The organism is Halomonas chromatireducens, from assembly GCF_001545155.1.
GTDB lineage: Bacteria > Pseudomonadota > Gammaproteobacteria > Pseudomonadales > Halomonadaceae > Halomonas > Halomonas chromatireducens.
In genome coordinates this window covers 1,084,391-1,197,240 of record NZ_CP014226.1, presented here as the reverse complement: position 1 = coordinate 1,197,240, position 112,850 = coordinate 1,084,391, and the positions used below count along the sequence as shown (strand labels likewise).

The following is a 112,850-nucleotide window of genomic DNA, read 5'->3' as shown; positions in this document are numbered from 1 at the left end:
ATAGGTCTTGATCACATCGGCATCGGCCGCCGTCAGTACCACATTGGGGGAAAGCCCTCTGGCCCGGAAGGCATCGTCCAGTTGGGAACGCCCGGTGAAGCCGAAGACGTAAGTCACCAACGGCTGCTCGGCCAGGCGCTCCAGGGTCAGCTCACCGGACTCTGCCAGCGGGTGGCCACGTGGAACCAGCACACAGCGGTTCCAGCGATAGCACGGCAGGAGCACCAGATCGTTGAACAGTTCCAGCGCCTCGGTACAGATGGCGAAGTCGGCCTGGCCATCGCTGACCATCTGTGCGATCTGCTTGGGCGTGCCCTGCTGCATGTGCAGCGCCACGTCGGGATATTTGCGGGTGAACTCGCCAATGACCGGTGGCAGCGCATAGCGTGCCTGGGTATGAGTCGTGGCGATGGAGAGGCTTCCACGCCGCTCATCGCTGTGCTCCTGGGCCACCTGCTTGATGTTCTCGGCCAGCCGCAACACCTGGCCTGCCAGATCGACGATGGCCTGCCCCGCCGGGGTGACTCGGGTCAGATGCTTGCCGCTGCGGGCGAATATCTCGACACCCAGCTCATCCTCCAGCAGGCGGATCTGCTTGGAGATGCCCGGCTGTGAGGTATAGAGGCTCTGTGCCGTAGCCGAGACATTGAGATTGTGGCGGGTCACTTCCCATACATAGCGCAGCTGCTGAAGTTTCATCTTATGCCTCCCCCTCTACCGCCCAGCGGGCCATTTCACAGCCGAGAATAAAACAGCACCATGTAAGCACTAAATGGCATAAAAGAAAACCGCCACTGATCCCATTTGCCAGCGACCCGGTCGACCGCTAACATCAGCCGACCGGACACGCCCTGGCGTGTCATTTCGACCCGCTCGATGCAGCGCAACGTAACTGGAGAATCACATGGCCAACAACGTCGATGTCACCAATGCCAACTTCGAGCAGGAAGTCCTGAAGGCAGACCAACCCGTGCTGCTGAAGTTCTGGGCCCCCTGGTGTGGCCCCTGCAAGGTCATGGCACCGGTGATCGACGAGGTTGCCGAGGAGCGTTCCGGCAATCTCAAGGTAGTCAGCATTAATGTCGATGACGCCCCGGAAATCGCCGCCGAACAGGGCGTTCGTGGCGTTCCCACCGTCATGCTGTTCAAGTCGGGCTCCAAGGTCGCCTCGCTGGTCGGTGCCCAATCCAAGTCACAGCNGCTCCGGTCTGGGCACTGCCTATCCATTCGGACCAGCCGACCGGCTGCGTTCAAAGGAGATATCGACAATGATAAAGACACTGTTTGCCGCACTGGTATTACTCGCCTTCGCCTTTCCCGCCTGGGCCTCGAGATCGTCCATGCCGATGCCGAGGCAGCGCTCGATAAGCTCGGCTTTGCTCAAGCCGGTCTGCAGGCAGAGCTGCTCAAGTCGGGACTCGGTTTCTCGGGGAAAGCGCAGTAGATGTGGCATGGCATCATCTCTCCATAGTCCCGTCGGTCAGCATCATGCTGGGACAGGCCGGTAGACCGGTATTGGCTTAAAGATAAAAGGCGAGTGCCGCCTTGTCACCCACTGAGAGTGCCTGTCGATGATGTCTTTCTTTCGTGACCGCATCATGACAGCGCGATGCCAGGGCTGTTGGGGCAGGGGCTTACGCCAGGCCACGACGCTGCATGACCTCGGTAATGATTGGTACCGGTGTCATCAGGTGCTCGCGCATCATGTCGGCCGCTGGCCCGGCCTTGCGCTCCAGGATCACATCGACCAGTGCTGCATGCTCCCGGCGCTTGCGTTCCAGGGCTGCTTCGGAAAAAACCGTCTCGCGTAGCCAGAGATGACGATAACGCTCTACCTGATCGAACAGGCTCTCGCGGACCTGCAGCAGGTGGGGAGAGCGACAGCCGCTGGCAATGGCGGTATGAAAGGCCTTGTGGCGGGTATCCCAGATATCCAGCAGTTCATCGGGGGTGTTGACCTCCATTACCTTGGACAGGGTATGCGCCTTGGCGAGGATCTCTGCCTCCCAGCTGTCGTCACCGCGTTCGATGGCCAGCTTCAGGATCAGTCCCTCGAGCTGGGCTCGGGCGTCATAGAGGTCTGCCAGCTCGGCCAGTGACATCGGTGCGACCCGGTAGCCACGCTGACTGATGGCCACCACAAGGCGTTCGGCGACCAGTTGGGACAAGGCTTCGCGCAGGGGGCCGATTCCCAGGTCGTAGCGCTCCTTGAGGCGGCTCATCAACAACTTCTCGCCGGGTTGGAAGACGCCCCGCGTAATGTCATGTTTCAGCCAGCTGTAGGCGCTGATGCCAAGATTCTGTCGTGGGCTTGTGTCCATCATCGATCATCCTTGCTTTTGCAGAGCATGATAACCAATCGGGATCGAGACGGTAATGGTCGGGTATTCAACCCAAATGTCTTTTATTGAAGAAAGTGTCCTTTATTGCAGTAAGACGTGGATGTTACGGACCCAATACTTACCTTTCATGCCGCTCGGCCACCTGGCCCGTCGTCCAGTCGACCAGCTCCTGGGCCAGCTGGTCCGCTGCCTGGCCAAACGCATCGACCACCGCGGCGAGGTCTGTACCCGCTGCGGCTTGGCGATGGGTGAAACGCTGGCTGCCCAGAAGCTGACGGGAGCGGGAATCGATCAGGCGTGCATCCAATCGAATGACGGCTTCCGGGTGACCGCCATGATATTCGCTTTGGAATGCACGCAAATCGCTGGTGAGTTCCAGATCGGCCGAGAGCGGCGTGTCGGCATGAATCAGGCGAGTGATTCGGCCATCCTCCTGGAAGGCATCGATGAGTCGATTACGCATCAGCACGGGCGTGGCATCCGCCCACCGTGCGCCCTGATAGACCTGAGGCTGGTTGGGGGTCGGCACTACGACAATACGCGACCCGTCCAGGAGGCCGCCGGCATTGGGTGTTGCCAGGCGCAGAGTGACGCCGTCTGCGGGAGCCTCGGCCTGTCGCCGGTTCTCCAAGGGGTTGGCGGGCAGGTCATAGAGCCTGACAGGATCACCGGCGGGCATGAGGGTGCAGGCCGAGAGCAGCCCCGCGGCGGCGAAAGCGAGAAAACCGGCGTAACAAGGCCTTGTCCTCACGGTGTGAACTCCTCGACGTTGTCACGTCCCAGCAGAAAGTCTGTCGGGTTATCCTCCAGGCGGCGTATGACGCGGTTGAGTGTGTTTAGCGTATTGCGCAGCTCGACCGTCGCTGGACCTAATCCTTCAATGCCCCGTATGCCGCTTTCCAGAGCCCCCTGGTTGGCACCGAGGAGGTTTTCCATCTGCTCGGCCGTGCGGGCAAGGCTGGCGGTGGTCTGTCGGGCACCATCCATGATCTCTTCACCCTGACCCCCAAGCATGCCTCCGGCCCGCTCGATGAACGTGCGTATCTCTTCAAGGGCCTCGACGCCTTCTGCGGACAGCGATTCCATTTGGGAAACCAGTCGGCTGGGGGCGTCGCCGACGCGCGCCAAGCTGGCGGTGGTCCGTTCCAGGTTTGCCAGAATGTTCTGAATGCTATCGGTGTTCTCCTCGGACAGCAGGGCCTCGAGTCGATCGAGCACGCGGTTGACGTTGCCAAGAATCTCTTCGCCGTCACCGAGCAGGGCGCTCAATGGTGAGGGGTCGGCGATGATGCGGGGCGGGGGCGCTTCCGGTGCGGCGATCAGAAGCGGGCTCTCCGGCGTACCGCCATGCAGCTGAATCGACATGCTGCCGGTGATGTTGGCCAGCGCCAGCCGAGCCCGGGTATCGTGGCGAATGGGAACACGCTGTTCGACGCGGATTTGTGCCAGCACGTTGCGAGGGTCTTGCGGGTCGAGGCGCAGGTCGGTGACCTCGCCAACCCGAACGCCGCTGTACTCCACGGCATTGCCTTCCGCTAGGCCGCTGACGCTTCGATCGAAGAAGACTTCATAGTGAATGAACTCCCGGTCGCCAGTGCTCTGGGTCATCCACAGAGCGAACAGCAGGCCGCCGGCCAATGCCAGCAAGGTGAACAGGCCGATCACGACGTGGTGTGCTCGTGTTTCCATCACCGCTCCTCCAACCGCTGTGCGGCTTGACTGGCCGCTCGGCCCCTGGGGCCATGAAAGTAGTCGCGTATCCAGTCATCGTCAGTGGCTTCGACCGTCGCCAGGTCATCGGCGACAAGAACCCGCTTCCGGGAAATCACCGCGACCCGGTCGCAGGCGGTATATAGCGTATCCAGATCGTGAGTGACCAGGAATACGCTGAAGCCCAGGGCATCGCGCAGGGTCATCAGCAACTGGTCGAACGCCGCTGCTCCGATGGGGTCCAGGCCGGCAGTAGGCTCATCGAGGAAAAGCACTTCCGGGTCCAGTGCGAGCGCCCGCGCCAGGGCCGCTCGCTTCGTCATGCCTCCGGACAGCGCGTCGGGGGCCAATAGGGCGGCCTCCGGCGGCAGCCCCGCCAGTGCCAGCTTGACCCGGGCGAGATGCTCGGCATCGGCGCGAGACAGGCCGGCATGTTCGATCAGGGGCAGGGCCACGTTTTCCTGTAAGTTGAGCGAGGTGAACAGGGCGCCACGCTGGAACATCACGCCGAAGCGTCGCTCCAGCCGTGAGCGCTGACTGGCGGGTAGCCGTTGCAGGTCCTGGCCGAAGACCTGAATGCTGCCACCGTCCGGTTGCTTCAATCCAATGATACTGCGCAGTAGAACAGACTTGCCGGTACCCGAACCGCCCACGATACCGAGTATCTCACCGCGTCGGATATCGAGGTCAAGGTCTTCGTGTACCACATGAGCGCCGAATCGATTGATCAGGCCGCGTACTTCGACGACTGTCGCTACGGGAGGACTCACCAGCCCATCTCCATGAAGAACATGGCCGCCAGGGCATCGATCAGGATGACCATGAAAATGGACTGTACCACGCTCGACGTGGTGTGCTCGCCGACGGACTGGGCGCTGCCGCTGGCCTTGAAGCCCTCCAGGCAGCCAATGACCGCGATCAAGAAGGCAAAGATCGGCGCCTTGCCAAGGCCAACCAGCAGATGTCGCAGGGGGATGTCGCGCTGCAGGATATCGAGGAACTGTGTCAGCGAGATGTCCAGCGCCAGAACACAGACCATCGCGCCCCCCGCGATGCCGCTGAGCATGCCGATAAAAGCGAGAATCGGCAGGCTGATCATCATTGCCAGGACCCGAGGCAAGACCAGCAACTCCATGGGGCTCAGCCCCTGGGCGCGCAGGGCGTCGATCTCCTCGTTGGCTTTCATCGAGCCGATCTGGGCGGTGAAGGCGCTTGCCGTTCGGCCTGCCAGCATGATGGCGGCCAGCAGGACGCCGAATTCGCGCAGAAAGGAGTAGGCCACCAGGTTGACGGTAAAGATGGTGGCACCGAAGTCGCGAAGTACCGTGGCGCCGAGGAAGGCCACGACGGCACCGACCAGAAAGGTGAGCAGGGCGACGATAGGGATGGCGTTGAGGCCGGTCTGCTGGATATGGGAGACCAAGGCGGTGACACGCCAACGCCAGGGCATCAGCAGTAATGCACCCAGGCTGCTCAGGGTGAGACCAATGAAGCCAAGCAGCTGGATCTGTTGCCTCGCCAGGTTCTCAATGATTCGACCGATCTCCCCCAGCGCTGCGAGGACAGGAGAGCGGGTGCGAGGGGAAAGCGGTGCCGCGTGGGGCATGGCGCCGGCTACGGCCAACAGCAAGGCATGACGTTCCGCAGGCTGGTTGGGCGCCCAATGGGCCACCTCGAGCATACGCTCCGGCCCGATCAGCTCGACCAGCAGCACTGCACCGGAAGTGTCGAGTTCGCCCAGCTCCTCCAGGTCAAGGTCCTGCACATCCGTGGCATGGCCGGGTCGCTTCTCACCAATGGCCTTTCGAAGTCGTTGATGGTGAGGCAAGGTCCAGTCGCCGGTGGCGCGAAGCCTGCCGGCATCCTGTTCCAGGTTACCGGGTCGTGGAGCGGTATGGGGCATCGCGAGTCGCCTGTCATTCCCTGGAGTTGGCTGCAATGATGCTGAGATATCACTATACCCTTATGCAGCTGGGCGTGACAGCCTGCACCAGCCGGTGCGCCACGCTCTGTCCAAGCGTTTTCCACGGCTGGCTTACCCGCGGTTGATATCAGCCACCGTGCTGCAGCTCACCCAGAATCTGCTGCGCCACCTGCTTCAACCGTGGCCCCAGGTTCTCGACCAGAACCTGGTGGCTGAGGCGGTGCGAGGCGCCCCCGCAGTTGATCGCCATGACTTCAGCGCCATCCTCGAGGATCAGCGGCGTGGCAACCGCACTGATCTGTGACTGCCAGTCACCTTCGGAGAGGCAAAAACCGTAGCGCTCGTAATCCTCCTGGCTTCGCTTGATGTCGGCCTCAAGGACCGGCCAGTCGCTGCCGTGAAGCTCGGCGAGTTCGGCCAGCATGGCTTCGCGACGGCCGGCGGGCAAGCCGCATAGCCAGGCACGACCGATCGCCGTTGTCGCCATTGGCAGTCTTGATCCCACGTCGAGTCGCATGATCAGCGGCCCACTGCCGTGGCAGCTTTCGATGTACATCATCGAGGTCTTGTCGGCGGCGCCCAGGCTGACATTGCAGTCGGTGGCTTCTGCCAGATGCTGCATGAAGGGACGGGCGATTTCTCGGATGCCTTGATTGGCCAGGAAGCGGTATCCCAGTGCAAGGATGCCGGGGCCGAGACGGTACTTCTCCAGCCGGGCGTTGTGTCTCAAGTAGCCGAGCTGCGTCAGCGTATAGGTCAGCCGCGACACCGTAGGGCGTGGAATGCCGGTTCGGCTGGAGAGTTCGGCATTGCCCAGGTACTCCTCGCCGGCGCCGAAGGCTCGCAGCAGTTCGAGTCCGCGAGCCAAGGCGGTGACGAAGTTGCGGTCCTTGGCCAGAGCGGCCTGGTCATCATCCAGAGGGGCTGGTTTGTTCATGGGGATTCCCTGTGGCGAGATGGTTGCGCGGAGTATCGCATATTGCCCCGGGGCCGGTCCGCACGCAGCAACCAGGCCCGGGGCGTTGCGATGAAGGGCTCAGGGATCAAGGCGCTCGATGATGGTGGCAATGCCTTGGCCGACCCCGATACACATGGTCACGAGCGCATAACGCCCACCCGTGGCTTCCAACTGGCGCAGTGCGGTGAGCGCCAGGCGAGCGCCGGAAGCGCCCAGTGGGTGACCGATGGCAATGGCGCCCCCGTTGGCATTGAGGCGACTGTCGTCGTGATCGAGGCCGAGCTGCTTGACGCAGCCCAGGACCTGAACAGCAAAGGCTTCGTTGATCTCGATGACGTCCATCTGATCGAGGCTCAGCCCGGCGCGCTCCAGCACCTTCTGGGTGGCTGGCACTGGCCCCAGCCCCATGATGCGTGGCGGTAAGCCGGCCACCGCGCTGGCGACGACCCGAGCGCGCGGGGTGACTCCCGCCCGCTCGCCGGCTGCCTGACTGCCAACGATCAGTGCGGCTGCACCGTCGTTGAGCCCGGAGGCGTTGCCTGCGGTAACCACGCCGCCGTCGAACAGTGCCCCGAGCCTGCCCAGCTTGTCGGCATCGGTACCCGGACGCGGGTGCTCGTCCCTGTCGACCACCAGCGGGGGTTGCTTGCGACCCTGAGGCACCTCGATGGCGAGCAGCTCGTCGTCGTAGAAGCCACGGGCCAGGGCCTCGGCATAGCGTGCCTGGGAGCGTGCGGCAAAGGCATCGCTCGCGTCACGGCCTATGCCCAGATCATGGGCCACATTGTCGGCGGTCTCGGGCATGCTGTGGCTGCCGAATTCGCCGGCGATCCAGGGGTTGGGGAAGCGAGCGCCGATCACGGTGTCATACATCGGCTGATTGCGGGCAAAGGCAGACTCCGCCTTGCCCAGCACATAGGGTGCGCGAGACATGGATTCCACGCCGCCGGCCAGGAACAGCTCCCCCTCGCCAAGGCGCGTGGCACGGGCGGCGTCGATCAGGGCTGCGAGGCCGCTGCCGCAGAGGCGGTTGATCGTCTGAGCTGCCAGTTCGACGGGCAGGCCGGCAACCAGACCCGCATGGCGAGCGACATTGCGGGAGTCCTCGCCGGCCTGGTTGGTGCAGCCTGCCAGGACCTCCTCATAGGAGCCCGGCGCGAAGTCGTTGCGGGCCACCAGGGCCCTGAGGACATGGCCAAGCAGGTCATCGGGCCGGACGCCGGCAAGGCCGCCGCCATGGCGTCCAAAGGGGGTGCGTAGCCCGTCATAGATATAGGCGTCATGCATGAAAAATCATCTCCGAGTTGGGCTCAAGGGGTGGTCAGCGGCAGTCCGAGGGTCGCACGGCGGCGCAGCCAGGGACTGGCCCGGTAGCGCGGATCGCCGGTGGCGGCGAGCAGGTTGTCGAGAACGGAGAGTATCCGTCGGCTACCGTAATGGTCGCCCATGGCCAGGGGGCCGCGGGGGTAGCCCAGCCCAAGTTCCACGGCGCGGTCGATGGTATCCGGCTCCGCTACGCCCTGCTGGGCGATGTCGCTGCCCACGTTGACGATGCAGGCCACGACGCGCTGCAGCACGAAACCGTTGCTGTCGTTGAAGGCACTCACCGGTGTGCCATCGTTGCCGAGCAGCGCCATGGCAGCGTTGCGATAAGCAGCAAGGGTGGCGGGGCTGGTCATTAGGCTGCGACGACCATCCAGCCCCGCCAGCAGATCGACTGCCACGCAGCGCTCGGGCGGAAGCCCCAGGCGCAGCGCAGCGGCAGTGGTGTCTTCACCCAGTGGCGCCACCAGGCAGAGTGCCTCCGATGTCGGCGTATCGCCGTCTTCGAGCGGCCAGCCGGCGGCGTCGACGAGGTGTGACAGAGCCTGCCTCGCCTCGCTGTTATCCGGGCTGATCCATACCGGACAGGGTGCCACGCTGGGCAGGGGCGGCTCGTCAGCGACCTGCGGTTTGCCATCCACGTAGCGGTAGAATCCAGCGCCGCTCTTGCGCCCTAACAGTCCAGCGGTCAGGCGTTGACGCGTCAATGGCGAGGGGCGAAAGCGGGGCTCTTCGTAGTATTGGTGGTAGATCGATTCCATTACCGCATGGGACACATCGAGTCCGGTCAGGTCGAGAAGGGAGAAAGGACCCATACGAAAGCCACCCTGGTCGACCAGGATCCGATCGATGGTGGCCGGGTCGGTGACGCTTTCGCCCAGAATGCGCAACGCCTCGGTACCGTAGGCGCGACCGGCGTGGTTGACCAGGAAGCCTGGGGTGTCGGTAGCACGGGCGGTGAAATGCCCCATGGCCTTGCCCAATGCCGCGACCCGCTCGGTCACCTCGGGGGCAGTGCGCAACCCCGGGATCACCTCGACGCTCTTCATCAGCGGGACCGGGTTGAAGAAGTGGAAGCCGACCACACGAGCCGGGTTGCGGCAGGCCGAGGCAATGGCTGTCACCGAGAGCGATGAGGTATTGGTGGCCAGCACCGCCCGGTCGTCGAGGATCTCCTCGAGTTGCTGGAACAGGGCTTGCTTTGCCTCGAGCTTTTCGACGATGGCCTCGACGACGATGTCGCACTCGGCCAGTTCCGCCAGCTTCGCCGCTTCCTTGAGGCTTGCACTATGGCGCTCAGCTTCGACTTCATTCAAGCGTTGCTTCTGCACGCCGCGGGCCCATATGCCGGCGATGAATTCGCGTGCCTCGGCAACGGCGCCTTCACGCTGGTCGTGCAGGTACACGGTCAGGCCGGCCTGGGCGGCAATCTGGGCAATGCCCCTGCCCATGGCGCCCGTGCCCACGATGCCCAGGGTACGGAAGGGGGTGGAAGGGGCGTGGGCAGGGGTCGATGAGGTATCGGTCGACATGGCGGTATCCTCGTTTGGCGTATTCTCGTTTTGTCAGGAGATTCCGCAAAGCGAAACCGTGTTTCGTTAATTGACTGCCATCCTAGGCTATGCAACAGTGCCTGACAACAATGTGGGCGTCCATTCTGCCATGCGAAACATCAAGTGACGTCACCCACCCCAGGGGTAGCCCGCCAACAGCCGAGGACATGCCATGATTCGCGATCCCGAACTGCTCGATCAACTCGTCGACACCATCTCCCGCTTCGTGCGCGAGCGCCTGATACCCAATGAGGCACGTCTTGCCGAAGAGGATGCCGTCCCGTCCGGGCTGCTTCAGGAGATGAAAGAGCTGGGGCTATTCGGTCTGTCGATTCCAGAGGAGTACGGTGGCCTGGGACTGACCATGGAAGAGGAGGCGCTGGTTGCCATGGAGATTGGCAAGACCTCGCCAGCCTTCCGGTCTATCTTCGGCACCAACAACGGTATTGGCGCCCAAGGCATCCTCATCGACGGCACCCCCGAACAGAAGAAGAAGTACGTGCCGCGCCTGGCCACCGGAGAATTGCTCAGTTCCTTCTGCCTGACCGAACCTGATTCCGGCTCCGATGCGGCCAGCCTCAGGACCACGGCGGTGCGTGACGGCGACCACTATGTATTGAATGGTACCAAGCGCTACATCACCAATGGCCCCGAGGCCGACCTGTTCACGGTCATGGCACGTACCGACCCCGGCAACAAGGGGGCGGGGGGCATCACCGCCTTCATCGTGGAGGGCGGCACTCCCGGGCTCAAGCGTGGCCCATCAGACAACAAGATGGGCCAGAAGGGGGCGCATACCTGCGACATCATCTTCGACGACTGCCGGGTGCCGGCCGAGAACATCATCGGCGGAAAGGAGGGGCAGGGCTTCAAGACGGCCATGAAGGTACTCGACCGCGGCCGATTGCATATATCCGCTGTTTGCGTCGGGGTGGCCGAGCGCCTGGTAGAGGAGTCGCTCAACTATGCCATCGAACGCAAGCAGTTCGGGGTCCGCCTGGCCGATCATCAGTTGATCCAGGCGATGCTTGCCGACAGCAAGACCGAGGCGTATGCCGGTCGCACCATGGTGCTCGACGCTGCCCGGCGAAAGGATGCCGGCGAGAAGGTCTCGACCCTGGCGTCGTGCTGCAAGCTGTTCTGCGCAGAGATGGTGGGGCGCGTCGCCGACCGGGCGGTGCAGGTGCATGGGGGGGCCGGCTACATGGCCGAATATGCGGTGGAACGGTTCTATCGGGATGTACGTCTGTTTCGCATCTACGAGGGCACCACCCAGATACAGCAGGTGGTTATCGCCCGCGACATGGTGCGGGAGGTGTCCTGATGGCCCTCGCCAGTCAGAAGAAGGCGCTGTCGGTGATCCGCCAGGCGCCGGATGAGCTAATCTTCGAGCGCCTGGCAAGTGAGCTGGTGGCTGAATTGCCCGAACGTCTCAGCAGCCGCGTGCTGATCAATGCCGAACGCCTTCCCGATCGACCGGCGTTGGTGGATGGCCATGTGCGCTGGTGCTACGCAGAGCTGGGCCGTGAGATCGAGGCCGCCGTCGAGTGGCTCGTCGAATCGGGTATACGCCCCGGTGATCGTATCATGACCGTCGGCGAGAACTGCCGTGCCCTGGTGGTGTTGCTGCTGGCGGCCAGTGAACTCAGCGCCTGGGTAGCCATCGTCAACTCCCGCCTTTCGGCGCATGAAGTCGACTCGATCCGCGACAACTGCCAGCCACGGCGGGTCTTCTACACCAGTGAGGCATCGCCGGAGGCAGAGGCCCACGGGCTGCGTCATGGGGCCGTGGCCTACTCGCACTCTTCTCTTGGTCAGTTGCGGATTTCCGCGCTGCTGGAGACTGCGCCGGAGCCCGTCGAGAGCAGCGGCGCTGAACAGGTCGCCGCGATGATCTATACCTCGGGAACCACCGGCACGCCCAAGGGCGTGATGCTTACCCACCGTGGCATCCTCTATATCGCTTCGATCTCCGGTGGCATGCGGCACCTGAGTCCTGGTCAGCGGGTCTACGGCGTGCTGCCCATGTCCCACGTCTTCGGTCTGTCGTCGGTATGCATGGGGTCGCTGTACAACGGGGCCTGTCTCTATACCGTGCCACGCTTCGATGCAGCCGCCATGCTGGAAGCGCTCGATGTGGAGCGCATCACGGTGTTGCAGGGAGTGCCGGCCATGTATGCCCGCACCCTGGAGTATCTGCGACGCCAGGCGCGCCCGCTCGTTGCACCTTCGCTCAGCTATATCTCCGCCGGTGGTTCGCCGTTGGACAGCGACACCAAGCAGCGGGTGGAGTCGACCTTCGGCCTGACTCTGCATAACGGCTACGGCCTGACGGAAGCCAGTCCGACGATCAGCCAGACACGCATCGCTGACCGATTCGACAACAATACCGTGGGTCGGGTGCTGCCGTTGCTGGAGTATCGCCTCGAGCCCCTTGATGACAGTGGAGAGAACGAGCAGGGCAGCGATGATGTGGGTGAGCTGTGGGTGCGCGGCCCCAATGTGATGAAGGGGTATTTTCGTCAGCCTGAAGCCACACGGGCCTGCCTGAACGAGGAGGGCTGGCTGAACACCGGTGATATCGCCCGCTTCGACGAGGACGACCAGCTTTACATCGTTGGTCGCAGCAAGGAGTTGATCATCCGCTCCGGGTTCAACATCTACCCGCCCGATGTGGAGGCGGTGATCAACGAACACCCGGATGTGACCCTGTCGGCCGTCGTGGGGCGCCAGGTCGAGGGAAATGAGGAAGTCGTCGCCTTCGTCCAGTGCGAACCTGGCGCGACGCTCAGCGAGGCCGAGCTGCACGCATTCATCGGTCCGCGGCTGGCGCCCTACAAGCGGCCGACGCGCCTGGTCATGATGGATGCGCTGCCTGCCACTGCCAGCGGAAAGATTCTCAAGGGTCGCCTGCGCGACATGGCTGGACGGGAGGGGGCAACATGAGCGAGTCGGCATTGATGGGCTATCACGAGCTGCTCGGCATGCGCGTGGTGGAGTGGTCGGCCGGGCTCGCCGTGGTCGAGCTGATGGCCGACGAACGACATCTCAATCGCAGCGGCATCGTCCATGGCGGAGTCATGACCTCGATGCTCGACAGCGCCTTGAGCCTTGCCGGACTCTACTGCAAGACGCCTGGGCGAGTGCGCCGCGGCATGACACTATCGCTGACAACGACCTTCGTTGGGCCTGCTGGCCCCGGCCTCTTGCGCGCTACCGGCAGGGTGCGCGGCGGAGGGCGCAAGGTTTACCTGTCAAGCGGTGAGGTTACTGCCGCCAACGGCGATTTGCTGGCCATCGCCGAAGGCGCGTTTCGACGTCGTAGCGGCAGCGAGTCACCGGAGGGCATACCCGAGTGACACCGGCGCGTCTGCGCGCCGGCCTGCTGGGCGTGGTTACGCTGTCCACCCTGTGCCACCTCGTTATCGACAGTACGGCAATGCAGGCCATAGGCGTTCTCGCTCTGGCAGCCTACCTGATGACATTGCGCGGCAGGCTTTCGCCCATGGCTCGCGTGCTGTTGCTGGCAGCCGGTATCTTCAGCATGGTTGCCCTATGGTACGCCGAGGCGCCGGGGCGACTGCTGTTCGAGGCGGCCGGCCGTTTCGCCTTCTTTGCCACCTTCGTCGTGGCACTCAGCCTGCTGCGTCTGCCGGCCTACCGTTCGCGGTTGGTGAGGCGGTGCGGCGAGGCCATGCTGCTTCAGCCACCTGGCCGCCGCTATCCCATCCTCTCAGCGGGCTCGGCGCTATTCGGGATCATCCTCAACATTGGCGTGCTCAATCTGTTTGCCGGCATGATCGAGAAGAGCAATACCCTGGCGGCGGCCCAGGGACGTGCCTGGGTACGACAGGCACGCCAGCGGCGGATGATGCTGGCGCTTCTGCGGGGTTTTTCATTGGCACCGCTGATTTCACCCATGGGAATCGGCGTGGCTGTCGTGCTCTCGAATCTGCATGAGCTGCGCTGGGTCGATCTGGCACCTTACGTCATCGGCGCGGCCTTGGTCATCTTTTGGGTGGGGTGGGCCGTCGACCACCTGACCGGCCCGCATCCTGCCGTAGACGGCGTCAAGCATCCGGTGCCTTCGCTGGCACCATTAGCGCAGTTCTGCGTGCTGCTCCTCGGTATCGTTTCGCTTGTGTTCCTGCTCTCCTGGGCGCTCGAGGTACGGCTTCCGATCGCTGCCCTGATGGGGGCGCCTCTGGGTGCGATTGGCTGGCTTGCCTGGCAGCGGCGTAGGCTCGGCATGCTGGGTGTTCCAGCGGCGCTGGCAAGCCTGCGGCGGCAGTTACCCTGGCTTGTGGCTCCCATGGGCAACGAAGTGGTGGTGCTGGGGGCAGCGGGCTACCTCGGCCACCTCTGCGTGGCGCTGATTCCGGTGGCAAGCCTGGAACCAATGCTGGCACTTATCGCGCCATTAGGGGCGGCCAATGCCGTACTGGCGATGCTGACCGTTGTAGGGTTGGCCCAGATAGGGATCAACCCCATTGTTACCGTAACACTGCTTGTCGGCCTATTACCCTCACTGCCCATCGAGGGGCTTTCGCCGGCACTGGTGGGTGCCTCACTGATGGTGGGTTGGGCGCTGGCATTGATGTCATCGCCGATGACCGCCTCGATGCTGATCCTGTCGCGGTTTACCGGTATTGCCTCGACGCGCATTGGCTACCGCTGGAACGCACGTTTCCTGCTGGCCTGTATTCCGCTGCTGTCCGGCTGGTTTCTGTTCGTCTCCTGGTGAACTTCCGCTCAAGGGTGCTTGACCTTGGGGATGCGTTTTTTTATCGTTGCTTTAATATAAAGTAAAACATAATTCCGCTAAGCGAAATGTTTGGTTCCTTCATGCCGGTGAATGGAAGCGTAATACCCCCTTCCGGCACCTGCCAGCCTCGGCGGTCCCGGAAGGGGCCGGCGAGGCTGTCAGCTCTTGGCTTCCTGCCCCGCGTCCGCGTCGGCCTCAGCCTCGCTGGCGGCTTCGTCATCTTGCTCGGCTTGCTGCTGGGCAGCGGCCAGGGCCTGCTGATAGCTCATTTCGACGTCCTTGACGGTCGCCTGCTCCAGCAGCTTGTCGACGGCCTTCTCTTCGAGAATGGCTGACTTGACCTGTGTCTTCAGCTGGTCGTTGCTCATGTAATAGTCGACGACCTGCTGCGGATCCTGGTACTGCTCGGCCAGTTCCTCGACCTTGGCGCGAATCTCGTCATCGGTGGCATCAAGCTCACTGGACTTGATCACTTCGGCCAGCAGCAAACCGACCTGAACGCGCCCCTTGGCCTGCTCGGCAAAGAGCTCGTTGGGCAGCTGGGAGACATCGAAATCCTCACCCAGGCCGAACTGCTGGGCCGCCTGACGCTTGAGCGCATCGGTCTCCTGCTGCACCAGTGCCTGGGGCACCGGCACGTCATTCGCCTTCTTGAGTGACTCGAGCACCTGCTGCTTGACGCGATTGTCGACAGCCTGCTTCGCTTCGCGGGCCATGTTCTTCTTGACCTCGGCACGAAACTTTTCGACATCGCCATCTTCCACGCCGAAGCGCTTGATGAATTCCTCGTCGATCTCCGGCAGGGCCTGGCCCTTGACCGCGTGGACCTTGACCTTGAAGGTGGCCTCCTGACCGGCCAGATGCTCGGCCTGGTAGTCCTCAGGGAAGGTGACCGTGATCTCCTTCTCGTCACCGGCCTTGGCACCCTCCAGCTGCGCTTCGAAGCCGGGGATGAAGTTACCGGAACCCAGCACCAGGTCGTGGCCTTCGGCGCTACCGCCCTCAAAGGGCTCGTCACCCAGGAAGCCCTGGAAATCGATCTTGACCTGGTCGCCATCTGCGGCGGCGCGATCGACCTCTTCCCAGGAGGCGTTCTGCTTGCGCAGCGTCTCGATCATCTCCTCGAGATCGGCTTCCGTCACATCAACCACAGGACGCTCGACCTCGGTGCCATCGATGGAGGCCAGCTCTATCTCGGGATAGACCTCCAGATTGGCCACGAACTCCAGATCCTTTCCTGCCTCGTTCACCTTCGGCTCGATGCTGGGGAAACCGGCGGGATTGAGGTTCTCTTCTGAGATGGCCTTGACGTAGCGCTCGCGCATCACTTCGCCCACCACTTCATCGCGCACGTCACGACCGTAACGCTGACGCACCACCGACATGGGCACACGCCCCTTGCGGAAGCCGTTCAGGCGCACGTTCTTCGCAGTGTCCTTGAGGCGAGCCTCGACGGCTTCGTCGACCTCGGCCGCTGGCACCTGAAACGTGACACGGCGCTCGATCTGGGAAGGCGTTTCGACGGAAACTTGCATGAATAGTCCTCTACCGACTGGGGGCGTTCAGTTGAAAGCGTGGAAGGTCAAAAAGGGGATTCTAAGAATCCCGGCCTGCGCTGGCAAGCGCCATGCCCATAGGATTGGGGCAGCGGGCAAGATTACAAGGGGCCAAGGGCAATCGACACAGACGTTGTTCGGCTAAAACATGAATAATAGCATGCAGCCCGGAGACGACACCGACAAGCGCAAGACAACACCAGCGCGAGCGCAGGCAAAAAGGAGATGGGGAGAAAACAGGAACAACAAGGAGAGCCGAAAGACCAGGCCAACTTGCAATGGGGTGGATGATGGGGATCGAACCCACGACAGCCGGAACCACAATCCGGGGCTCTACCACTGAGCTACATCCACCACTGCAAGCACCACTTGAACATCAAGAGCATCGAGATGGGGTGGATGATGGGGATCGAACCCACGACAGCCGGAACCACAATCCGGGGCTCTACCACTGAGCTACATCCACCATAACGATGACTCGAACCACTGGCACCGCACCTCCGGCACCTCACCTACCCGGACAATCTTACCCAGGCAATCCTGCTCAGACAATCCTGTCCATACGATCAGGCCCAGCCGCTGCCACAACATGCCGTATGGCACGCCCAGCAGGACTCGAACCTGCAACCTACGGCTTAGAAGGCCGTTGCTCTATCCGGTTGAGCTATGGGCGCATTCTACGTTCCATGGCGTCTGACCGCAACCCTGCTTGAGCATTTTCCTTCACGCAAACAAGAGGTTGTGGTCGGGGTGGAGGGATTCGAACCCCCGACATCCTGCTCCCAAAGCAGGCGCGCTACCAGACTGCGCTACACCCCGCCGGTCTTCGCACGGCCTCGATGCCGCCACAGGGCCTCATCGAGCGCTGCGTATTCTACGCGAGAATCCTCCCGGGTCAATAGCCACCTCACCGGCCAGGCCGTTTTTACGCTTTGCCTGGCGGCCCCGGCATGCGAAAATCACCTCCCTTCCTGCACCGGCCAGCCTTTTCCCGAGATATCGCTGACGCCGGCCAGCCCACCATCCAAGCACGAGGAAGAAACGATGACCGCCCAACTCATCGATGGCAAGGCCGTTGCCGCCCAGGTCCGCCAGCAGGTAGCTCGCCAGGTCGAGACACGCCATGCAGACGGCAAGCGGACCCCCGGCCTTGCCGTCGTACTGGTGGGCGACGACCCGGCTTCACGGGTATACGTCAACAACAAGCACCGCGACTGCGAGCGCGCCGGCATACTCTCCTTCCTGCACATCCTGCCGGCCGAGACTTCCCAGTCAGCGCTGGAGAGAATGGTGGATGACCTGAATGCCGACCCTCGGGTCGACGGTATTCTGGTCCAGCTGCCACTGCCCGACCATCTCGATGCTCGCCCCATACTCGAGCGAATCCTACCCCACAAGGATGTCGACGGTTTCCACCCCTACAACCTTGGCCGCCTCGCCCAGCGGCTGCCGATGCTCAGGCCCTGCACACCCAAGGGTGTCATGACGTTGCTGCAGGCCAGCGGCTTGAAAGTGCGCGGCCTCGATGCCACCGTCGTCGGCGCCTCCAACATCGTCGGTCGTCCGATGGCACTGGAGCTGATGCTGGCCGGCTGCACCACGACGGTATGCCACCGTTTCACCCGCAACCTCGAGGAGCATGTCAGGCGTGCCGAGCTGCTCGTGGTAGCAGTTGGCAAACCCGGCCTGGTCCATGGCGAGTGGGTGCGGGACGGCGCCATCGTCATCGACGTGGGCATAAACCGCGAAGAGGATGGCCGGCTGGTGGGCGACGTGGAATTCAACAGCGCCGCAGAACGTGCGGCCTGGATCACCCCGGTTCCCGGCGGGGTCGGCCCCATGACCATTGCTTCGCTGCTGGAGAACACGCTGCTCGCCGCCGAGATGCATGACGCCATGGAGAATGAGGCCCTGCCTGCCCAGGTCTAGAGGCCTGACAGCAGTACGCAGCTCGGATAGAATATGCGACTTTCCTTTTCAAGCAGGTGTCGCACGGCTTCCTTGCCTAGCGGCTCCACCCCACTGATTCAGTAACACGGAGACATCTCCTTAGATGAAACGCATCGGCATCATCGGCGCCATGGCCCAGGAGGTCGACTACCTCGCCTCGCTGCTGGAGGGTCGCCGCACCCGCTCTCACGTGGGCTGCACCTTCCACCATGGCATGCTGCATGGTGTCGATGTGGTGATCCTTCAGTCCGGTATCGGCAAGGTGAATGCCGCCATCGGGACCACCCTGCTGCTGGATGTGTACAAACCGGAAGCGATAATCAATACAGGCTCTGCTGGCGGCTTCGGCGAAGGCCTGAAAATCGGCGATGTGGTGGTATCCAGCGAGGTACGGCATCACGATGTGGATGCGGTGGTGTTCGGCTACGAGCATGGCCAGGTGCCCCAGATGCCAGCGGCCTATCTGCCCGACGAGCGACTGGTGAGGGTCGCACGGGAGTGCGTCGAAGCGCTGGGTGAGGTCCGCGTGGTGGAAGGTCTCATCGCCACCGGCGATGTGTTCATGGCCTGTCCCGAGCTGGTCCTGAAAACGCGCACGCGCTTTCCCACGATGCTGGCGGCAGAGATGGAGGCCGCGGCCATCGCCCAGACCTGTCATCTCTATGGGTGCCCCTTCGTGATCATCCGCTCCCTGTCGGATATCGCCGGTGGCGGCGACAACCACCTCTCCTTCGATGAGTTTCTGGAAAAGGCGGCCGCTCACTCTGCACGCATGGTCGAAACCATGGTGGCACGCCTGGCCGTCCCGTCCCCCAAGGCCGAGGGAACCAGCAAGCCCAAGGCTGCTGTCGGATAACCATGCCATCTTCCGGGTGGTTGCGAAGGCTATTGCTGGCAGTCACCGCCAGCCTCCCACTACTGGCAGGCGGCGGCTGCACCATCACGCCACTGACCAACCCTTCGCCGCTGACATCTGCCACTCAGGACGCCCCGGCACTACCGCCCTACACCTTCCAGCGAATGAATCGCCAGACCTATCCCCCCGCCGACTGGCCAGAACCGCTCGGCGCGGATATCTACCTTCCCGACACGCCCGGCAGGACTCGCCGGCCGGCTGCCCTGGTCGTGCATGGTGGCGGCTGGCAGAACCGCACCCCGCAGGACATGAGAGGCATCGCCGAACGGCTGGCGAGGGAGGGTTTCGTGGTGGCCAATGTTCAGTATCGCTTTGCTCCGAAATATCCGTTTCCCGCCCAATTGCACGACCTGCAGCAAGCCATGGCTTGGCTGCACCGGAAAGCGGACGAGGAAGACTGGCTCATCGATACCGACCGAATCGTCGGGGTCGGGTACTCTTCGGGAGCCCACCTCGTCAGCCTTCTGGCACTCAAAGGGGCCGAGGGAGCGCTCTCGCAACCCTACGGGGGCGACCATGCGCGACTCGCGGCAGTACTGGCTGGAGGGACGCCCAGCGACCTGTTCAAATTCGACGATGGCCGACTGGTGGTGGAATTTCTTGGCGGCAAGCGGGCGGAAGTGCCAGACCAATACGAGCTCGCGTCGCCCGCTCGCCACATCTCACCGGACGCCCCGCCGTTCTTTCTCTTCCATGGCACCTGGGACCGCCTGGTACCGGTTGATCATGCAACCGATTTCCACGCCCTCCTGCAGCAGGCCGGCATAGAGAGCGAGCTCTATCGTCAACCCCTGCGGGGCCATATCACAAGCTTCCTGACCAGTGGCCGCGCCATTGGCGCGGGCATCGATTTTCTGAAGCGCCAGGGCCTGACGCCAGCCGTACCGCCGGAGTAGCACGGAAATCAGTCACGCAGTTTCCAGTCCAGCGATTCGCCCGCCTTCAAGGGTACGATCCGCTGCCCGGGGACATAGGGAAGCGACTGGGGTAGCTCCCAGGTTTCGCGTACCAGAGTAACCGTATCGGCATTGCGCGGCAGACCGTAGAAGTCGGGTCCATGATGACTGGCAAACCCTTCCAGCCTGTCCAGGGCGCCAGCCTGCTCGAACGCCATGGCATACAGCTCGATGGCGGCCGGGGCCGTGTAGGCGCCGGCGCAGCCACAGGCGGACTCCTTGTCACCCTGGGCATGGGGAGCACTGTCTGTGCCGAGGAAGAACTTGCCGCTGCCGGACGTCGCCGCCGCCAGCAGCGCTTCGCGATGGCGCTCGCGCTTGAGAATCGGCAGGCAATAGTAGTGAGGACGGATCCCTCCCACCAGCATGTGGTTGCGGTTGAACAGCAGGTGGTGGGCGGTGATGGTGGCCCCCACGTTGGCCGGCGCCTGGGACACGAAGTCGGCGGCATCGGCGGTGGTAATGTGCTCGAAGACCACCTTGAGCGTCGGGTGCCGCTCGAGCAGCGGCTTCATGACCCGCTCGATGAAGACCGCCTCGCGGTCGAAGATATCGATCTCGCTGTCGGTGACTTCACCATGCACCAGCAGCGGCATGCCCACGCGCGCCATGGCCTCAATCGCCTCGTCGCAATGCGCCAGGTCCGTCACACCTGAAGCCGAATTGGTGGTGGCTCCGGCGGGATAGAGCTTGACGGCATGAATCATGCCACTGGCATGAGCGCGCTCGATTTCCGACGCCGGCGTATCGTCGGTGAGATAGAGGGTCATCAGCGGCTCGAAATCCGAACCCTGGGGCCGGGCCGCCAGGATGCGTTCGCGATACGCCTGCGCCTGATCCGTCGTGGTGACAGGGGGCTTCAGGTTCGGCATGATGATGGCACGCCCCATCTGCCGGGCAGTCGCAGGCACTACGGCCTGAAGCGCATCGCCATCGCGCAGGTGAAGGTGCCAGTCGTCGGGTCGGGTCAGCGTAATAGCGTTCACGGCATGTCCTGTTGTCAGCTGTAGTCGGCTGTGATCGGCAGATAATCGGGAGCGATAGTATACCGTAAGCTGCCGCCGCCTTGGCGCTCCAATGGCCAAGCGCCCCTGCAGTCGGCATGACTGGTGGCATCCGGCCGTGGCGGCTGGACAATCTTCCGGGGTGAGGCCTCAAACCGCAGCAAGTCGAGCGGAATTGCCGTATCATCGACGCCGTTTTCACCCCAAGAGACGTTGCCATGCCCAGGGTTCGCCACTACGCCGATATCGTCGCCATTCTGGCCGGCCTGATGTGGATTCTCGTCTTCTGGTCGATCAGTGTTTCCGCCCGCCTCGACAGCATCGAGCCCACTCTGGCCGCCCTGCTCGCCCTGGGAGCCATGATACTGGTCAGCTTTGTTCACCGCCCCTTTCGCGTCCACCTCAGCCGCTATCACGTACGCAAGCGCCGCACCGAAATGTGGATGCACATCCTGGCGCTGCCCATGGCCCTGGCCCTGCTGCTGGGTGGCCTGATCGAAACGGTGATCGCCCCGCTCAGCGGTCAGCAAAAAATGCTGCTTTTCAATGTCCTCGCCACGGCCGGCTGGGTCGTCTATGTCATGACCCTGGTTATCAAGTTCGTTCATCACCTGCTGCGAAGACGCCGCCACCGTTCGAGCGGCACCTGACGGGAAGCTCGCCTAGCTAGCTGCCGAAGCGGTCGGCACGGAACGGCGACATATCCACTGCAGGCTCCTCTCCGTCCATCATTTCGGCCAGTACCCGACCGGTGGCTGGCCCCAACGTAAACCCCTGATGTCCATGGCCGAAGGCGAACCATAGACCGTCGTGCCGCGGGGCCGGGCCAATGACCGGCTTCATGTCCGACAGACAGGGGCGCGCGCCCTTCCAGGGCTCGGGGTCCAGGCGATCCCCCAGCGATGGATAGATCCTTCGAGCCTCCCGCTCGGCGGCGGCGAGCTGACCGTAGTGGGGCGGCGCATCGAGGGGTTTGAGCTCTGCACCGGTGGTCAGCCGGATGCCGGCACGCATGGGAGCCAGGATATAGCCGACCTCGACATCGGCAAGCCAATACTGCAGTCGCCGGGCCTCCTCGACGGCGTAGTGCATGTGATAGCCCCGCTTGACGAAGGTAGGCATGCGATAGCCAAGGCGTTTCATCCAGCCGCCGGCCCAGGGGCCCAGGGCCATGACCACATCCTGTGCCTCATGCACGCCCCCCTCGGTCTCCACCCGCCAGCCCCGCCCATTCCGGCTGACATCCTGGATCGCTGACTGTACGAAGCGGCCACCTTCGCGCTCGAAGCTGCGAGCATAGGCAGCCACCAGGCCGCCCGGATCTTCGACACCCCATGAATTCGTCCAGTGGATCGCGCCGATGGCTCGATCCGAAAGCTGGGGTTCACGCCGATTCAGGCCGGCCCGGTCGAGCGCGTCATGGGTCACCCCGAAGCGCTCGGCGGCTTCACGAGCCTCCTGCCGGCGCGCATCCAGCCCTGCCTGGCTGCGATAGACCTCGAGCCAGCCGTCCTTCCTGATCATGGCCCCGGCATCCGCCGCCTCGATCATCGGCTCGTGCTCCTGGGTCGACAGCATGATCAACGAGGCATATTCGGGAATGATGCGCGCATGACGCCGAGGCATGGAGTGGCGCCAATAGCCGAACAGTGGCCCGGCGGCTTCCAGCATGCCACGAAGGTTATAGCGGATATCCACCCGGCGATTGGGCAGAACGGAAAGGAGCTTGCCCACCCCCTGGGGAAAGGGGTAGGGGCGGACGGCTTCACGTTGAATCAGACCACCGTTGCCGAATGAGGTCTCCTGCCCCGGCGGGCGGCGGTCGACCAGCAGCACCGACCGGCCACGGCGGGCCAGGTGCCAGGCAATGGAGACCCCGACCATGCCGGCCCCCAGAACGATGGTTTCGCGAGACATGCCTCTCCTCCAGGTTTGCGCAGACGGTGCCCCCGACTCCCGACCGAAGGCGAGGGCTCATTCTATCAGCGCCGCCGGCCCGGCGCCGACGCTTTCCCAAGCGCCCTGAGGCGGATCAAGGTATCGATCGAAGTCCGGGCTCAGGGGCCCGGTTCGCGTAGACAACGCATTGACTGGACAACCCGGGAGTGCCTAGGAGCGGCCCGCAGCGTTCTGAACCTGGAGCTTGGTGCGGATGAAGTCGGAGTGGCTGACGTGCAGCAGGTCGGCCAGCCCGCGGATACGGTGCTCCTCCAGGGCATTATGCCCCTCTTCCGCATCCGCATAGGCCAGTACCCACATCATTCGGACCAGTTCACGGCGCTGGGCATAGGAGTAGTGCTGCTTGACCAGGCTGACGAACTGATAGTGATCCACCGAGGTCTCGACCTCCTCCCTGGCCATCTCCATCAGCTCTTCGACGGCGGCGTCCTTCAGATGGAAATGATGCTGCAGCAGCTGCCGCAGGGCATCGAGCTGCGTCTGGTCGGTGTGGTAGTCGGCGCGCATCACCTCGCACAGCAGTGCGGCGGCGGCCAGCTCCAGGGTCGGCGCAGGATCGGAGCTGGACTCCGGCTCGGCAAGGGCTTCCTGAAAGAACCGCGTGATGCTGGCAAGCATATCGATCTCCCGACTGTATTCGGACATCAGACAGGCGTTTTAGGCTCGGCGTTCCCCCGGCTCAGTAGCCCATCACCCCCGGCAGCCAGGTAACCAGCCCGGGCAGGGCAATCAGGATCAGGATGGTCGCAAGTATCGGGATCAGGAACGGCAAGACCGAGATCACGATCTGGGAATAGCGCAGCCGCGTGATACCCACCATCAGAAACAGCACTGTACCGAAGGGCGGGGTAATGACCCCCACCGACAGGGTGATGACCATGACGATACCGAAGTGGATCGGATCCAGGCCGGCGGCCAGCGCTGCCGGCACGACGATCGGCGTGAAGATGAGAATGCTCTCGATCACCGACATGAAACAGCCCACCACCAGGAAGAACAGTGCAAAGGCCAGCAGCAGCATGATCGTCGGCATGTCGACGCCCGCCACCTGCCCCGCCAGGGCCTGGGGAATACCGATGCGAACCAGGATCCAGCCGTAGAAGCTGGAGACCGCAATGATCAGCAGAATGGCGGCACTGAACATCAGGGTGCGGACGAAGGAGGCATAGAGGTCACGGAGCTTCAGATCTCGATAGACCAGCGTGCCCAGGATGATCGCATAGATGGACGCTACCGCCCCCGCCTCGGTGGGCGTGAAGAAACCGGTCCAGATACCGCCGACGATGATCGCCGGCATCATCAACGGCAGTAAGGCCCGCCTGCCGGTTCGGATGACCTCCTTGCCATCGAAGGGTGTCGCCGGCGGCATGGCCACCCGCTTACCGGCACCCAGCACCAGCGTCATGCCCATCAACAGCAGTGCCATGAGAATGCCGGGCACAAGCCCTGCCATGAACAGGGCCCCGATACTGACATTGGCCAACCAGCCGTAGACCACCAGCGCAATGCTCGGCGGAAGGATGGGGCCAATCACGCTCGAGGCCGCGGTGATGCCGGCCGAATAGCCCAGATCGTAGCCCCTCTCCTTCATGGCCTTGATCTCGATGCTGCCGAGGCCTGCCGCATCGGCTACCGCCGTGCCGGACATGGTGGCGAAGATCGAGCTGGCCACCACGTTGGCGTGCCCCAGGCCGCCCTTGGTAAAGCCGACCAGCGCCGTGGCGAAGTCGAAGATACGTGTGGTGGTCGAGCCGGTATTCATGATGTTGGCCGCCAGAATGAACAGCGGAATCGCCAGCAGGGTGAAATTGTTCAGCGTCTGCACCATGCGCAGCGAGAGCAGTTCCACGGGCAGGCCACTGGCGCCAGTGACACCCAGTGCAATGAAGGAGGTGATGCCGATCGCCACCACCACCGGCAGGCCGATGGCCATCAGCAACAGCAGCCCGCCCACGAAAATCATCAGTTCCTGCATCAGTCCGCCTCCTGGGATGAACTCGCCACAGCGTGCCATTCCACCGGGCCACGCAGGGCCTGCCAGGTCGCCAGTAGCGTCATGCCGGCGAAGCCGATGAAGATGCCGTAATAGAGGTAGGTGAAGCTGATACCCAGGGAAACGGTACGGTTATTGGCGCTGGCGATCGACATGGCAAGGGAGCCATAGGCCGCCATGCCGAAGAAGCCTGCCGAAAGCAGGGCCACAAGCCGGTATTGGATATGCCGGGCCAGGTTACCCAGCCGGTGGCTGAACAGGTCGACCAGCAGGTGCTCGCCGCGCACCCAGGCGGAGAGGGAGCCGAAACCCACCGCATAGATGGCCAACAGCGTTGCAACCTCCTCCGTCCAGGCCATGCTCAACCCGATGATGTCACGGACCACGATGGCGGCAACGATCAACACCAGCACCCCGGCCAACAGCAGCACGCCCAGGGCGTCGCAGGTTCGCGTGATGACCTTGAGCAGGTGATAGGCCAGCCGGTCGACACCGCTGGCGGGGGGTGGGGATGTCGTCAAGTTGTTGTCCTCCAGGCAGGAAACGCCAGCGGCGTCCCATAGGGGCGCCGCTGGCAGGAACGGTCAGTGACGGGCTCGATCAGTCGTCGCTGACGTCACCCAGGGCATCGTCCATCACGCCATCGGCCATCTCGGAGAGGATACGCTCGATGGCAGGCAGGCCGGCCTGACGGAACGGCTCGACATCGGGCTCGATGATGGTCATGCCGTTGGCTTCAAGCTGCTCGAGATAGTACTCGTCGAGCTCACGCTCCACCTCGGTGCCATGCTGGCGCGCGACATGGATGGCCTCGGTGATCACCTCCTGGTCCTCGGCATCCAGGCCCTCCCACCAACGCTTGCTGGCCACCCAGTTCCACGGGAACATCACATGGCTGGTCATGATGATATGGTCCTGCACTTCCCACAGGCGGCGCGTATAGGGCGAAGAGAGCGAGTTCTCATGACCGTCGACCTGACCGGTCTGCATGGCGAGATAGATCTCGGGAGCCGGCACGTTGACCACCTGGGCACCGATCTCTTCCCAGACCTCGAGCCACACCGGCAGCGACGGCAGGCGCATCCGGAAGCCGGAAAGATCGTCGGGGCTGTGAATCGCCTTGTTGGCGGTCATCTGCCGCGGGCCGCGGTGCTGGGTGCCGAAATACTTGATGCCGCCCTTCTCCTCGGCGATCTCCACCAGCCGCTGGCCGGAAGGGCTCTCCATGTAGGCGTCGACCTCGTCCCAGGTCGAGAACACGAAGGGAACGGTGATGGCGTCATACTCGGGGGCATACTGCTGACGCCAGTTGCCGCCGGTAATGGAAATCTGGGTCTGCCCCAGGTTGAGAAGCTCGAGGACGGAATTCTCGCCGCCCAGGGAGCCGGCCAGGAATGGGCGAACGTTGAAACGCCCCGGGGCCTGCTCTTCCAGGTATTCGGCGAAACGTTCGACGGCGGCGCTTTCCGAGCCGCCCTCGCTCATGGTGTTGTTGACCTGAATCTCGATGGTGCTGGCGGCGGCAAAGGGGGCGGCACTGAGTATTCCCAGAGCGACCAACGAGCCTAGCAGTGACTTTCGCATCGTGCTCTCCTGACAATTATCGTTATTGAGGGCTTATCGTCGTGGTTTGATCTTGAAACAACCGCGGGGCTGGCTCAAATCGGCTTTGATGAAGGCAGCCTTCGCCAATCGCGATGGCTACTCAATGCCACACCATTCCACAGCCAGCGCCTATGGGCCTTGAGCACACGACCAAAGGCTAATACCAGAAGGCCCTCCATGGGCTGCCAATGGCATGAGGTAGCCTCGCGATTGTCCATTACGCCATACGGAGCATTCATCATGCACGAAGCCACTTCCATTGCCTTCATCACTGGTGCGACCTCGGGCATCGGCCAGGCCTGTGCCCACCGCTTCGCCGCTGCCGGATGGGGGCTGGTGCTGACCGGACGGCGCGAATCACGCCTGGAAGCCCTGCGCCAGGCGCTCGGCGACACGGTGCCTGTGCATGTCGCCCCACTGGACGTCACCGATCACCGGGCAATAGAAAAAGTGGTGAGCGACCTTCCACCCCCTTTCGACAACATCCGTCTGTTGCTCAACAATGCCGGCGTGGCGCTGGGCAAGGGTCCAGCCCAGGAGGCCGACCTTGAAGACTGGCACGCCATGATCGATACCAATGTCAAAGGCCTGGTGAGTGTGACCCGATTGCTTCTACCTCGGCTGATCGCCCACGGCGAAGGCGCCACGTTACGTCCCAGCAGCGCCATGTACATGTCGCTGTTGCCCGGGTAGGGGGTGATGTCGGCACTGTCGCCAAGGGTGTCCTGCAGGAAGTCGTAGCTGGTGGAACCAATGCGGGTGGCGACAGAGAGTCCCTCGAGGTCCTCGATGGTTTCCACGCTGTCGTTGTCGGCGCGCACGATGATCTGCAGGCCGGAGTCGTAGTAGGGGTCCGAGAAGTCGACGATCTCCGCGCGCTCTTCGGTGATGGTGACACCGGCGATGGCGATTTCCTGGCTGCCGGTCTGTACCGCCGGGATGATGCCGGCGAATTCCATGGTGGTCAGGTCTACCTCGAAACCGGCCCGCTCGGCGACTTCATTGATGATGTCCATGTCGAAACCGATCATCTCGCCGGTATCGGGATCGAGCATCTCGAAGGGGACAAAACTGGGGTCGGTGACCACCTTCACGGTAGGTCTGTCAGCCAGGGCTGCCGCGGAAAGGCCAAGGCTTAGCGCCAGGGAAGAGACCAGGAGGGTTTGCTTGAATCGGGCTGAAGTAAAGCAAGAACGTTTCATTGAACTCCCCGTTATAGGACGTTTTTCATGGGATTCACCCCATTCAACATGGTTAGAATCCCGAAAAGCGTCAAGTCGGAGAGTAAGAAATCGCTAAAATGATGGCAGGCTAGACCATGAAGGAAGCACCGCAGCCGCAGGTGGTGGTGGCGTTGGGGTTCTGGACCAGGAAGCGGGCGCCGGCCAGGCCCTCTTCGTAATCCACGGTGGAACCAACCAGGTACTGGTAGGAGAGCTCGTCGACCACCAGGGCCACTTCACCGAACTCGATCAGGGCATCGTCCTCCGCCACATCCTCGGCGAAGTCGAAACCGTACTGGAAGCCCGAACAGCCGCCACCGGTCACGTAGACCCGCAGCTTGAGTCCCGGTTTGCCTTCCTCCGCGATGAGCGCCTGCAGTCGTTTTCTGGCACTGTCGGAGAGCATCATGGGAGTGGGCACGAAAGATTCTGCGCCGCTCATGGGCATCCTCCCTTGAGCTGAATGAATAGGTAACAGATCATTATCCCTAATCCCTAGCAAAAGGGTCAACTATTCATACTAATCAGGCTGCACGGTTCAGGGCATCAGTGCCGGCGCCGCGAGTCCTGCGTGCTCGTCGAATCCGAACATCAGGTTGAGGTTCTGGATCGCCTGGCCGGAGGCCCCCTTGACCAGGTTGTCGATCACCGCCAGTACCACCACGGTGTCGCCGTCGCCCGGACGATGAACCGCCAGGCGGCAGACGTTGGCCCCCTTGACGCTGCGGGTCTCCGGGTGGCTGCCGGCCGGCATTACGTCGACGAAGGGCTCGGCGGCAAAGCGGCACTCGAAGAGGCTCTGCAGATCGCCGGGGTCACGGGTCAGCCTGCCGTAGAGGGTGGCATGGATGCCGCGGATCATTGGCGTCAGGTGCGGCACGAAGGTCAGCCCCACCGGCCCCCTGGCGGCGTCGCCGAGACCCTGGCGAATCTCCGGCAGGTGGCGGTGGCCGGCGGCGCCGTAGGCCTTCATCGATTCGCTGGCCTCGGCCATCAGTGACGGCACCTTGGCACCCCGGCCGGCGCCGGTGACGCCGGACTTGCAGTCGGCGATGATGTGGTCGACATCGATCAAGCCGGCTTCGAGCAGCGGCAGCAGGCCGAGCTGCACGGCGGTGGGATAGCAGCCGGGTACGGCGATCAGGCGCGCCTTGCGGATGCGCTCCCGGTGCATTTCCGGCAGTCCATAGACGGCTTCATCGAGCAGTTCCGGTGCGGCGTGGGGTTGACCGTACCAGTTCGCCCACTCCTCGGCGTCACGTAGGCGGAAATCTGCAGAGAGGTCGATGACACGGGTGCCCTTTGCCAGTAGCTCACCGGCCAGGGCGTGGGCCACACCGTGAGGCGTGGCGAAGAACACCGCATCGCAGGCGCCCAGTCGCTCGGCATCGGGTTCGCTGAAGGTCAGATCATCGTAATGGCCGCGCAGGTTGGGGTACATCTCGCTGACGCCCATGCCCGCCTCGGATCGCGAGGTGATGGCCTCGACCTCGACACCGGGGTGCTGAGCCAGCAGCCTGAGCAGTTCGACGCCGGTATAACCGGTGCCGCCGACGATTCCGACCTTGATCACGATGGACTCCTCTTGTTGGGTCTACGAATATGATACACAAGAGAGAGGGCTGCCACCCAGCCGTCCCCTGAAAACGCTTCATACAGGAAAACCGCCGTGCCGCTCCCGTCACTGCCCGACCTGACCCTGGAAGGCTTTCGCCGCAAGCTGGCCAATGTGGACGCCCTGCCCCAGCTCTGCGTGCTTGGCGTATTGTCCGGACTCCTGACGGGTGCCGTGATGGTCGGCTTTCGCCTGTTGCTGGATCTGGGGGCGCTGACCTTCATGCCTGACGGCGATCCGGAGAACTTCGAGGGACTCTCGCCGCTGCTGCGCTCCTCTCTGCCCCTGCTGGCGGTGCTTATCATCGGTATCTTCCTGTGGCGCCAGCCCGCAGCCGCTCGCAAGATGGGGGTGGGCCACGTTATCGAGCGTCTCTCATACCACCAGGGTCGCTTCCCCCTGCGCAACTGGATCAATCAATGGTGGGTCGGGGTGGTATCGGTGATCGGCGGCCTGTCGGCCGGCCGTGAGGGGCCCGCCATCCATCTCGGTGCGGCGGCGGCCAGCGGAATCGGTCAGCGCCTGCGACTTCCCCACAACAGCCTGCGCGTGCTGGTGGCCTGTGGCACCGCGGCGGGGATATCGGCCTCCTTCAATACGCCTATTGCCGGGGTCATCTTCGCCATGGAAGTGGTGATGCTGGAATACACCATCGTCGGTTTCATGCCGGTGATCCTGGCCTCCACCATGGGGGCGCTGGTGGCCATGCTGGTCTATGGTTCCGAACCGGCCTTCCAGGTGCCCAGCGTCAGCATGGGGTCGCTGATGAACCTGCCCTGGATCGTGGTCACCGCGCTGTTCGTTGGCTTGCTGGCGGGTCTTTTCATTCATGTGGCGAAAAGTTCTGGCATAAGAGGGCTTCCGGTGTGGCTGAGACTGGTACTGGTGGCGGTGGCCACGGCCGGTGTGGCCTGGTGGTATCCCGAGGTCCAGGGGATCGGCTACGACAGCCTGGATGCCTCGCTGACCGGTAGCCTGACGGTGGATGTGTTGTTTGCCCTGGTGATAGGCAAGCTGTTGCTCACCGGCCTTACCGTGGCCAGCGGTATCCCCATCGGCATCATCGGCCCGATCCTGGTAGTTGGCGCCGCCGCGGGAGCCCTCGCCGGTCTGGTCGGTGCCCAGCTGTGGCCTCAGCTGGCCGCTGAGCCGGGTTTCTATGCCATGCTGGGCATGGCGGCCATGATGGGAGCGGTGCTGCAGGCGCCACTTGCTGCCCTCATGGCGCTGCTCGAGCTTACCCATAATCCCAATATCATCTTGCCGGGCATGCTGGCGGTGGTCGTTTCGGGGCTGACCGCCCGGCAGCTGTGTCGCTGCGACGGCTTCTTCGTCAGCGTGACTCGCCAGGGGCTGCACCCCCTTCAGCAGCCACTGATGCAAGCCCTCTCCCGGGTGTCGGTGCCGGCGGTGATGGAACGCAGCCTGGTACGTACCCAACGCATGGTGACCCGGGAGCAGGCCCGCGCCTTGCTCGACGCCAAGCCGGTATGGATCCTGATCATGCGCTCGACCGATGACAAGCCGACCCTGGCGCTCAAGGCGGCGGATCTGGCACGAGCGCTGATGGACGAGCAGTTGGCTGAGGAGGCCGAGACGTCAAGCGAGCTGATCGACCTGCTGGAGGTGCCCGGCCAGCGTCTGGAAATGGCACCGATCCACCTGCAGGCGACGCTGTCGGAGGCCTTCGAGCGTCTCAACGACCAGGCGGTGGATGCACTCTTCGTGGAGCACGGGCATCGGCCGAAGCAGAAGCGGATTTCCGGTATCATCACCCGCGGCGCCATTGAACGTTACTATTCGCTCAAGTAGTCATTCACTCAAGTCGTCGTTAGCTTGAGTCGGCAATTCGCTCATGTGATCGATACCTTATCGATTCGCCCCGTCAGGAGACCTCATGTACCTGTGGCTGAAGGCTTTGCATATCGTTGCCGTGATCACCTGGTTCGCGGCGATGTTCTACCTGCCGCGACTCTACGTCTACCATGCCATGGCCCGTGACAAGGGTGAGCAGCAGGCGATTGAATACTTCATGGTGATGGAGCGAAAGCTCTATCGTGGCATCATGACGCCCTCCATGATCGCCGTGCTGGCATTGGGCATCTGGCTGCTTTACCTGATGCCGCACTGGCTTGGCATGGGCTGGATGCATGTCAAGCTGCTGCTGGTCCTGCTGCTGGTGATCTACCACCATGTCTGCTTAGTCTATCTGAAGCAGTTTGCCGCCGGGCGCTGCAAACGCAGTCACGTCTACTTCCGCTGGTTCAACGAGTTGCCGGTGATCGCCCTGCTGGCTATCGTTATCCTCGCCGTTCTCAAGCCATTCTGACATGGACGACATTACCCCAACGCCGCCGGTCGTGCTGATACTGGCGGGGCATGACCCTACTGGCGGCGCCGGACTGATCGCCGACAGCGAGGCCGTGGCGGCCTGCGGCGGCTGGGCTGTCACGATTCCGACGGCGCTGACGGTACAGAACTGCCGTGATGTTGATCGCGTGGTGCCGGTCCCGGTTCGACTGATCCGCGAGATGGGCGACGCCCTTGATGAATTCTCCATCGCGGCCATCAAGGTGGGCCTGATCGCGAGTGTCGACGTGCTGGATGCCGTGGTGGATGTCGTACGCGCCCACCCGGGGGTACCGGTGGTGGTCGATCCGGTGCTCAAGGCAGGGGGGGGGAGTGAGTTATCCACAGCTGCGCTACTGGATGCGTTTCGCGAGCGATTGCTCCCGCTGGTGGATATTCTCACACCCAATCGGCTGGAATTGACACGCTTGGCGGGCAGTGAGGCGAGCAACGACTTAGCCCGGGCGGAGCAACTGCTGGCGCTCGGTTGTCGTTCGCTGCTCGTGACGGGGGCGGATGACCCGGAAAGGGAAGTGCCGCCCGACGAGGTACAGCAGGTGCTGTATTCTCGTGATCAGCGTGCTCACTGGCGATGGCCCCGGCTGCCGGGGCGCTACCATGGGTCTGGCTGCACCCTTGCCGCAGCGCTGGCGGCGCGGCTGGCGGGGGGAGAGGCGCTGCGGGATGCCTGTGAGCAGGCGCAGTCGTTTACCTGGCATGCACTGGCCAATGGGTGGCGCCCCGGAAGCCACCAGTCGTTGCCACGACGAATTGGCAGCACAGCCGGTTGTGTCTTCCACTTGACCGGTGGCAAGGAGAGGCAGCTTGGCAGTCGTCCGCACTGGCCATGTACCCTCGGTGCAGACAGAATGACCCGACACTTGACCGATTCCCGTGACATGACCGCAGGTCACGGGTTATCCAATATGAATGAAAAGGTTATCCCAGATTCTATCCACAGCCTGGAAGTATCAGATGGGATGCCTTTCGATCATCGTTTCAGCGACAGCAAAGAGGCTTTCATGACCACTTCCGCACAGCTCTTCGAACAGGCCTGCCGACACATTCCCGGAGGCGTCAATTCTCCGGTACGCGCCTTCAAGGGCCTGCATCGGCCGCCGGTGTTCATGGAACGGGCCCAGGGTGCCTATCTCTACGACGTCGAGGGCAAGCGCTATGTTGACTATGTCGGCTCCTGGGGGCCGATGATTACCGGCCACGCCGATCCCGACGTGCTCGGGGCCGTGCGCGCCCGGCTCGACAATGGCCTCTCCTTCGGCACGCCAACGGCCATCGAGACCACCATGGCCGATCTCATCTGCGAGATGATTCCCTCCATCGAGATGGTGCGTATGGTCAATTCCGGCACCGAGGCCACCATGTCAGCCATTCGCCTGGCGCGGGGGTTCACTGGCCGTGACAAGATCGTCAAGTTCGAGGGCAACTACCATGGCCACTCCGACTCGCTGCTGGTGAAAGGGGGGTCCGGCGCTCTGACCCAGGGCGAGCCCAGTCCGCCCGGCGTACCCGCCTCGCTGGCCGAACATACCATCACCCTCTCCTATAATGACCTCGATGCCGTCGAGGCCTGCTTCGAGGAGATCGGCAGCGAGATCGCCTGCATCATTGTCGAGCCGGTAGCCGGGAACATGAATTGCATTCCTCCGCAGCCAGGCTTTCTGGAGACCCTGCGTCGGGTCTGCACCGAATATGGCAGCGTGCTGATATTCGACGAGGTAATGACCGGCTTCCGGGTCGCCATGGGCGGTGCCCAGGCCCACTACGACATCGAGCCCGACCTGACCTGCCTGGGCAAGATTGTCGGTGGTGGCATGCCGGTGGGAGCATTCGGCGGCAAGCGCGAGGTTATGGAGCAGATATCTCCACTGGGGCCGGTCTATCAGGCGGGAACGCTGTCGGGCAACCCGCTGGCCATGGCTGCCGGCATTGCGCTGTTGACCAAATTGCGTGCGCCGGGCTTCCATGATGCGCTGGCACAGCGGGTTGAGACGCTCTGCCACGGGCTTCAGGAACGCGCTGATGCCGCCGGTGTCGATATGATCACGCAGCGTGCAGGGGGCATGTTCGGGCTTTTCTTCACTGGGCAGTCTCGGGTCGACAACTTTGCCCAGGCGACTGCCTGTGATGCCGATGCGTTTCGTCGCTTCTTCTCGGCGATGCTGGACGAGGGTGTCTATCTGGCCCCGTCGGCCTACGAGGCGGGATTCATGTCCAGCGCGCACAGTCCGGAGGACATTCAGGTGACCCTGGATGCCGCGGTCAAGGCCTTCGACCGGGTTCGGCAGGGTTGAGACGCTGAGAGATCGTTCCTAGCCGCTGGTTAGAGGGTCTGACTACAAGGAGCATGCATGGCTAAGCCATCAGTCACGTCGACAACGCACCCTTCCAGTGTTATCAGCCTGGATGGACTTGTTGACGCTCTGATGGCGGCACACCGACCAAGCACCGATCCACTACCTTTACTCGGCCCCTCCCCATGTCTGGCTTCGACTCGCGCCCTTATCGAGGACGAGCTGGACGCCTTGGCCTCGTGGATGCATGGCGAGGAGGACCTGGTGCAGCTCGACCGTCTGCGTGAATGGCTCGATCAGGAGCTGGTGCGTCTTCAAGCCTGCTTTGCCGAGCGAGCAGAGCCTAGGCCCAGTTGGGCAGCTGGGCATCCAACTGTGACACTCTGCGACAATCAGCGACTGGTCATGATCAATGCCCTTGATTTTGATCCTGACGATCCGCTGGCCTCAAGACCTCTTGATACAGGGTTCGATATGGCGTCGTTACTGGTAGGGCTGGCGATTCGTGATGAATCCCGGCTGGCCAATCGCGCCCTGGATCGTTACTTGTTGCTCTCCGGTGACTATGCCCTGACCAGGTTACTGTCGGTATTCCAGGTAGCCCGTGCCCTGTCTTGTGCGCGGCGGGCCTTGCAGCGTCGCAGCGAGATGATGGAAGGAGAGCCGTTGGCTCATATTGCCGATGCCGTGGGGACGAGTCGTCGCTATCTTGCCTTGGCAGAGAAGATCTCGGTGTTCCGCTTCCCGCCTCTGATCATCGGTACAGGGGTTTCGGGAAGCGGCAAGAGTCGTTTTACTGCCAACATGGTCGAGAGGCTGGGCGCTGTCAGGCTCTGTTCGGATGTAGAACGACGGCGGCTGTTCGGTATCAGTCCACAGGACAAGAATGCGGAACCTCCTGTGGATATCTTTACCGACGATGCCACTTCTCGGACCTATCAACGTCTGGCCGAACTCGCAGGAACCCTGCTCGACGCGGGTATTACCACATGCGTGGATGCCACTTGTCTTGCTCGCAGGCAGCGCAAGCTGCTCTGCCAACAGGCCGAGGCACGAGGCCTACCGGTGCTGATCGTCAGCTTCGAGGCCGACGACGAGACCCTGGAGGCGCGTATCGTCAGGCGTGCTCAGCGGCAGGGCGTATTGCCGAAGGCCAGTCTGGACGTGCTGCACCGTCAGCAGTCGCTCTTCGAACCGTTTGATCCGGAAGAGCGTCAGCATCTGGTTCATCTGGATACCACGGCGGCTGATGCCACCGACACCCTGGCTTCCCTGATAGAACAACGTATCTACGCTGGTTGATAGAGATACCAACTCATACACATATGCGCCACTCTCACACTAGCCGTGGCGCTATGGGGTGCCGTACGGTCAGTGCTTCATTTCCCTGCGAAAACTCGGCGGTACGCTGAAAAGATTTCTCCTCGCCCAGTTCATCGCCTGCAACCTGTTATGTACCTTGATTTTTCTGAAAATATTGTAGAGGTGAGACTTCACCGTATGCTCACTGACGAACAGTTTTTCAGCAATTTCCGAGTTGGTAGAACCAGTGCCAAGAAGCCCTATTATCTCCAGCTCACGCTGTGTCAGCCCACAGGCGGGCCGGTATGAATTCATTTGCTGGCGTCGGAGCAGCAGAATCATTCTTGACATGAGTGCGCGGGACATCCATAGGCTTCCATCCTGCAAGGCCTGCATACCTTTGCAGATCAGCTCGATGCTGTCGTTGCGGTAGAAGATTCCCTGGAGGTTGAGCGTCGAGAGCAGTTCGACGGCATGGTCCTCACCCCGGACATTGAACGCAGCGAGACTGATATCCTCATGCTCATCGGCTATACCCTGCCAGCGCTGCATGCTGGCTTCGCTCAGATGATCCAGGTCGAGAATGACCAGCATCGGCTGGTTTTCATCGATTTTCGGTTCCTCGCTGTCGCTGACGGCAACGATGTCATGCTCGAATTTCTGCTGAATGTATTCGATAAACAGCTTCGACTGCGGGTTGATGTCTGTCACCAGCAGAACATGACGGTCCATGTTGTCCATGATGCTTTCCCTCCCTTCAAAAGCTCTAACTCTTGGAAATTGTAATATAACGTGAACGAAGCGCTTGCTGAAGCTTTGTACATAAAGTGTAAATTTGTTAATAACTAATTGTTATTACCCTGTTCTTTTTTATGCCATTCCTGTGCTGCAAGGCTCAGCAACAAAGGCTAGCTAATCCTTATGGTGCATGAAATTGCTCTCCTGGCAATGGGTTTCATCAGATATTAGAGAACCCTTACGACAATATACACAAGTAACAGATCTTAGTGTAAGTATCATCCCGAATAATCTCATGAAATTAAAATTCCTTTTAAAACAACGAATTGAATTATTGCACACTTCTTAATTACTTTCAGTTTACGATGCATTATCTTTTCAGGGTTTTGATGCCTCCTTGTTTCTTCTAATGCTTGATGTATTAAAACTCTCGTACTTTATTTATGTACACTCATATCTTCGTAAGCTTTTTTTCTAGTACATCTCATGAATTAAATTTTTGTCATTAAGATGGACGATTACATGCAATCCTGATGGGCTCTGACAGCATGGTAGCTTTCCCTACTTTTGTAAAGTTGTGTCACAATTCTGTTGACTCTTGCCTGCTTCGTACCCTGCGGATGCTCTCTATGGCATACTCTCGTTCATTCTCTCTGCGTTGCGAGGTGACCTTGTGTCGGGTCGAAAAACATTGGTTCTGGCCAGTGGAAATGCCGGAAAAATTAATGAGTTCAACCAGCTATTGAGGGAGCTTGGAATCCATGTCCGGCCGCAGGCGGAATACGGAGTGGCTGATGTCGAGGAGACCGGGCTGACATTCGTCGAGAATGCCCTGCTCAAGGCACGCGAAGCGAGCCGAGTCAGTGGCCTGCCCGCCCTGGCGGACGATTCTGGCCTGGAGGTGGATTACCTTCAGGGTCAGCCTGGTATCTACTCCGCCCGATACGCCGGGGAGCCGAAAAGTGATGCGCGTAATAATGACAAGCTGCTTGCGGCGCTTGCCGGGATACCGTCGGCCCGTCGTACCGCCCGCTACTGGTGTGTTCTGGCATATCTACGCCATGCCGAAGACCCGGTACCCCTGATCGTGCAGCGAAGTTGGGAGGGTGAGATTCTGACCGCACCACGCGGTGACGGCGGCTTCGGGTACGATCCGCTGTTCTGGTTACCTTCCCTGGGCAAGAGCGTCGCCGAGCTCAGCGCCGAAGATAAGAACCGGCTTAGCCACCGGGGAAGGGCTCTGCAGTCGCTGGCGGCGGCCCTTGGTGAGACGTCGGCAAAGTGAGCGCTCTGTCCCGGCGAGTCGACGGGCTGCCGCCGCTGGCGCTCTACGTGCATGTGCCCTGGTGCGTGCGTAAATGCCCCTACTGCGATTTCAACTCGCATGGGGTAGGGCACGGCGCCGACCTGCCCGAAGCAGATTATCTGGCTGCGTTGCTCCAGGACCTCGAGGCCGAACTGCCATTGGTTGGTGGGCGCGAGCTAACCAGTATCTTTATCGGCGGAGGCACACCGAGCCTGATGTCTGCCGGCTTCTATGAACGGTTGTTCGATGTACTGGCCACGCGGTTGTCACTGGCCTCCGATATCGAAGTCACGTTGGAAGCGAACCCGGGTACCCTGGAACGCGGTCGATTCCAGGGCTATCGGGCAGCGGGTATCAATCGGCTCTCCCTGGGGGTACAGAGTTTTCAGGATGGCCAACTTCATGCCCTGGGCCGTATCCACAGGGGTGGCGATGCGATAGCTGCGGGGGACGAGGCCCGCCATGCCGGGTTCGATAACATCAACCTCGACCTGATGCATGGCTTACCGGGCCAGACACCGGCTTTGGCGCTTGATGACCTTGACCTTGCTCTCTCCCTCTCTCCGGAGCACCTCTCCTGGTATCAGCTCACGCTGGAACCCAATACCGAGTTTCATTCACGCCCTCCGGTCCTACCCGAAGAGGAGATGCTGTGGGAGATCCAGGACCTTGGCCATGAGCGGCTCGAAGCGGCCGGGCTGGTTCGCTACGAGATTTCGGCTTACGCCCGGCCGGGTATGCAGTCGCGCCACAATCTGAACTACTGGCGTTTCGGTGACTATCTGGGGATCGGTGCCGGCGCTCATGGCAAGCTGAGTGCCACCGACCCTCAGGGCGAACTGCATATCGAACGGCGATGGAAGGCGCGACAGCCTGAGGCCTATCTGCGTCGCTCTGAGGACCCCCGCGGCTTTGTCGCTGGACGCACCGAGGTGGAGGAGGAAGAGTTGCCGCTGGAATTTGCCATGAATGCGTTGCGCCTGGTTGAGGGTGTGTCGATGGCAGACTGGGAGGCGCATACTGGACGTCCGGCCGCCACCCTGGAGGCTCGTCTCCTGCCGGCGCGAAAAAAAGGACTTCTTGTGGAAGATGGCCGGCGACTGCAGGCATCACCTCAAGGTCTATTATTCTTGAATGAGTTGCTGGTTATGATTGGCGAAGCCGATGCCGGCACTGAATGAATGACTCCCTGACCTCCGGAGATAACTATGTTCAAACCCCTTCGTCTTGCTGTGCCGCTCGCGGCCGCTGCCCTGCTGATCGGCTGTGCCACGACTGACCCCTACGGCGGCCAGACCCAGCGCTCCAGCACCATGACCGGTGCCGGTGTGGGTGCAGCCGTCGGAGCCGCAGCCGGCGCCCTGTCGGGCAGCGGCAGCACCAGTCGGCGCGATCGTGCGCTGATCGGTGCCGCGGTGGGTGCTGCTGCAGGCGCCGGCGTCGGTGCCTATATGGACCGGCAGGAGCAGCAGCTGCGCGAAAGCATGAGGGGCACCGGCGTCGACGTGGAGCGTCGCGGCGATGATATCGTGCTCAACATGCCAAGCAGCGTAACCTTCGGCTTCGACTCCAGCGAGCTGACCCCGAGCGCCCGCAACGCACTCAACGATGTTTCGTCGATCCTGACGCAATATACCGATACGCGGGTCAATATCGCCGGGCATACCGACAGCACCGGTGATGCCGGCTACAACCAGCGGCTTTCCGAGCGCAGGGCCGAGTCAGTCGGCAACTATCTGGCTCAGAACGGCGTAACACGCAATCGGCTCTATATGACCGGCTATGGCGCAAGCCAGCCGGTGGCGAGTAACGCAACCGAGGATGGCCGCGCCCAGAACCGGCGCGTCGAGATTACGCTCACTCCGATCGAGAGCCAGTTCCAGCAATAGACCGGCATGCCTGTCGCTCGAACCGGGCCCGTCACTGACAGTGGCGGGCCTTTTCGATAGTCTTTGCCAGGAATCGTCACTTTCCAGACAAGACGCCGAGGCTGGTCTCGTTGCCAGCCTGGTGTGAAGCCCTCCAGCCGATTCGCCACCTCAAGGACCCGTGGCCATGCTTTCCTATCAACACGCCTACCATGCCGGCAACTTCGCCGATGTGCACAAGCACCTCATGCTCTTTGCCGTTACCGGCTACTTGCTGCGCAAGGCGTCACCGATCACCTATATCGATACCCATGCCGGGCGCGGGCTCTACCCGCTATCCGCGGCGGAGAGCCAGAAGCTGCAGGAGCATCGCCAGGGTGCGGAGCGACTCTGGCAGGAGAGACAGGCGCTGGCGGCGGAGCCCCTTATCGGCGACTGGCTGTCACTGCTGGCCGAGGCTCAGTTGACCGCTGGCAAGCAGGCGTCACCAACGCTGGACTGCTACCCGGGATCCCCCTGGTGGCTGACAAGGCAGTTGCGAGACGTGGATCGGCTGGCGCTTTTCGAGCTGCATCCCGGCGAGCACGAGCACCTGGCCGCTCAGCGCCTGCCGAAGAACGTGAAGCATATCCATGGCGATGGCCTGAAGGGCCTGCTGCAGCGATTGCCGGTAGCCACGCCGCGGCTTTGCGTATTGATCGATCCCAGCTATGAACGCAAGAGCGAGTACGTAGAGGTGGCCGAGACCGTGCTGGCGGCCATGCGCAAGGTGCGGCACGGCGTGGTACTGGTGTGGTACCCGCTTTTGCCTGCCGGTCGCCACAGCGAGCTGCTGGAAGGGCTGCGCAATGGGGGCCTGCGCAAGATCTGGCGCAGCGAAGTTGTCCTGCGCGAGCCAAGCAGCGAGGAGCGAGGCATGTATGGCAGCGGCATGCTGGTCATCAATCCGCCCTGGGGGCTGGAGGAGCTGCTGGTATCTGCCATGAAGCGGATCGAGCCGCTGCTGGGTCCTGATGCCAGTCACCGTGGCGAGTGGTGGGTAGCGGAGTAGGCCGGTAGCGACCTACTTGCCGATACAGAAGCTGCCGAATATTTCTCCCAGCAGATCGTCGGCACTGAACTCGCCGGTGATCTCGCCCAGCGCCTGTTGGGCATCGCGCAGGTCCTCGGCGAGTAGTTCCCCGGCGCCGTAGCCACTGAGCTGCTCTTCGCCGTTGGTGAGGGCTCGCTTCGCCCTGTCGAGTGCATCGAGGTGGCGCCGTCGAGCGGAGAAGCGCCCTTCCGTGGTGCTGGCATACCCCATCACCTCCTTCAGGTGTGACTTCAGGTTATCCACACCCTGGCCGGTCTTGGCTGAGAGCCGGATGACCGGCGTGGCTGTGGATAACTCGATGCCGGCCACTTCCTCGTTCGTATCGATCTTGTTGCGAACCAGTGTCAGCCGGCTGGGGTCGCTGAGTCGCTCGACGAATTCGGGCCAGATCGCCATGGGGTCGGTGGCGTTGGTCGTGGTGGCATCCACCAGCAGCAGCACCCGGTCGGCCTTCTCGATCTCGCTCCAGGCACGCGCCACGCCGATGCGTTCCACGGCGTCCGGGGTGTCGCGCAGGCCGGCCGTATCGATCACATGCAGCGGCATCCCATCGATATGGATGTGTTCGCGCAGAACGTCCCGGGTGGTGCCCTCGATTTCGGTGACGATGGCCGTCTCCTGCTCGGTCAAGGCATTGAGCAGGCTCGACTTCCCGGCGTTGGGGCGCCCCGCGATGACCACATTCATGCCTTCGCGCATCAGCGCGCCCTGAGCGGCGGCGGTGCGCACCGCCGCCAGCTCCGCTTTCACCGCCCCCAGCATCTCGGCCACTCTGCCGTCGGCGAGAAAGTCGATCTCCTCTTCGGGGAAGTCGATGGCCGCTTCCACGTAGATACGCAGCTCGATCAATTGCTCGACCAGCGCCGAGACCCGGCGCGAAAATTCGCCCTGGAGCGAGCGTAGCGCATTCTCGGCGGCAGACCGGGAACTCGCCTCGATCAGGTCGGCGATGGCTTCGGCCTGTGCCAGGTCGAGCTTGTCGTTGAGAAAGGCGCGTTCGGAGAACTCCCCCGGACGTGCCAGGCGTGCGCCCAGCTGCACGCAGCGCTCCAGAAGCAGGTCCATGATCACCGGTCCGCCGTGTCCCTGCAGCTCCAGCACGTCCTCGCCGGTAAAGGAGTGTGGCGCCTGGAAGTAGAGCCCGATGCCTTCGTCGATCACCCGCACGTCGCCCTGGAAGGGTGCGTAGTGGGCATGGCGGGGCGGGGGACAGCGACCGAGCACCCCCTCGGCGATGGTCCGACAGCCGGGGCCGGACACACGAATGATGCCGACACCGCCTCGTCCCGGTGGGGTGGCAAGAGCAGCGATGGTGTCCGGAATATAGAGGCGATCTGCCATGGTGGGCTCCTCACAGCCAGGGTGGCCGGGTGGCGGCTATTGTCCTTTTCACGGGCCGGAAACGCCAGACCCCTGCCGTGGCAGGGGTCTGGTGGTTCGAGAAAGAAGAAGGTCTATTTGGTCTTCATTCCCTTGCCGACGGTGGGATCATTCTCGATCTTGCGCGTGATCACGTACTGCTGTCCGATCGAGATCAGGTTGTTGACCACCCAGTAGATGACCAGACCCGCCGGGAACCAGAGGAAGAAGAAGGTGAAGACGATCGGCAGCATCTTCATGATCTTCGCCTGCATCGGGTCCGGAGGCGTGGGGTTGAGCATCTGTTGAACGAACATCGAGGCGCCCATCAGGATCGGCAGGATGAAGAACGGGTCCCTCATCGACAGATCCTGAATCCAGAACATGAAGGGCGCATGGCGCAGCTCCACGGATTCCAGCAGCATCCAGTACAGCGCAATGAAGACCGGCATCTGCACCAGTATCGGCAGACAGCCACCCAGAGGATTGATTTTCTCCTTCTGGTAGAACTTCATCATCTCCTGGGACATCTTCTGGCGGTCGTCGCCGTACTGCTCCTTGAGGCGCTGCATCTCCGGGCCCAGCTTGCGCATGCGGGCCATGGACTTGTAAGCCTTGGCGGAGAGCGGCCACATGACCAGCTTCACCACGATGGTCAGGAACACGATCGACCAGCCCCAGTTACCGATCAGGCTGTGGATCTGATCCAGCAACCAGAACAGCGGATTGGCGATAAACCATAGCCAGCCGAAGTCGACGGTCAGGCGCAGGTTGGGCGCTACCTGCTCGAGGTAGCTCTGCACCTTCGGCCCCATGTAGAGGGTCGCACCCAGGCGGGCTTCGCTATCCGGTGCCACCGTACTCACGGAGCCGGCAAAGGCGGCGACATTGCGATCGCGTGAGTCGGTGGAGGCATACTGCAGATTCTGCTGGTTCTGCGGTGGCACCCAGGCGGTGACGAAGTAGTGCTGCAGGATGGCCACCCAGCCACCCTGGACGTCCCGATTATTGAAGCGCCCACGCTGGATGTCGTCGAAATCGACCTTCTCGTAGCGATCTTCCGGTGACGAGTAGGCCGCCCCGAGATAGGAGCTCATGCCAAGGGCCACGCCACTTGAAGGGTCGGGGCTGTTGTCACGAGCGAGCTGACCGATGAAGCGCGCGGTAACCGGCTCTTCTGTGTTGTTGGCCAGATAGTAATGAACATCTACCGCGTAGCTACCCCGCTCGAAGGAGAAGCGCTTGATGATGTCGACACCATTGACCTCGGCAGCCAGGTCGACGTTCAGGCGATTCTCATCGTCGCTCATGCGGTAGCTGGTGCTTTCCGGTGTAAAGCCGATACGACCGGAGTGCCCGTCAAGCTGAAGTCCCGAGCGGGCCACATAGCTGCGGATCTCGCTATCGGAGAGCAGCACGTAGGGGCGGTCGGAGTCCAGGGTCATTCGGTGCTGGGGCAGCGCGGCGTAAACGATATCGCCCCCCTGGGGATCGATACGCAGGTCCAGGACATCAGTGACCACGGCAATCAGGTCGCGGGTACCCGTCGCACGTGCCGGTTCGCCAGGCATGTCCCCCGGCACCTCTTCTTCGGCGCGGGGCGCGGCAGGGACGGCCAAGTCATCGTCCGGATCCACGCTCTCTTCCCCGGGCGCAGGCGCGGTGAAGGTGGGTGCTTCAGGCTCAGGAGCAACCTGGCCGTAGTCCTGGTTCCACTGAATGACGAGCAAGTAGGCAAGCACGGCCAGTGGAATCAACAAAAGGAGTCGTTTTACGTCCATTGAGAGTTCTGCCCGGTGGGTAGTGAACATGCCGCTGGAACGGTATGCGCTGCCACGTTGATATGCGAAAGCCTGCCCAAGGCAGGCTATCGTGGCGGCGACAGGCACCGCATCCGGTCAGGATGCCATCGACTTGCGTACGTCTCGCTCCAGCCGACGCCACATGCTGGAGAGCAGGCGGTGCAGTGTCGCATTATCCAGCTCATTGGCGCCCCGTCGAGCCAGTACCACGATGTCGACGGCGGGAAGCTGATGCTGCTGAAGGCGAATGGACTCGCGAGTCAGCCGCTTCAGGCGATTGCGATCCACGGCTCTACGAACGTTCTTCTTGCTGAAGACCAGGCCGAGACGGGGGTGGCCCAGTCCGTTGGGACACGCCAGGGCCATTAGCCCATTGCCATGTACCTTGAATGCAGCGTGATCGAAGACAAATCGATAGTCCCCGGCAGTCAGTAAACGCAGCTGCGGGGGGAAGTCATGACCGGACACGCGCAATCCGCGATCAGGCGCTCAGGCGCTTGCGGCCCTTGGCGCGACGGCGCGACAGTACGGCACGACCGTTCTTGGTGGCCATGCGAGCACGGAAGCCGTGCACACGCTTGCGCTTGAGAACGCTGGGTTGAAAGGTGCGTTTCATAACTCTTGATTCCCACGTGGTGTGTTTGGACGGAATGTCTTACAGGAAATGCCCGGGCTCCTTGCGGGAACCTGGGGAGATTCGGTTCAAGACCGGAAATTGTAGTGACTTCGGGGCTCCGACGCAATTCCTCAGCCGCCCAAATTTCAATTGGCATGCCGCCAGCGAATCTATAGTTACTAAATGAATGTTTACTGAAACTGTTATTAATACTGGGGATGCTTTCTGTTGATAAGCCACAAAAACGCTTGATAAACAATAGTGTGCAGTGCAGCATGGCTTGTGGAAAAGCTCTGTGCTTCCGGTAGGGTTTCTGTTGATTCCTTGTGTGAAATTGTCGTTTTTGTCCACAGCTCGGGCCGCCTTCCTGGCTATACAAGGGTTATCCTGTTGATCCATGTGTGATTTTCCACAGCGCTTTTCGACGGCTGCTGCGTGTGGATAACCCGACGGGTGAAGGATACAATGGCCGGTCATGCATCAACCGGATGGTGAGGTCGAGTGTCGCTTGCTCTTTGGCAAAAGTGTTTGGATTTCCTGCAGGATGAGCTGAACGCCCAGCAGTTCAACACCTGGATCCGTCCGCTTCAGGCGGAAGAGGGGGAGTCCAATGAGCTGCTTCTTCTGGCACCCAATCGCTTTGTTCGCGATTGGGTTGGGGATAAGTATGCCAAGCGGATCAACGAGCTGCTGCGCGACCTGGCCCCAGCCAAGCCTCCCCGCGTGGTATTGACGGTCGGCAGCCGCCGCGCCGCTGCTCCCAGGCCGCGAGAGCTCGGAGCGCCGGTCTCGGCCAGTCCGCGATCGCCCCTCGGGCCTGCCGTACATACCCCCCCACGGGGAGATATCGGCGACGAGCGTGAGATCGATCGACAGCGAGAAGAGGGGCGTTCGGCACGGCGCGCCACTGGTGAACGAGAGGTACAGGTCGAGGGTAGCCTCAAGCACAACAGTGGCCTCAACCCCAATTTCACTTTCGAGACCTTCGTCGAGGGCAAGTCGAACCAGCTGGCCAGGGCGGCTTCCCGTCAGGTCTCGGAAAACCCGGGTGGCGCCTACAACCCGCTATTTCTCTATGGCGGTGTCGGCCTGGGCAAGACACACCTGATGCACGCCGTGGGTAACGCACTGGCCACCCGCCGGGAGAATGCCACGGTGGTCTATCTCCATTCGGAGCGTTTCGTCGCCGACATGGTCAAGGCGCTTCAGTTGAACGCGATCAACGATTTCAAGCGTTTCTATCGTAGCGTCGATGCGCTGCTGATCGACGATATCCAGTTCTTTGCCGGCAAGGAGCGCTCCCAGGAGGAGTTCTTCCACACCTTCAATGCCTTGCTCGAGGGTGGCCAGCAGATGATCCTGACCTCCGATCGCTATCCCAAGGAGATCAGCGGCGTCGAGGAGCGACTCAAGTCGCGTTTCGGCTGGGGATTGACGGTGGCGATCGAGCCGCCGGAGCTGGAGACGCGGGTGGCTATCCTGATGAAGAAGGCCGATCAGGCCAAGGTCGACCTGCCCCACGATGCGGCCTTCTTCATTGCCCAGAAGATTCGCTCCAACGTGCGCGAACTGGAAGGGGCGCTGAAAAAGGTCATTGCCGACTCCCACTTCATGGGCAAGCCGATTACCCAGGATTTCATCCGCGAGTCGCTCAAGGATCTGCTGGCCCTGCAGGACAAGCAGGTGGGGGTCGACAACATCCAGCGCACCGTTGCCGAATACTACAAGATCAAGCTGTCCGACCTGCTGTCGAAGCGCCGTTCCCGTTCCGTTGCCCGGCCTCGCCAGGTGGCCATGGCACTGGCCAAGGAGCTGACCAATCACAGCCTGCCGGAGATTGGCGATGCCTTCGGTGGGCGTGACCACACAACGGTACTGCATGCCTGCCGCAAGGTTCTGGCATTGCAGGAAGAGAACGCGGATATCCGCGAGGACTACAAGAACCTGCTGCGGCTCTTGACCAGCTGAGCCGCGAGGTTCCCTGGCCATTGATGCCAACGCCCGACACCTTTCTTCAGGATTAGACGTGGAGCCGACATGAGATTTTCCATTTCCCGCGAGGCGCTGCTTCGGCCATTGGCGCTGGTTGCCGGCGTGGTGGAGCGCCGCCAGACCCTGCCGGTGCTGTCCAACGTGCTGATACAGGTCGATCATGAGCAGGTGGCGCTGACGGGCACCGACCTGGAAGTCGAGCTGATCGGGCGCACCGCCGCGTCGCTGGTGGAGGTGCCCGGATCGGCCACGGTCCCGGCGCGCAAGCTGATGGATATCTGTAAATCGCTGCCCGACCAGGCCGAGCTCCAGTTCAGCCTGGAGGATGGTCGCGCCGTGTTGCGTAGCGGTCGCTCCCGTTTCACCCTGTCGACGCTGCCGGTGGCGGAGTTCCCCAATATCGAGGATACCCAGGGCGATGTGGAGCTGAGCCTGCCCCGTGGAACGCTCAAGCATCTTATCGATGCCACCTCTTTCGCCATGGCCCAGCAGGATGTCCGCTATTACCTCAACGGCATGCTGCTTGAGCTGCGCTCGAACCTGGTCCGCACGGTGGCCACCGATGGCCACCGGCTAGCCGTCTGTTCTCGCCCCGCCGAGATCCAGGTCGAGCCGGCCCGCAAGCTGATCGTGCCGCGCAAGGGCGTGCTCGAGCTGGTGCGCCTGCTCGATGACAGCGACGAGCCGGTTACGCTGACATTGAGCGCGAGCCACGTGCGTGCTCACACCGGCGACTTCACCTTTACCTCCAAGCTGGTTGACGGCAAGTTCCCCGATTACGAGCGCGTGGTGCCAAGGGGAGGGGACAAGGTGTTCATCGCCGATCGCACGGAGCTGCGCCAGGTGCTGTCGCGTACCTCCATCCTCTCCAACGAGAAGTATCGGGGGGTGCGCCTGCACCTGAAGGAAGGCAACCTTCAGGTCATGGCGAACAATCCCGAGCAGGAAGAGGCCGAGGAGAATGTGGCCGTCGAGTACGGCGGCGATGCGCTGGAGATAGGCTTCAATGTGGGCTACCTCATCGATGTGCTCAACGTGCTGGATGAGGATCGCATGCAGATGACGCTGGCGGATTCCAATAGCAGTGCCTTGATGGAGGAGCCGGGCGGCGGCGATGCACTTTACGTTGTCATGCCGATGCGCCTCTGAATGGATATGCCGGATCGCTGCCCGGCTGCGCGTACGGCACCACTGCCGTTACGGGCCGTGGTAGCGGTGTTAGCGTGACACATGCTGATTAACCGCTTAAATTTCAATGGCTTAAGAAATCTCTCTGCAGTCGATTTCGAGCCGGGGCCGGGCATCAATCTCATCGTGGGCGCCAATGGGAGCGGCAAGACGAGCTTGCTGGAAGGCATCCACATCCTTGGCATGGGGCGCTCCTTCAGGACTCGCCAGCTGAGGAACGCCATCTCCCATGATGCGCAGTCCATGACACTCTTCGCTCGCCTCGACGGCGAGCCGCCGGTGCCGATCGGCATTCGTCGTTCCCGCGATGCCCCCGAGCTGGAAATACGTATGGGAGGGGAGCGCGTCGAGCGACTGTCGCAGTTGATCGAAACACTGCCACTCCAGCTGGTTAACCCCGATGCATTCCGGCTGCTGGAAGGGGCTCCGGCCGGTCGACGGGAGTTCCTCGACTGGGGAGTGTTTCACGTGAAACATGGATTTTTCGATGCCTGGCGGCGCGCGCGGCGCGCCCTCAAACATCGGAATGCATTGCTCAGGCGTGATAGAATGGATGCCAAATCGCTGTCGGCCTGGGAGCACGAATTGGCACACTGGGGCGACCGCGTCGATAGCCTCAGAAACGACTGGATGGCAGAGTTCCTGCCTGTCTTCGAGGAAACGCTGTCGCAACTACTGGCGCTGCCCGACCTGACGCTGGGTTACTCACGCGGTTGGGATAGAAAGCGCAGCCTGCTCGATATTCTCGAACAGGGGCGCGCGACGGATCAGCAGATGGGCTTTACCCAGCAAGGGCCACAGCGGGCCGACCTGCGTATTCGTCTTGGACGGCATCCAGCAGTCGAGGTTTTGTCGCGTGGCCAGCAAAAGCTGGTCGTTACTGCGCTCAAGCTGGCGCAGGGTAGGTTGCTGGAGCAAACGACCGGCCAGTCGTGCCTCTACCTGGTCGATGACTTGCCGGCGGAACTCGATGCCAGGCATCGGCAGGTATTCTGCCGTTTGCTGGAATCGATGCGCTGCCAAGCCTTCATTACAAGTGTCGAACACGATGCCCTGGTGGGACCCTGGCAGTCTCAAACCCCGCTGGAGATGTTTCACGTGAAACATGGCAGTGACGGGTCAGGAACGCTGGTGCCACAGGCACAGATAGACTTCATGACGGAGTAGTCAATGAGCGAGCAGGCTTACGACTCAACGAGCATCAAGGTACTCAAGGGCCTGGATGCCGTTCGCAAGCGTCCCGGCATGTATATCGGGGATACCGATGATGGGACAGGCCTTCACCATATGGTGTTCGAGCTGGTGGACAACTCCATCGATGAAGCCCTGGCCGGCCACTGTAGCGAAATACGCGTGGTCATCCACCCCGATGAGTCGGTCACTGTCAGCGACAATGGTCGTGGCGTGCCCACCGATATGCACGAAGGCGAGGGCGTATCGGCGGCCGAAGTGATCATGACGGTGCTCCATGCCGGAGGCAAGTTCGACGACAACTCCTACAAGGTGTCCGGCGGCTTGCACGGTGTCGGTGTTTCGGTGGTCAATGCGCTTTCCGAAGAGCTCCGCCTGACAATCTGGCGTGCCGGCCAGGTTCACGAACAGATCTACCATCATGGCGTGCCCCAGGCCCCGCTTGGCGTCGTGGGAAAGACCGAGAAGACCGGAACGCGTGTCCATTTCAAGCCGTCGACGGATACCTTCCACAATATCGAGTTCCATTACGATATTCTGGCCAAGCGTCTACGCGAACTCTCCTTCCTGAACTCCGGGGTGGCGATTCGCCTGATGGACGAGCGTTCAGGGAAGGAGGAGCTGTTCCACTACGAAGGGGGCCTCAGGGCTTTCGTGGACCATCTCAACACCAACAAGACGGTGCTCAACCCGGTCTTTCACTTCAATGCCGTGCGCGAAGATGGCGTCGAGGTGGAAGTGGCGATGCAGTGGAGTGATTCCTTCACTGAAAACATCTTCTGCTATACCAACAACATACCCCAGCGCGATGGTGGCACCCACCTTGCCGGCTTCCGCGCGGCGCTGACGCGCACCATGAACAACTACATCGAAGCGGAAGGCCTGCTGAAGAAGTCCAAGGTCAATACCGCCGGTGATGATGCTCGAGAAGGCCTGACGGCCATCATCTCGGTGAAGGTGCCGGATCCGAAATTCTCCTCGCAGACGAAGGAGAAGCTGGTCTCCTCAGAGGTGAAGACGGCGGTGGAGCAGGAGATGGGGCGGCTGTTTGCCGAGTACCTCATCGAAAAGCCCAATGAGGCGAAAGCCATCGTCAACAAGATGCTGGATGCGGCGCGCGCCCGTGAGGCGGCGCGCAAGGCGCGGGACATGACGCGCCGCAAGGGAGCCCTGGACATTGCTGGCCTACCCGGCAAGCTGGCCGACTGTCAGGAGAAGGACCCGAGCCTGTCTGAACTGTTCCTGGTCGAGGGTGACTCGGCGGGGGGCAGCGCCAAGCAGGGGCGTGCCCGCCGCACCCAGGCGATCCTGCCGCTGAAGGGCAAGATCCTCAATGTCGAGAAGGCGCGGTTCGACAAGATGCTCTCCTCCGCGGAAGTCGGCACCTTGATCACGGCGCTGGGTTGCGGCATCGGCCGGGAAGAGTTCAACCCCGACAAGCTGCGATACCACTCCATCATCATCATGACCGATGCCGATGTCGACGGGTCGCATATCCGCACTTTGCTGCTGACCTTCTTCTTCCGTCAGATGGGCCAGCTGATTGAGCGGGGACACGTCTTCATCGCCCAGCCGCCGCTCTACAAGATCAAGCGGGGCAAGCAGGAGACTTATCTCAAGGATGAGCAGGCGCTGATCGATTACCTCACTACCACCGCGATGGATGGTGCCCGACTCTATGTCAATCCCGATGCACCCGCGGTGACCGGTAGCCAGCTGGAATCCCTGGTCAAACAGTATCGTGACGTGATGAAGCGGATCGATCGCCTGTCGCGAGTCTATCCCAACGTGGTGCTGCGCAAGGTCGTCCATGCCGCGACGCTGGAGGGGGAGGCGAGCCTCAAGGACCGTGGCACCATGCAGAACTGGATAGAGTTCCTGCAGGCCGAGATGGATGCGCTGGTGGCCTATGAAGGCGGACCTCGCTATACGTTCCGCCTCGAGGAGGACACCGAGCGTGAGCTGTACCTGCCGGCGGTGACGCTGACTGCGCACGGTGTCAGCACCGACTATGTCTGGGGCATCGATTTCTTCACCAGCGCCGACTATCGCGCCATGGCTGCCCTGGGCACCACGCTCGATGGCCTGCTGGAGGAGGGGGCCTATATCGCCCGGGGCGAGCGCAAGAAGTCCGTGGAGACCTTCTACCAGGCGCTGGACTGGCTGATGGCGGAAGCTCAGCGTGGCCTGGCCGTACAGCGCTACAAGGGGCTGGGCGAGATGAACCCGGATCAGCTCTGGGAAACCACCATGGACCCCGATACTCGCCGGCTGCTTCGCGTGACCATCGAGGATGCCGTCGCGGCCGACATGATGTTCAACACCCTCATGGGTGATGAAGTGGAACCGCGCCGCGCCTTCATCGAGCATAATGCCCTGGTTGCCAACCTCGATGTCTAGCCATGCGATGAGATGTTTCACGTGAAACATCGGCACTGTCCGACGCTGAGCGTCGGGTAACCAAGAAAAGAGGGCCTGCGAAAGCAGGCCCTCTTTTTTGCTGTGAAAAAGTGCGCTAACAATAGGTTAGGAGCTGTAATAAAGCGAGAGGCGGTGCAGGGGGTCGATAAAAGCTGGCGCGACTGCCAGAAGCGGGGCGTGTGTCGATTGATAGAGCTCGCAGCGGCGTGCAACGGCTTGGGGCAAGAGTCGAGTCGCCTTGGGGATCACCGTATGCGTACCAGGGGAAACCGTAGCCAGTCTCACGAGCTTATTGCGACAGCAGCCAGTCGGTAAAGGCCGTCAGATCGTCGAAGATCATTGCCTGTTCCAGCCCGCTACCCTTGGTCTCCGTCCGCTTGCCCTTGCCGGTTCGCACCAGCACAGAACGACAGCCCATCGCCTCACCGGCCTGCAGGTCTCGCAGGCTATCCCCCACTATCCAGCTCCCGGAAAGGCTACTTAACCCCAGTGCCTGACGGATCTGTACGAGCAGTCCCGGGCGGGGCTTTCGACACTCGCAGCCGTCGTCGGGTCCATGGGGGCAGTAGGCAATATGCGCGATGCGGCCGCCAGCGGCCGCCACGAGACGGTTGAGCTCATCGTGCATGCTCGCCAGCGTCGCTTCGTCGTAGTAGCCGCGAGCGATTCCCGACTGATTGGTCGCTATGGCTACACTCCAGCCGGACTGGCTCAGGCGGGCAATCGCATCAATGGAACCGGCGTAGGGAATCCACTCCTCGAGTGACTTGATGTAGTTGTCGGAGTCGTGATTGATGACACCGTCTCGGTCGAGAATCACAAGCTTGCTGGCATCGTACATGACACATCCGTATATGGCAGATCGGAACCTGACGGGAATGGGAATAGTGTTTCACGTGAAACATCCGGCGCCAAGCGGTGGTTGCCGAGGGTGAGTGTTTCACGTGAAACATCAGGCAAGAAAAAGCCGGCGAGAGGTTCTCGCCGGCTCTGGCACATCAAGCGAAGGCTACTGCTGGAGCAGGGCGATATCCGCCACTTCGAGAAACAGCCCCTGGAGGCCAGCCAGCAGGGCCAGGCGATTGGTGCGGGTGGCATCATCCTCCGCCATGACCATGACCTGGTCGAAGAAGGTATCGACGGGATCACGCAGGCTCGCGAGGGCATCCAGCGCCTCACGGTAGCGGCCCTCGGCAAACAGAGGCATGACAGCCTCGCGCTGGCCGGCGATGGCCTTGAAGAGCGCCTCTTCGGCCGACTCCTGCAGCAATGCCGGGTCAACGTTGGCGACGACTCGGCTGTCCTGCTTGGCGAGGATATTGGCGACACGCTTGTTGGCAGCGGCCAGGGCGGAAGCCTCTTCGCGCTGGGCAAAGGCATGGACGGCACGAAGACGACGGGCAAAGTCCAGTGGGCGAGTCACGGGCCGGGCACGCACGGCGTGATAGACCTCGGCCTCGATCCCTTCATCCTGCCCCCAGGCGCGGAAGCGGTCGAGCATGTAGGTCAGGACTTCCTCGACCAGGCTCTCGGCGTAGGGGAGCTCCTGATGTTGCGCAGCAGCAAGTTCCAGCAGCTCGCGGAGATCCAGATCGAGTTCGCCCTTGACCAGGATGTTGAGTACCCCGATGGAGGCTCGGCGGAGGGCGAAGGGGTCCTTGGTGCCGGTGGGTCGTGCGCCGATACCGAAGATACCGGTCAGGGTGTCGAGGCGGTCGGCCAGCGCCAGTGCGAGACCGGTACGGGTCTCGGGAATGGCGTCGGTAGCGAAGCGTGGCAGGTACTGCTCCTCAAGCGCCTGGGCGACGTCGGCCGGCTCGCCATCCTGGCTGGCATAGTAGCGGCCCATGATGCCCTGAAGCTCGGGGAATTCGAGCACCATTTCGGTGATCAGGTCGCACTTGCCGAGCTCGGCGGCGCGCCGGGCATGGGCCACGTCGCCGCCGATGCGGCCGGCGATGAAGGCGGCGACCGCCGCCGTGCGATGGGCCTTGTCGGCCAGGGTGCCGAGCTGCTTCTGGAACAACACGCTGGTGAGACCGTCGATGCGGCTGGCGAGCGGCTGCTTTCGGTCGGTGTCGTAGAAGAAGGCGGCATCGGCCAGGCGGGGGCGAATCACCTTCTCGTTACCCTCGATGACCTGCTGCGGATCCTGGCTATCGATATTGGCGATGGTGATGAACAGGGGCTTGAGCTTGCCGGCATCGTCGAGCAGATGGAAGTACTTCTGGTTGGCCTTCATCGAGGAGATGAGGCACTCGGCGGGAACCTCGAGGAAGCGTTCGTCGAAGCTGCCGGCCAGCGCCACGGGCCACTCCACCAGGCCGCTCACCTCGATGAGCAGATCCTCGTCGATGACCGCCGTGGCCTCCTGGACCTCCGCCTCGGACAGCACCTGCTCGCGGATGCGCTCCCGGCGCTTCTCACGATCGGCCAGCACCCAGGCGTTTTCCAGGGCGACAAGATAGTCGTCGGCATGGGCCAGATCGATGGCTTCGGGGGCGTGGAAGCGGTGCCCGCGGGTCGTGCGACCGGCGGATAGGCCGAGGATCTCGGCGTCGACGATGTCGCTGCCATAGAGCATCACCAGCCAATGCACCGGGCGGGAGAACTCGATGCGCGAGGCCCCCCAGCGCATGTTCTTGGGCACCGGAAGGGCGGCTACCGCCTTGGCGGCGATAGCGGGCAGCAGTGCCGTCGTCGCTTCACCCGACTGCCGCTCGCGGTAGCCGAGCCAGGTGCCCTTGTCGGTCTCCAGGTGAATCAAGTCGGCCACATCGACGCCGCATGAGCGGGCAAAGCCCTGGGCGGCCTTGGTCGGCTCGCCATCCTTGTAGGCGGCGGCCAGCGCGGGTCCGCGACGCTCGACTTCGCGGTCGGGCTGCCTGTCGGCCAGCTCGGTGACCTGCACGGCCAGGCGGCGGGGGGTGGCCCAGGCGTGAACGTCGGCAAAGGTGATATCGGCATCGGCGAGACCGCGGCGAATGCCGTCGGCCAGGGCGTCGGAGAGCGCATCGATGGCCCCCGGCGGAAGCTCCTCGGCCCCCAGTTCCAGCAAAAAGGTATCAACAGCCATGTTCAAGCGTCTCCCTGTTCAGCAAGCGGCTCTCTGGCGAGCAGTTCCTGGCGCAGGGCCTCGGGGGCCATGGGGAAGCCGGCGGCCTTGCGTGAATCGTAGTAGGCGTGTGCCACGTCGCGGGCCATGGTGCGCACGCGCAGGATGTAGCGCTGGCGCTCGGTGACGGAAATGGCGTGGCGTGCGTCCAGCAGGTTGAAGGTATGGGACGCCTTGAGTACCTGCTCGTAGGCGGGCAGCGGCAGGCTGGCCGCGAGCAGCTTGGTACACTCCTTCTCCTGATGGTCGAAGGACGCGAACAGCGCGGGCACGTCGGCCTGCTCGAAGTTGTAGGCCGACTGCTCCCGCTCGTTCTGCAGATAGACGTCGCCGTAGGTGACCCGGGAGCCATCCGGCGCCACGGTCCAGACGAGGTCATAGACACTGTCGACGTTCTGCAGGTACATGGCGATACGCTCGAGGCCGTAGGTCAGCTCGCCGGTGACGGGGTAGCATTCGATGCCGCCGGCCTGCTGGAAATAGGTGAACTGGGTCACCTCCATGCCGTTGAGCCAGACCTCCCAGCCGAGCCCCCAGGCGCCCAGGGTGGGCGACTCCCAGTTGTCCTCGACGAAGCGAATATCATGGACCAGCGGGTCGATGCCCAGGCGTACCAAGGAGCCGAGGAAGAGCTCCTGCAGGTCGGCGGGGGAGGGTTTCATGACGACCTGGAACTGATAGTAGTGCTGGAGGCGATTGGGGTTCTCGCCGTAGCGACCGTCGGTGGGCCGGCGGGAGGGCTGAACATAGGCGGCATTCCAGGTCTCGGGACCGATGGAGCGCAGGAAGGTGGCGGGGTGAAAGGTGCCGGCGCCTACCTCCATGTCCAGGGGCTGGAGCACTACGCAGCCCTGTTCGGCCCAGTACTGCTGAAGGGCCAGGATCAGGCCCTGGAAGGTCGTCGCGTCCGGCGTCGACCCCGGGGTCGAGGTCGACGATAGTGTCGAGAGTGTCATTGGAAAGCACCGTTGGCCATGAATTCACAGGACGTCAAGTATACAATCACAGGCACATCGGTTATAGGCGCAGTCAGCTGCGCCGCAGCGAGGAACCTCAATGATCGTAGTGACAGGCGGTGCCGGCTTCATCGGTTCGAATCTCGTCAAGGCACTCAACGAGCGTGGCCGCACTGACGTGCTGGTCGTCGATGACCTTCTCGACGGGACCAAGTTCGTCAATCTGGCCGACTGCACGCTCGGGGATTATCTGGACAAGGATGATTTCCGCGAGCGAGTCGAGGCGGTATTGCGTGGTGAGCCTTCGCGGTTGCCTCCCATCGAAGCCATCTTCCATGAGGGAGCCTGCTCGGACACCACCGAGTGGGATGGCCGCTTCATGCTCGACAACAACTTCGAGTACTCCAAGGTGCTGCTGCATTTCTGCCAGCTGCAGGGCATCCCCTTCATCTACGCTTCATCGGCAGCGACCTACGGTGGTAGCCAGGTCTTTCGCGAAGAGCCCGAGTACGAGAAGCCGCTCAATGTCTATGGCTACTCCAAGTTGCTCTTCGACCAGTACGTGCGTGAGCACTGGGATGAGCTGACGAGCCAGGTGGTGGGGTTCCGTTACTTCAATGTCTACGGCCCGCGGGAGCAGCACAAGGGCAAGATGGCCAGCGTCGCCTTCCACCACCACACCCAGATATCGGCGGGTCAGGACCTCAAGCTGTTCGGCGCCTGGGATGGCTACGAGGCCGGCATGCAAAGTCGTGACTTCGTCTATGTGGGCGACGTGGTGAACGTCAATCTGTGGTTCCTCGACAACCCCGGGAAGTCCGGAATCTTCAACCTGGGCTCGGGGCGTGCCGAGCCCTTCAAGGCGATCGGTGAAGCCGTCATCGATTTCCACCGCCAGGGCAGGATCGAGTACATCGATTTTCCCGAAGAGCTCAAGGGCCGCTACCAGAGCTATACCCGGGCCGATATCTCACGCCTGCGGGAGGCGGGCTATGATGGCGAGTTCCGCACCGTGGCCGAGGGGGTGGGGGAGTACCTGCGCTGGCTCGGCGGAGAGACTGGATGAGTGCAGTGCCTTTGTCGGGCGAGCGCATCCTGGTGGTCGGCCCATCCTGGGTCGGTGACATGGTGATGGCTCAGAGCCTGCTGAAGACACTCAGGCAGCGCCAGCCCGATTGCCATATCGGCGTCGTGGCGCCCGGCTGGTCGCAGCCGATCCTGGAGCGCATGGAAGAAGTCGCCGAGGTGGCGACGCTGGACGTGACCCACGGTGAATTCGGCTGGGGCAGCCGGCGGGCGCTGGCGAAGCGGCTTACGGGTCGCTTCGACCGGGCGATCGTGTTGCCCCGTTCCTGGAAATCGGCGCTGGTCCCCTTCCTGGCGCGCATACCCCGGCGCACCGGCTATACCGGTGAGCAGCGCTTCGGGCTGCTCAACGAGCGACGCCCGCTGGACAAGACGGTGCTGGACCAGACCGTCAAGCGTTTCGTGGCGCTGGGCCTGCCAGCTGATGCTGATCTGGAAGCTCTGAGCGTGCCGCGTCCGCGGCTGCGGGTCGATACGGAGAACCTGGCTGCCGTGCGCGACAGCCTGGGGCTCTCGTCACGGCCGGCCATCGGCATGATGCCCGGGGCCGAATATGGCCCGGCCAAGCAGTGGCCGTTGGGACACTTTCGTGAACTGGCACAGCGCCTGGTGGCGGAAGGCTTCGAGGTGCGTGTGCTCGGCGGCCCCAAGGATGCCGAGGCCGGCGCGGTGATAGCAGAAGGGCAGACGGGCGTGCATAACCTGTGCGGCAAGACACGGCTGGCCGACGCCGTGGATCTGCTGGCCGACTGTCGGCAGGTGGTCACCAATGACTCGGGATTGATGCATGTGGCGGCCGCCGTTGGGACCGGCGTCCAGGCACTGTATGGTTCGTCGTCGCCGCGCTACACCCCGCCCCTGACCGACGAGGCCACGATTCATACCCTGGCGCTGGAGTGCTCGCCCTGTTTTCAGCGTACCTGCCCGCTGGGCCATACCAACTGTCTGGTGCAGCTCTCGCCCCAGCGGGTCCTGCAGGCGGTACTGGCCTCGCGAGCAGAGCTCATCGGCCGTAGCTGAAGCGTATCACTGGACCGAGGCGGGCTCCTCACCGGTAGCGTCCTCGGGGGTCTCCACCACCTGCTCTTGCGGTGCCGCTTCCGTTTCTTCGCGCTGCGGTGCTAGCCCTTCCCATAGGCGCTGCTGCAGGGCGTTCTCCTCGCGCATCCGAGCGTTCACGAACTCCATGCTGTGCTCCTCGATCAGGGTGGGTTCATCGGACAGCAGCGACACGCCGAGACCTGCCCGGTGCCAGTCGATGGTGAAACCCATGGCTTCCAGGATGGTGGGGAAAACGTCCACCATGGACGCCTCCCGTGTCTGCCTGTCGACGGGGATTCCGGGTCCCAACAGCATGAAGGTATTGTCGCGCTTGCTCTGGATCAGCTGCTCCCAGGCCGAGACTCGCATGGTCAGGTGGTCGCTGGCGATGACCACCAGGGTATTTTCCAGCAGCCCCTCACTATCCAGGCGCTCGAGCAGGTCCCGGGCCAGCCAGGCCGAACACTCGACCGAATACAGGATATCTTCGCCATCGAATTCGCCCTGGCGATCGATACAGCGCTGGGCAGGATAGCCACGAGGGGCATGACCGGCCAGCGTGAGGTTGACCAAGCCCCAGGGGCCTTCCTCTTCGTTCAGGCGACGAATCTCCTCGACGGTGAAGTCGTAGAGCGAGTCGTCGTAGAGGCCCCAGTTGTTGAGGTAGTCGGGGTCGTCGAGGCGGGGCTGGAGGTCTTCGCGTCCCAGAATCGTTTCGAAGCCGTGATCCTGGTAAAACAGACCCTTGCCAGCGAAGGCAGTGCTGGCGCCGCCCATATAGGTGAGCCGATAGCCCTGCTCGGAGAGCAGGTCGCCCAGGCAGTCGACGCCGGGCACCACCGTTTCCAGCGGCGAGAACTGCCGATCATGTAGCAGGCCGGCTGGCATCAGTGGGGTGCCGCACTGGCTGGCGATCATGCCCGCCATGGTCCAGCCGGTATTGTCGAGCTGGTAGACACCCTCATAGACCAGACCCTCCTCGCCGATGGCCTCCAGGTCGGCATAGGCGTCGCCGAAACGTTCACGATCGGCATAGGTGCGCTCGATGCTTTCCAGATAGAGCAGCAGGAGATTGGGCGGGTCGTCCCGAGCGTCGAGAATCAACGGCTTTACGTATTGGCGGTCCATCCAGGCACCGTCATCGGTAACGATCGCCGCACCGCGCTGGGTTACACCATAGAGAAGGGGATTGCTGGCCAGCAGCAGCAGGGCCAGGAAAAATTCCACGCGACGCCAGCGGTGGTCGTGGCGGAGGAGCCAGAGAAACGATACGAAAAGAGCCGCCATGGAGAGCGTATAGAAGAAGGCGGCCCCGACCCGGCTGACACCGCCATGGTCGGCCATGCCGGCCTGAAGGTGGAAGAAGACGGCGCTCAGGTCGACGATACCGAAGCTTTCGGAAAGGTAGATGTAGAGTCCCCACAGCGCAATGGGTATCAATGCCCAGGACCAGATACGGGGGACGACGGGGCGCTGCGGGGAACGAGGCGCGCCCCAGCGAAGCCAGTATCCCAGGGCCAGCCAGGCCGCAGTGACGAAGGGGAGCCCCCAGATCGGCAGCCGTGTCAGGGAGGTGACGGAATAACCCAGACACAGGCCGATAATCAAAAGCGAACAACCACGGGGGAAGTTGATGTCTCGAAACGAGAAGGAAGAGGGCATGGCACAGTGCGCACGTAGTGAGTTCAGGTAGCAGCTTATCAAGTCGCGACCCATTTGCACCAAAAGTCGTGGTCCGTGCCCAGTGGTAGAAAGGTGTCGTTTGCCGCCCCGGCGCTGGCACCAGTAAACTGAGGCCCCGCTCAGCTGACAAGGAAGGGCCCATGAGCCTGGCTGCCGTATTGATCGTCAAGAACGAGGAGGCGCACCTCCGAGCCTGTTTGGAGACGCTGAGCTGGGCGGACGAGATCGTGGTGGTGGATGCCGGCAGTGTGGATGCCACCCGCAACATCGCCAGGGCCTTCACCGATAAGGTCGTGGTCGAGGACGACTGGCAGGGCTTCGGCGTGCAGCGCCAGCGCGCCGAGGCGCTGGTGGAGAGCGACTGGATCCTGATGATCGATGCCGACGAGCGGGTAACGCCCGAGCTGAGTGACAGCATCCTGGCCGCCGTGGCCTTGAACGAACCGGCCATCTATACGCTGCCGCGCCTCTCCTGGTGTTTCGGGGCCTTCATTCGCCACTCGGGCTGGTATCCGGATCGTGTGGCACGGCTCTATCCGCGCCAGCGTGCCGGGTACAACGCCTCCCTGGTGCACGAGAAGCTGGAAAATCCGGAGCGGCTGACGGTGAAACCGCTTCAGGGCGACCTGCTCCACTTCACCTACCGCGACCTGCGCCATTACCTGGAGAAGTCCGCCCACTACGCCCAGGCATGGGCCGAGCAGCGTGCGGCGCGGGGCAAGCGGGGCAGCCTGGCGGCCGGCATCGGGCATGGCATCGGCTGCTTTCTGCGCATGTATCTGTTCAAGGCCGGCTTCCTGGACGGGCGCCAGGGCCTGCTGCTGGCGTTGCTCTCGGCCCACTCGACCTTCGCCAAGTATGCTGACCTCTGGGTCAGGACTCGGACGTCGCCTCCTCCCGACGACGCACCAGGTCGCTGATGGCACTGGCCGCCGCGTCCAGGTCGATCGTGGCCATGTCGGACTCGGCGGCACCCGTCGGGGGGCTGAAGGCGAGGCGCCGCGACTCGCTGTTGCAGGTCTGCCAGCGCAGCGGGGTGGCGGAGCGGCGGGCCGGATAGAAGCCTGCGGTGGGCCGGTCGAGACAGCCGGCAATATGCAGTGGACCGGTGGAGCCGGCGATGAGCAGGTCGGCCGCCGCGAGAGCCATCGCGAAGTCGCCCAGCCCCTTCCGCGGCGGCAGCACGACCGCTTCGAGGCCATCGCCCACCAGGCGGTTGCGCAGCTCACCGGCGGTGGCCTCCTCGCCGGGCCCCGCCGTCATGACCCAGATGGGCCTGCCTTCGCCTGCGCGCTCATCGATCAGGCGAGCCAGCTCGGCGTACTGCCCGGGTGTCAGGTTCACCGCCGAGCCGCCGCTGCCGGCATGCAGATAGACCCAGGGGCGGGTCGTATCGATGCCCAGCTCCTGGCCGAGGAGGGCCCTCTGGGCGGTGGCCGTGCAGGCAGGAAGCGGCCAGTAGGGTGGTTCCGGGCGAGCGGCTGGCGCCATGCCCAGGGCGAGCAGCAACGCGTCGGCCAGCTCGACGTTGTAGACATACTCCGGCCGGGTGGAGCGGGACCTGCGTTGGGTGACGCGATGGTTGTAGAATAGCTGCGCCCACTTGGTGGCAGGCGCCAGGCGTAGTGGAATGCCGGCACGCCGGCCCAGCCAGCCGATACGCGGCGTCGAATAGAGGGTCAGCAGGGCCGCAAAGCGACCCGCTCGAAGCCGCTCCAGCAGAGAACGCTGCGCATCGCGACCGGCGTCGGCGCCCGGGTCCAGGATCACCTCGTCGACCCAGGGACACAGCCGGGCCAGAGGTGCCGTATAGGTTGGGACCAGGACGCAGACATGCAGGGTGGGCGCTGCGGCCTTGAGGCAGGCAAGCGCCGGCCAGGCCAGCATGAAGTCGCCGACCTTGTCGTTACGCACGACCAGTATACGGGGCGATTCGCGGGGATTGCCCCCGTTGGAAGAAGACGTCATCTGGGCTCCCGTGCCCCGGTGGCCGAAGAAGGAGACAACCTTGTCGCACAAGGTAATGCATATCTGCCTTTCGGATGGCTGGGGCGGACTGGAAATGTATCCTGGACGGATTATACCCGAGCTGAAGCGCCAGGGGTGGGAGCCCCATGGCCTCGCGCTTGCCGGCTCTGCGGTGGCTGCCAGCCTGGTCGAGGCGGGCATCGAACCGCTGACGGTGCCCAGCCGGGGTCGGGCACTGCTGCAGGTCGGCCGGGTGCTTGCGTACCTGAAACGACAGGGCATCGACGTGCTGCACTGCCACAAGTCCAGCGATTTGCGCTTGGGAGCCCTGCTGGCGACACTGAAGCCGGGGCTGAAGCTGTTCTTCACCGACCACATGGGGGTCACCCGCGCCAAGAAGGACCTCTACCACCGCTGGGCCTATGGCAGGGTCACCCGGCTGTTTGCCATCAGCGAAGCGACGCGGGCGCGCAATGTCGCGGCCTTCCCCCTGCCGGCGGACCGGATCAAGCGCCTCTATCTCGGCATCGACCCCGAGCCCTATCGCCCCCGGCTGAGCGAGGCGGTGTGCGACGCCCTGCGCCGCGAACTCGGTGTGCCTGCCACGAGTGTGGCCATCGGCCTGCCCGGTCGGCTGACCGATGGCAAGGGCCAGGACCTCTGGATCGAGGCGCTGGGCCTGCTGCGCGAGCGCTATCCGGATCTGGCCTGGCATGGCGTCGTCATCGGTGGCCTCACCGCCGCCGAGGGCAGCGATGAAGCCTATGTATCGCGGCTGCAGGCTCAAGTCGCGTCGTTGGGCCTGGAAACGCGAATTCACTTTGCCGGCTTTCGCCGCGACCTGCCGAGGCTGTTCGAAGCGCTGGATATCGTCTGCGTGCCGTCACGCAACGAGGCCTTCGGTCTCACGGTCATCGAGGCCATGGCCGCCGGCAAGGCCGTGGTCGGTACCGACAGCGGCGCCATTCCGGAGTTGCTCGATAATACATGCGGACGTCTGGCGTCACCGCAAGCCCCCGGGGACTGGGCCGAAGCCATGGCAGAGCTGGGGCGTGACCCCGAGCTGCGACGTCAGCTGGGGCAGGCGGCACGCCACCGGGTGCTGGCGGACTTTACCTTGGCGGCCCATGTGTCCAGCCTGGTCGAAGAGTATTCCCAGGCATAGCTCTTAGCCATAGCTTTTAGCAATAGCCCTTAACCATAGCTTCGACGAATCGTCGCACCGGCTTCGCCGGCGCCGAACTTCGCCAGGGAGCGGTCCAGGCGTCGAAGGTTGGCCTCCTGCCAGCTGCCGGGCGTGCGCAACCGGCAGCGATCCAGGTCGATCAGCCAGACACGCTCCTCGGCATCGACCAGCAGGTTGCGGGCATTGAGATCGACATGATCGAGGCCGGTGTCGTGGAAGCGACGGATGGTGCGACCCACCGCCTCGAGGAGTGCATCGCTGGCGCTGCCTTCGATGAGGCGGTCGGCAAGGGAGCGGGCGGCGGTAATGCGCACCGTGATCAGCGCCGCTTCATAGCAGAGTCCGTGGCGGGTGACGGCGGCGGCCACCGGCCTGGGCACGGGCAGGCCCCGGGCGTAGAGCTCGGCGGTCAGGCGCAGTTCGCGAAACGCTCGGGTTCGCTCCAGGCCGGTCCACAGGTAGCGTTGCCGGGCAAACCGCGCCACCAGCCCGCCGCGGCGGTAAGGGCGCAGCACCCACTGTGCGCCGTCCGCGTCGAGGAACAGGCTGCTGCCGCGGCCAGGCGCTTCGCCCAGCACACGGCCCGCTTCACGCCAATGGGCCGGCGAGAATAGCAGCGGGTCGATTTGTGGCGTCAGGTTGGCGTCACATAGACTGTCCGCATCATATAGAATGAAAACCTTTCCCGTCCGACATGTTGCCAAGTGCATGAAGCATCCTCTGCCTGCCCAACCTCGCCATATCGCCGTGCTGCGCCTCTCCGCACTGGGCGACCTGTGCAATCTGGTCCCCACCATCCGAGCGCTGCAGCGGCAGTGGCCCGATGTTCGCATCACCTGGATCATCGGCAAGGCGGAACACAGTCTACTGGCCGGCCTCTCGGGGGTCGAGTTCGTCGTCTACGACAAGGCCAGCGGCCTTGCCGGGATGCGGCGCCTGTGGCGCCAGCTCGGTGATACCCGCTTCGACGTGCTGTTGCACATGCAGCAGGCGCTGCGGGCCAGCGTACTCTCCCTGGGGCTGAAGGCCGACGTGCGGGTGGGGTTCGACAAGGCGCGGGCCAAGGATGCCCAGCACTGGTTCACCCATCGCCAGCTGGCGCCACATCCACAGGCCCATGTGCTGGAGTCGTTCATGGACTTCGCTCGCCTGCTGGGCGTCGAGGATCAGGGACTGGCGTGGGACCTGCCGGTGCCGGCCGAGGCCGAGGAGGAGGCCCGCAGGCTCACCGGTGACCACCCCTACCTGCTGATGAGCCCCTGTGCCAATCCACGGCTGCGCAACTTCCGCAACTGGTCCGCCGAGGGCTATGCGGCGGTCATCGAGCACGCCTGGGCACAGTTCGGCCTGAAAACGGCTCTCACAGGCGGTGGCAGCACCCAGGAGCGGGAAGTGGGCGAGCGCATTCGGGCATTGAGTCGAGCGGAGGCGGTGATCGACGTCATCGGCGAAAGCTCGCTCAAGGGCCTGCTGGCCCTCATCGGCCGGGCACGGGTGGTGATCGCCCCCGATTCCGGGCCGGTGCATATGGCCAACGCCATGGGTACCCCGGTCATCGGTCTGTATGCCACCACCAATCCCGACCGGGCGGCGCCCTACCTGTGGCGCGAGCATGTGGTCGATCGCTACCCCGAGGCGGTACGCACCTACCTCCACAAGGAGCCCGATGAGATCACCTGGGGCCAGCGCGTGCGTCATCCCGACGCCATGTCCCTGGTTCGTGTCGACGATGTCGTGCAACGGCTCGATGCATTGCTGACAGGGCCGAACGAGAGCAAGGAAACGGAGACACCCGATGAAGCTTGATCTGACTGCGCTGGAGCAGGCACATGTACTGGTGGTAGGGGATGTGATGCTCGACCGGTACTGGCACGGCGCCACCTCACGTATCTCGCCGGAGGCGCCGGTACCGGTGGTCCGGGTCGAAGAGTGCGAGGACCGCCCCGGTGGCGCGGCCAACGTGGCGCTCAACATCGCCTCCCTGGGGGCTCACGCGGCCCTGAGCGGCATGGTCGGTGACGATGACAATGCCCGGCGCCTCATCGCCCGCATGGAGGCCGCCGGGGTGGAGACCTACTTCGAGAGCAGCGCAGGCATCCCCACCATCACCAAGCTGCGGGTGATGAGCCGCAACCAGCAGCTGATTCGTCTCGACTTCGAGGATGGCCTGGAAAATGTCGACACCTCCGGCCTGCTGGCCCGGGTAGAGCAGGGCCTGCCCGATAGCGACCTGGTGATCCTCTCCGACTACGGCAAGGGGACCCTCAATCAGGTGGAGGCGTTGATCCAGCGGGTGAAGGCTGCGGGGAAGCGCGTACTGGTCGATCCCAAGGGCAGCGATTTCCGCAAGTACCGGGGGGCCAGTGTGATCACGCCCAACCTGGCCGAGTTCGAAGGTGTGGTCGGTCACTGCCGCGACGACGCCGAGCTGGCTGCCCGGGGCGAGGCGCTGTGCGTGGAGCTCGAACTCGAGGCCCTGCTGATCACCCGCAGCGAGAAGGGCATGACGCTGATCCGGGCCGGGCACGACCCCCTGCATATTCCCACCCGGGCCCGCGAGGTCTACGACGTGACCGGTGCCGGCGACACCGTGATCGGCGTGCTGGGGCTGGCGCTGGCCGCCGGCCACGGTTTCCCCGAGGCCATGACCCTGGCCAACCTGGCCGCCGGCCTGGTGGTGGCCAAGCCGGGCACGGCGACGCTCTCCATCGCCGAGCTCTACACGGCCCTGCACGGCGACAAGCTGGCCGAGTTCGGTGTGATCGAGGAGCCCGCGTTGATCGAGGCGGTGCGGGCCGCCCAGGCCCGCGGCGAGCGGGTGGTGATGACCAACGGCTGCTTCGATATCCTGCATGCCGGTCATGTGGCCTACCTGGAGCATGCCCGCCGGCTCGGCGATCGACTGATCGTGGCGGTCAACGACGACGCCTCCATTGGTCGTCTCAAGGGCCCCAAGCGGCCCATCAACCCGCTGCTGCGGCGCATGCAGGTCCTGGCGGGGCTGGGGGCGGTGGACTGGGTGGTGCCCTTCGGGGAAGACACGCCGCAGCGCTTGATCGAGGCGGTACTCCCGGATGTGCTGGTCAAGGGCGGCGACTATCGCCCCGAGGAGATCGCCGGCGGCGATGCGGTCCGTGCCGCCGGCGGCGAGGTGATGGTGCTGGGCTTCGAGGACGGCGTGTCGACCACGGCGATGATCTCGACGATCCTGGATCGCGAGAGCTGATGCAACGCCGAGGCCGACCCTGGGCACGCCACCTCTATTCGACGGCGCTCTATCTGCTCTCACCGCTGATATGGCAGCGCGTCTGGCGTGAGCAAGCGCTCACAAACCCCCGGCGGGAGCGGCTCGGGCTGTTGCCCCGTCGGTCCGCCGTGGAGCCTGGCATCTGGCTGCACTGCGCTTCGGTGGGGGAAGTCCTGGCGGCCAGGCCGCTGATCGAGGCCCTGCTGGCTCGCTACCCCGAGCACCGCCTGATCGTCACCACCATGACCGCGACCGGCGCCGAGCGTGTCCTCGCCCTGAGCCAGGCGCTGCGAGAGTCGGCGACCCCAGATGCGGCCGATGGACCGCTCGACCACCACTTCGTGCCACTGGACTTTCCCGGTGCGACCCGCCGCTTCATCGACCGGTTGAATCCGGCGCTGGCGATCTTCTTCGAGACCGAACTCTGGCCCAACCTGCTGGCGGCCTGCCACCAACAAGGAATACCGACGGCGGTGGTGAATGGACGTCTCTCCCCCCGGGCCTACCGCGGCTATCGCCGGCTGCGTCCGCTGATGCAGGATGCCCTGAGCCACGTTGACTGGCTTGCCGCCAAGTCCGCTGCCGATGCCGAGCGTTACCGGTCGCTGGGCATGGCCCAGGTGGCTATCGATGTGGTGGGCTCGCTGAAGTACGACCTGACACCCACCGCCGGGACCGAGGCATTGAGCCGACAGCTAAGTCTCAGACTTGGCTCGCGCCCGGTATGGGCCGCCGGCTCCACTCACCCGGGCGAAGAGGAGCTGCTGCTGCAGGCCCATGCCCGGCTCCGACAACATTACCCCTCGGCCCTGCTGATCCTGGTGCCCCGCCACCCCCAACGCTTCGATGCCGTGGCGGCCCTGTGCCAGGAGCGCGGCCTGGCCATGGCACGCCGCTCCCGGGATGAGCTGCCTGACGCCCGTACGGCGGTCTACCTGGGCGACACCATGGGGGAGCTGCTCTCTCTCTACGGCGCGGCGGACCTGGCCTTCGTCGGCGGCAGCCTGGTGCCGATCGGTGGACACAATTTGCTGGAGCCAGCGGCCATGGGGGTGCCCGTGCTCACGGGACCCGAGCTTGCCAATTTCGAGGACGTGGCGGAGACACTGCGTGAAGCCGCCGCCCTGGTGGAAGTCCCCGACAGCGAAGCCCTGGCCGAGGCGCTGGTCGCCCTGTTCATCGATGAAGCCGAACGCCATCGTCTGGCCGAGGCCGGCCAGGCGGTGATGGCGGCGAACCGGGGCGCCCTGGGGCGCACCATGTCCGGTTTGTCTGCGCTGCTGGGTGAGTAAGTGCTTACTTCCATGATCTGGAGTCGCGTCTGGATTCGCCTGCCTGAAAGCCAGCGGAATGATCCCGGTATCCGGGCGCCTCAGGCCGACGTCAGCCGCTCCACGCCGGCGTCGCTGCCCAGCAGCAGCACGTCGGCCCCACGGGCGGCAAACAGGCCGTTGGTGACCACACCGACGATGGCATTGATCCTGGCCTCCATGGCCACCGGGTCGTCGATCATGAATTCGTAGCAGTCGAGAATCTGGTTGCCGTTGTCGGTGACCACCCCTTCGCGATAGACCGGATCTGCGCCCAGCTTGACCAGCTCGCGGGCGACATAGGAGCGTGCCATGGGTATCACCTCCACCGGCAGCGGGAAGTCGCCCAGCCGTTCCACGCGCTTCGAGGCATCGGCAATGCAGATGAACCGGTCGGCGCAGGCGGCGACGATCTTCTCGCGGGTGAGGGCCGCCCCGCCGCCCTTGATCATGTGAAGGTGAGCGTTCACTTCGTCCGCACCGTCGATGTAGTAAGGCACGGTGCCGACGCTGTTGAGTTCGAATACCTCGATGCCATGACCGCGCAGGCGCTCGGCACTGGCCTCGGAGCTGGCCACCGCGCCCTTGAAGTCGTCGCGTAGCCGGGCCAGGCGATCGATGAACCGATTGGCGGTAGAGCCGGTGCCGATGCCGAGAATGGTATCGCGCTCGAGCCAGGGCTCGATCTCGTCGATGGCGGCTGCGGCTACTGCGTCCTTCAGTTCGTCCTGGGTCATGTGATGCTCGCTGTCTGTGATGAGTGGCGATTGCCGCGACATTATAGGCCAGTGGCCCTCTTCTGCCGATGGCAGCATCGCTCTGCACTGTTCCGTCGACAGGGCTGCGAGGAGGCGCCCTCCCCCCGGCGTCCCTCGCTAAGGGTGACTCCGATTATCCTGGTCCTGCAGCCTGTGCGCTGGACGCCATGCCTGCGAGGATGCTACCAATAGGGGTTCTCTGCACTGCAGCACAGCCCTCCGCGTCACTCCTCTGGGATATCAGGATGCTAGAAGCCACCGTCAAGAAGATTCTCCAGGCCCGGGTCTATGAAGCTGCCCGGGAAACGCCGATTTCACCGGCCCCCTTCCTCTCGCGGCGCTTCAACAACACCATCCTGATCAAGCGGGAGGACCTGCAGCCGGTCTACTCCTTCAAGATCCGCGGCGCCTACAACAAGATGGCGCAGCTGACCGAGGAGCAGAAGGCCAAGGGGGTCATTGCGGCGTCGGCAGGCAACCATGCCCAGGGGCTCGCCATGGCGGCGAAACTGATGGGCGTCAAGGCCATCATCGTCATGCCGCGCATCACCCCTGAGATCAAGGTCCAGGCGGTACGCGCCCGGGGCGCCAAGGTGGTGCTCAAGGGCGATGCCTTCGCCGCCGCGGCCGAGCACGCCCAGGAGCTGATCGCCGAGCACGGCTACACCTATATCCCCCCTTTTGACGACATCGATGTCATCGCCGGCCAGGGCACCATCGCCATGGAGATCCTCCACCAGCACAGTGGGCCACTGGATGCCATTTTCGTGCCGGTGGGCGGCGGGGGCCTGATCGCCGGGGTGGCGGCCTACATCAAGTATCTGCGCCCCGATATCAAGGTCATTGGCGTGGAAGCCGAGGACAGCGCATGCCTCAAGGCAGCGCTAGCCGCAGGCAAGCGCGTGACACTCAGCCAGGTTGGCGTCTTCGCCGAAGGCGTGGCGGTGGCGCAGATCGGCAAGGTGCCGTTCAAGATCGTGCGCGATCTGGTCGACGACGTCATCACTGTCACCGCCGACGAGATGTGCGCCGCGGTGAAAGACATTTTTGATGACACCCGGGCGGTGTCGGAAACCTCCGGCGCCCTCTCTCTGGCGGGCCTGAAGAAGTATATTCAGCAAACCGGCGTCGAAGGCCAGACCCTGCTGTGCATCAACTCCGGGGCCAATACCAATTTCGATCGTCTGCAGCACATTGCCGAGCGTACCGAGCTCGGCGAGCAGCGCGAGGCGATCCTGGCCGTGACCATTCCCGAAAAGCCCGGCAGTTTCAAGAAGTTCTGCAAGACGCTTGGCCGGCGCATGGTGACTGAGTTCAACTATCGCTATGCCGACCCCGAGGCGGCCCATATCTTCGTCGGGGTTCAGGTCAAGCCGGGCGGCGAGGATCGCCAGGCGGTGATTGAGAAGCTGCGCGAGGCAGGCTATCCGGTAGAGGACCTCACCGACAACGAGCTGGCCAAGCTGCATATTCGCCACCTGGGCGGCGGTCGGCCCAAGGAGCACTTCGAGGAGGAGGTCTACCGCTTCGAGTTCCCCGAGCGCCCCGGTGCCTTGATGAACTTCCTCACCCATCTGCCCCAGGACTGGAACATATCGCTGTTCCACTACCGCAACCACGGTGCCGCCTATGGCCGGGTGCTGGTGGGCATGCAGGTGCCTAACGGCGACCGCTGCCATGTGGAGGAGTACTTCGACGAAATTGGCTACCGCTATTGGAAGGAGTCCGACAACCCGGCCTATCGCCTTTTCATGGCCTGAGCAGCGAGCCTCGTCCCGCCTGCCCAAGTTAGTAGCGGCTTACAGCAAAGCCCCGAAATGGCGAGGGTTTCATTATGTAATCGACGCCTGAATCGGTTGTATTGGCGGTGCCTCAGGGCCTATAGTCCCCCTGTCGCGGTACGCTGCGGCGCCTTCCATGCAGACAATTCAGGGGAGCAGGCAATGAAGCGAAAGCCCGATCTGGTCATGGCACTGGTGCTGGCCTTCGGCATTGGCGTTGTGGTGACTGGCTATGCCCAGGCGCTGACGGGTGGGTAATACGGCAGTCAGTGCCATGATCAGATAAAGCAGGATCAAAAAAACAATGTTCTAGAACAAGCCGGCCGGTGCTCATGCAACGGCCGGCTTTTTCATGACAGGTTTTTCACCTGCGGGGGCGAACGACCCGCTTGTCGGTGACGATGGCGTCCAGCGGAACGTCCCAGGGGGCAACCGGTAGCCGCTCCACCCGCTGGCAGTCGTGGGCCAGGCCGATCAGCCGCGGCCGAGGGCCACGACGGCGGGGAAACGCCAGGCTGCGGTCGTAGAAGCCGCCACCCATGCCCATGCGCTCGCCCTGGTCGTCGAAGCCCACCAGGGGCAGCAGGATAAGATCCAGGGCCCAGGTCGACAGGCGTCGTGCCCGGTGGGCGCCGTGCCGCGTCTCGGGTTCGGGAATGCCGAACCGATTGCGAACCATGGGTGTGCCCCGGTGATAGTGAACGAACCACAGGGTGTTGTGCGACAGGGGCTTGAGTACCGGCAGGTAGGCCCGGGCCGAGCGGCTCGCCAGCCAGGATAGCAGCGGCTGCGGGGCGATTTCACCGTCGTTGGGCAGGTAGAGCGCCACGCGGCGGGCGCGAACCACTTCGGGCAGCCGGCGCAGGCGACGGCAGAGCGCCTGCGCCGCGGCGTGCTGTTCACGCGGGCTGAGCGATCGGCGACGGCGCCGCAAGGCCTGGCGCAACTGGCGCCGGGAGTCGGGCAGATCGGATGAGAAGGGATTGGACAGGTTGCTCATGATGCGATGGGGTTCCCCAGAGTGCCGCTGTCATTCTGGCCCTTGAACCCTTGGTTCAAGGTGGGTGGCCGCAGCCGAACCGTCAGGCTTTCCGTCGCACGGACATGCACACGGGTCCGGCTAGCAAATGGCCGCCCTGGGTATTGCGCATAGGCTCGAGGGACTATAACGACTGGCCAACACCCCAGGGAACACCTTCATCGTATCAGAGCTGGCCAGTCCGTCCAATGTCATTCGGCGGTGACCCGATCAGGCGGCAACGTATTCGCCAGGGCGCGCTCCAGTTGCTCGCTGAGTCGGTTGAGCTCCTGTTCGCCGCTGCGACGCTCTTCCAGCACTTCCAGCAACTCGTGGGCAATATTGAGTGCCGCCATCAGGGCGACGCGTTCGCTACCCAACAGGGTATTCTGGGAATGGATGCCAAGCATGGCTCGGTCCAGGTAGCGCGCGGCACGGTCCAGCTTGTGCTCTTCGCCTGGATTGCAGGCGAACACATAGTGGCGACCCAGCAGGGTTATCTCGGCGGTTGGCCGAGAGGCGTCATCGCTCATGGAGGGCTCCGGTGTCGGCTTGTCAGCCCGATGCGTTAACATCCTATCAATCAAGACGTGGCATCCGGACACTATAAGAGAGGCTCTCACGGGCGGTCAACGCGCGGTGGGATGGTCCGGATGCCCCACTTCACAGCCTGTCATACGGAAGTTGTCATGTCATCGATCGACGAACGGCCCGATTTTTCCACCATCGCCGACCTGTTCCTGCTGCACGGCAGCATGCAGTCGCCCGCTTTTCTCGACGGCAGGCTCTGCGCCTCGCTGGCCCTGAACGAGCTGAGCGCCAGTGGCTGGCTGGAGGAGGTCTGCCTGGGACTGGGGGTAGAGCAGCCAAGGGACCGTGAAAGCGGTGAATCCCTGCTGGAGTGGCGGCGACTCACCCTGGAGACGCTGGCGGACAGTTCGCTGAATTACGAGCCGCTGCTGCCCGATGAACTCTACTCCCTGGCCGAGCGCGCCCAGGGGCTGCGTGAATGGACGCTGGGGTTTCTCGAGGTGATCGAGGATGCCGGCTCCGAGCCCCGCGAGGGCTGGTCGGCGCCACTGCGCGAAGCCATCGATGACCTGACGGCACTGGCCGCCATGGATACCGATATCGATGACAGCGCCGAGAACGAGAATGACCTCTTCGCGCTGACCGAACACGCCCGCATGGCCGCCATGCTGCTGTATACCGAACAGCGGCCGGGGCAGCCGCAGGTGGAAGCGGGTGAGCCCACCCAGCACTGACCGCCCGAGTCCCAGAAGTCTCCCTACCGATGCCAGGAGCCGACATGCTGCCAGACCCCCTGCCCCGCCCCGCGGCCATCTCCAACGACGAGTATCGCACCCGCCGCGCATCGCTGATGGCGCAGCTGCCCGCCGACAGTGCCGTGCTGCTGATGGGGGCCTCCCTCGTCACCCGCTCGCGTGATAGCGACTACCCGTTTCGCCAGAACAGCGATTTCCATTACCTGACGGGATTTCCCGAACCCGACGCGCTGCTGCTGCTGCTGCCGGGGCGCAGTGACGGCGAAAGCGTCCTGTTCTGCCAGGACCGTGACCCGACGCTGGAGGCCTGGACCGGTATCCGGCTTGGGGCGGAAGGCGCGGTACGCGAGCACGGGGTCGACCAGGCCTTCGAGAATGCCGAGCGCGACGACCTGCTGGCGGCACTGCTCGATGGGCGCACCACGCTCTACCTCATGCTGGCGGACCCTGAAGCCATGGCGCTGGCCGACGAGGTGCGGGGCCAGTTGGCCGCAAGGGCGCGCCAGGGTGCGCGGCCGGCCGATGCCTTTGCCGACCTGGCTCCCCTGCTGCACGAGGCGAGGCTGATCAAGAGCCAGGGTGAGCTGGCGCTGATGCGACATGCGGCGGAAATATCGGCGCGGGGGCATGTGCGCGCCATGCGTGCGTCTCGGCCGGGTCTCGCGGAGTATCATCTGCAGGCCGAGCTGGAGCACGAGTTCCGCTGGCAGGGCGCCAGCGGCCCGGCCTATGCCACCATTGTGGGTGGCGGTGCCAGCGCCTGTGTGCTGCACTACATCGAGAACAACCAACCGTTACGTGATGGCGAACTGGTATTGATCGACGCCGGCGCCGAGCTGGACCTCTATGCCGGGGACATCACGCGCACCTTCCCCGTTGGTGGACGATTCAGCGAGGCCCAGCGCGCCCTCTACGAGGTGGTGCTCGAGGCCCAGGAGCGTGCCGTGGTGGCTATCCAGCCAGGGGTTACCCTGATCGAGATCCACGAAGGTGTGGTGCATGACCTCACGGCGGGCCTGATTCGCCTGGGTCTGCTGCAGGGCGAGGTGTCGGCGCGGATAGAGGACGCGAGCTTCAAGCGCTTCTACCTGCATTCGACGTCCCACTGGCTGGGGCTCGACGTGCATGATGTGGGTGCCTATCGCCAGGGCGGCTCGCCTCGTCCCCTGGCGCCGGGGATGGTGCTGACCGTCGAGCCCGGACTCTATATTCCTGCCGATGACGATATACCGGCCGAGTTCCGCGGTATCGGTATCCGTATCGAAGACGATGTGGCCGTGACCGATTCCGGTCATGAGGTGCTGACGGCTGGCGTTCCCAAGGGAGTGCGCGAAATCGAGGCCTTGATGGTGAAGAAGTGATCACCCGGAATGGAGGATGGAATGCCATTATGTAATTTACATTACGAACCATGTCTTGCGGCAGGATGCGTAAAATGAACAGTGCTGAGGCCCAGCGGCGTAATGAGCCACGTAACGTGGATATCGCCATCGTCGGTGGTGGCCTGGTAGGGGCCAGCCTGGCCTGTGCGCTGGCCCCGCTGATCGAGCGACATGGGCTCCGGGTGGCCGTGATCGAGGCGGCGCCGATGCTGGATGCGGTGAGTGCGCCCTGGCAACCCAGCTTCGACGCCCGATCCAGCGCCATCGCCCAGGGGTCTGCCCAGCGCTTTCGCGACATGGGGCTCTGGCCGGCGATGGCCGAGCAGGCCGCCTCGATCTCGCGTATTCACGTCAGTGAGCGGGGGCGGCTGGGCGTGACGCGGCTGCTGGCCGAGGAGCTTGGCCAGACGGCTCTGGGCTATGTGGTTCCCAACGCCTGGATGGGGCGGGTGCTTCACCATCGCCTGGCCGAGCTTCCCCTGGCCTGGCACTGCCCTGCCAGCGTGGAGCGCATCGAGCCCGAATCGGAGGGCTACCGTCTCACCCTGTCTGACGACAGCGAGCTTGTGGCGGGGCTCACGGTGCTGGCCGATGGAGGACGCTCCGGTCTCAAGGAGCGAATGGGGATCGGCAGCGACGAGGTTCCCTACGATCAGGTGGCGTTGATCGCCAACGTCGAGATGAGCCAGCCCCATGGCGGTACGGCCTACGAGCGTTTCACCCGGGAGGGTCCCATTGCCCTGCTGCCGCTGCCGGGACAGCAGATGGCGCTGATCTGGACCCATGAGGCGGGACGTGAAGGGCCGCGGCTGGCGCTGGGGGAAGGTGACTTCCTGGCCGAGCTGCAACGGGCCTTCGGCGATCGTGCCGGTCGCTTCCGGAGGGTCGGCAGTCGTCACGCCTATCCGCTTTCGCTGGTTACCGCACGTGAAGCGATCCGGCCTGGGCTGGCGGTGCTGGGGAATGCCGCCCATTCCTTGCACCCTGTTGCGGGCCAGGGGTTCAACCTGGCGCTGCGAGGCGTGACGGACCTGGTGGCCGCCCTGGAGCTGGCACTGGACAATGGGGAAGCGGTGGGTGGCATGCTCACCCTGCGCGACTTCGAGGCTCGGCGCATCGTCGACCGGCACAATGTCGTTCGCTTCAGCGATGGCCTGGTGCGGCTGTTCGGCATCGACAATACTCCGTTGTCACATCTGCGGGCGGCAGGGCTGGTGGGACTCAATCTGGTCGGCCCGCTACGGCGGGGGCTGGCCCGCCGCGCCATGGGACTGGAGCGTTGATGGTTACCGCAGTCGGAAGCAAGCATGACAAGAAGGGAGTGTGAGATGACGCAAGCGGATGGAGAAGCGCGCACGCACTTCGAGGTCATCATCGTTGGCGCTGGCATGGTGGGCGCGACCCTGGCGGCCCTGCTGGGCCAGGCCGGGGTATCGGTGGCGCTGCTTGATGCCCGAGCCGAACCGCTGGCCGCCGAGGCGGTGGGGCGCGGCCGGCCGGCGATGCGGGTCAGCGCGCTGACGCCGGTGTCGCAGCGCCTGCTGCAGGGCCTGGGTGTCTGGACCTGGATGCAGACGCGGCGGGTGACCCCGTACCACCATATGCAGGTGTGGGACAGTGAAGGCAGCGGTGAAGTCGCCTTCACCGCCGAGCAGGCCGGCGTGCCGGAGCTGGGGCATATCGTCGAAAATGATGTGATCCTGGCGTCGCTGGAGGCCCGCCTGATCGAGCTGTCGACCGTAGCGGTTCGGTTAGGCGCCCGGGTCTCCGGGCTGGAAACGACATCGACGGGGCGTGAGGTGCTGCTGGAGGATGGCCAGCGCCTCTCGGCGCCGCTGGTGGTGGCCGCCGACGGGGCCCAGTCGCCATTGAGGACCCTGGCCGGGATCGAGGTCAGCGCCCATGACACCGGGCACATGGCCGTGGTGACCACCGTACGCACGGAGCGTGCCCATGGCAGTGTGGCACGGCAGGTCTTCCTGCCGACCGGCCCGCTCGCCTTCCTGCCCCTGACCGTCGATGGTGACGACCGCTACTGCTCCATCGTCTGGTCGACGTCGCCGCCGGAGGCCGCAAGGCTGGTCGAGCTGACGCCGGATGCGCTGGGCCATGCCCTGGCCGCGGCCTTCGAGTCGCGCCTGGGCGGGGTAGAGGTCGTGGATCGGGCTCTTGCCGTACCGCTGACCCAGCGCCATGCAAAGACCTATGGGCAGCCGGGTCTGGTGCTGGTGGGCGATGCCGCCCACAGCATCCATCCCCTGGCCGGCCAGGGGGTCAATCTGGGGCTGATGGACGTGGCGGTGCTGGCCGAAGAGGTGCTCACGGCGCGGCGACGTGGAATGTCGATCGGGCACGAGAGTGTGCTGGCCCGCTATACGCGGCGGCGGCGCGGCGACAATGCAACCATGCTGGCGCTGATGGATGGCTTTCGCCTGCTTTTCGGCAGCCGCCATCCGGCCCTGACCCTGGCACGCAACCTCGGCCTTTCGGGCGTCGATCGCCTGGTGCCGGTCAAGCGGCTGTTGATGCGCCAGGCGACTGGTCACCGCGGGCGCCTGCCCGCCGCCTGCCGTTAGGAGCCTGTCGGACTTAACGCTGATCTACGGCGAGAGCCGGTCAAATCCGACAGACGCCTAGCGGCTACCTGTCGCGCCGGTCGAGCACGTTCAGCGCCTTGAGCAGGTTGAGTGCCTCGCCCAGCTGGTAGTCCTCGCGCAGTCGCTCCGTCATTGCCTGGCGATCGCGGGGGTCGTCGCGTGAGCGAAGATGGCCCTCGAGGTCGGCTTCGCGCAGCTGGCGGCCCGTTTCGGTCACTTCCACCCGGCCGCGAACCACCTCCACGTCCGGCTCGATGCCGAGCGCCTGGATCGAGCGTCCGTTGGGTGTGTAGTAGAGCGCGGTGGTCAGCTTGAGGCCTTCACCGTTGCCCAGGGGCATGATCTGCTGCACCGATCCCTTGCCGAAGCTATCGGTGCCCATGATCACACCGCGACGCTGATCCTGCAGAGCGCCGGCGACGATCTCAGCCGCCGAGGCGCTGCCGCCGTTGATCAGCACTACCAGAGGGACGTCGGGAGCTGCCGTCTCGCGACTGGCGGAGAAGCTCATCTCGGTGTCGGGCAGGCGCCCTTCTGTGTAGACGATCAGGCCGCCTTCGAGGAAGACATCGGCCACGGCCACGGCGGCCTGGAGAACGCCCCCGGGATTGTTGCGCAGGTCGAGTATCAGGCCGTCCAGCGGGCCGTCACGCTCCATTCGGCGAATGGCGCTGTTGACCTGCTCGCCAGTGCGGTTCTGGAACTGGCTGACCCGCAGGTAGCCGTAGCCCGTCTCCAGCAGTTCGCTGCGCACGCTTTCGGTACGAATGATCTCGCGGGTCAGGGTCACATCGAAGGCGCTCTCTTCCCCGCTGCGCAGGATGGTAACGGTGATCTCGCTGCCCGGCGCACCGCGCATCAACGAGACGGCTTCCTGCAGCGACAGGCGTTCGGTGGAGGTGTCGTCGATGTTCAGGATGGTGTCCCGGGCCTGCAGGCCGGCACGGGAAGCGGGGGTATCATCAATGGGGGTGATGATCGTCAGCCGGCCGTTTTCCAGGCCCACCTCGATGCCGATGCCGCCGAACTGCCCTTCGGTGGTTTCCCGCAGGCTCTGGAACTCATCACGGTCCAGGTAGGCGGAGTGGGGGTCGAGTTCACTGAGCATGCCGCGCATGGCGTTACGTAACAGCGTGCGATCATCGACCTCTTCGACATAGGCCCGCTTGATCCGCTCGAAGACTTCGGCAAAGGTCTGGATCTCCTCGAGCGGCAGCTCATCGGCCGGTGCAGTGGCCTTGACGGTCATCGGTAGGGCGGCAAGCGGCAGTGCCAGCAGCAGCGCCGCCATCAGGCGCCGGGAGGCGGTCAGTAAGCCGACAGAACGTAAAAACATGCGAACTCCGCGGTATCGAGACGAGGCTGACCAGCATAGCCCTTGCTCCGGGGCTTGTGAAATAGCGTATCTCATCGTCTGGCAATCCAGGCCTGGGGATCAATGGGGTCGCCGTTACGACGGACCTCGAAGTACAGCGCCGAAGACTCGTGCCCACCGCTTGTGCCCACCGTGCCGATCGTATCGCCCTTGGAGACGGCCTGGCCTACCTCGGCATTGAATTGTTGAAGGTGTGCGTGCAGCGTCATGACCTGATCGCCGTGGTCGAGTATCAACAGGTTACCGAAACCACGCATCCAGTCGGCGAAGACGACCCGGCCGGCATGGACGGCCTTGACCGGCGTGCCTTCGCGAGCCTGGATCAGCATGCCGTTGTGGTGTACCCCGTCGCCACGGCGGAAGCTCGAGGTGACGCTGCCCTGGACCGGCCAGGGCAGTTCGCCCTGGGTCTGCTCGATGGCGGTGGAGGGAGGAGGGCGCTGCAGCCGGGCCATCTCCTGGCGCACCTGCTCCAGCACTCGCTCGGCTTCGGTCCGGTCCCGGTCGAGGGCCGACAGACGTGTCTGCTCATCGCTGTAACGATCCTGCAGGTCCGACACCAGCCGCTCCCGCTCTCCCATGCGGCGCGAAAGCTCGGCGCTACGCGAGGCCAGCTCGTCCGCCAGGGCGTCGAGCCGTTGACCGCGTTCGTGCTGCTCGCGGCGGTTCTCGGCCAGTTGGGCGTCGAGGCTGGCGATCTCGTCGAGGCGGGCATTGCGGGCGCGCGCCAGGTGGTTGAGGTAGGTCTGCAAGCGATCGAGCCGTGCCGGATCATCCTGATTGAGCAGCAGCTTCAACTGGGGGGTTAGGCCCAGCCGATACAGCGCATCGAGCTGGACCTGCAGGGCCTCGCTCTGCTCGGCGCGCTCCTCCTCGAGCGTTTCGCGGGCCGCCTCCAGCGCGGCGATCTCCCGGCTCAGGCCCTGGCGGTCGGCCTGGATCGCGTCCATGCGCCCGTGGGTTTCGGCCAGCGCCGTCTCCACCTGGCGCAGCTCCTGGGTTGCCTCGTCCTGTGCCTCCCGGGTCGCGCCGAGCCGCCGGCTGACCGCCTGGATCTCGCTGCCGATGGCATCCAGGCGTTCACGGGCTTCACGCTCGCTCGGCTGGGCGGCCTGTGTCGCAGCCGGGCCCATCGCCAGCGCGACGGCAAGGCTCAGCAGCAGGAGCCGCCGGGTCGGGCGGAGGCGTTTTCGGCTCATGGTTTCCAGGCCTGACTCATCATGCCGGCTCGATCAATACCCGGCCGGTCATCTCCTCGGGGATGGACTGGTTCATCAGCGTGAGCAGGGTCGGGGCGATGTCGCAGAGACAGCCATCATCGAGCAGGCGTAACGGCTGGGGGCCGACATAGATCATGGGCACGTCGAAGGTGGTGTGGGCGGTCTGCGCCACGCCGGTTTCCGGATTCACCATCTGCTCCGCGTTGCCGTGGTCGGCGGTGACCAGGCAGGCGCCGCCTACGCGTTCGATGGCTTCCACCACGCGACCGACACAGGCGTCCACCGCTTCGATGGCCTTGACCGCGGCATCGAACTTGCCGGTGTGGCCGACCATGTCGCCGTTGGCGTAGTTGCAGACGATCAGGTCGTACTCGCCGGAGTCGATGGCCTCCACCAAACGGTCGGTGACCTCTTCGGCGCTCATCTCGGGCTTCTCGTCGTAGGTTTTCACCTCCTGCGGGGAGGGCACCAGCACCCGGGTCTCGCCGCGATACGCCTCCTCGCGACCACCGGAAAAGAAGAAGGTGACGTGGGCGTATTTCTCGGTCTCGGCAATGCGCAGCTGGGTCAGGCCGCGCTGCTCCATGACTTCACCAAGGGTGTTGTGCAGTGTCGCCGGAGGAAAGGCGGCCGGAGCGGGAATGTCGGCAGCATACTGGGTCAGGGTAACCAGGCTGCCGCCTGCCAGGGTAGGGCGAGCCCGGCGCTCGAAGCCGCTGAAGTCATCCTCGACGAATGCCCGGGTCAGCTCGCGGGCGCGGTCGGCGCGGAAGTTCATGAAGATGGCGGCATCGCCGTCGACGATGCTGGCGGGCTCGCCGTTGGTGCGGATAACGGTGGCGCTGACGAATTCGTCGTTCTCGCCACGCTCATAGGCGGCGCGCAGCCCTTCTTCGGCACTGGCCGCCTCGTACTCGCCGCGGCCTTCTGTGAGCAGGCGGTAAGCCTTTTCGACACGATCCCAGCGGTTGTCGCGGTCCATGGCGAAGTAACGGCCGATGAGCGAGGCGACGCCGCCATTGTCGGCGCCGACCAGTTCGGCCAGCTTCGCATTGGTGCGTTCGATCGAGGCCTGTGCGCTCCTGGGCGGCGTATCCCGGCCGTCGAGAAAACCGTGCACGTAGATACGCCTGGCCCCGCGTCGAGCGGCCAGTTCGGCCATGGCCAGGATATGATCCTCATGGCTATGCACCCCACCCGGAGAGAGCAGGCCCAGCAGATGCACGGCCCTGCCCTGTGCCACTGCGGCATCGATGGCATCGGTGAGGGAGGCGTTGCCGTCCAGGTCGCCGTCCTCCACCGCCTTGGTGATGCGGGTGAGTTCCTGGTAGACGACGCGCCCCGCACCCAGGTTCATGTGGCCGACCTCGGAGTTGCCCATCTGGCCCTCGGGTAGCCCCACATGGCGACCATCGGTGTGGATCAGGGTATGGGGCCGTTCCCGCCACAGCCGATCCATGACCGGCTTGTTAGCGGCGGCCACGGCATTATCGGCAGTGTCCGGGTTATGGCCATAGCCATCGAGAATGATCAGGGCGACAGGACGAGGGGTGGCAGCGTTCGGAGTCGTCATCGGGGTATATGGCCTCGTTTGGTATTGGCGCGACCCACGGCCTCCTCGACCGTCGGGAACGACGGGGGTCGCGACTTGATTCGGCTTGCGGCATCATAACGCACGGCATGGTCGAGCGTCATATCAGGTAAAGCGCTGGGCATGCCGCCAGGGGCCATGGCTTGGTGTATACTGTCCGCCTCCAGATTGCCCTAAACGTGTATCGAGAAGAGTGTTCCGGACCCATGATCGATCAGCTGTTCGAATTCGTGCAGAATCACCCGCTCCTGGTGGGTGCCTTCCTGTTGGTGCTGACTGCCTGGATCGCCTACGAGGTCCGCAACAGTGCCGCCAGTGGTGTGACTTCCGGTCAGGCAACTCAGCTGATCAACCGCGAGGATGCCGTGGTCGTTGATACCCGCGAAGCCGGGGATTTCAAGGCCGGGCACATTGCCGGTGCGCGCAACATCCCCCAGAGTCGTATCGACGACAACATGCGGGAGCTGGAAAAAGCCAAGGACAAGCCGATCATCGTCGTCTGCAAGAACGGCCAGTCAGCGGGCATCACGGTTGCCAAGCTGACCAAGGCAGGCCTCCCCCGGGTACTCAAGCTCAAGGGTGGCATGATGCAGTGGCAGGCCGACGGTTTGCCGGTGGTCAAAAAATAGTCAAACACAAGACGCAAAGGATATTTTTACATGGCCGAAGAGAATAGCCAGAACGCCAACGCCGCCGGTGGCAGCCAGGCCGCCGACCAGAACAAGCAGCAGCTGCAGTTCGCCGTCCAGCGCATCTACGTCAAGGATATCTCCTTCGAGGCGCCGAACTCACCGGCCGTTTTTCAGCAGCCGTTCAAGCCCAAGGTCAGCCTGGATCTCAACACCTCCAGCCGCAAGGTGGGTGATGACCTGTTCGAGGTGGTGATCAAGGTCACGGCCCAGGTCAAGCACAGCGAGGAGGGCACTACCTCCTTCCTGGCCGAGATCGAACAGGCCGGCCTGTTCCGTATCAGCGGCATCGAGGGCGCGCAGCTCGAACACACGCTGGGTGCCTTCTGCCCCAACGTGCTGTTCCCCTACGCCCGCGAATGCGTCGACAACCTGGTCAACCGCGGCGGTTTCCCACCCCTGATGCTGGCGCCGGTCAACTTCGAGGCGATTTACGCCCAGAAGAAGAAGCGCGAGGCCGAACAGGCCCAGCAGCAGGGCGAGCAGACCACCCAGTAAGATCGGGGGAAGCACTGCCAATGAAGACCGAGGCCAAGCCCTTGGCTCGCGCCCCGCGTATCCACGTCGCCGCCGACTTCACCGTCGGCGGCGACGTCGTTCTTCCCGAAGGGCCGGCACGGCACGTGGCGCGGGTACTGCGCATGGGTGAAGGTGCCCCTGTGCGGCTCTTCGACGGCCACGGCCGGGAAGCCAGCGCCGTGCTCATCGAGTCGGGCCGCAAGCGGGTGGTAGCGCGTATCGAGGCCGTCGAGGCGGGCACCGACAAGATGCAGCGCTTGAAGGCCCTTGGCATCAGCTTCGCCATGGACGATTTCGGCACCGGCTACTCCTCCTTGCAGTACCTCAAGCGGCTGCCATTGGATCAGATCAAGATCGACCAGGGCTTTGTCCGCGACCTGTTGGCAAGTCACGACGACATGGCCATCGCCCGCACCATCATCGCCATGGGTATCGCACTCCAGCTCGAGGTAGTGGCCGAGGGCGTGGAAACCTCCCAGCAGCTGGAGTGGCTCACCCAGGAGGGCTGCCACGTTTTCCAGGGCTACTTCTTCTGCCAACCAGTGCCGGTCGAACAGCTCGAGAGGCTGCTTGAAGCGACGGAAGTGAACTGAACCCGGCGCCTTGTCGCCAGCGCTCCTCTTCATTCTGAAATCTTTTTCCATGTTGACCTAAGACCTTGGTCGACACCCGCCTGTCCAAACGGTCAAATATTGTCTAGGCTGTCTCGTGTCGCGATTGACCAAATGGTCAGCATGACTGAAGCCCTGGCTTTCAACTCCCTTTTCGCTCCATCCAACAGACCATTCACTCCAACAACAATTGGAATCATTGATATGGAACCAAGCTCCTCTTCCCTTGCCGACAAGAGCGCCGCCCGCCCCGACGGGCAAGCCTCAGGATCTGCCCACTGGCTGGACCACTATTTCGGCGTGACGCGGCGTGGCTCGTCGCTGCGCACCGAATTCCTCGGCGGTATAGCCACCTTCCTGGCTGCCATGTACATCATCGTGGTCAACCCGGCGATTCTCAGCGACGCCGGCATTCCCTTCTCCGCCGCCCTCTCGGCCACGGTGCTGATCAGTTTCATGAGCAGCCTGGCAATGGGCCTGTATGCCCGTAACCCGATCCTGGTGGCGCCGGGCATGGGCATGAACGCCCTGTTCACCTATACCCTGGTGCAGGGCGCTGGCCTCTCCTGGGAAGTGGCACTGGGCTGCGTGTTCTGGTCCGGGGTGCTGTTCGCCACCCTGGCCATGTTCAACGTCCGCAAGGCGATCATCGAGGCCATTCCCCCCTCGCTGCGCTACGCGATCACCTGCGGCATCGGCCTGTTCATCACCTTTATCGGCTTCAAGAATGCAGGCTTCATCGTCGGCAGCGACGCCACGCTGGTATCGCTGGGCAACATGGATGCCAGCATGGTCACCTTCTTCATCGGCATGATGGCGACGGCGATCATGGTGATCCTGCGCTTCAACGGCGCGCTGATCCTGGGCATCGCCCTGACAACCCTGCTGGCATCGCCCATGGGCAGGCTTTGGGGCGGCGATGTGGTGGTGGAGTGGAGCGGCCTGGCGGCCTGGCCCGACTTCAGTGCGGTGATGCAGGTGGACATCTGGGGTGCCCTGAAAGTCGCCTACCTGCCGTTCATCTTCGTGATGCTGTTCACCAACTTCTTCGATGCCCTGTCGTGCTTTATGGCCCTCTCCGAGTCCGCCGACCTCAAGGACAAGGATGGCAACCCGCGCAACCTTAAGCGCTCCATGACCGTCGATGCCTTCGCCTCGATGATCGCGGCCCCGCTGGGCACCAGCGCGGCCCAGACCTTCATCGAATCCGGTGCCGGCGTCGCCCAGGGCGGTCGCACCGGCCTGGTGGCGGTGACCATCGCCTTCCTGTTCCTGCCGTTCCTGTTCCTGTCGCCACTGCTGTCGCTGGTACCCGGCATCGCCACCGCACCGGCACTGGTGCTGGTGGGGCTCTTCATGCTGGCGCCGATCAGCAAGATCGAATGGGCGAAGTTCGACCAGGCCTTCCCCGCCTTCCTGGCCATCATCCTGATGCCGCTCACCTACTCGATCACCCTGGGTATCGCCTTCGGCTTCCTCAGCTTCGTGGTCATCAAGATTTTTACCGGCCGAATCACGGACATCAAGCCAGCCATGTGGGTCTCCGCCGCCCTCAGCGTGGTCATGCTGGTCACCACGCACTAGGCACTGCGGTTGCAACAACGCTTCAGTTCCCGATGCCGCCAGGGATGGCGGCAGTCTCGTTATCGGCGGTGAAGCATGGCATCGACGATTCGGAACACGATGAGGCCCGTCAGCACGGCGACAAAGATCAGCGGGAGCATGTAATCGGCCCGTGTCAGGATCCAGAAATGGGTCACGCCCAGCGCCGCAGACACGTAGATCAGACGATGCAACCAGTGCCAGGCACGATACCCCATGGCCTTTTGCACTCTGCGTAAGGAGGTCAGCGCCAAGGGCACCAATAGCGCCAGCGCGGCAACGCCATAGCGAATATAGGGCAGTTCGATCATTTCCCGCCGTATCCAGGGCCAATCCCAGTACTGGTCCAGCCCCATCCAGGCCAGCATGTGGGCGACCAGCCAGAAGAAGGCCCACAGGCCGATCTGCCGCCGCGCCGCCATGAAGCCGACCCAGCCGGTGACGCGAAAGGCGGGGCTGAAGGCAATGGTAACCAGCAGCAGCGTCAGTCCCGTCTTGCCGGTAAAATGCACCACCGCCTCGCCGGGCACCGCCCCCAGGTCACCGAAGTACCACTGCCATACCAGCCAGCCGGCTGGAGTGACACAGCCCGCCAGAACCAGCAGCCGAAAGGCAGTGATTGCGGTGCGTTGATTCACTCGTGCTCCCCGTCATCAGTAGTGCTGTTGCAGGTCCATGCCAGCATAGAGATGGGCCACCTCTTCGCCGTAGCCATTGAACATCAGCGTCTCGCGCCGGCCGCTCTCGCCGATACGGCGTTCACGGGCCTGTGTCCAGCGCGGGTGATCGACCGTCGGATTGACGTTGGCATAGAAACCGTACTCGTCCGGATTGCGCTCCTCCCACGAACTGAGCGGCCTTTCCTCGACAAGGGCGATACGCACGACCGACTTGATGCTCTTGAAGCCATACTTCCAGGGCACCACCAGTCGGATCGGCGCGCCGCTCTGGTTCGGCATCACCTCGCCGTAGAGCCCCACGGCGAGCAGGGTTAGCGGATGCATCGCCTCGTCGATGCGCAGCACCTCCCGGTAGGGCCAGTCGATGATCGAGCGGCGCTGTCCGCGAAGGTTGTCGGGGTCGTGTATCGATTCGAAGACGACGTACTTCGCTCGTGACGTCGGGCCATGGCGCTTGACCAGGTCGGCCAGGGGAAACCCGACCCAGGGAATGACCTTGGACCAGGCCTCCACGCAGCGATGCCGGTAGATACGCTCTTCCAGCGTCTGCCCAGCCAGCACGTCCTCCAGGGCAAAGGTTCCCGCCTTGTCCACGTCTCCCTCGATGGTCAGCGACCAGGGGTCGGTTTCCAGCCGATGACCGTAGATCTCCGGATCCCGCTTGCCGGTGCCGAACTCGTAGAAATTGTTGTAGGTGGTGGTGTCCTGGAAAGACGTCGTTGACTCTCCACCCGCCAGTTCACTGCTGGGTAGATCTGTTGCCAGGCGTTCCTCCAACAGGCCCTGCCACGCCTGAGCCTCACGCGACCAGAGCAGGCCGGGGGCGACGGCGGCGGCACCCAGCGCCAGCCCGCCTCGCAGCAGGCGTCGCCGCGACTCGAACAGCTCACGCGGGGTCACCTCGGATTCGGGAATTCTCGGATAGCGATAGCGAGCCATGCCCTCTCCTGACGCGAAGCAAAATAAGGAAACCTATCGATGCCACTTGTACAACACCTTATCCACCACTATCACCTCAAGTCGACGGAAACTTGACTTACCTCAAACACCCCCCTTTTCCGAGCATTTCGGTTGGTTGATATGCATCAAGCCTCACGAATAAGCTTATTTCAGGATATAGGAGTCTGACCTGTATCGAGTGCCTACCAGGGAGATCACAATGGAATCTAAGAAAATTGTACAACCGGCTCGATTCGTCACTGCCGTGGCGCTGGGCGGTGCCCTTGCCTTCGGCGGCACTGCCCTGGCAGATGATGGTCTCGGCGACTACCGTGATCGCTTCGAGCCGCTGCCCCACTTCCCACCGATTCCCGCCCACAACTCTTTGACCCCCGAGAAGGTGGAGCTGGGCAACATGCTGTTCTTCGAGCCGCGCATCTCCTCCAGCGGCGTGATCAGCTGTGCCACCTGCCACAACCCGGCGTTGGGCTGGAGCGACCGCATCCCCCGCGCTACCGGCCACGATGGGCAGATCGGCGAGCGCAATACGCCGACGGTGCTGAACTCCGGCTTCCTCGGCGCCCAGTTCTGGGATGGCCGCGAACCGGACCTGGAAGGTCAGGCACTGGGCCCCATCGAGGCCGATATCGAGATGGCCATGGACCTGGACATGGCGCTGGAGCGCCTGGAAGAGTTCGAGCTTTATCAGAAGAAGTTCGCCGAAGCCTATCCGGGCGACGAGAACCCGATAAACGCGGATAACTTGGCCATGGCCCTGGCAAGCTTCCAGCGCACGCTGAATACGCCGAACTCACCCTTCGACCGCTATCTTCACGGTGACATGGAAGCCCTGAACCAGCAGGAAAAGGATGGCATGGTGGCCTTCGTCGAGAACGGCTGCGTGGCCTGCCACAGCGGCCCGGCACTGACCGACAGCAACTTCCATCGCATCCAGGTACCCGGCTCTACCGACGTGGGCCGCTATGAGGTCACCGGCGACGACAATGACATGTATCGCTTCCGTACTCCGACCCTGCGCAACGTCGGCGTCACCTATCCGTACATGAACAACGGTGCCACCGAGACCCTCGAGGAGGCTGTTGCCATCATGGGCAGCGAGATGCTCGGCCGTGAGTTCGATGAAACCACCATTGCCGATATCACCGCCTTCCTTCACACCCTGACCGGCGAGATGCCCGATTTCGAGGTGCCGGCCCTGCCGTAACGCCACGACGCATCTGACCTACTGGCTCCCGGCGAAATCCGGGAGCTTTTTTATGCGCTAATCAAGCGCTCTCAGCCAGTTTCCGGTGCAGATCGAGGCGACGAGCGTCGCTCATGAAGGCCGCTTCGATGGCGGTACCGGCCAGTTGCACGAAGGTCTCCCGGGACCAGTCGAATGCCTGATAACAGGCCAGGTAATTGTCGAGCACCCCGCCGCCAAAATAGGCCGGGTCGTCGGAGTTGATGGTCAGCCTCAGGCCTGCATCCAGCAGTTGGGGCAAGGGGTGATCCGCCATGCGCTCGACGACCTTGAGCTTGACGTTGGAGAGCGGACAGACGGTGAGCACCACGGCCTCGTCGCGCAGCCGCGTGACGAGGTCAGGGTCTTCCAGGCAGCGCACGCCATGATCGATCCGGCAGACGTCCAGCAGGTCCAGCGCTTCACGGATGTACTCCGGCGGCCCCTCCTCGCCGGCATGGGCGACCCTGGGAATGCCGAGCATACGGGCACGCTGGAACACCTCGACGAACTTGGAAGGGGGGTGTCCCCGCTCGGCGCTGTCGAGCCCCACGGCATCGATCATTTCCCAGTAGGGCGCCGCGCTTTCCAGCACTTTCATGGCCTCTTCGGCCGATCTGTCACGCAGGAAGGCCATGATCAGCGCCGTGGACATGCCCAGCTCCCGTTCGGCATGCCGCTGGGCCAGATTCAACCCCTCCATCACGACATCGAGCTCGATGCCCCGAACCAGGTGGGCCTGGGGGTCGAAGTGCATTTCCACGTGTACCACCCCTTCGTCATGGGCACGGCGGAAATAGTCCATGGCCAGGTCATGGAAGTCTTCAGCGGTCCTCAGCACGCTCATGCCCTGGTAATAGAGCTCGAGAAAGGCGGGCAGGTCGTCGAACTCGTAGGCTGCGCGCACCGCCTCTACCGACGCGTAGGGCAAGTCAATGCCGTTTCGCTCGGCCAGGGCAAACATCAGCTCCGGCTCCAGCGAGCCCTCGATATGCAGATGGAGTTCGGCCTTTGGCAGCCGCTGAAGGAAGTCACGCATTGCTCACCTCGTCGCCAGTTTCTCCTTATCCTGATGGAAACCCGTGCGTTGCGCAATCGGTCAACCGCCCTTGATAAAGTCGCTCATGACGGGTGATACCCGGCGGTTCGAAGGGACCTCCTTCGAGCTGATGCACCAGATAGAGGACTGTGCGACCGGCAAGCCATTCATCGAGGCGCAGCGAGAGCCTTGCCGCCAGTTCGGCGTCCAGACCGGCAAAGGGTTCATCGAGGATAACCAGCCCAGGATCTCGCAGCCACAGCCGTGCCAGGGCAAGGCGGCGCGCCTCTCCGCCCGAGAGCTGACGCCCCCCCTCGCCCACCCGGGTCGCCAGGCCACCCGGTAGCGACTTGGCCCAATCCGCGAGCTCCACCCAGGCCAGTGCCCGCCAGAGGTCAGCGTCATCCGCATCGGGAGCAGCCAGGTACAGGTTGTGCGCAAGGCTGTCCTGAAAGAGGTCGACGCGCTGCCCCAGGATAGCCACTCGCTCGCGCAGTGAACTCGCGTCAATGGCGGATAGTGGCACCCCGCCCAGCCAGACTCCGCCAGATGTCGGTGGCAGCTGGCGCGTCAGCAGCGCCGCCACGCTGGACTTGCCGGCGCCGGAAGCACCCGTCAGGGCCAGCCGTTCGCCACCGGAGAGTTCCAGATCGACGTGCTCCAGAGCCGGCAGCAGCGCGTCGGGATAGCGCAGGTTCACCCCGCGCAGGGCAACCGACAGCGGCCCTGCCGGCAGGGCCACGTTATCCGGCTGGGTGCCCTCACTACCGGATGCCACCAGCTCATTGAGCCGCTGGGCCGCGGCGCGGGTCGCCCCCAGGTGGGTGAAGGCGACCGGCAGCAGCGCCAGCGCTTCGCCGGTCGCCAGCACCGCCAGCGGCAGCATGACCATCACGGCCCCGCTGATAGTGCCCTGCTCCCAGGCCAGCGCGGCCAGCCACAGCGCCGCCAGCATGGCGAGTCCAACCATCAGATTGACCAGTGACGTGCCGAGGCCGGATAGCCGCCCCAGCGTTCGCTGGACCTGCTGCAGCTGTATCTCACGCTGCTGCAGGAGTTGGCGGTGGGCATCGCGGGCGCCGTAGGCCTCCAGCTCTGCCTGGCCCTGAAGGTGCTCGATGGCCTGGCTACGCAGGCGCTGCAGGTGGCTGACCTGACTGTGGCTCGGGGCCATTCCGAGCCAGGCCTGGCCGGCGGTGAGCCAGAGCCAGGCAAACAGCAGCAGCGCCGCCACCGCCAGTCCTGCCACGGGCACCCATAGTGCCAGAAAAGCCGACAGCAGCAGGATCGCAAGGAGCGCCACGACGGGCGGCGCAAGCAAACGCAGGTAGAGGCTATCCAGGGTATCGATATCGGCGGTAAGGCGGTTGAGCCAGTCGCTGGCTCGACGGCGAGCCAGCGTTCGCTCGTCAAGACCCGACATCACCCCAAAGAGCGTGCCACGCAGGTCGGCCAGCAGCCGCAGTACCGTATCATGGTTGTAGAGTCGTTCGACGTAGCGGGCCACGGTCCGGGTCACTGCGAAGGTACGTATCCCCCCGCCGGGCACATGCACATCGAGGCTCGCCGCGAGCCCTGCCGCCAGTGCCATGCCGGTCAGGGCGCTGGCGGTAATGAACCAGCCCGAGAGGGCCAGCAGGCCGATGGCAGAGGCCACGGTGAGGGCCAGCAGCGCAGCCCCGGTTACCAACCGGCCACGCCGACGCGCCAGCAGGCGCAGCCAGGGGCGAAGGGTCGTCAGCAACGAGTCGTTACGCATTGTCGCCCCTCTCGTCGCCCCGGGACAGTGCAATGCGCCGTGTTGCCAACGCCATCAATGCCGGATGATGAGTGGCAATGACCAGGGTACGGCCAGCTGCGGCAAGCTCCCGCAACGATTCGATGACCTTGGCTTCACTCCCCTCATCCAGGCTCGCCGTCGGCTCATCCAGCAGCACCAGCGGCGCATCGGAGAGAAACACCCGCGCCAGCGCGAGCCGCTGCGCCTGGCCGCCGGAGAGCCCGGAGCCCCGCTCGCCCAAGGACGTCGCCAGGCCGTCGGGCAACGCGTCCACCACCTCGGCCAGGCCGGCGTGACGCAGGGCCTGGTGCAATTCGGCGTCACTCGCCACGGGGGCGGCCAGACGCAGATTGTCGGCCAGGCTGCCATGAATCAGCAGTGGCCGCTGGTCCATCCAGGCGAAACTCAGCCCATCCATGACGCGCCTCTCGCCCTGGTCCGGGGCTACGAACCCCGCCAGCAGCTGCAGCAGGGCCGACTTGCCGACCCCGGATGGCCCCGTTATCGCCAGGATCTCACCTCGTTGCACGGTCAGGTCCACCGGCCCGAGCACACGACCACGCCCCGGGTGATGCAGGGTGACATTGGCGAGCGATACGAGCTGGTCGGTTTCCCGGACCGGCATGGGCTCCCTGAGTCGCTGATCCGACGCGGGTTCGGACAGCAGCGCCACCATGCCGTCTGCCACGCCCAGGGCAGCGGCACGATCATGATAGTGCTGGGCCAGGCTGCGCAGGGGCTGGAAGAACTCCGGCGCCAGCAGCAGCACCAGCAGCCCGGTGAACAGCGTCAGCTGCGGCGACGGACCATAGTCGATGTAACCCAGCAGCCCGAAGCCGACATAGATCGCGACCACGGCGATGGCCACTGAAGCGAAGAACTCCAGCACCGCCGAGGAGAGAAAGGCGAGCCGCAGGGTGCGCATGCTCAGCCGGCGGTAGTCGTCGGCGGCCCGCTCCACCTCCCGTGTTGCCGCTTCGGTGCGGTGGAAGAGCTGAAGCGTGCCGATTCCCCGAACCCGATCGAGAAAGTGGCCGGCCAATCGGCTTACCGCGGCAAACTGCGCCTGGTTGAGTCGCTCCGCCCCGATCCCCACCAACGCCATGAACAGGGGTATCAGGGGAGCCGCCAGCAGCAGGAAGAGTGCGGCCAGCCAGTCAAGCCACAGCACGACGGCCAGGATCATCAGGGGAAGCGCAACGGCCAGCCGTAGCTGTGGCAGGAAGCGGGCGAAATAGCCGTCAAGCGCCTCCACCTGCTCCACCAGCTGGCTGGCCAGCCCTGCCGTATGGCGAGCGCCGGCACGCACCGGACCCATCGCCGCGAGGTGATCGAGCAACTCGCCACGCACCGCCCGGCGAATGCGCAGGCTGGCTTCCTGCCCCGCCAGTTCCTGGCCCCATTGGGCCAAGGCACGCAGCGGCAGCACTGCGGCCAAGGCCAGAAAGGTGCCACCGAGAGACGCGACGCTGGCACCGTCCACAAGCAGGCGACTGACGATCAAGGCCAGCAGCAGCATCTGCACGATGGTCAGGACGCCGACCAAGAAGCCGGCCAGTGCTGCCAGTGCCAGCCAGCCCCGCTGACCGGCGGCATGGGCCGCCAGCCAGCGGCGAGGCGTCAGGTCAGGGCCCAGGCGCTCCCCCATCGACTCAGTGATACCCTTCGCCGACCCTGACCTTGCCGCGGAAGACCCAGTAGGACCAGAACGTATAGCCCAGCACGAAGGGCAGCACGAAGAGCACCCCGATCAGCAGGAACAGCTGCGACTCGGGCGCCGAAGCGGCGTCCCAGATGGTGTAGTCCGGCGGCACAATCATCGGCCACTTGCTGACAACCAGCCCCAGGTAGGTGAACAGGAACATGCCCAGCGTGGCCATGAAGGGCATCAGCTCCCGGCGACGCTTCACCGACCAATACACCACGAACATGCAGAGCAGGGTCAGCGCGGGCAGTATCCAGATGATGCCGATGATGCCGAACCAGCGATCCCAGACCAGTGGGTTCACCAGCGGCGTCCAGATGCTGATGATGGCGAAGATCACCAGCACCGCCACCAGCAGCGGTGGCGTCAGCTTGTAGGCCCAGGCCTGGATGTAGCCCTCCGACTTGAGGATCAACCAGGTGGTACCCAGCAGCGCATAGCCGATCATGATGCCTATGCCGGTCAGTATCGAAAAAGGGGTGAGCCAGTCGAAGGCGCCCCCCACGAAGACGCCGTTCTGGGTCTCGAACCCCTGGATATACTTGCCGACCACAGCGCCCTGGGCAAAGGCGGCGATGGCAGACCCCCAGCTGAACGCCCGGTTCCACATCCGCCGGTTGCGCCGATCGCGACGGGACTTGAAGCGCAGCTCAAAGGCCACGCCGCGAAACACCAGCCCCGCCAGCATCAGGAACACGCCGATGTAGAGCGCCGGCAGGAACACGGAATAGACCAGTGGAAAAGCAGCGAGCAGTCCTGCCCCGCCGAGGACCAGCCATGTTTCGTTGCCATCCCACACAGGGGCAACCGAATTCATCATCACGTCGCGAGCATCCTCGTCCGGCGCAAAGGGGAAAAGGATGCCAAGCCCCAGGTCGAAGCCGTCCATGAGCACGTACATCATGATGCCGAAGCCGATGATCAGCGCCCAGATCAATGACAGGTCGAACATTTCCATGTTTCAGCCCTCCGCCTTGGTGGGGTCGTCGTCGAAGGGGGTGCTGGTAGCCGACCAGGGTCGCTTGGGCGTCTCGAAATCGTCGACCAGCTTTTCTTCCTCCTTTTGCTGCATGCCGTAGCGGATGACCCGCGTGAGGTAGTAGGTGCCGGCATAAAAGATCACACCATAGACCGCGACGTAGCCAAGCAGCGTGAACAGGGCCATGCCCCCGGTCAGCGAGGGCGTGACCCCTTCCGCATGGGTCATCATCCCGTAGACCAGCCAGGGGGCTCGGCCGGATTCAGTGGTAATCCAGCCGGCAAGCACCGCGATGAAGGGCGTCACCGACATCAGCCGGAGCGTCTGCAGGAAGCGGCGAGAGTGATAGATACGCCCGCCTCGACGCAGATAGAGACCGACCAGGGAGACCGCGATCATCAGGAAACCGAGTCCGACCATCAGCCTGAACGTCCAGAACACCAGTGCAACCGGTGGCTGCTCCTCGGGCGGTGCCTCGAGGATTCCCGGCACTTCACCATGCAGCTCATGGGTCAGTATCAGGCTAGCTGCATAGGGAATGCCGATCTCGAAGCGGTTCTGCTGGGCCGCCTGATCCGGCCAGGCAAACAGCAGGAACGGCGCGCCCTCCCTGGTTTCCCAGTTACCCTCCATGGCCGCCAGCTTGGTGGGCTGGTACTCAAGGGTATTGAGACCGTGGAAGTCGCCCACCAACGCCTGGGTCGGGGTCAGTACCAGCAGCATCCACAGGCACATGGAGAGCGCCTTGCGGTTGGCTTCCACGTCGCGGCCGATCAGCAGGTACCAGGCGCTGACCCCGGCCACTACGAAGCCACCGGTAATGAACGATGCCATGGCCATATGGGCGAGACGATACGGAAACGAAGGGTTGAATATCGCCTCGGTCCAGGAGGTGACGCGAAAGACACCGTTGATGACCTCGACCCCGGCCGGCGTATGCATCCAGCTGTTGGCGGAGAGGATCCAGAAGGTGGAGATGAAGGTACCGATCGCTACCATGATGGCGGCAAACAGATGCACTCCCTGGGGCACTCGTCCGCGTCCGAACAGCAGCACACCGAGGAATGCCGCCTCAAGAAAGAAAGCGGTCACGACCTCATAGCTCAGCAAAGGACCCATGAAGTTGGCGGTGGACTGGGAAAAGTTGCTCCAGTTGGTGCCGAACTGGAAGGACATGACGATGCCCGACACCACCCCCATGCCGAACGCCACGGCAAAGACCTTGGTCCAGAGCTGGGCCAGGCGGTCCCAGGCCGGGTTGGCTGTCTTGTAGAACAGCGCATGAAGCACGGCAATGTAGGATGCCAGGCCAATGGTGAAGACCGGGAAGATGGCATGAAAGGAGACCACGAAAGCGAACTGCAATCGCGACAGCAACAGGGGATCTAGTTCCATGACGTAATGCCTCTTGGCTGCGAAGAGTTCACGTCTCAAGGGATGCGGATGCACTCCGTGTGCTTTTGTGCCTCCGGCAAGGCCATCCTGGCCTGCCGTGACGCATTTCACCTCGACACTCTGATGAGACTAGCAGCCTTGCTGGAGTGGTGCCGACCTCAAGCGCAGTCCCCACCAGCGGCTGTCCGGCCTCTCGAAAGGTCTGACAACGAAGCTGAACAGTAACTGTTATGACTCCGCTTTTCCTGTGTCTCGTTGTCGCAGCACTTCCCCGCTCCAGATCGCGCCCTCAAGCAACGCCAAGCACTACCAGCCGTATCATGAAGAGCATGTAGCCGAGGAACAGGATCAGCAGCACCGCGCCTTCGAGACGATTGATGCGCCCCGGCCGCCCTCTCCAGCCCATGGCGAAGATCACCAGCAGCGCCGTCATGACTGCCATCAGGCTCCAGTCTCGCAGCAGCACCTCGCTGCCGACCTCGATGGGTCGGATCACCGCGGCGAGCCCGACGACGCCCAGCGTATTGAAGAGGTTCGAGCCGACAACGTTGCCCAGCACCAGGTCGTGCTCACCCCGGCGCAATGCGCTGACCGAGGCGGCCAGCTCGGGCAGCGATGTACCCACCGCCACCACGGTGAGCCCGATGATCAGGTCGCTGACGCCAAAGCCCTGGGCGATGGCAACCGCCCCCCACACCAGGATGCGTGAGCTCAGGATCAGCAGCAGCAGGCCCACCAGGGTCCAGACCAGCCCCGCCTTGAGCGACATGGGCTTGATCGCCAGGCTCTCCTCGGTCTCTGCCGCCAGGGCGTCCGGCCCCGCTTGCCGGGCCTGCAGGATGCTGAACAGGATGAACGCGGCCAGCAGTGCCAGCAGCAGACTGCCCTCCATGCGCCCGATCACCCCGCCCCACATCAAGATGGCCGACAGCAGCGTCACCCCACCCAGCAGCGGCAGCTCCCGGCGAATCACCCCGGAATGCACCGACAGCGGCGACGCCAGTGCCACCAGCCCGAGAATCAGGCCGATGTTGGCGATGTTGGAGCCGTAGGCATTGCCCAGCGCCAGCCCGGGATTGCCTTGCCCCGCCGCCAGTGCCGATACCATCAGCTCCGGTGCCGATGTCCCGAAGCCAAGCACCAGCATGCCGATCAGCAGTGGTGAGACACCCAGGCGACGGGATGTGGCTGCTGCCCCTTCGACGAAGCGCTCGGCGCTCCAGACCAGCAGAACGAGACCGCCAATGACGGCGAGAACAGGTAACAACATTCCATTTCCTCGGGAACATTCAGTGCCGAATGTTTGTATATGGTATGCATGGCGTCAACATGTCACACTTTCGTTTGATGCCCATGGTCATGTTGCCATAAGGCGCATTGCCGAACGGCAGTGGCGCCCGATTTCTTCCCGTCTCAGGTAAACAGTTCAGGTAAACAACGCCGGTGCCCAGGCAACCCCTACGAACGTTCCGAACGCCTGGTTTCCCACGGGGCGAGCCCCTGGTGGACCAGTACCCGCCGGAGGCGCGCACCTCGCGGCGGCGCCTGCGCGCCTGCCACGAGTGCGACTGGCTGGTCGCACTACCGCCCCTGCGTGGCGGACAGAAGGCCGACTGCCCTCGATGTGGGCATACGCTGGCCAAGCGCCACCATCGACCGGCACAACGCAGCATGGCCCTGGCCATATCGGCGCTTATCGCGCTGATGCTGGCGGCCTCCTTTCCGTTCGTCAGCTTCAACGTAGGCGGCATCGGCAACAATATTGAACTATCCCAGACCGCCACGACGCTTATCGGCTTCCATCAGCCGCTCGTTGCCATCGCCGTGATCCTGACCATCCTGGTCCTGCCCGCCGTCTACCTGCTGGGGGTAATCTGGCTGCAGTTCGGCCTGCTGCGTGGCGAGCCGTTGCCGTCAAGCCGCACTATCGCCCGCTCGCTCTCCCACCTCCATCCATGGATGATGGCGGACGTCTTCATCATCGGCGCGCTGGTCAGCCTGATCAAGGTCGCCGGCATGGCGCAGATCGAGCTCGGCGTCTCCTTCTGGGCCTTCTGCGCCTTCGCCATTCTGCTGCTGTCGACCACGCAATCCCTCGATTCGGACTGGATGTGGTTCTCGCTCAGCGTTGAACCCCTGGCGCCGGAAGGGGCTCGCTCGGGACAGACCGCGGCCCCCCAGGGCTTGACCGGCTGCCCCCCCTGCGGCCTGGCCAACCGACTCTCGCCGCAAGGCAAAACGCATTGTCGACGCTGCGATGAACGGCTGCACACCCGCATGCCGCATAGCCTGCAGCGAACCTGGGCCCTGCTGGCCGCCGCCACGGTAATGTACGTGCCGGCCAACCTCTATCCAATCATGACCACCACCAGCCTGGGGCATACTACGCCGTCGACCATCATTGGCGGTGTCGTGGAGTTGATCCAGATGGGATCATGGCCGGTGGCAGCGGTCATCTTCACCGCCAGCGTGATTGTCCCGGTGGGCAAGCTGGTGGCGCTGGCCTGGCTCTGTCTGGTCGTCAAGCGCAGCGACGAACTCAACGCCGGCACGCGAACGCGCCTCTATCGCCTCACCGAGTTCATCGGCCGGTGGTCCATGGTCGACGTCTTCGTGGTGGCCATCCTCGTCGCCCTGATCCGCGCCGGGTCGCTGATGTCCATCACTCCGGGCCCCGCCGCCCTGGCCTTCGGCAGTGTCGTGGTACTCACCATGCTGGCCGCCATGACCTTCGACCCACGCCTGATCTGGGACACGCCACCGCCGCGTGAGACCCGCGACCCGCAAGGAATCTCTGAATGAGCGAGACACCCCGCGAACATGATGCCCGGGATATGAACCGGGCAAAGCCCTCGCCCCAGGCTCGCCTGTCGCCGATCTGGATCGTACCCATCGTTGCCATCGTCATCGGCCTGTGGCTGGTGTACGACAACTATCGCAGTCGTGGCCCGTTGATCACCTTGACCATGTCCAACGCCGAAGGCATCGAGGCCGGCAGCACCCTGATCAAGACCCGCAACGTCGAGGTGGGGCGCGTCGAACGGGTACAGCTTTCCGACGACCTGACCCATACCGTGATCTCAGCACGCATGGCCCCGGACTCCGACGCCATGCTGACCGAGGGCAGTCGTTTTTGGGTGGTCAAGCCACGTATCGGCCGCGAAGGCATCAGCGGCCTGGGCACCGTGCTCTCCGGGGCATTCATCCAGCTGCAGCCCGGCAGGGGCGAGCCGGGCGTCCGGGAGTTCGAGGTGAGCGACCAGCCCCCGGTGGCCCCGGCGGATGCCGCCGGCGTTCGCGTCAACCTGATCAGTCAGCTGGGCAACTCGCTGCGATCCGGCGACCCAGTGACTTTCCAGGGTTATACGGTGGGACGCGTGGAGGAGGTCAACTTCGATGCCGAGGCCCGCCGCATGGATCAGCGCATCTTCATCGAGAGCCCTTACGACCGGCTGGTCACCGACACGACCCGATTCTGGTCCGCCAGCGGCGTCGACCTGCGCCTGGACGCCGACGGCATCCGTGTCAACGTCGAGTCACTGGAAGCGCTGCTCGGCGGTGGGGTAACCTTCGGCGTCCCGGAGGACCTGCCGCGTGGGAATCCGGTGGCGGACGATACCACCTTCAACCTCTACCCCGATGAGGACAGCGCTCGCCAGGGCACCTTCAACCGCTATCTGGAGTATGTGCTGCTGGTGGAGGACACCGTTCGCGGCCTGTCCCGGGGGGCCCCGGTGGAGTTTCGCGGGGTGCGCATCGGCACGGTGGCTGCGGTGCCGTGGCAGTTTACCGCCTCCCAGCCGGCAAACCGCGATGGCTTCTCGATTCCGGTCCTGATTCGCATCGAACCCCAGCGCCTGGGCGTGGACAACCAGGCGGTGGATCTCGAGGAGTGGGAGCAACGCTTCCGGCGCCTCTTCGATAACGGCCTGCGCGCCTCGCTCAAGTCAGGCAACCTGCTCACCGGCGCAATGTTCGTGGATATCAACTTCCATCGTGACGAGGCCGAAAACTATGTGGCGGAAACCTTCAGCGACCGGGCTGTCTTCCCGATCACCTCGGCGGGCTTTGCCCACATCGAGTCCCAGGTGACCAGCCTGCTGACCAAGCTCAATAACCTGGAAGTTGAGCCGCTGCTCGCCGGCCTGGACCGCAACCTTGCCACATCTGAGGCCATGCTCACCGAAGTGCGCGAACTTAGCACCTCATTACAGGCCTTGCTCGACGACCCCGGCACCCGAAGTCTACCGAGCAACCTCAACGCCACGCTGGTGGCCCTGCAGGAGACACTGGAGGGCATATCCCCGGATTCCAATGCCTATCGCGAGTTGACCGGCGCCGCCGAACGCCTCGAGCGAATGATGCGCGACCTACAGCCGGTCACCCGCACGCTCAATGAGAATCCGCGGGCGCTGCTGTTTGACAGCCTGGATACCGACGACCCGCAACCCCGCGCCCCGCGACGCAACTGAACTGGAATGAAATGAACAGGGAGCCTGGAATGAGTTTCATGACATCGAGACCTTCGCAACGAGGCCGTACATGAGGATATTGCCTGTCCATTTTACCCTGGCCGTGCTGCTCGGCCTGAGCGGCTGTGCCACTACCAGCGTGCCCGCCAATCGCTTCATGCTGCCCGACAGCCAAGCCGTTCCTTCGGGCGGACCCGGTGCCGACCATGTGCTGCTGGTGCGCGCACCTCGTCTAGCACACTATCTGGACGTGGATGGCATCGTGCTGCAGCTCGACGACATCAGCCTGAATGCGGCTCGCCAGCACCTTTGGGCCGAACCGCTGGGGCGTCAGCTCGAACGGGGCATGCGGGCTCGCCTTGCCAAGCGCCTGGGCGACACCCGTGTCCTGCGAGATGAAGGCAGTCAGAGGGACCCCGATGCGTTGTTCCTGCGGCTGGAGGTCGACAGTTTCCAGGGCCGCTACGACGGCCTCGCGGTAGCCAGCGGCCAGTGGCAGCTGCTGGCAGCGGATGGAACCCTGGTGGCCATGGAGAACTTCCACGCAGAGACGGAGCTCGATGATGACGGCTACCCCGCCCTGGTGAGGGCCCTGGGTAGAAGCTGGGATCAGGTGGCCGACCAGGTGGCCGCAATCGTAAGTCGCCACCGATGAGGCGACCAGTACGCTACGCTACTAGCGTACGACAACCACAGGTTCGAACAGGGACAGTGTCATGAACGATATGGTGCAACAGGAAACCACCCTTTCACGGGACGATGCGCTGTCGCTGCAGGCGCAGGCGCGCGAGTTCGAGTTGAGCCTGCTCGCAGCAATGGATGCCGAACCGGCAACGGCGATACCATCGCTGCAGACGGCCAGTCAGGCATTGACGGAGCTGCGGGAGCGCCTGCGGCAACATCCGGACATCGAGCTGCCGATGCTGGAGCGCCTCGAGCGAAGCATGAACCGGCTGGCCGGCGAGCTCTATGGTCGCGGCGCCTGTGATCACCTGGACCAGCAGGCACAGCAGGCCTTCATCGATCGCTTCGCCCAGCGGCTTACCCTAGTCGACGGGATCGGCCCCGTCAGTGCCAGGGTGCTATTCGCTCATGGGATCTGCGACCTGGAACAGTTGAAGGCACTCAAGCCGGAAGCGCTCGACAACATCAAGAGCCTCAATGCCGCCACTCGGGCACGGCTCAAGCAGAAGCTCACATAATCTTGGGCCTGGAAGGCAGTGCCGGATACCATCTGTCGAGAAAACAACGCAGTGGCATCGGAACAAGCTGCGCTACCGCCAACGCTGTGGCATAATACGCCTTCGCGGCAACCTGTAGTCCCTCCTGCCGCGCCCTGAACCGAATTTTTCACGCCTTGGCCCGGGACTGGTCATGTGCAAGACGCACATGGCATGGCGGAGGCGTATCTGCGGAGACCGCATGACCTTTTCCGAACTCGGCCTGCGTGCCGAACTGCTCCGTGCCGTCGAGGCACAGGGCTATACCATTCCGACCCCCATTCAGCGCCAGGCGATACCTGCCGTCCTCAATGGTGGCGACCTGCTGGCCAGCGCCCAGACCGGCACCGGCAAGACGGCCGGCTTCACCCTGCCGATGCTGCAACGCCTGGCGGAAGGGCCGCGACCCGGCAAACGCCAGATTCGCGCCCTGATCCTGACGCCGACCCGTGAGCTGGCTGCCCAGGTGGGCGAAAGCGTGGCCGACTACGGTCGCCACCTCACCATGAAGAGCCATGTGATCTTCGGCGGCGTAGGTCAGCAGCCCCAGGTGGATGCCATCCGCCCCGGCCTGGACGTCCTGATCGCCACGCCCGGCCGTCTGCTCGACCTGCACCAGCAGAAGCACGTGGACCTCTCCCACGTCGAGATCCTGGTGCTGGACGAAGCCGATCGCATGCTGGATATGGGCTTCATCCACGACATCAAGAAGATCCTGCGCGTGCTGCCCGAGAAGCGCCAGAACCTGCTGTTCTCGGCCACCTTCTCCAACGAGATCCAGGCACTTGCCGGCAAGCTGCTCGATAACCCGGCCATGATCGAGGTCGCGCGTCGCAACACCACCGCCGAAACCGTCGACCAGTCGATCTATCGCGTCGACAGGGAGAAGAAGCGCGAGCTGCTGGCCCACCTGATCACCCGTCACAGCTGGAACCAGGTGCTGGTGTTCACCCGCACCAAGCATGGCGCCAACCGACTGGCCGAGCAGCTCTCCAAGCAGGACATCCCTGCCATGGCGATTCACGGCAACAAGAGCCAGTCGGCGCGTACCAAGGCCCTGGCCGCCTTCAAGACCGGCGACCTGCAGGTATTGGTGGCAACCGACATCGCGGCTCGCGGCCTCGATATCAACGAACTGCCCCACGTGGTCAATTTCGAACTGCCCAACGTTGCTGAAGACTACGTTCACCGTATTGGCCGCACCGGCCGAGCCGGCAGCGACGGCCAGGCCGTTTCACTGGTCTGTGTCGACGAGCATGGTCTGCTCAAGGGCATCGAGCGGTTGATCAAGCGCGACCTGGCCAAGCATATCGAGCCCGGCTTCGAGCCCGACCCCAATGCCAAGCCCGAGCCAATCGAGAATGGACGCGGCGGACGCAGTGGCCGCTCCGGTGGACAGGGGCAGCGTGGCAACGGCAATCGCGGCAGCACCAACGGCAACCGCGGTGCCGCGTCGCGTGGCAGTGAAGGCAACCGAAGCGGTGACGACAACCGGGCACCACGCCGGCGTCGCAGCCGTGGTCAGGGCGCTCGCCAAGCCTGATCCAGCACATGGTAGACTGCTGCAAACTGTGCCAATGTAGGCAGCCCAATCTACTGTGCCGATAGATGAGGAAACAGGGATGAGCGCGTATCGGCGTGCCGCTGCGGAATTGCCCGACCAATGCTGAAGTGGCTGACCGGCAAGCAGCCCATTCCGGTCTGGGTCATCAAGCAGATCGACGACGGCCTGCTTCACCTTTGCGGGCAGGCCATTGTCGAGCCGCAAAAAAAACGCAGCGTGGTTCTCATGGAGCTACATGAGCGGCGTTTCCAGGGCGCGGTCAACATGGCTAGCGGCGGACTTGTCCTCAACTCTCGCCTCTTTGCCGCCCTGGTACCCCTGGATGCGCTGGAGCTTGATGTCCAGGCCCAGGCACACTGGCAGGGGCGCACCTGGCTTGTCTCACAGGTACCCCAGCGCTGCTGGACCTTCGAGGGCCCCTTGATCACACAGCGTCAACGACAGGACGACCGGGAGCTGCTGGTGAGCTGCGAGGATATTTCTGACATTCGTCGCCAGGTCAAGGCCAGCCTGGATCCCAGCGTGGTGACCTTCGGCTCCCCATCCAACGAGCATCCATTGATTGCACCCCGCGACGGGAAGCATATCGATGGATCGTACGACTCAAGGAAGCCACCCAAGGGCCGGGGATGGCGAGGCGATGACAACTGATACCAGGCGTCACACCTACCGTATACTTCTTTTCCTGATCCTGATGGTCCTGGTAGGACTCAATCTCAGGCCGGCACTCTCATCTCTCGCCCCCCTGCTGGTCAGGCTGCAGCTGGACACCGGCCTCTCTCCTCTGGCCATCGGCGCGCTCACCACCCTGCCCGTCCTCTGCCTGGGCATCTTCGCCCCCCTGGCCCCCTGGCTCGCCAAGCGGCTCGGACCCGAGAACACCCTGACACTGGCGCTCGCCGCCCTCATCGCTGGCCTGTTGCTACGCGGCTTCCCCGCCACACCGATGCTGTTCGCCGGCACCCTGCTGGTGGGGGCCGCCATCGGCGTGGCCGGCACACTGCTACCGGCCCTGGTCAAGCGCGAGATTCCCGTCGGCGCCGACCTGATGACCGGTGTCTATACCATGGCCCTGTGCCTGGGGGGTGCGCTCGGTGCCGGGTTGAGCATCCCACTGGCCGACCTGCTGGGTAGCTGGCGGCTAAGCCTGATCAGCTGGTCGCTGCTGGGCGTGACGGCCATGCTGGCCTGGATCACGCTCATGCCGCGTACCCCAACGGGCACACCGCTGCCCGGAGGCGGGGGCTCCCTGCGCCAGCTTCTCTCACAGCCGCTCGCCTGGCAGGTCATGCTCTACATGGGCACCCAGTCATCGCTGGCGTACATCGTCTTTGGCTGGCTACCCACCCTGCTGCAGGCCCGTGGCTACGGGGAGTCAGAAGCGGGCTGGATGATGGGCGCCTCGGTCATGGTGCAGCTCATCTCAGCCCTGGGGGCGCCATGGCTGGCGCGCTTCAGCCGTGACCAGCGCCCCGCCCTGATGCTGGTGCTGGGCTGTGTCGGCGCCGGCCTCTGGCTGCTGCTGCTCGGTCCCACGAGCTGGCGCTGGGCCGGTGTCGTGCTTCTTGGCCTAGGCCAGGGCGGCTGTTTCAGCCTGGCATTGACGCTGATCGTGCTGCGCTCCGCCAACGCGCGGCTGGCCGGCAAGCTCTCCGGCCTGGCCCAAGGCGGCAGGTACACCCTGGCCGCCATGGGGCCACTGGCGGTCGGCGTTCTGCTGCAGTTCGACGTCAGCCTGACCATCGTCACCACCGCCCTGCTGCTGATCGTGGCCGTATCCGCCATCTTCGCCCTGCTGGCCGGGCGCAACCGCCGCCTGGACGTGGATGAATCTGGTCAACTGGTGACACGTTAATCTTTCGCGCCTTGGCGGAAGCCGCCACCGCTTGTGGTGATGGCCAACATCGTCAACACCGCCGGGGAGGCCTTCGGCCTCCAGTCGTGATCTGAAGATAGTCCAACAACGGCGTGGCACCGTCGGTGGAAAGAGTCACTGTTGGAGCGCTGGTCCCCATCGCGACTGGCGCCGACAGGCGCCTTGGCGGAGGCTGCAACGGCAGCAGTTATCGCTCACATCGGCAACACTGCCGGGAGGCCTGCGGCCTCCAGTCGTGATCTGAAGATAGTCCAACAGCGGCGAGGCACCGTTCGGTGGAAAAAAACGCTGCAGGAGCGCTCGGTTCGGCGCTCCGACTTCGCATCGCGACTGGCGCCGCCAGGCGCCTTGGCGGCGGCCACGGCCTGACTACCGGCGCTGGGAAATGGCCACTCCTACCAGGATCAGTATCAGCGCAAGCAGGTGATTCCACTCCGGCCGCTCGCCCAGGAAGAGGATGCCGATGACCACGGCCCACAGCGGGATCAAGTAGTTGATCAGCGAGAGGAAGGTCGGCCCCGCCGCGGCCACCAGCGTAAAGAAGACCACGCTGCCCATCGCCGTGCAGATGATGCCCAGGATCAGCACCGCCCAGAGCGCCCCCGCTGACAGCGAGAGCGCGGGCGGCATTTCGCCCAGGTAGGGGGACACTGCCAGCGGCAGCGTCAAAAGCCAGGCCATGCCCAGCACCAGCGCCGAGGTCGACCAGGCGTCGCTGGCCGGCTTGTGGCGAGACACGATAGCGTTGACGGCATAGCAACAGGCCGCCAGCAGCACCGCCAGCTGTGCCATGAGGGTCTCGCCGTGCCCGCCAAGCTCGCGGATTGCAGCAGGGCCGATCAGTGCCAGGATACCGACAAAGCCGATGGTGAACCCGAGCAGGCGCTGGCGGGTCAGCGTTTCACCGGCGACCAGGAAGTGTGCCAGCACCAGTGTCACCAGGGGCATCACCGCCATCAGAATACCGGCCAGCCCACTATCGATACGCTGCTGCCCCCAGCTGATCAGCAGGAAGGGGGCCATGTTACCGATCACCGCGATGGCCAGCATGAAGGCCCAGACACGGCGCCCACGCGGCCAGGCTCGACCCAGCATCACCACCAGCATCAATAGCCCCAGGGCTGCCACCATGTTGCGCCCTGCCACCACCATGGCCGGCGTCAGCTCCGCCACGGCAATACGGGTCAGCGCGAAAGAGCTGCCCCAGAGTACGGCCAGCGTCACCAGGAGCACCCAGTGCGACAAGGGCCGTTTCATTCCCTCACTCTCCCTTCTGACATTCCTTGATCCTTATCAAAAGCGATGCGGCTTACCGTTTTCCGGTCTCTATTCTCATACCCTGCCCTGCACGCACCATGCATAATGCCCATAGCCCCCGAACACAACAGGCAAGCGATGCACGACCAGCCACAGCCGGTCTTCCAGACCCACGGACTCAAGCGCTTCTACCGCATGGGCGACGTGACCATCCAGGCGCTGCGCGGCGTCGATCTCGAGCTCCATGCCGGGGAGCTAGTGGTAATGCTGGGTGCTTCCGGTTCGGGCAAATCGACCCTGCTCAATATCATGGGTGGCCTGGACAGCCCGAGCGAAGGCAGCCTTAGCTATATCGACCGCAACAGGCAACCCCACGACCTGGCCCATGCCAGTCAACGGACACTTACCGAGTACCGCCGCCATCATGTCGGCTTCGTGTTCCAATTCTATAACTTGATATCGAGCCTGACGGCCCGCGAGAACGTGGCCATCGTCACCGACATCAGCCGCGATCCCATGACACCGGAAGAGGCACTCGCCATGGTAGGGCTGGAGGCACGGCTGGACCACTTTCCCTCCCAGCTCTCCGGCGGCGAGCAGCAGCGCGTCGCCATCGCCAGGGCGATTGCAAAGCGTCCGGAAGTGCTGCTCTGCGACGAGCCCACTGGCGCGCTCGACTTTCGCACCGGGATTCGCGTGCTGGAAGTTCTAGAGGAGATCAATCGCACCACCGGCACTACCCTGGCCATCATCACCCACAATGAGGTAATCGGTGAGATGGCCGACAGGGTGATACGCCTACGCGACGGCCAGGTGGGCGACATACACACCAATGCCGGACGCAGGCCGCCGGGCGAGCTTCGCTGGTAATAGCATGAAGTTCACCACCCTCCACTGGAAGCTGCTACGCGACCTGCTTCGGCTCAAGGGCCAGGCGCTTGCCATTGCTGTGGTCATCGCCAGCGGCGTGATGACATTGGTGATGTCGTTGACCGTTCTGGAAGCCCTGACAAGCTCCCGCGACCGCTTCTACGCCAGCCATCACTACGCCGACCTCTTTGCCGACCTCAAGCGAGCACCGCTGGGCCTGGTGGAGCGACTCGAGACCCTGGACGGCGTGAGCCGCATGGAGCCCCGGGTACGTGCCCCGGTGCGCCTGGCCGTGACCGGATTCGACGACCCGGTGCGCGGCGTGATGCTCTCGCTGCCCGATGGCCGCCAACCCAACCTCAACCGTCTGCATCTACTCGCCGGCAGCCTACCGGAGGTGGGACGCAGCGACCAGGCCGTGGTCAGTGACGCCTTTGCCGAGGCGCATGGGCTTGTCCCCGGCGACACCCTCGAAGCGATCATCGACGGCCGCGAGACACGCCTGCTGTTGAGCGGCATCGCACGCAGCCCGGAGGTCATCTACCAGGCCGCCCCCACCGACATGCTGCCGGATTATCATCGCTATGCCACGCTCTGGATGAACCAGCGCGCCCTGGCAAGCGCCTTCGGCATGGAGGGCGCCTTCAACCAGCTGCTGGTTACGCTGCAGGCCGGCGCCGACGCCGACACCCTGATCGACGAACTCGACCTTATCCTGGCCCGCTACGGCGGAACCGGCACCCAGACCCGCCATGACCAGCAGTCGCATCGTTTCCTCGAGGAGGAGCTGGCTCAGCAGCGCGCTCAGGCGACGATACTGCCCACTATCTTTCTCGCCGTTTCAGCCTTCCTGCTCAATGTGGTGATGGGTCGTATCATCCAGACCCAGCGCGAACCCCTGGCCATGCTCAAGGCCTTCGGCTATCGCAACGGCGAACTGGCCCGGCACTATGGCTGGCTTGCCGCTGCCATCGTGCTGCTCGGCTGGGCCGCGGGGGTACTGCTGGGGGCCTGGTCGGCACGTGGGCTGGCCGGCATCTACAGCGACTATTTCCGCTTCCCCGAAATGCATTTCCGTGTGCCTCCCTGGTCCATGGCCCTGGCGCTGGCCGTTGCCGGGCTGGCAGCCCTGACCGGCACCTGGCACGCCGTGTGGCGGGCCGTCCGGGAGCCGCCGGCGGAGGCCATGCGCCCCCCGGCCCCGCAGCGGTTTCGCCGCACCTGGCTGGAGCGCTCGCCGCTGGGCCGGGCGCTGGGCAACGAGTCGCGAATCATACTGCGCCACCTGCTGCGCCACCCCACCAAGGCGGCACTCTCGGTGACCGGCATCGCCCTGTCAGCAGGCCTGCTGATGATGGGAGCGTACCAGCTCAGCGCCGTAGAGAAGATGCTCGACCTGCAATACCGCCAGGTGATGCGCATGGACATCGAGCTGACCTTCGGCGAGGTGACACCCGCCCGAGCATTGGGCGAGCTGCGTCATCTGCCCGGCGTTCTTGCCGTGGAAGGCTGGCGCCGGGTTCCCGTGACCCTCAGTCATGGACACCGGGAGTACCGCACCAGCCTGCTGGGAATGGACGAACAGCCCAGCCTGCGTCAGGTGCTGGACGACCAGGAACGCTCCCAACGGCTCCCCGCCCAAGGCGTGATGCTGACCCGCTTTCTGGCCGACCACCTCCAGGCAGAGGTGGGCGACACGCTACAGGTGGCGGTGATGGAGGGCAGGCGCCAGCATCTCCAGCTGACGCTGACGGCGCTGGTGGACGAACCCATCGGCGTCGGCGCCTACCTGCAACGGGATACCCTCAATGCGCTGCTCGGTGAGGGACCGGCCATCAGCGGTGCCTGGCTGCTGGTCGACGGCGACCGACAAGATGCGCTGAACGAGGCGCTGAATCGCATGCCTGCCGTGGCCGGAATCGGCCAGCTGGCGGTGGCCGAACGAGGCATTCGGGACTATATGGACGAGACCATCCTCATGATCGCCCTGGTCTTCGTGGCCCTGGCCGCGTCCATCGCCTTCGGCGTGGTCTACAACAATGCTCGCATCGCCTTCGCCGAACGGGCAAGAGAGCTCGCCACGCTTCGGGTTCTGGGCTACAGCCGATCCGAGGTCGCGCGGATACTGCTCGGCGAGATCGCCCTGATCACGGCACTGGCGATACCGTTGGGCTGGCTATTCGGCACCGGCTTCAGTGCGCTGCTCAACCAGGCCTTCACCAACGACCTGTTCCGGGTACCCATGGTTCTGACCCCTCATGCATTCGGCTTCGCCGCCACCGGCGTGATTGCCGCCTCGGCGGTGGTTGCAGTACTGGTGATGCGGCGCCTGGGGCGCCTGGACATGGTCACTGCCCTGAAAGCCGTGGAGTAGACAAGGAAAGACAATGACGACCAACAAGAACGCGCCACGAATCATCAAGCGCCTGGTGTTCACCGCCCTGGTCCTTGCCGTCATCGCTGCTCTGACCTGGGCGCTGTGGCCCGCCCCGATCAGCGTCAGCAGCGCCTCGGTACAGCGCGGATCGTTCAGCGAAACGGTGACCGAAGAGGGCCGCACCCGGCTGCGGGATACCTGGAATGTCTCGGCACCCATCGTCGGCTACCTGCAGCGCGTCAACCTGGAGGTCGGCGACATGGTGACGGAAGGCGATATTCTGTTTCGCCTGGAGCCAAGTCCGGCGCCGGCACTGGATGCCCGCTCGCGCCAGCAGGCCGAAGACAATCTGCAGGCGGCACAGGCCAGATGGCAGGCGGCCCAGGCCAACCTGGAAACCGCTCGTGCCGACCGCCGCTTCGCCGAGGCGGAGTATCAGCGCTACCGCCAGCTTCACGAGCGCAACCTGGTTTCCACCGCCGAGCTGGAGCACCGCCAGAACCAGCGCGACCGTCAGCGGGCCCTGGAGAACTCTGCCGCCTCCCACGTCGAAGTGGCACGCTTCGAAGTCGAGGCGGCACGGGCCATGCTCGACATTGCCAGCGGCCAGCGTGGCGGGGCCAACGATACCGCCGAACTGGCGATACGTGCTCCCGTTACGGGCCAGGTCCTGACACTCCACCGATGCTGTGAAGGCAGCGTGGCAGCGGGAGAACCGATTCTCGAGCTGGGGAGGCCAGCTGATCTTGAAGTGCAGGTGGACCTGCTCTCCATGGACGCGGTGCGCCTGCGTCCAGACATGCCGGTTCGCCTAAGTGGATGGGGGGGAGATCCCTTGCAGGGAGAGGTCAGGCGCGTCGAGCCGGCGGGCTTTACCCGTATCTCGGCACTTGGGGTGGACGAGCAGCGCGTGCCGGTTATCGTCGCGTTCAGCGATAGTGTCGATCCAGCCGCCCTGGGCCTGGGAAAGGGGTTCCGTATCGATGCCGAGTTCCTGATCTGGCATGACGATGATGTCCTGCAGATTCCCACTGGCGCACTGTTCCGGCACCAGGGGGAATGGGCCGTCTTTGTCATCGAGGAGGGGCGTGCTGTGCGTCGACACCTTGAGATCGGCCGCCGCCAGGGAATGATCACGCAAGTACTGGCGGGGCTAGCGGAAGGTGAGTCGGTCATCAATCACCCCGGTGAACAGGTCGCCGATGGCGTGCGAGTCAGCACCGGGGAGTGAGACCGTGTTGCAATAGCGCTATCATGCGGCTTCCACTTCGCCACCGTGACTGCCAGGAGCCGACATGACCGCGCCCTTCTCCGTCGATCGCCCCGTACTGGTTCTCTACGTTGGCGGCACCATGGGCATGGTAGCCTCCCCCCGTGGCCTGGCCGTCGGCGGTAATATGAACGCTCGGCTACACAGTGCCCTTGCCACCCTGCCCCCGACGCGGCAGGCGCGCCTGCCGGCATTCGTGGTCAAGGAAACAGAGAAGCCCATCGATTCCAGCGCTGCCACTGCCATCGACTGGCAGCGCCTCGCCCATACCATTGCCAAGGACTTGCCGGACTACGCCGGCGTGGTGGTGCTCCACGGCACCGACACCTTGGCATGGACTGCGGCCAGTCTTGCCTATCAGCTCCAGGGGCTGGACCGCCCTGTAATCGTGACCGGGGCGATGCTCCCTCTCGAGGCGCCAGACAGCGATGCCCTGGCCAACGTGGAGCTGGCACTTCGCTTCGCCACCGAGCCGCGCCTGCAGGAGGTCGCCGTGGCCTTCGCCGACAAGCTGTTTCGCGGAGTCTGTGCATGCAAGCTGCATAGCGAAGCCGCCGATGCCTTTGCCAGCCCCAACTATCCTCTGCTCGGGGAGCGCGTCGGCAATGATACGGTGCTCTACCCAACCCGTGGATTGGAAGCACAGCAGCGTGGTGCTCCCCGTTTCGAGCTTCCCGACTATGCCCCGCTGGCGGCCGGCGGTGTGGCTCGCATCGCCCTGTGGCCCGGCATCCAGGCCTGGCAGTTAGCGGCCTGGCTGGAGGACAACCGGGTACAAGGGGCGCTGCTGGAGGTCTGGGGCGGTGGTAATGCGCCGGAGGACCCGTCGCTGCTGGGGGTGCTGGCCAAGGCCACTGGTGAAGGCAAGCTATTGGCAGCAATCAGCCAGTGTTCCCAAGGCAGCGTTGCCATCGGCCAATACGCCGCCGGCCAGGGGCTGGCCGAGGCTGGTATACTCTCGGGGGACGGCATGACACCGGAAGCCGCCTATACCAAGCTGGTCCACCTGCTGGCCCAGCCCATCGGCGAGAGCGAGCGCAGACGTCGTTTTCTTACATCACTGGTTGGCGAGCGTTGATTAAACGCCAATATCAGCCTCCCAGCGTTGAAGTGTACCGCCCGAGCGGGGCACAATCCGACGACTGTTTTGGTACTCTACGCTTACTTTAGGGGTGACATACCATGGAAAAACCTGTTCATCACTTTACCGAGCTCTTCGAGCAGCTGGGCTTGCCTGCCGACGAAGCCTCCATCAGGAGCTTCATCGAGCATCACGCCCCCCTCCCGGAGACCATGCAACTGCACGAAGCCCCCTTCTGGAGCGAATCCCAGTCCGCCTTCATTTTTGATGCGCTGGAGGAGGACGCCGATTGGGCCGAGGTGGTCGACCACCTGGACGCATCGTTGCGGAAGACATAGCTGGAAGAATGGGGCTGCAGACATGGTATTGCGCAAAAAGTATGCAGATCACGTCGCTGCGCAAAAAGTAAATTGATTGATCATTCGATTATGGTAACTTAGCGAAAACAACAAACAACTGTTTAAATCAGGAGTTACCATGCCAAGCGATAGGATGTCGACCGCTGATTCCGATGGAGCTATTGGCCTGACAACTCCTGAGCTCTCTCCGCTCCCCGATACGTTACGCCTGCGCCTGGGCGACTGTCGCACGCTGCCGAGCCTGCCTGCGGCGGCTGCACGAGTCATCGGTCTGGCCCGCGCACCGGAGCCCCGGCTTGACGACTTTGCCACGGCAATCCAGCAGGACCCTGCACTAACTCTGCGCCTGCTGTCCATGGCCAATAGCGCCTACTTCTCTCGCAGCGGCAATCGAGTCGTTACCTGTCACGACGCCGTCTCGCGCCTCGGCCTGGATGCCACTCTGGCCGCGGCAATGAGCTTCGGCCTTCCACGGCCCGGCGCGAGTGATATCCTGGAATACGACTATCTGTGGCAACGCTCGATCATCGCCGCTCTGGCCGCCCAACAGCTTGCCGAGCAGCTCTGTCCTGAAGAGGCTGGCCAGCTGTTTACCACGGCGCTGATCCAGGACATCGGTATACTGGCATTCGAAGCCGTCGACGCTGAACGCTACTCCCAGCAGGTGCCCAGCCTGCGTAATCACGACAAGCTGCGCGAGACCGAACATCGGCTCTATGGCTGCGATCACTCGCTGGTGGGCGCCTGGCTTGCCCTCAGCTGGGGCGTACCCGCCGCCATGGCCGAAAGTATCGCGGAGAGTCATGGCCCCCTGGAAGATGGAAATCCGAAGCGTCTCTGCCTGCGCCTTTCCTGTCGCATCGCCGATGGCTGGCTAGCCCATGCACCGGCAGCGGCCTTCAGTGACCTGCTGCATCAACTGGCAATGCTCGAGTCGCTGGATATCGCCATGCTGGTATCCGTGCTGGAGGACCTACAACAACGCCTGCCTACCCTGGCCAAGCTATTCGAAATCACCTGTCCCCCCGACATCAACAGCACGACACTCCTGGCCGAAGCCAAGGAACTGCTCTTCGAACAGAACCTGCTGCTCAACCAGCGTCTAGCCGAACAGCGCCATGAGCTTGAATCCTTGCTGGCCCGCCATGATGCGCTCGACGAACAGCACCGCATGGATCACCTGACCCGGCTGGCCAACCGCCCATGGCTGGAAAAGCTGCTGGTGCAGCACTTCGACAATGCGCAGATAGGAAATCGACCGCTGTCGGTCATGTTCATCGACCTGGACCATTTCAAGCGCATCAATGACCTCTATGGCCACCGCTTCGGTGACGAAGTGCTGATTCGCTTCGCCGCCGCACTGGAGAATATGGTACGGGAAGATGATATCGCCGGCCGCTATGGCGGTGAAGAGTTCCTGGTGATCATGCCAAACACCCGCCGCGACCAGGCCAGCCGATTGGGCGCCCGGATCCGCCACTATCTGGCTTCCCAGCCCCTCGCCCAGACCGCGGGCGACCCCCTGCATGTGACCGCATCCATCGGTATCGCCTCATTGGAAGATGCCGATTTCGATACCGTCAGTGCCATGGTCGATGCCGCGGACAAGGCCATGTATGGCGTCAAGCATGACGGGCGCGACGGCGTGGCGCATTACGAAGAATCGGATCGCAACTAACCTGGCAACCAATCGGACTACACCCCCCGCCCCTCTTCCACCCTGCGCCGCATCCAGGCCCCGGCCAGTAGAAGCAGGGCCAATGCCACCAGCGGCAGCACGATATCTGCACTGATGGCATTCTCCCCCTTCCCCACGGCCTCCAGCGTACTGTGAATGGCACTGGCATAGACCGCCCACTTGATACCGAGCCCCACCACGGCAGCGACCACGAAGGTGCGCAGCGGCAGGCGACGCAGCCCGGCGGCGAAGTTGATTACCGAGTGGGGGAAACCCGGCAGGACACGCAGGGCGCACTGGGTGAGGAAGTCGCTGCGCTTCTCCAGCATCCGCATGATCTTGCGAGTCAATCCCTTGGGATTCCAGCGATCACCAACCCTGGCTGCCAGATGATAGGCCCCCAGCGCACCGCCGACGCTACCGACGATCAGCATGGGAGTGGCGACTTGCGGCGGGTAGAAAGGCGCGATCAGCCATAGCCCGATGCTGCCAGGCAAGCCAAAGGCCAGGGTTATGGCCATGATCGCGATGACGCTGATGATCGTCAGCGGATGGTGAGACGCCTCTTCGGCCCAGTGCTTGATGGCGATGAGATCGGGCGAGTGCCATATCCACAGATAACCTGCCATGAGCAGGCTTGCACCGACGGCTACCAGGCGCCACCGTCGGCGCAATGAGGTGTCTTGCTGCATTAGCTTGTCTCGCTCGCCCTTTGGAAAGGGCACATGGTGCCATGCGACGGTGCCTGGGTCACGCGTCGAGACCACCCTCCCGGCCGAGTGACGACGCGTTGCCGGGAGAGGCTTCCGGCGCGTCTTCCAATCGCGGCATGGCCGCGACACGCAGGTCCACGTAACGCAGCAATCCCAGCTGGAGGACCAGCAGGGTCAAACACCACAGTAGCCCCTTGATCATCGATGCATCCTCGAATGAGGCCGGTGGCCTCGTCGAGTCGATTGAATCACAGCTTAGCCTCTACGCGCTCGAGAATTTGACGGCTGACCTTGTTGACCAGCGGCCTGGCGGCACGCGTCACCGCTTTCTCCACCATCCGGTTGCGAATGACATAGGTCACGGTAAGTGCCACCTGGGTGCCTTCCGCCACTGGCGTGAGCCGATAGCAGCCCTGATTGCGCACCCCTTCCAGCGATTCCCAGGCCAGCGTCTTCGGCGGTTGCTTCTCGGTAATTTCCACATCGAAGGACCAGTCCATACCCACCGCGCGAACATGCCAGCGGTAACGCTCGCCGCCCAACGGTTCGATCGCCTGGATCATGTCGGAGTACTCGACGAAGTCTTCGACCCGCTCCAGAAGCGCAAAGACGCGCTCCGGCGAGGCCCTGAGTATTGCACTGTGTTCAATGGTGGCCATGGCGGCTTCCTGGGCTCCGGTTGACGCGGCAAATTCACCTACGACTAGCAGGGTACCCTCCTGACCACTATCAACACCACTGCTCCTGCTGGGCAAGGGAGAGACCGAAGCCGAGATCCGTCAACTCGTGACAGAACTCGGGTTGGACAACAAAGTCGTCATGCTGGGTTACCGAACGAACCCCTACCCTTTCATTCAGAACGCGAAGGCCCTGATCTTGACTTCCGATGCGGAAGGGCTCCCGCGCGTGCTGATAGAAGCCCTGCTTCTCCATACGCCGGTAATAAGTGTGGACTGCCCCAGCGGTCCCAGGGAAATCCTCACGGATTCGCTTGCCGACTATCTCGTTGATCAAGACGACGAGAAAGGCTTGGCGGAAGCGATTGCCCGTATGGACTCTTCTCCGGTCGAAGTGGATGAGCGCTACTATCAGCAGTTCCTGACCGAAAACGTGCTTCCAAAGTTCGAGGCACTATGATCGAGAGAAAAACAAGCAGAGACTGCTGACACATTAATCAGCCAGCCGACACGCTTAGTTTGCGTCAAACAAGTATGAATATTGATCGGCAATAACCTCGGGCATGAAAGCCGCATAATGCTCTGGCCGGATGGCCGGCGGGTTTTTCACCATCTCGGCTATGCGCCGCCCCAGTGACTCACCATCATCGAGAGGCACCAAACAGTTAGAAAGATCGCCCTTTAGTATATCTCTTGGCCCTGAAGGGCAATCAGTGCTGGCAACGGGCGTGCCGCACACCAGGGATTCAGCGATCACCCGGCCAAA

Annotated in this window: 100 protein-coding genes, 4 tRNA genes, 1 other RNA gene and 3 pseudogenes (2 of these 108 running past the window's edge); 54 read left to right on the top strand and 54 right to left on the bottom strand. The window is 63.4% G+C overall.

The genetic code is table 11. From position 1 onward, the window contains the following. Positions 1-699: the 5' portion of an HTH-type transcriptional regulator CysB gene (gene cysB / locus LOKO_RS05585; protein WP_066446143.1), read on the bottom strand. 273 nt of this gene lie to the left of the window's left edge; 699 of the gene's 972 nt are visible here — the first part of the coding sequence; its start codon is at positions 697-699; its stop codon lies beyond the left edge, outside the window. 205 nt (positions 700-904) lie between these two features. On the opposite strand from cysB, the pseudogene trxA reads away from it, so the two are divergent. Next, positions 905-1,198: pseudogene (gene trxA / locus LOKO_RS05580) on the top strand (thioredoxin); the annotation flags it as partial. A gap of 436 nt (positions 1,199-1,634) precedes the next feature. On the opposite strand, the gene csiR reads toward trxA, so the two are convergent. The 8 genes from csiR to LOKO_RS05540 all read right to left on the bottom strand — a co-directional run bounded on the left by csiR (position 1,635) and on the right by LOKO_RS05540 (position 9,789). Beyond that, a complete protein-coding gene (gene csiR, locus LOKO_RS05575) occupies positions 1,635-2,321 on the bottom strand; it encodes a DNA-binding transcriptional regulator CsiR (RefSeq protein WP_066452239.1) in 687 nt (228 codons plus the stop codon). A 139-nt stretch (positions 2,322-2,460) separates the two neighbouring features. Next, the gene (locus LOKO_RS05570; RefSeq protein ID WP_201025359.1) at positions 2,461-3,093 is read right to left on the bottom strand and encodes an ABC-type transport auxiliary lipoprotein family protein; all 633 of its coding nucleotides are present in this window, start codon (positions 3,091-3,093) and stop codon (positions 2,461-2,463) included. Then, the gene (locus tag LOKO_RS05565) at positions 3,090-4,031 is read right to left on the bottom strand and encodes an MlaD family protein (RefSeq protein ID WP_066446142.1); all 942 of its coding nucleotides are present in this window, start codon (positions 4,029-4,031) and stop codon (positions 3,090-3,092) included. Before LOKO_RS05565 ends, LOKO_RS05570 begins: the two co-directional genes overlap by 4 nt. Continuing rightward, the gene (locus LOKO_RS05560; RefSeq protein WP_066446140.1) at positions 4,031-4,822 is read right to left on the bottom strand and encodes an ABC transporter ATP-binding protein; all 792 of its coding nucleotides are present in this window, start codon (positions 4,820-4,822) and stop codon (positions 4,031-4,033) included. Before LOKO_RS05560 ends, LOKO_RS05565 begins: the two co-directional genes overlap by 1 nt. Next, on the bottom strand, positions 4,819-5,955 hold the full coding sequence (locus LOKO_RS05555; RefSeq protein WP_066446138.1) for an MlaE family ABC transporter permease: 1,137 nt from the start codon (positions 5,953-5,955) through the stop codon (positions 4,819-4,821). The genes LOKO_RS05560 and LOKO_RS05555 overlap by 4 nt, the downstream gene beginning before the upstream one ends. Positions 5,956-6,103: 148 nt before the next feature. Continuing rightward, positions 6,104-6,913: an IclR family transcriptional regulator gene (locus LOKO_RS05550; protein ID WP_066446135.1), complete on the bottom strand. Its 810-nt coding sequence runs from the start codon at positions 6,911-6,913 to the stop codon at positions 6,104-6,106. Between the two features lie 99 nt (positions 6,914-7,012). Continuing rightward, positions 7,013-8,221, bottom strand: a complete 1,209-nt coding sequence (locus LOKO_RS05545; protein WP_066446134.1) for a 3-oxoadipyl-CoA thiolase — start codon at positions 8,219-8,221, stop codon at positions 7,013-7,015. A 23-nt stretch (positions 8,222-8,244) separates the two neighbouring features. Continuing rightward, complete coding sequence (locus tag LOKO_RS05540; RefSeq protein ID WP_066446133.1) at positions 8,245-9,789, bottom strand: 3-hydroxyacyl-CoA dehydrogenase; 1,545 nt, start codon at positions 9,787-9,789, stop codon at positions 8,245-8,247. Positions 9,790-9,982: 193 nt separating this feature from the next. On the opposite strand from LOKO_RS05540, the gene LOKO_RS05535 reads away from it, so the two are divergent. Genes LOKO_RS05535 through LOKO_RS05520 form a run of 4 tightly spaced genes read left to right on the top strand, consistent with a single transcriptional unit; the run spans position 9,983 to position 14,554 of the window. Then, on the top strand, positions 9,983-11,134 hold the full coding sequence (locus LOKO_RS05535; RefSeq protein WP_066446130.1) for an acyl-CoA dehydrogenase family protein: 1,152 nt from the start codon (positions 9,983-9,985) through the stop codon (positions 11,132-11,134). After that, positions 11,134-12,756, top strand: a complete 1,623-nt coding sequence (locus tag LOKO_RS05530; RefSeq protein ID WP_066446129.1) for a class I adenylate-forming enzyme family protein — start codon at positions 11,134-11,136, stop codon at positions 12,754-12,756. The genes LOKO_RS05535 and LOKO_RS05530 overlap by 1 nt, the downstream gene beginning before the upstream one ends. Beyond that, positions 12,753-13,169, top strand: a complete 417-nt coding sequence (locus LOKO_RS05525) for a PaaI family thioesterase (protein ID WP_066446123.1) — start codon at positions 12,753-12,755, stop codon at positions 13,167-13,169. The genes LOKO_RS05530 and LOKO_RS05525 overlap by 4 nt, the downstream gene beginning before the upstream one ends. Continuing rightward, a complete protein-coding gene (locus LOKO_RS05520) occupies positions 13,166-14,554 on the top strand; it encodes a hypothetical protein (RefSeq protein WP_066446120.1) in 1,389 nt (462 codons plus the stop codon). The genes LOKO_RS05525 and LOKO_RS05520 overlap by 4 nt, the downstream gene beginning before the upstream one ends. 179 nt (positions 14,555-14,733) lie before the next feature. Here the strand turns inward: LOKO_RS05520 and tig are convergent, their stop codons facing one another. The 5 genes from tig to LOKO_RS05495 form a co-directional block, all read right to left on the bottom strand. After that, positions 14,734-16,110 (bottom strand): trigger factor, encoded by a 1,377-nt coding sequence (tig, locus tag LOKO_RS05515; RefSeq protein ID WP_066446119.1) that lies wholly within the window; start codon positions 16,108-16,110, stop codon positions 14,734-14,736. A 300-nt stretch (positions 16,111-16,410) separates the two neighbouring features. Continuing rightward, a tRNA-His gene (locus tag LOKO_RS05510) sits at positions 16,411-16,485 on the bottom strand. A 37-nt stretch (positions 16,486-16,522) separates the two neighbouring features. Beyond that, positions 16,523-16,597, bottom strand: a tRNA-His gene (locus LOKO_RS05505). Between the two features lie 131 nt (positions 16,598-16,728). Continuing rightward, positions 16,729-16,805: transfer RNA gene (locus tag LOKO_RS05500), tRNA-Arg, on the bottom strand. Positions 16,806-16,873: 68 nt separating this feature from the next. Beyond that, positions 16,874-16,950 (bottom strand) — tRNA-Pro (locus LOKO_RS05495). Positions 16,951-17,175: 225 nt separating this feature from the next. Here LOKO_RS05495 and folD point away from each other — a divergent pair. The 3 genes from folD (at position 17,176) to LOKO_RS05480 (ending at position 19,893) form a co-directional block, all read left to right on the top strand. Beyond that, positions 17,176-18,060 carry a bifunctional methylenetetrahydrofolate dehydrogenase/methenyltetrahydrofolate cyclohydrolase FolD gene (folD, locus tag LOKO_RS05490; protein WP_066446116.1) on the top strand — a complete coding sequence of 295 codons (885 nt, stop codon included), beginning with the start codon at positions 17,176-17,178 and terminating at the stop codon, positions 18,058-18,060. A gap of 124 nt (positions 18,061-18,184) precedes the next feature. Next, positions 18,185-18,937 carry a 5'-methylthioadenosine/S-adenosylhomocysteine nucleosidase gene (gene mtnN, locus LOKO_RS05485; protein ID WP_066446113.1) on the top strand — a complete coding sequence of 251 codons (753 nt, stop codon included), beginning with the start codon at positions 18,185-18,187 and terminating at the stop codon, positions 18,935-18,937. Between the two features lie 2 nt (positions 18,938-18,939). After that, a complete protein-coding gene (locus tag LOKO_RS05480) occupies positions 18,940-19,893 on the top strand; it encodes an alpha/beta hydrolase (protein WP_066446110.1) in 954 nt (317 codons plus the stop codon). An 8-nt stretch (positions 19,894-19,901) separates the two neighbouring features. Here the strand turns inward: LOKO_RS05480 and pyrC are convergent, their stop codons facing one another. Next, a complete protein-coding gene (pyrC, locus tag LOKO_RS05475; RefSeq protein WP_066446108.1) occupies positions 19,902-20,939 on the bottom strand; it encodes a dihydroorotase in 1,038 nt (345 codons plus the stop codon). 236 nt (positions 20,940-21,175) lie between these two features. On the opposite strand from pyrC, the gene LOKO_RS05470 reads away from it, so the two are divergent. Further along, positions 21,176-21,607 carry a hypothetical protein gene (locus tag LOKO_RS05470; protein ID WP_066446105.1) on the top strand — a complete coding sequence of 144 codons (432 nt, stop codon included), beginning with the start codon at positions 21,176-21,178 and terminating at the stop codon, positions 21,605-21,607. A gap of 16 nt (positions 21,608-21,623) precedes the next feature. Here the strand turns inward: LOKO_RS05470 and LOKO_RS05465 are convergent, their stop codons facing one another. The 5 genes from LOKO_RS05465 to LOKO_RS05445 all read right to left on the bottom strand — a co-directional run bounded on the left by LOKO_RS05465 (position 21,624) and on the right by LOKO_RS05445 (position 26,493). Continuing rightward, positions 21,624-22,874: an NAD(P)/FAD-dependent oxidoreductase gene (locus tag LOKO_RS05465; RefSeq protein ID WP_066446102.1), complete on the bottom strand. Its 1,251-nt coding sequence runs from the start codon at positions 22,872-22,874 to the stop codon at positions 21,624-21,626. Positions 22,875-23,066: 192 nt separating this feature from the next. Then, positions 23,067-23,534, bottom strand: a complete 468-nt coding sequence (locus LOKO_RS05460; RefSeq protein ID WP_066446099.1) for a tellurite resistance TerB family protein — start codon at positions 23,532-23,534, stop codon at positions 23,067-23,069. A 61-nt stretch (positions 23,535-23,595) separates the two neighbouring features. After that, positions 23,596-24,891: a TRAP transporter large permease gene (locus tag LOKO_RS05455; RefSeq protein WP_066446090.1), complete on the bottom strand. Its 1,296-nt coding sequence runs from the start codon at positions 24,889-24,891 to the stop codon at positions 23,596-23,598. After that, positions 24,891-25,430 carry a TRAP transporter small permease gene (locus LOKO_RS05450; protein WP_066446088.1) on the bottom strand — a complete coding sequence of 180 codons (540 nt, stop codon included), beginning with the start codon at positions 25,428-25,430 and terminating at the stop codon, positions 24,891-24,893. Before LOKO_RS05450 ends, LOKO_RS05455 begins: the two co-directional genes overlap by 1 nt. Positions 25,431-25,509: 79 nt before the next feature. Continuing rightward, entirely contained in the window at positions 25,510-26,493 is a 984-nt protein-coding gene (locus LOKO_RS05445) for a TRAP transporter substrate-binding protein (RefSeq protein WP_066446086.1), read from the bottom strand. A 198-nt stretch (positions 26,494-26,691) separates the two neighbouring features. Between LOKO_RS05445 and LOKO_RS18605 the strand changes: the two genes are divergently transcribed. Then, positions 26,692-27,207 (top strand): SDR family NAD(P)-dependent oxidoreductase, encoded by a 516-nt coding sequence (locus tag LOKO_RS18605; RefSeq protein ID WP_335339210.1) that lies wholly within the window; start codon positions 26,692-26,694, stop codon positions 27,205-27,207. Here the strand turns inward: LOKO_RS18605 and LOKO_RS05440 are convergent. The 3 genes and pseudogenes from LOKO_RS05440 to argC all read right to left on the bottom strand — a co-directional run. Then, positions 27,159-27,716 (bottom strand): annotated as a pseudogene (locus tag LOKO_RS05440) (transporter substrate-binding domain-containing protein); the annotation flags it as partial. The gene LOKO_RS18605 and the pseudogene LOKO_RS05440 sit on opposite strands and share 49 nt — an antisense overlap. 109 nt (positions 27,717-27,825) lie before the next feature. Further along, a complete protein-coding gene (erpA, locus tag LOKO_RS05435) occupies positions 27,826-28,179 on the bottom strand; it encodes an iron-sulfur cluster insertion protein ErpA (protein ID WP_066446075.1) in 354 nt (117 codons plus the stop codon). 96 nt (positions 28,180-28,275) lie between these two features. Beyond that, positions 28,276-29,310, bottom strand: coding sequence for an N-acetyl-gamma-glutamyl-phosphate reductase (gene argC, locus LOKO_RS05430; protein WP_066446073.1), 1,035 nt, complete (start codon positions 29,308-29,310; stop codon positions 28,276-28,278). A gap of 96 nt (positions 29,311-29,406) precedes the next feature. Between argC and LOKO_RS05425 the strand changes: the two genes are divergently transcribed. From LOKO_RS05425 to LOKO_RS05410, 5 genes and pseudogenes are all read left to right on the top strand, one after another. Beyond that, on the top strand, positions 29,407-31,164 hold the full coding sequence (locus tag LOKO_RS05425; RefSeq protein WP_066446071.1) for a chloride channel protein: 1,758 nt from the start codon (positions 29,407-29,409) through the stop codon (positions 31,162-31,164). 85 nt (positions 31,165-31,249) lie between these two features. Then, entirely contained in the window at positions 31,250-31,681 is a 432-nt protein-coding gene (gene hemJ / locus LOKO_RS05420; protein WP_066446068.1) for a protoporphyrinogen oxidase HemJ, read from the top strand. Between the two features lies 1 nt (position 31,682). After that, a pseudogene (gene thiD / locus LOKO_RS19785) lies at positions 31,683-32,471 on the top strand (bifunctional hydroxymethylpyrimidine kinase/phosphomethylpyrimidine kinase); the annotation flags it as partial. A 252-nt stretch (positions 32,472-32,723) separates the two neighbouring features. Further along, positions 32,724-34,013, top strand: a complete 1,290-nt coding sequence (hemL, locus tag LOKO_RS19780; protein ID WP_066452237.1) for a glutamate-1-semialdehyde 2,1-aminomutase — start codon at positions 32,724-32,726, stop codon at positions 34,011-34,013. A 57-nt stretch (positions 34,014-34,070) separates the two neighbouring features. Next, positions 34,071-35,315, top strand: coding sequence for a P-loop nucleotide/nucleoside kinase family protein (locus LOKO_RS05410; protein WP_083517443.1), 1,245 nt, complete (start codon positions 34,071-34,073; stop codon positions 35,313-35,315). Positions 35,316-35,384: 69 nt separating this feature from the next. Here LOKO_RS05410 and LOKO_RS05405 read toward each other — a convergent pair whose 3' ends face one another. Further along, on the bottom strand, positions 35,385-36,056 hold the full coding sequence (locus LOKO_RS05405; protein ID WP_066446061.1) for a response regulator transcription factor: 672 nt from the start codon (positions 36,054-36,056) through the stop codon (positions 35,385-35,387). 670 nt (positions 36,057-36,726) lie between these two features. Here LOKO_RS05405 and LOKO_RS05400 point away from each other — a divergent pair. From LOKO_RS05400 to LOKO_RS05385, 4 genes are all read left to right on the top strand, one after another. Beyond that, on the top strand, positions 36,727-37,338 hold the full coding sequence (locus LOKO_RS05400) for an XTP/dITP diphosphatase (RefSeq protein ID WP_066446056.1): 612 nt from the start codon (positions 36,727-36,729) through the stop codon (positions 37,336-37,338). Beyond that, positions 37,335-38,540 carry a radical SAM family heme chaperone HemW gene (gene hemW, locus LOKO_RS05395; RefSeq protein ID WP_235588944.1) on the top strand — a complete coding sequence of 402 codons (1,206 nt, stop codon included), beginning with the start codon at positions 37,335-37,337 and terminating at the stop codon, positions 38,538-38,540. Before LOKO_RS05400 ends, hemW begins: the two co-directional genes overlap by 4 nt. Positions 38,541-38,567: 27 nt before the next feature. Continuing rightward, positions 38,568-39,248, top strand: coding sequence for a YiaD family glycine zipper/OmpA-like lipoprotein (locus LOKO_RS05390; protein WP_066446054.1), 681 nt, complete (start codon positions 38,568-38,570; stop codon positions 39,246-39,248). A gap of 166 nt (positions 39,249-39,414) precedes the next feature. Continuing rightward, entirely contained in the window at positions 39,415-40,278 is an 864-nt protein-coding gene (locus LOKO_RS05385; RefSeq protein WP_066446052.1) for a 23S rRNA (adenine(2030)-N(6))-methyltransferase RlmJ, read from the top strand. 12 nt (positions 40,279-40,290) lie between these two features. Here LOKO_RS05385 and mnmE read toward each other — a convergent pair whose 3' ends face one another. The 4 genes from mnmE to rpmH all read right to left on the bottom strand — a co-directional run bounded on the left by mnmE (position 40,291) and on the right by rpmH (position 44,097). Beyond that, positions 40,291-41,661: a tRNA uridine-5-carboxymethylaminomethyl(34) synthesis GTPase MnmE gene (gene mnmE, locus LOKO_RS05380; protein ID WP_066446050.1), complete on the bottom strand. Its 1,371-nt coding sequence runs from the start codon at positions 41,659-41,661 to the stop codon at positions 40,291-40,293. Between the two features lie 113 nt (positions 41,662-41,774). Next, entirely contained in the window at positions 41,775-43,460 is a 1,686-nt protein-coding gene (gene yidC, locus LOKO_RS05375; RefSeq protein ID WP_066446048.1) for a membrane protein insertase YidC, read from the bottom strand. A 117-nt stretch (positions 43,461-43,577) separates the two neighbouring features. Beyond that, on the bottom strand, positions 43,578-43,949 hold the full coding sequence (gene rnpA / locus LOKO_RS05370) for a ribonuclease P protein component (RefSeq protein WP_066446045.1): 372 nt from the start codon (positions 43,947-43,949) through the stop codon (positions 43,578-43,580). Between the two features lie 13 nt (positions 43,950-43,962). Then, positions 43,963-44,097, bottom strand: a complete 135-nt coding sequence (gene rpmH, locus LOKO_RS05365) for a 50S ribosomal protein L34 (RefSeq protein WP_043514730.1) — start codon at positions 44,095-44,097, stop codon at positions 43,963-43,965. Between the two features lie 501 nt (positions 44,098-44,598). Between rpmH and dnaA the strand changes: the two genes are divergently transcribed. From dnaA to gyrB, 4 genes are all read left to right on the top strand, one after another. Then, positions 44,599-46,065 (top strand): chromosomal replication initiator protein DnaA, encoded by a 1,467-nt coding sequence (dnaA, locus tag LOKO_RS05360; protein ID WP_066446042.1) that lies wholly within the window; start codon positions 44,599-44,601, stop codon positions 46,063-46,065. A gap of 69 nt (positions 46,066-46,134) precedes the next feature. Next, positions 46,135-47,238, top strand: a complete 1,104-nt coding sequence (dnaN, locus tag LOKO_RS05355) for a DNA polymerase III subunit beta (RefSeq protein WP_066446039.1) — start codon at positions 46,135-46,137, stop codon at positions 47,236-47,238. Positions 47,239-47,319: 81 nt separating this feature from the next. After that, positions 47,320-48,444 (top strand): DNA replication/repair protein RecF, encoded by a 1,125-nt coding sequence (gene recF / locus LOKO_RS05350; RefSeq protein ID WP_066446038.1) that lies wholly within the window; start codon positions 47,320-47,322, stop codon positions 48,442-48,444. A 3-nt stretch (positions 48,445-48,447) separates the two neighbouring features. Continuing rightward, a complete protein-coding gene (gene gyrB / locus LOKO_RS05345; protein ID WP_066446036.1) occupies positions 48,448-50,868 on the top strand; it encodes a DNA topoisomerase (ATP-hydrolyzing) subunit B in 2,421 nt (806 codons plus the stop codon). 310 nt (positions 50,869-51,178) lie between these two features. Here the strand turns inward: gyrB and gmhB are convergent, their stop codons facing one another. The 3 genes from gmhB to glyQ form a co-directional block, all read right to left on the bottom strand. Further along, positions 51,179-51,730, bottom strand: a complete 552-nt coding sequence (gene gmhB, locus LOKO_RS05340; protein WP_066446033.1) for a D-glycero-beta-D-manno-heptose 1,7-bisphosphate 7-phosphatase — start codon at positions 51,728-51,730, stop codon at positions 51,179-51,181. A gap of 168 nt (positions 51,731-51,898) precedes the next feature. Then, positions 51,899-53,965: a glycine--tRNA ligase subunit beta gene (gene glyS / locus LOKO_RS05335; protein WP_066446031.1), complete on the bottom strand. Its 2,067-nt coding sequence runs from the start codon at positions 53,963-53,965 to the stop codon at positions 51,899-51,901. Positions 53,966-53,967: 2 nt separating this feature from the next. After that, a complete protein-coding gene (gene glyQ, locus LOKO_RS05330) occupies positions 53,968-54,960 on the bottom strand; it encodes a glycine--tRNA ligase subunit alpha (protein ID WP_066446028.1) in 993 nt (330 codons plus the stop codon). A gap of 100 nt (positions 54,961-55,060) precedes the next feature. On the opposite strand from glyQ, the gene rfaD reads away from it, so the two are divergent. Together rfaD and waaF are read left to right on the top strand one after the other, a co-directional pair. Continuing rightward, the gene (rfaD, locus tag LOKO_RS05325; RefSeq protein ID WP_066446026.1) at positions 55,061-56,026 is read left to right on the top strand and encodes an ADP-glyceromanno-heptose 6-epimerase; all 966 of its coding nucleotides are present in this window, start codon (positions 55,061-55,063) and stop codon (positions 56,024-56,026) included. Next, positions 56,023-57,066, top strand: a complete 1,044-nt coding sequence (waaF, locus tag LOKO_RS05320; protein ID WP_066446025.1) for a lipopolysaccharide heptosyltransferase II — start codon at positions 56,023-56,025, stop codon at positions 57,064-57,066. The genes rfaD and waaF overlap by 4 nt, the downstream gene beginning before the upstream one ends. 6 nt (positions 57,067-57,072) lie before the next feature. On the opposite strand, the gene LOKO_RS05315 is transcribed toward waaF, so the two are convergent. Continuing rightward, a complete protein-coding gene (locus LOKO_RS05315) occupies positions 57,073-58,749 on the bottom strand; it encodes a sulfatase-like hydrolase/transferase (protein WP_066452235.1) in 1,677 nt (558 codons plus the stop codon). 161 nt (positions 58,750-58,910) lie between these two features. Between LOKO_RS05315 and LOKO_RS05310 the strand changes: the two genes are divergently transcribed. Further along, positions 58,911-59,690, top strand: a complete 780-nt coding sequence (locus LOKO_RS05310) for a glycosyltransferase family 2 protein (RefSeq protein WP_066446022.1) — start codon at positions 58,911-58,913, stop codon at positions 59,688-59,690. Here LOKO_RS05310 and LOKO_RS05305 read toward each other — a convergent pair. Next, positions 59,644-60,738, bottom strand: coding sequence for a glycosyltransferase family 9 protein (locus LOKO_RS05305; RefSeq protein ID WP_066446020.1), 1,095 nt, complete (start codon positions 60,736-60,738; stop codon positions 59,644-59,646). The genes LOKO_RS05310 and LOKO_RS05305 overlap by 47 nt on opposite strands. A gap of 40 nt (positions 60,739-60,778) precedes the next feature. On the opposite strand from LOKO_RS05305, the gene LOKO_RS05300 reads away from it, so the two are divergent. After that, positions 60,779-61,903: a glycosyltransferase family 4 protein gene (locus LOKO_RS05300; RefSeq protein ID WP_235588943.1), complete on the top strand. Its 1,125-nt coding sequence runs from the start codon at positions 60,779-60,781 to the stop codon at positions 61,901-61,903. Positions 61,904-61,932: 29 nt separating this feature from the next. Here LOKO_RS05300 and LOKO_RS05295 read toward each other — a convergent pair whose 3' ends face one another. Then, on the bottom strand, positions 61,933-62,634 hold the full coding sequence (locus LOKO_RS05295; RefSeq protein WP_066446015.1) for a 3-deoxy-D-manno-octulosonic acid kinase: 702 nt from the start codon (positions 62,632-62,634) through the stop codon (positions 61,933-61,935). Between LOKO_RS05295 and LOKO_RS05290 the strand changes: the two genes are divergently transcribed. The 3 genes from LOKO_RS05290 to waaA are packed head-to-tail and all read left to right on the top strand — an operon-like array spanning position 62,633 to position 66,463. Continuing rightward, positions 62,633-63,730, top strand: a complete 1,098-nt coding sequence (locus LOKO_RS05290) for a glycosyltransferase family 9 protein (RefSeq protein ID WP_066446013.1) — start codon at positions 62,633-62,635, stop codon at positions 63,728-63,730. The genes LOKO_RS05295 and LOKO_RS05290 overlap by 2 nt on opposite strands. Then, positions 63,720-65,150, top strand: coding sequence for a bifunctional D-glycero-beta-D-manno-heptose-7-phosphate kinase/D-glycero-beta-D-manno-heptose 1-phosphate adenylyltransferase HldE (hldE, locus tag LOKO_RS05285; RefSeq protein WP_066446012.1), 1,431 nt, complete (start codon positions 63,720-63,722; stop codon positions 65,148-65,150). The genes LOKO_RS05290 and hldE overlap by 11 nt, the downstream gene beginning before the upstream one ends. Then, entirely contained in the window at positions 65,150-66,463 is a 1,314-nt protein-coding gene (gene waaA, locus LOKO_RS05280; RefSeq protein WP_066446010.1) for a lipid IV(A) 3-deoxy-D-manno-octulosonic acid transferase, read from the top strand. The genes hldE and waaA overlap by 1 nt, the downstream gene beginning before the upstream one ends. An 80-nt stretch (positions 66,464-66,543) precedes the next feature. Here waaA and rpiA read toward each other — a convergent pair whose 3' ends face one another. After that, positions 66,544-67,218 (bottom strand): ribose-5-phosphate isomerase RpiA, encoded by a 675-nt coding sequence (rpiA, locus tag LOKO_RS05275; protein WP_066446008.1) that lies wholly within the window; start codon positions 67,216-67,218, stop codon positions 66,544-66,546. Between the two features lie 266 nt (positions 67,219-67,484). On the opposite strand from rpiA, the gene ilvA reads away from it, so the two are divergent. After that, positions 67,485-68,999 carry a threonine ammonia-lyase, biosynthetic gene (gene ilvA, locus LOKO_RS05270; RefSeq protein ID WP_066446004.1) on the top strand — a complete coding sequence of 505 codons (1,515 nt, stop codon included), beginning with the start codon at positions 67,485-67,487 and terminating at the stop codon, positions 68,997-68,999. A gap of 385 nt (positions 69,000-69,384) precedes the next feature. Here ilvA and LOKO_RS05265 read toward each other — a convergent pair whose 3' ends face one another. From LOKO_RS05265 to LOKO_RS05255, 3 genes are all read right to left on the bottom strand, one after another. Then, positions 69,385-70,020 (bottom strand): 5-formyltetrahydrofolate cyclo-ligase, encoded by a 636-nt coding sequence (locus LOKO_RS05265; RefSeq protein ID WP_066445995.1) that lies wholly within the window; start codon positions 70,018-70,020, stop codon positions 69,385-69,387. Between the two features lie 9 nt (positions 70,021-70,029). Continuing rightward, positions 70,030-70,214: non-coding RNA, 6S RNA (gene ssrS / locus LOKO_RS05260), on the bottom strand. Between the two features lie 36 nt (positions 70,215-70,250). Next, entirely contained in the window at positions 70,251-70,571 is a 321-nt protein-coding gene (locus LOKO_RS05255) for a cell division protein ZapA (protein WP_066445993.1), read from the bottom strand. Positions 70,572-70,727: 156 nt separating this feature from the next. Here LOKO_RS05255 and LOKO_RS05250 point away from each other — a divergent pair, with 156 nt between their 5' ends. The 4 genes from LOKO_RS05250 (at position 70,728) to LOKO_RS05235 (ending at position 75,282) form a co-directional block, all read left to right on the top strand. Then, positions 70,728-71,303, top strand: a complete 576-nt coding sequence (locus tag LOKO_RS05250) for a UPF0149 family protein (protein ID WP_066445990.1) — start codon at positions 70,728-70,730, stop codon at positions 71,301-71,303. 44 nt (positions 71,304-71,347) lie between these two features. Further along, positions 71,348-72,685, top strand: coding sequence for a Xaa-Pro aminopeptidase (gene pepP, locus LOKO_RS05245; protein WP_066445984.1), 1,338 nt, complete (start codon positions 71,348-71,350; stop codon positions 72,683-72,685). Between the two features lie 74 nt (positions 72,686-72,759). Continuing rightward, the gene (gene ubiH / locus LOKO_RS05240) at positions 72,760-73,989 is read left to right on the top strand and encodes a 2-octaprenyl-6-methoxyphenyl hydroxylase (protein WP_417935379.1); all 1,230 of its coding nucleotides are present in this window, start codon (positions 72,760-72,762) and stop codon (positions 73,987-73,989) included. A 45-nt stretch (positions 73,990-74,034) separates the two neighbouring features. After that, entirely contained in the window at positions 74,035-75,282 is a 1,248-nt protein-coding gene (locus tag LOKO_RS05235) for a UbiH/UbiF/VisC/COQ6 family ubiquinone biosynthesis hydroxylase (RefSeq protein WP_066445978.1), read from the top strand. A gap of 64 nt (positions 75,283-75,346) precedes the next feature. Here the strand turns inward: LOKO_RS05235 and LOKO_RS05230 are convergent, their stop codons facing one another. From LOKO_RS05230 to gpmI, 3 genes are all read right to left on the bottom strand, one after another. After that, the gene (locus tag LOKO_RS05230) at positions 75,347-76,639 is read right to left on the bottom strand and encodes a S41 family peptidase (RefSeq protein ID WP_066445975.1); all 1,293 of its coding nucleotides are present in this window, start codon (positions 76,637-76,639) and stop codon (positions 75,347-75,349) included. A 71-nt stretch (positions 76,640-76,710) separates the two neighbouring features. Then, the gene (locus tag LOKO_RS05225; protein ID WP_083517442.1) at positions 76,711-77,877 is read right to left on the bottom strand and encodes a murein hydrolase activator EnvC family protein; all 1,167 of its coding nucleotides are present in this window, start codon (positions 77,875-77,877) and stop codon (positions 76,711-76,713) included. 19 nt (positions 77,878-77,896) lie between these two features. Further along, positions 77,897-79,471, bottom strand: coding sequence for a 2,3-bisphosphoglycerate-independent phosphoglycerate mutase (gpmI, locus tag LOKO_RS05220; protein ID WP_066445972.1), 1,575 nt, complete (start codon positions 79,469-79,471; stop codon positions 77,897-77,899). Positions 79,472-79,695: 224 nt separating this feature from the next. Between gpmI and LOKO_RS05215 the strand changes: the two genes are divergently transcribed. The 4 genes from LOKO_RS05215 (at position 79,696) to LOKO_RS05200 (ending at position 82,892) form a co-directional block, all read left to right on the top strand. After that, the gene (locus tag LOKO_RS05215; RefSeq protein WP_043511766.1) at positions 79,696-80,118 is read left to right on the top strand and encodes a rhodanese-like domain-containing protein; all 423 of its coding nucleotides are present in this window, start codon (positions 79,696-79,698) and stop codon (positions 80,116-80,118) included. Positions 80,119-80,148: 30 nt separating this feature from the next. After that, a complete protein-coding gene (gene secB, locus LOKO_RS05210; RefSeq protein WP_043516760.1) occupies positions 80,149-80,676 on the top strand; it encodes a protein-export chaperone SecB in 528 nt (175 codons plus the stop codon). Positions 80,677-80,696: 20 nt separating this feature from the next. Then, positions 80,697-81,290 (top strand): EAL domain-containing protein, encoded by a 594-nt coding sequence (locus LOKO_RS05205; RefSeq protein ID WP_066445971.1) that lies wholly within the window; start codon positions 80,697-80,699, stop codon positions 81,288-81,290. Between the two features lie 222 nt (positions 81,291-81,512). Further along, a complete protein-coding gene (locus LOKO_RS05200) occupies positions 81,513-82,892 on the top strand; it encodes an NCS2 family permease (RefSeq protein WP_066445969.1) in 1,380 nt (459 codons plus the stop codon). Positions 82,893-82,951: 59 nt separating this feature from the next. On the opposite strand, the gene LOKO_RS05195 is transcribed toward LOKO_RS05200, so the two are convergent. After that, complete coding sequence (locus tag LOKO_RS05195; protein WP_066445965.1) at positions 82,952-83,548, bottom strand: protein-methionine-sulfoxide reductase heme-binding subunit MsrQ; 597 nt, start codon at positions 83,546-83,548, stop codon at positions 82,952-82,954. A 15-nt stretch (positions 83,549-83,563) separates the two neighbouring features. Continuing rightward, entirely contained in the window at positions 83,564-84,529 is a 966-nt protein-coding gene (gene msrP, locus LOKO_RS05190; RefSeq protein ID WP_066445963.1) for a protein-methionine-sulfoxide reductase catalytic subunit MsrP, read from the bottom strand. Positions 84,530-84,749: 220 nt separating this feature from the next. Here msrP and LOKO_RS05185 point away from each other — a divergent pair, with 220 nt between their 5' ends. Continuing rightward, entirely contained in the window at positions 84,750-85,754 is a 1,005-nt protein-coding gene (locus LOKO_RS05185) for a cytochrome-c peroxidase (RefSeq protein ID WP_066445961.1), read from the top strand. A 61-nt stretch (positions 85,755-85,815) separates the two neighbouring features. Here LOKO_RS05185 and LOKO_RS05180 read toward each other — a convergent pair whose 3' ends face one another. The 6 genes from LOKO_RS05180 to LOKO_RS05155 form a co-directional block, all read right to left on the bottom strand. After that, positions 85,816-86,811: an adenosine deaminase gene (locus LOKO_RS05180; protein ID WP_066445959.1), complete on the bottom strand. Its 996-nt coding sequence runs from the start codon at positions 86,809-86,811 to the stop codon at positions 85,816-85,818. A gap of 25 nt (positions 86,812-86,836) precedes the next feature. Then, positions 86,837-88,570 carry a thiol reductant ABC exporter subunit CydC gene (cydC, locus tag LOKO_RS05175; RefSeq protein ID WP_083517441.1) on the bottom strand — a complete coding sequence of 578 codons (1,734 nt, stop codon included), beginning with the start codon at positions 88,568-88,570 and terminating at the stop codon, positions 86,837-86,839. After that, the gene (gene cydD, locus LOKO_RS05170; protein WP_066445957.1) at positions 88,563-90,239 is read right to left on the bottom strand and encodes a thiol reductant ABC exporter subunit CydD; all 1,677 of its coding nucleotides are present in this window, start codon (positions 90,237-90,239) and stop codon (positions 88,563-88,565) included. Before cydD ends, cydC begins: the two co-directional genes overlap by 8 nt. 4 nt (positions 90,240-90,243) lie before the next feature. Further along, positions 90,244-91,254, bottom strand: coding sequence for a cytochrome d ubiquinol oxidase subunit II (cydB, locus tag LOKO_RS05165; RefSeq protein WP_066445954.1), 1,011 nt, complete (start codon positions 91,252-91,254; stop codon positions 90,244-90,246). A 3-nt stretch (positions 91,255-91,257) separates the two neighbouring features. After that, positions 91,258-92,670 (bottom strand): cytochrome ubiquinol oxidase subunit I, encoded by a 1,413-nt coding sequence (locus LOKO_RS05160; protein WP_066445952.1) that lies wholly within the window; start codon positions 92,668-92,670, stop codon positions 91,258-91,260. Between the two features lie 289 nt (positions 92,671-92,959). Continuing rightward, positions 92,960-93,940, bottom strand: a complete 981-nt coding sequence (locus tag LOKO_RS05155; RefSeq protein ID WP_066445949.1) for a calcium/sodium antiporter — start codon at positions 93,938-93,940, stop codon at positions 92,960-92,962. A gap of 233 nt (positions 93,941-94,173) precedes the next feature. Here LOKO_RS05155 and LOKO_RS05150 point away from each other — a divergent pair, with 233 nt between their 5' ends. The 7 genes from LOKO_RS05150 (at position 94,174) to LOKO_RS05120 (ending at position 101,781) form a co-directional block, all read left to right on the top strand. Further along, positions 94,174-95,472: a paraquat-inducible protein A gene (locus LOKO_RS05150; protein ID WP_235588942.1), complete on the top strand. Its 1,299-nt coding sequence runs from the start codon at positions 94,174-94,176 to the stop codon at positions 95,470-95,472. Further along, a complete protein-coding gene (pqiB, locus tag LOKO_RS05145; RefSeq protein WP_066445945.1) occupies positions 95,469-97,142 on the top strand; it encodes an intermembrane transport protein PqiB in 1,674 nt (557 codons plus the stop codon). Before LOKO_RS05150 ends, pqiB begins: the two co-directional genes overlap by 4 nt. Positions 97,143-97,212: 70 nt before the next feature. Further along, complete coding sequence (locus LOKO_RS05140) at positions 97,213-97,797, top strand: PqiC family protein (RefSeq protein ID WP_066445942.1); 585 nt, start codon at positions 97,213-97,215, stop codon at positions 97,795-97,797. A gap of 61 nt (positions 97,798-97,858) precedes the next feature. Then, positions 97,859-98,344, top strand: coding sequence for a helix-hairpin-helix domain-containing protein (locus LOKO_RS05135; RefSeq protein ID WP_066445939.1), 486 nt, complete (start codon positions 97,859-97,861; stop codon positions 98,342-98,344). Between the two features lie 220 nt (positions 98,345-98,564). Next, entirely contained in the window at positions 98,565-99,905 is a 1,341-nt protein-coding gene (locus LOKO_RS05130; protein ID WP_066445937.1) for a DEAD/DEAH box helicase, read from the top strand. Positions 99,906-100,025: 120 nt separating this feature from the next. After that, a complete protein-coding gene (locus LOKO_RS05125; RefSeq protein ID WP_066445935.1) occupies positions 100,026-100,577 on the top strand; it encodes a hypothetical protein in 552 nt (183 codons plus the stop codon). After that, positions 100,567-101,781, top strand: a complete 1,215-nt coding sequence (locus LOKO_RS05120) for an MFS transporter (protein ID WP_066445933.1) — start codon at positions 100,567-100,569, stop codon at positions 101,779-101,781. Before LOKO_RS05125 ends, LOKO_RS05120 begins: the two co-directional genes overlap by 11 nt. A gap of 390 nt (positions 101,782-102,171) precedes the next feature. Here the strand turns inward: LOKO_RS05120 and LOKO_RS05115 are convergent, their stop codons facing one another. Further along, the gene (locus LOKO_RS05115; RefSeq protein WP_066445931.1) at positions 102,172-103,059 is read right to left on the bottom strand and encodes a DMT family transporter; all 888 of its coding nucleotides are present in this window, start codon (positions 103,057-103,059) and stop codon (positions 102,172-102,174) included. Positions 103,060-103,197: 138 nt separating this feature from the next. Here LOKO_RS05115 and LOKO_RS05110 point away from each other — a divergent pair, with 138 nt between their 5' ends. The 6 genes from LOKO_RS05110 to LOKO_RS05085 all read left to right on the top strand — a co-directional run bounded on the left by LOKO_RS05110 (position 103,198) and on the right by LOKO_RS05085 (position 110,694). Next, a complete protein-coding gene (locus LOKO_RS05110; RefSeq protein WP_066445930.1) occupies positions 103,198-103,929 on the top strand; it encodes an ABC transporter ATP-binding protein in 732 nt (243 codons plus the stop codon). Between the two features lie 4 nt (positions 103,930-103,933). Continuing rightward, the gene (locus LOKO_RS05105; protein WP_066445929.1) at positions 103,934-106,303 is read left to right on the top strand and encodes an ABC transporter permease; all 2,370 of its coding nucleotides are present in this window, start codon (positions 103,934-103,936) and stop codon (positions 106,301-106,303) included. 13 nt (positions 106,304-106,316) lie between these two features. Beyond that, positions 106,317-107,537 (top strand): efflux RND transporter periplasmic adaptor subunit, encoded by a 1,221-nt coding sequence (locus tag LOKO_RS05100; RefSeq protein WP_066445924.1) that lies wholly within the window; start codon positions 106,317-106,319, stop codon positions 107,535-107,537. Between the two features lie 64 nt (positions 107,538-107,601). Further along, positions 107,602-108,654, top strand: coding sequence for an asparaginase (locus LOKO_RS05095; RefSeq protein ID WP_066445921.1), 1,053 nt, complete (start codon positions 107,602-107,604; stop codon positions 108,652-108,654). A 104-nt stretch (positions 108,655-108,758) separates the two neighbouring features. After that, complete coding sequence (locus LOKO_RS05090) at positions 108,759-108,995, top strand: DUF2789 domain-containing protein (protein ID WP_066445918.1); 237 nt, start codon at positions 108,759-108,761, stop codon at positions 108,993-108,995. 139 nt (positions 108,996-109,134) lie between these two features. After that, positions 109,135-110,694, top strand: a complete 1,560-nt coding sequence (locus tag LOKO_RS05085) for a sensor domain-containing diguanylate cyclase (protein WP_083517439.1) — start codon at positions 109,135-109,137, stop codon at positions 110,692-110,694. A 17-nt stretch (positions 110,695-110,711) separates the two neighbouring features. Here the strand turns inward: LOKO_RS05085 and LOKO_RS05080 are convergent, their stop codons facing one another. From LOKO_RS05080 to LOKO_RS05075, 3 genes are read right to left on the bottom strand one after another with little or no spacing between them, the layout of a single operon-like run. Continuing rightward, entirely contained in the window at positions 110,712-111,386 is a 675-nt protein-coding gene (locus LOKO_RS05080) for a TVP38/TMEM64 family protein (protein WP_066445914.1), read from the bottom strand. Between the two features lie 58 nt (positions 111,387-111,444). Continuing rightward, the gene (locus LOKO_RS19615; RefSeq protein WP_158509927.1) at positions 111,445-111,609 is read right to left on the bottom strand and encodes a hypothetical protein; all 165 of its coding nucleotides are present in this window, start codon (positions 111,607-111,609) and stop codon (positions 111,445-111,447) included. 46 nt (positions 111,610-111,655) lie between these two features. Further along, a complete protein-coding gene (locus LOKO_RS05075) occupies positions 111,656-112,066 on the bottom strand; it encodes an SRPBCC family protein (protein ID WP_066445906.1) in 411 nt (136 codons plus the stop codon). 79 nt (positions 112,067-112,145) lie between these two features. Here LOKO_RS05075 and LOKO_RS05070 point away from each other — a divergent pair, with 79 nt between their 5' ends. Beyond that, entirely contained in the window at positions 112,146-112,544 is a 399-nt protein-coding gene (locus LOKO_RS05070; protein ID WP_083517438.1) for a glycosyltransferase, read from the top strand. 54 nt (positions 112,545-112,598) lie between these two features. Here the strand turns inward: LOKO_RS05070 and LOKO_RS18595 are convergent, their stop codons facing one another. Next, positions 112,599-112,850 carry the final stretch of a glycosyltransferase gene (locus LOKO_RS18595; RefSeq protein ID WP_083517437.1) on the bottom strand. Its footprint extends 813 nt past the window's final position, so 252 of the gene's 1,065 nt are visible here — the last part of the coding sequence; the start codon falls outside the window, past its right edge; it ends in the stop codon at positions 112,599-112,601.

What these genes read in the sequence shown, in the direction of transcription:
- csiR (WP_066452239.1), bottom strand. Translation starts at nt 2,321, where the DNA reads ATGGACACAAGCCCACGACAGAATCTTGGCATCAGCGCCTACAGCTGG.
- LOKO_RS05565 (WP_066446142.1), bottom strand. Translation starts at nt 4,031, where the DNA reads ATGGAAACACGAGCACACCACGTCGTGATCGGCCTGTTCACCTTGCTG.
- LOKO_RS05555 (WP_066446138.1), bottom strand. Translation starts at nt 5,955, where the DNA reads ATGCCCCATACCGCTCCACGACCCGGTAACCTGGAACAGGATGCCGGC.
- LOKO_RS05550 (WP_066446135.1), bottom strand. Translation starts at nt 6,913, where the DNA reads ATGAACAAACCAGCCCCTCTGGATGATGACCAGGCCGCTCTGGCCAAG.
- LOKO_RS05545 (WP_066446134.1), bottom strand. Translation starts at nt 8,221, where the DNA reads ATGCATGACGCCTATATCTATGACGGGCTACGCACCCCCTTTGGACGC.
- LOKO_RS05540 (WP_066446133.1), bottom strand. Translation starts at nt 9,789, where the DNA reads ATGTCGACCGATACCTCATCGACCCCTGCCCACGCCCCTTCCACCCCC.
- LOKO_RS05535 (WP_066446130.1), top strand. Translation starts at nt 9,983, where the DNA reads ATGATTCGCGATCCCGAACTGCTCGATCAACTCGTCGACACCATCTCC.
- LOKO_RS05530 (WP_066446129.1), top strand. Translation starts at nt 11,134, where the DNA reads ATGGCCCTCGCCAGTCAGAAGAAGGCGCTGTCGGTGATCCGCCAGGCG.
- LOKO_RS05525 (WP_066446123.1), top strand. Translation starts at nt 12,753, where the DNA reads ATGAGCGAGTCGGCATTGATGGGCTATCACGAGCTGCTCGGCATGCGC.
- tig (WP_066446119.1), bottom strand. Translation starts at nt 16,110, where the DNA reads ATGCAAGTTTCCGTCGAAACGCCTTCCCAGATCGAGCGCCGTGTCACG.
- folD (WP_066446116.1), top strand. Translation starts at nt 17,176, where the DNA reads ATGACCGCCCAACTCATCGATGGCAAGGCCGTTGCCGCCCAGGTCCGC.
- mtnN (WP_066446113.1), top strand. Translation starts at nt 18,185, where the DNA reads ATGAAACGCATCGGCATCATCGGCGCCATGGCCCAGGAGGTCGACTAC.
- LOKO_RS05480 (WP_066446110.1), top strand. Translation starts at nt 18,940, where the DNA reads ATGCCATCTTCCGGGTGGTTGCGAAGGCTATTGCTGGCAGTCACCGCC.
- LOKO_RS05470 (WP_066446105.1), top strand. Translation starts at nt 21,176, where the DNA reads ATGCCCAGGGTTCGCCACTACGCCGATATCGTCGCCATTCTGGCCGGC.
- LOKO_RS05465 (WP_066446102.1), bottom strand. Translation starts at nt 22,874, where the DNA reads ATGTCTCGCGAAACCATCGTTCTGGGGGCCGGCATGGTCGGGGTCTCC.
- LOKO_RS05460 (WP_066446099.1), bottom strand. Translation starts at nt 23,534, where the DNA reads ATGCTTGCCAGCATCACGCGGTTCTTTCAGGAAGCCCTTGCCGAGCCG.
- LOKO_RS05455 (WP_066446090.1), bottom strand. Translation starts at nt 24,891, where the DNA reads ATGCAGGAACTGATGATTTTCGTGGGCGGGCTGCTGTTGCTGATGGCC.
- LOKO_RS05445 (WP_066446086.1), bottom strand. Translation starts at nt 26,493, where the DNA reads ATGCGAAAGTCACTGCTAGGCTCGTTGGTCGCTCTGGGAATACTCAGT.
- LOKO_RS18605 (WP_335339210.1), top strand. Translation starts at nt 26,692, where the DNA reads ATGGGCTGCCAATGGCATGAGGTAGCCTCGCGATTGTCCATTACGCCA.
- erpA (WP_066446075.1), bottom strand. Translation starts at nt 28,179, where the DNA reads ATGAGCGGCGCAGAATCTTTCGTGCCCACTCCCATGATGCTCTCCGAC.
- hemJ (WP_066446068.1), top strand. Translation starts at nt 31,250, where the DNA reads ATGTACCTGTGGCTGAAGGCTTTGCATATCGTTGCCGTGATCACCTGG.
- hemL (WP_066452237.1), top strand. Translation starts at nt 32,724, where the DNA reads ATGACCACTTCCGCACAGCTCTTCGAACAGGCCTGCCGACACATTCCC.
- LOKO_RS05410 (WP_083517443.1), top strand. Translation starts at nt 34,071, where the DNA reads ATGGCTAAGCCATCAGTCACGTCGACAACGCACCCTTCCAGTGTTATC.
- LOKO_RS05405 (WP_066446061.1), bottom strand. Translation starts at nt 36,056, where the DNA reads ATGGACAACATGGACCGTCATGTTCTGCTGGTGACAGACATCAACCCG.
- LOKO_RS05390 (WP_066446054.1), top strand. Translation starts at nt 38,568, where the DNA reads ATGTTCAAACCCCTTCGTCTTGCTGTGCCGCTCGCGGCCGCTGCCCTG.
- LOKO_RS05385 (WP_066446052.1), top strand. Translation starts at nt 39,415, where the DNA reads ATGCTTTCCTATCAACACGCCTACCATGCCGGCAACTTCGCCGATGTG.
- mnmE (WP_066446050.1), bottom strand. Translation starts at nt 41,661, where the DNA reads ATGGCAGATCGCCTCTATATTCCGGACACCATCGCTGCTCTTGCCACC.
- yidC (WP_066446048.1), bottom strand. Translation starts at nt 43,460, where the DNA reads ATGGACGTAAAACGACTCCTTTTGTTGATTCCACTGGCCGTGCTTGCC.
- rpmH (WP_043514730.1), bottom strand. Translation starts at nt 44,097, where the DNA reads ATGAAACGCACCTTTCAACCCAGCGTTCTCAAGCGCAAGCGTGTGCAC.
- dnaN (WP_066446039.1), top strand. Translation starts at nt 46,135, where the DNA reads ATGAGATTTTCCATTTCCCGCGAGGCGCTGCTTCGGCCATTGGCGCTG.
- recF (WP_066446038.1), top strand. Translation starts at nt 47,320, where the DNA reads ATGCTGATTAACCGCTTAAATTTCAATGGCTTAAGAAATCTCTCTGCA.
- gyrB (WP_066446036.1), top strand. Translation starts at nt 48,448, where the DNA reads ATGAGCGAGCAGGCTTACGACTCAACGAGCATCAAGGTACTCAAGGGC.
- gmhB (WP_066446033.1), bottom strand. Translation starts at nt 51,730, where the DNA reads ATGTACGATGCCAGCAAGCTTGTGATTCTCGACCGAGACGGTGTCATC.
- glyS (WP_066446031.1), bottom strand. Translation starts at nt 53,965, where the DNA reads ATGGCTGTTGATACCTTTTTGCTGGAACTGGGGGCCGAGGAGCTTCCG.
- glyQ (WP_066446028.1), bottom strand. Translation starts at nt 54,960, where the DNA reads ATGACACTCTCGACACTATCGTCGACCTCGACCCCGGGGTCGACGCCG.
- rfaD (WP_066446026.1), top strand. Translation starts at nt 55,061, where the DNA reads ATGATCGTAGTGACAGGCGGTGCCGGCTTCATCGGTTCGAATCTCGTC.
- waaF (WP_066446025.1), top strand. Translation starts at nt 56,023, where the DNA reads ATGAGTGCAGTGCCTTTGTCGGGCGAGCGCATCCTGGTGGTCGGCCCA.
- LOKO_RS05315 (WP_066452235.1), bottom strand. Translation starts at nt 58,749, where the DNA reads ATGCCCTCTTCCTTCTCGTTTCGAGACATCAACTTCCCCCGTGGTTGT.
- LOKO_RS05310 (WP_066446022.1), top strand. Translation starts at nt 58,911, where the DNA reads ATGAGCCTGGCTGCCGTATTGATCGTCAAGAACGAGGAGGCGCACCTC.
- LOKO_RS05305 (WP_066446020.1), bottom strand. Translation starts at nt 60,738, where the DNA reads ATGACGTCTTCTTCCAACGGGGGCAATCCCCGCGAATCGCCCCGTATA.
- LOKO_RS05290 (WP_066446013.1), top strand. Translation starts at nt 62,633, where the DNA reads ATGAAGCATCCTCTGCCTGCCCAACCTCGCCATATCGCCGTGCTGCGC.
- LOKO_RS05295 (WP_066446015.1), bottom strand. Translation starts at nt 62,634, where the DNA reads ATGCACTTGGCAACATGTCGGACGGGAAAGGTTTTCATTCTATATGAT.
- hldE (WP_066446012.1), top strand. Translation starts at nt 63,720, where the DNA reads ATGAAGCTTGATCTGACTGCGCTGGAGCAGGCACATGTACTGGTGGTA.
- waaA (WP_066446010.1), top strand. Translation starts at nt 65,150, where the DNA reads ATGCAACGCCGAGGCCGACCCTGGGCACGCCACCTCTATTCGACGGCG.
- rpiA (WP_066446008.1), bottom strand. Translation starts at nt 67,218, where the DNA reads ATGACCCAGGACGAACTGAAGGACGCAGTAGCCGCAGCCGCCATCGAC.
- ilvA (WP_066446004.1), top strand. Translation starts at nt 67,485, where the DNA reads ATGCTAGAAGCCACCGTCAAGAAGATTCTCCAGGCCCGGGTCTATGAA.
- LOKO_RS05265 (WP_066445995.1), bottom strand. Translation starts at nt 70,020, where the DNA reads ATGAGCAACCTGTCCAATCCCTTCTCATCCGATCTGCCCGACTCCCGG.
- LOKO_RS05255 (WP_066445993.1), bottom strand. Translation starts at nt 70,571, where the DNA reads ATGAGCGATGACGCCTCTCGGCCAACCGCCGAGATAACCCTGCTGGGT.
- LOKO_RS05250 (WP_066445990.1), top strand. Translation starts at nt 70,728, where the DNA reads ATGTCATCGATCGACGAACGGCCCGATTTTTCCACCATCGCCGACCTG.
- pepP (WP_066445984.1), top strand. Translation starts at nt 71,348, where the DNA reads ATGCTGCCAGACCCCCTGCCCCGCCCCGCGGCCATCTCCAACGACGAG.
- ubiH (WP_417935379.1), top strand. Translation starts at nt 72,760, where the DNA reads ATGAACAGTGCTGAGGCCCAGCGGCGTAATGAGCCACGTAACGTGGAT.
- LOKO_RS05235 (WP_066445978.1), top strand. Translation starts at nt 74,035, where the DNA reads ATGACGCAAGCGGATGGAGAAGCGCGCACGCACTTCGAGGTCATCATC.
- LOKO_RS05230 (WP_066445975.1), bottom strand. Translation starts at nt 76,639, where the DNA reads ATGTTTTTACGTTCTGTCGGCTTACTGACCGCCTCCCGGCGCCTGATG.
- LOKO_RS05225 (WP_083517442.1), bottom strand. Translation starts at nt 77,877, where the DNA reads ATGAGCCGAAAACGCCTCCGCCCGACCCGGCGGCTCCTGCTGCTGAGC.
- gpmI (WP_066445972.1), bottom strand. Translation starts at nt 79,471, where the DNA reads ATGACGACTCCGAACGCTGCCACCCCTCGTCCTGTCGCCCTGATCATT.
- LOKO_RS05215 (WP_043511766.1), top strand. Translation starts at nt 79,696, where the DNA reads ATGATCGATCAGCTGTTCGAATTCGTGCAGAATCACCCGCTCCTGGTG.
- secB (WP_043516760.1), top strand. Translation starts at nt 80,149, where the DNA reads ATGGCCGAAGAGAATAGCCAGAACGCCAACGCCGCCGGTGGCAGCCAG.
- LOKO_RS05205 (WP_066445971.1), top strand. Translation starts at nt 80,697, where the DNA reads ATGAAGACCGAGGCCAAGCCCTTGGCTCGCGCCCCGCGTATCCACGTC.
- LOKO_RS05200 (WP_066445969.1), top strand. Translation starts at nt 81,513, where the DNA reads ATGGAACCAAGCTCCTCTTCCCTTGCCGACAAGAGCGCCGCCCGCCCC.
- msrP (WP_066445963.1), bottom strand. Translation starts at nt 84,529, where the DNA reads ATGGCTCGCTATCGCTATCCGAGAATTCCCGAATCCGAGGTGACCCCG.
- LOKO_RS05185 (WP_066445961.1), top strand. Translation starts at nt 84,750, where the DNA reads ATGGAATCTAAGAAAATTGTACAACCGGCTCGATTCGTCACTGCCGTG.
- LOKO_RS05180 (WP_066445959.1), bottom strand. Translation starts at nt 86,811, where the DNA reads ATGCGTGACTTCCTTCAGCGGCTGCCAAAGGCCGAACTCCATCTGCAT.
- cydC (WP_083517441.1), bottom strand. Translation starts at nt 88,570, where the DNA reads ATGCGTAACGACTCGTTGCTGACGACCCTTCGCCCCTGGCTGCGCCTG.
- cydD (WP_066445957.1), bottom strand. Translation starts at nt 90,239, where the DNA reads ATGGGGGAGCGCCTGGGCCCTGACCTGACGCCTCGCCGCTGGCTGGCG.
- cydB (WP_066445954.1), bottom strand. Translation starts at nt 91,254, where the DNA reads ATGGAAATGTTCGACCTGTCATTGATCTGGGCGCTGATCATCGGCTTC.
- LOKO_RS05160 (WP_066445952.1), bottom strand. Translation starts at nt 92,670, where the DNA reads ATGGAACTAGATCCCCTGTTGCTGTCGCGATTGCAGTTCGCTTTCGTG.
- LOKO_RS05155 (WP_066445949.1), bottom strand. Translation starts at nt 93,940, where the DNA reads ATGTTGTTACCTGTTCTCGCCGTCATTGGCGGTCTCGTTCTGCTGGTC.
- pqiB (WP_066445945.1), top strand. Translation starts at nt 95,469, where the DNA reads ATGAGCGAGACACCCCGCGAACATGATGCCCGGGATATGAACCGGGCA.
- LOKO_RS05140 (WP_066445942.1), top strand. Translation starts at nt 97,213, where the DNA reads ATGAGGATATTGCCTGTCCATTTTACCCTGGCCGTGCTGCTCGGCCTG.
- LOKO_RS05135 (WP_066445939.1), top strand. Translation starts at nt 97,859, where the DNA reads ATGAACGATATGGTGCAACAGGAAACCACCCTTTCACGGGACGATGCG.
- LOKO_RS05130 (WP_066445937.1), top strand. Translation starts at nt 98,565, where the DNA reads ATGACCTTTTCCGAACTCGGCCTGCGTGCCGAACTGCTCCGTGCCGTC.
- LOKO_RS05125 (WP_066445935.1), top strand. Translation starts at nt 100,026, where the DNA reads ATGCTGAAGTGGCTGACCGGCAAGCAGCCCATTCCGGTCTGGGTCATC.
- LOKO_RS05120 (WP_066445933.1), top strand. Translation starts at nt 100,567, where the DNA reads ATGACAACTGATACCAGGCGTCACACCTACCGTATACTTCTTTTCCTG.
- LOKO_RS05115 (WP_066445931.1), bottom strand. Translation starts at nt 103,059, where the DNA reads ATGAAACGGCCCTTGTCGCACTGGGTGCTCCTGGTGACGCTGGCCGTA.
- LOKO_RS05110 (WP_066445930.1), top strand. Translation starts at nt 103,198, where the DNA reads ATGCACGACCAGCCACAGCCGGTCTTCCAGACCCACGGACTCAAGCGC.
- LOKO_RS05105 (WP_066445929.1), top strand. Translation starts at nt 103,934, where the DNA reads ATGAAGTTCACCACCCTCCACTGGAAGCTGCTACGCGACCTGCTTCGG.
- LOKO_RS05100 (WP_066445924.1), top strand. Translation starts at nt 106,317, where the DNA reads ATGACGACCAACAAGAACGCGCCACGAATCATCAAGCGCCTGGTGTTC.
- LOKO_RS05095 (WP_066445921.1), top strand. Translation starts at nt 107,602, where the DNA reads ATGACCGCGCCCTTCTCCGTCGATCGCCCCGTACTGGTTCTCTACGTT.
- LOKO_RS05090 (WP_066445918.1), top strand. Translation starts at nt 108,759, where the DNA reads ATGGAAAAACCTGTTCATCACTTTACCGAGCTCTTCGAGCAGCTGGGC.
- LOKO_RS05085 (WP_083517439.1), top strand. Translation starts at nt 109,135, where the DNA reads ATGCCAAGCGATAGGATGTCGACCGCTGATTCCGATGGAGCTATTGGC.
- LOKO_RS05080 (WP_066445914.1), bottom strand. Translation starts at nt 111,386, where the DNA reads ATGCAGCAAGACACCTCATTGCGCCGACGGTGGCGCCTGGTAGCCGTC.
- LOKO_RS19615 (WP_158509927.1), bottom strand. Translation starts at nt 111,609, where the DNA reads ATGATCAAGGGGCTACTGTGGTGTTTGACCCTGCTGGTCCTCCAGCTG.
- LOKO_RS05075 (WP_066445906.1), bottom strand. Translation starts at nt 112,066, where the DNA reads ATGGCCACCATTGAACACAGTGCAATACTCAGGGCCTCGCCGGAGCGC.